Annotated in this window: 88 protein-coding genes and 3 tRNA genes (2 of these 91 only partly in view); 52 read left to right on the top strand and 39 right to left on the bottom strand. The window is 63.4% G+C overall.

The features are described from left to right. The 3 genes from IFT57_RS19190 to IFT57_RS19180 all read left to right on the top strand — a co-directional run. Nucleotides 1-304, top strand: the 3' portion of a protein-coding gene (locus IFT57_RS19190; protein WP_122476089.1) for an arylesterase. Its footprint begins 302 nt before the window's first position; only the last 304 of its 606 coding nucleotides appear in the window; its start codon lies off the left edge, out of view; its stop codon occupies nt 302-304. Nucleotides 305-360: 56 nt separating this feature from the next. After that, on the top strand, nt 361-654 hold the full coding sequence (locus tag IFT57_RS19185) for a hypothetical protein (RefSeq protein WP_122476088.1): 294 nt from the start codon (nt 361-363) through the stop codon (nt 652-654). A 92-nt stretch (nt 655-746) separates the two neighbouring features. Beyond that, nucleotides 747-1,715, top strand: a complete 969-nt coding sequence (locus tag IFT57_RS19180; RefSeq protein WP_122794897.1) for a L,D-transpeptidase family protein — start codon at nt 747-749, stop codon at nt 1,713-1,715. Nucleotides 1,716-1,785: 70 nt separating this feature from the next. On the opposite strand, the gene IFT57_RS19175 is transcribed toward IFT57_RS19180, so the two are convergent. Then, on the bottom strand, nt 1,786-2,037 hold the full coding sequence (locus tag IFT57_RS19175; RefSeq protein WP_122476084.1) for an Lpp/OprI family alanine-zipper lipoprotein: 252 nt from the start codon (nt 2,035-2,037) through the stop codon (nt 1,786-1,788). Nucleotides 2,038-2,331: 294 nt separating this feature from the next. Here IFT57_RS19175 and IFT57_RS19170 point away from each other — a divergent pair, with 294 nt between their 5' ends. Both IFT57_RS19170 and IFT57_RS19165 read left to right on the top strand, forming a co-directional pair. Then, the gene (locus IFT57_RS19170; RefSeq protein ID WP_192152321.1) at nt 2,332-2,472 is read left to right on the top strand and encodes a hypothetical protein; all 141 of its coding nucleotides are present in this window, start codon (nt 2,332-2,334) and stop codon (nt 2,470-2,472) included. Nucleotides 2,473-2,504: 32 nt separating this feature from the next. Next, on the top strand, nt 2,505-2,786 hold the full coding sequence (locus tag IFT57_RS19165) for a GNAT family N-acetyltransferase (protein WP_122794896.1): 282 nt from the start codon (nt 2,505-2,507) through the stop codon (nt 2,784-2,786). 66 nt (nt 2,787-2,852) lie between these two features. Here IFT57_RS19165 and IFT57_RS19160 read toward each other — a convergent pair whose 3' ends face one another. After that, nucleotides 2,853-3,926 (bottom strand): 3-deoxy-7-phosphoheptulonate synthase, encoded by a 1,074-nt coding sequence (locus IFT57_RS19160; protein ID WP_122795182.1) that lies wholly within the window; start codon nt 3,924-3,926, stop codon nt 2,853-2,855. Nucleotides 3,927-4,140: 214 nt separating this feature from the next. Here IFT57_RS19160 and IFT57_RS19155 point away from each other — a divergent pair, with 214 nt between their 5' ends. Both IFT57_RS19155 and cysB read left to right on the top strand, forming a co-directional pair. After that, a complete protein-coding gene (locus tag IFT57_RS19155) occupies nt 4,141-4,641 on the top strand; it encodes a universal stress protein (protein WP_122713791.1) in 501 nt (166 codons plus the stop codon). A 122-nt stretch (nt 4,642-4,763) separates the two neighbouring features. Further along, nucleotides 4,764-5,738, top strand: a complete 975-nt coding sequence (gene cysB, locus IFT57_RS19150) for an HTH-type transcriptional regulator CysB (protein WP_049858894.1) — start codon at nt 4,764-4,766, stop codon at nt 5,736-5,738. 48 nt (nt 5,739-5,786) lie between these two features. Here the strand turns inward: cysB and IFT57_RS19145 are convergent, their stop codons facing one another. The 6 genes from IFT57_RS19145 to ppsR form a co-directional block, all read right to left on the bottom strand. After that, nucleotides 5,787-6,521: a phosphoadenylyl-sulfate reductase gene (locus IFT57_RS19145; protein ID WP_122713790.1), complete on the bottom strand. Its 735-nt coding sequence runs from the start codon at nt 6,519-6,521 to the stop codon at nt 5,787-5,789. Nucleotides 6,522-6,603: 82 nt separating this feature from the next. Beyond that, the gene (gene pabB, locus IFT57_RS19140) at nt 6,604-7,947 is read right to left on the bottom strand and encodes an aminodeoxychorismate synthase component I (RefSeq protein WP_192152320.1); all 1,344 of its coding nucleotides are present in this window, start codon (nt 7,945-7,947) and stop codon (nt 6,604-6,606) included. A 79-nt stretch (nt 7,948-8,026) separates the two neighbouring features. Further along, nucleotides 8,027-9,013, bottom strand: coding sequence for an alpha-L-glutamate ligase-like protein (locus tag IFT57_RS19135; RefSeq protein WP_122794892.1), 987 nt, complete (start codon nt 9,011-9,013; stop codon nt 8,027-8,029). After that, complete coding sequence (rloB, locus tag IFT57_RS19130; protein ID WP_122794891.1) at nt 9,013-10,548, bottom strand: osmotic stress tolerance membrane protein RloB; 1,536 nt, start codon at nt 10,546-10,548, stop codon at nt 9,013-9,015. The genes IFT57_RS19135 and rloB overlap by 1 nt, the downstream gene beginning before the upstream one ends. 5 nt (nt 10,549-10,553) lie before the next feature. Further along, on the bottom strand, nt 10,554-11,105 hold the full coding sequence (gene rloA, locus IFT57_RS19125) for a retropepsin-like aspartic peptidase RloA (RefSeq protein WP_122794890.1): 552 nt from the start codon (nt 11,103-11,105) through the stop codon (nt 10,554-10,556). A 194-nt stretch (nt 11,106-11,299) separates the two neighbouring features. Further along, on the bottom strand, nt 11,300-12,118 hold the full coding sequence (gene ppsR / locus IFT57_RS19120) for a posphoenolpyruvate synthetase regulatory kinase/phosphorylase PpsR (protein ID WP_122713785.1): 819 nt from the start codon (nt 12,116-12,118) through the stop codon (nt 11,300-11,302). Between the two features lie 174 nt (nt 12,119-12,292). Here ppsR and ppsA point away from each other — a divergent pair, with 174 nt between their 5' ends. The 9 genes from ppsA (at nt 12,293) to IFT57_RS19075 (ending at nt 21,705) form a co-directional block, all read left to right on the top strand. Beyond that, nucleotides 12,293-14,668, top strand: a complete 2,376-nt coding sequence (ppsA, locus tag IFT57_RS19115) for a phosphoenolpyruvate synthase (RefSeq protein ID WP_192152419.1) — start codon at nt 12,293-12,295, stop codon at nt 14,666-14,668. A 294-nt stretch (nt 14,669-14,962) separates the two neighbouring features. After that, complete coding sequence (locus IFT57_RS19110; protein WP_192152319.1) at nt 14,963-15,949, top strand: alpha/beta fold hydrolase; 987 nt, start codon at nt 14,963-14,965, stop codon at nt 15,947-15,949. Nucleotides 15,950-16,033: 84 nt separating this feature from the next. Beyond that, on the top strand, nt 16,034-16,519 hold the full coding sequence (rraA, locus tag IFT57_RS19105; protein WP_122713782.1) for a ribonuclease E activity regulator RraA: 486 nt from the start codon (nt 16,034-16,036) through the stop codon (nt 16,517-16,519). Between the two features lie 27 nt (nt 16,520-16,546). Further along, the gene (locus IFT57_RS19100; protein ID WP_122713781.1) at nt 16,547-17,542 is read left to right on the top strand and encodes a zinc transporter ZntB; all 996 of its coding nucleotides are present in this window, start codon (nt 16,547-16,549) and stop codon (nt 17,540-17,542) included. Between the two features lie 84 nt (nt 17,543-17,626). Then, nucleotides 17,627-17,869: a CrfX protein gene (locus IFT57_RS19095; protein WP_122713780.1), complete on the top strand. Its 243-nt coding sequence runs from the start codon at nt 17,627-17,629 to the stop codon at nt 17,867-17,869. Nucleotides 17,870-17,872: 3 nt separating this feature from the next. Next, complete coding sequence (locus IFT57_RS19090) at nt 17,873-18,697, top strand: mechanosensitive ion channel family protein (RefSeq protein ID WP_122794887.1); 825 nt, start codon at nt 17,873-17,875, stop codon at nt 18,695-18,697. Between the two features lie 103 nt (nt 18,698-18,800). Then, on the top strand, nt 18,801-19,391 hold the full coding sequence (gene sigX, locus IFT57_RS19085) for an RNA polymerase sigma factor SigX (RefSeq protein WP_122476059.1): 591 nt from the start codon (nt 18,801-18,803) through the stop codon (nt 19,389-19,391). Nucleotides 19,392-19,494: 103 nt separating this feature from the next. Next, nucleotides 19,495-20,529, top strand: coding sequence for an OmpA family protein (locus tag IFT57_RS19080; RefSeq protein ID WP_122713777.1), 1,035 nt, complete (start codon nt 19,495-19,497; stop codon nt 20,527-20,529). A gap of 147 nt (nt 20,530-20,676) precedes the next feature. After that, on the top strand, nt 20,677-21,705 hold the full coding sequence (locus tag IFT57_RS19075; protein WP_192152318.1) for a quinone-dependent dihydroorotate dehydrogenase: 1,029 nt from the start codon (nt 20,677-20,679) through the stop codon (nt 21,703-21,705). Nucleotides 21,706-21,794: 89 nt separating this feature from the next. Here the strand turns inward: IFT57_RS19075 and rmf are convergent, their stop codons facing one another. Then, on the bottom strand, nt 21,795-22,010 hold the full coding sequence (gene rmf / locus IFT57_RS19070) for a ribosome modulation factor (protein ID WP_008368461.1): 216 nt from the start codon (nt 22,008-22,010) through the stop codon (nt 21,795-21,797). Between the two features lie 532 nt (nt 22,011-22,542). Here rmf and rlmKL point away from each other — a divergent pair. Then, on the top strand, nt 22,543-24,819 hold the full coding sequence (gene rlmKL / locus IFT57_RS19065; protein ID WP_192152317.1) for a bifunctional 23S rRNA (guanine(2069)-N(7))-methyltransferase RlmK/23S rRNA (guanine(2445)-N(2))-methyltransferase RlmL: 2,277 nt from the start codon (nt 22,543-22,545) through the stop codon (nt 24,817-24,819). A 56-nt stretch (nt 24,820-24,875) separates the two neighbouring features. Here rlmKL and dacB read toward each other — a convergent pair whose 3' ends face one another. Beyond that, entirely contained in the window at nt 24,876-26,336 is a 1,461-nt protein-coding gene (dacB, locus tag IFT57_RS19060; protein WP_122794884.1) for a D-alanyl-D-alanine carboxypeptidase/D-alanyl-D-alanine endopeptidase, read from the bottom strand. 300 nt (nt 26,337-26,636) lie between these two features. Between dacB and IFT57_RS19055 the strand changes: the two genes are divergently transcribed. The 3 genes from IFT57_RS19055 (at nt 26,637) to IFT57_RS19045 (ending at nt 29,998) form a co-directional block, all read left to right on the top strand. Continuing rightward, nucleotides 26,637-27,110 carry a MarR family winged helix-turn-helix transcriptional regulator gene (locus IFT57_RS19055; protein ID WP_122794883.1) on the top strand — a complete coding sequence of 158 codons (474 nt, stop codon included), beginning with the start codon at nt 26,637-26,639 and terminating at the stop codon, nt 27,108-27,110. Between the two features lie 71 nt (nt 27,111-27,181). Then, nucleotides 27,182-28,408, top strand: coding sequence for an HlyD family secretion protein (locus IFT57_RS19050; protein ID WP_192152316.1), 1,227 nt, complete (start codon nt 27,182-27,184; stop codon nt 28,406-28,408). Between the two features lie 57 nt (nt 28,409-28,465). Continuing rightward, entirely contained in the window at nt 28,466-29,998 is a 1,533-nt protein-coding gene (locus IFT57_RS19045; RefSeq protein ID WP_192152315.1) for a DHA2 family efflux MFS transporter permease subunit, read from the top strand. Between the two features lie 100 nt (nt 29,999-30,098). Here IFT57_RS19045 and lpxH read toward each other — a convergent pair whose 3' ends face one another. Together lpxH and IFT57_RS19035 are read right to left on the bottom strand one after the other, a co-directional pair. Beyond that, complete coding sequence (gene lpxH, locus IFT57_RS19040) at nt 30,099-30,833, bottom strand: UDP-2,3-diacylglucosamine diphosphatase (protein ID WP_192152314.1); 735 nt, start codon at nt 30,831-30,833, stop codon at nt 30,099-30,101. Continuing rightward, nucleotides 30,830-31,333 carry a peptidylprolyl isomerase gene (locus tag IFT57_RS19035; protein ID WP_122476043.1) on the bottom strand — a complete coding sequence of 168 codons (504 nt, stop codon included), beginning with the start codon at nt 31,331-31,333 and terminating at the stop codon, nt 30,830-30,832. The genes lpxH and IFT57_RS19035 overlap by 4 nt, the downstream gene beginning before the upstream one ends. A gap of 229 nt (nt 31,334-31,562) precedes the next feature. Between IFT57_RS19035 and IFT57_RS19030 the strand changes: the two genes are divergently transcribed. Together IFT57_RS19030 and cysS are read left to right on the top strand one after the other, a co-directional pair. Further along, on the top strand, nt 31,563-33,260 hold the full coding sequence (locus IFT57_RS19030) for a glutamine--tRNA ligase/YqeY domain fusion protein (protein ID WP_122713769.1): 1,698 nt from the start codon (nt 31,563-31,565) through the stop codon (nt 33,258-33,260). A 29-nt stretch (nt 33,261-33,289) separates the two neighbouring features. Beyond that, nucleotides 33,290-34,672, top strand: coding sequence for a cysteine--tRNA ligase (cysS, locus tag IFT57_RS19025; protein WP_192152313.1), 1,383 nt, complete (start codon nt 33,290-33,292; stop codon nt 34,670-34,672). A 157-nt stretch (nt 34,673-34,829) separates the two neighbouring features. Here cysS and IFT57_RS19020 read toward each other — a convergent pair whose 3' ends face one another. From IFT57_RS19020 to IFT57_RS18990, 7 genes are read right to left on the bottom strand one after another with little or no spacing between them, the layout of a single operon-like run. Continuing rightward, nucleotides 34,830-35,870: an ABC transporter substrate-binding protein gene (locus tag IFT57_RS19020; RefSeq protein ID WP_122713767.1), complete on the bottom strand. Its 1,041-nt coding sequence runs from the start codon at nt 35,868-35,870 to the stop codon at nt 34,830-34,832. After that, a complete protein-coding gene (locus IFT57_RS19015; RefSeq protein WP_192152418.1) occupies nt 35,867-37,000 on the bottom strand; it encodes an FAD-dependent oxidoreductase in 1,134 nt (377 codons plus the stop codon). Before IFT57_RS19015 ends, IFT57_RS19020 begins: the two co-directional genes overlap by 4 nt. A gap of 5 nt (nt 37,001-37,005) precedes the next feature. Beyond that, nucleotides 37,006-38,361: an FAD-dependent oxidoreductase gene (locus tag IFT57_RS19010; protein WP_192152312.1), complete on the bottom strand. Its 1,356-nt coding sequence runs from the start codon at nt 38,359-38,361 to the stop codon at nt 37,006-37,008. Next, nucleotides 38,358-38,648, bottom strand: coding sequence for a (2Fe-2S)-binding protein (locus IFT57_RS19005; RefSeq protein ID WP_192152311.1), 291 nt, complete (start codon nt 38,646-38,648; stop codon nt 38,358-38,360). Before IFT57_RS19005 ends, IFT57_RS19010 begins: the two co-directional genes overlap by 4 nt. Next, complete coding sequence (locus IFT57_RS19000; protein ID WP_122476031.1) at nt 38,648-39,442, bottom strand: ABC transporter permease; 795 nt, start codon at nt 39,440-39,442, stop codon at nt 38,648-38,650. Before IFT57_RS19000 ends, IFT57_RS19005 begins: the two co-directional genes overlap by 1 nt. 3 nt (nt 39,443-39,445) lie before the next feature. Beyond that, entirely contained in the window at nt 39,446-40,291 is an 846-nt protein-coding gene (locus IFT57_RS18995; protein ID WP_192152310.1) for an ABC transporter permease, read from the bottom strand. Beyond that, nucleotides 40,288-41,313, bottom strand: coding sequence for an ABC transporter ATP-binding protein (locus tag IFT57_RS18990; RefSeq protein ID WP_192152309.1), 1,026 nt, complete (start codon nt 41,311-41,313; stop codon nt 40,288-40,290). The genes IFT57_RS18995 and IFT57_RS18990 overlap by 4 nt, the downstream gene beginning before the upstream one ends. A gap of 232 nt (nt 41,314-41,545) precedes the next feature. Here IFT57_RS18990 and IFT57_RS18985 point away from each other — a divergent pair, with 232 nt between their 5' ends. Beyond that, nucleotides 41,546-42,376, top strand: coding sequence for an IclR family transcriptional regulator (locus IFT57_RS18985; RefSeq protein WP_192152308.1), 831 nt, complete (start codon nt 41,546-41,548; stop codon nt 42,374-42,376). Here IFT57_RS18985 and IFT57_RS18980 read toward each other — a convergent pair. Continuing rightward, nucleotides 42,266-44,182: a sigma-54-dependent Fis family transcriptional regulator gene (locus tag IFT57_RS18980; RefSeq protein ID WP_192152307.1), complete on the bottom strand. Its 1,917-nt coding sequence runs from the start codon at nt 44,180-44,182 to the stop codon at nt 42,266-42,268. The two genes, IFT57_RS18985 and IFT57_RS18980, sit on opposite strands and share 111 nt — an antisense overlap. On the opposite strand from IFT57_RS18980, the gene IFT57_RS18975 reads away from it, so the two are divergent. The 7 genes from IFT57_RS18975 to IFT57_RS18945 are packed head-to-tail and all read left to right on the top strand — an operon-like array spanning nt 44,153 to nt 50,377. Beyond that, on the top strand, nt 44,153-44,422 hold the full coding sequence (locus IFT57_RS18975) for a hypothetical protein (protein WP_192152306.1): 270 nt from the start codon (nt 44,153-44,155) through the stop codon (nt 44,420-44,422). The two genes, IFT57_RS18980 and IFT57_RS18975, sit on opposite strands and share 30 nt — an antisense overlap. Nucleotides 44,423-44,439: 17 nt before the next feature. Then, the gene (locus IFT57_RS18970) at nt 44,440-45,534 is read left to right on the top strand and encodes an ABC transporter ATP-binding protein (RefSeq protein ID WP_192152305.1); all 1,095 of its coding nucleotides are present in this window, start codon (nt 44,440-44,442) and stop codon (nt 45,532-45,534) included. Then, the gene (locus IFT57_RS18965; RefSeq protein ID WP_192152304.1) at nt 45,534-46,631 is read left to right on the top strand and encodes an ABC transporter ATP-binding protein; all 1,098 of its coding nucleotides are present in this window, start codon (nt 45,534-45,536) and stop codon (nt 46,629-46,631) included. The genes IFT57_RS18970 and IFT57_RS18965 overlap by 1 nt, the downstream gene beginning before the upstream one ends. After that, nucleotides 46,628-47,494: a carbohydrate ABC transporter permease gene (locus tag IFT57_RS18960; RefSeq protein WP_122476022.1), complete on the top strand. Its 867-nt coding sequence runs from the start codon at nt 46,628-46,630 to the stop codon at nt 47,492-47,494. Before IFT57_RS18965 ends, IFT57_RS18960 begins: the two co-directional genes overlap by 4 nt. A gap of 7 nt (nt 47,495-47,501) precedes the next feature. Then, nucleotides 47,502-48,302, top strand: coding sequence for a carbohydrate ABC transporter permease (locus tag IFT57_RS18955; RefSeq protein WP_122713757.1), 801 nt, complete (start codon nt 47,502-47,504; stop codon nt 48,300-48,302). Between the two features lie 10 nt (nt 48,303-48,312). Then, on the top strand, nt 48,313-48,585 hold the full coding sequence (locus IFT57_RS18950) for a DUF2160 domain-containing protein (protein WP_122713756.1): 273 nt from the start codon (nt 48,313-48,315) through the stop codon (nt 48,583-48,585). 46 nt (nt 48,586-48,631) lie between these two features. Then, complete coding sequence (locus IFT57_RS18945; RefSeq protein WP_122713755.1) at nt 48,632-50,377, top strand: ABC transporter substrate-binding protein; 1,746 nt, start codon at nt 48,632-48,634, stop codon at nt 50,375-50,377. A gap of 71 nt (nt 50,378-50,448) precedes the next feature. Here IFT57_RS18945 and folD read toward each other — a convergent pair whose 3' ends face one another. Beyond that, the gene (gene folD / locus IFT57_RS18940) at nt 50,449-51,303 is read right to left on the bottom strand and encodes a bifunctional methylenetetrahydrofolate dehydrogenase/methenyltetrahydrofolate cyclohydrolase FolD (RefSeq protein ID WP_192152303.1); all 855 of its coding nucleotides are present in this window, start codon (nt 51,301-51,303) and stop codon (nt 50,449-50,451) included. A 290-nt stretch (nt 51,304-51,593) separates the two neighbouring features. Between folD and IFT57_RS18935 the strand changes: the two genes are divergently transcribed. From IFT57_RS18935 to IFT57_RS18925, 3 genes are all read left to right on the top strand, one after another. Continuing rightward, a tRNA-Arg gene (locus tag IFT57_RS18935) sits at nt 51,594-51,670 on the top strand. A gap of 41 nt (nt 51,671-51,711) precedes the next feature. Then, nucleotides 51,712-51,787, top strand: a tRNA-His gene (locus tag IFT57_RS18930). 57 nt (nt 51,788-51,844) lie between these two features. After that, nucleotides 51,845-51,929: transfer RNA gene (locus IFT57_RS18925), tRNA-Leu, on the top strand. An 85-nt stretch (nt 51,930-52,014) separates the two neighbouring features. Here the strand turns inward: IFT57_RS18925 and IFT57_RS18920 are convergent. Then, on the bottom strand, nt 52,015-54,183 hold the full coding sequence (locus tag IFT57_RS18920) for a GAF domain-containing protein (RefSeq protein WP_192152302.1): 2,169 nt from the start codon (nt 54,181-54,183) through the stop codon (nt 52,015-52,017). A 312-nt stretch (nt 54,184-54,495) separates the two neighbouring features. On the opposite strand from IFT57_RS18920, the gene tig reads away from it, so the two are divergent. From tig to IFT57_RS18890, 6 genes are all read left to right on the top strand, one after another. Further along, the gene (tig, locus tag IFT57_RS18915) at nt 54,496-55,806 is read left to right on the top strand and encodes a trigger factor (RefSeq protein ID WP_122713753.1); all 1,311 of its coding nucleotides are present in this window, start codon (nt 54,496-54,498) and stop codon (nt 55,804-55,806) included. 91 nt (nt 55,807-55,897) lie between these two features. Beyond that, on the top strand, nt 55,898-56,539 hold the full coding sequence (clpP, locus tag IFT57_RS18910) for an ATP-dependent Clp endopeptidase proteolytic subunit ClpP (protein WP_122476013.1): 642 nt from the start codon (nt 55,898-55,900) through the stop codon (nt 56,537-56,539). A 104-nt stretch (nt 56,540-56,643) separates the two neighbouring features. After that, nucleotides 56,644-57,930 (top strand): ATP-dependent Clp protease ATP-binding subunit ClpX, encoded by a 1,287-nt coding sequence (gene clpX, locus IFT57_RS18905; RefSeq protein ID WP_122476011.1) that lies wholly within the window; start codon nt 56,644-56,646, stop codon nt 57,928-57,930. Nucleotides 57,931-58,081: 151 nt separating this feature from the next. Then, nucleotides 58,082-60,478 carry an endopeptidase La gene (gene lon, locus IFT57_RS18900; RefSeq protein WP_122794870.1) on the top strand — a complete coding sequence of 799 codons (2,397 nt, stop codon included), beginning with the start codon at nt 58,082-58,084 and terminating at the stop codon, nt 60,476-60,478. A gap of 143 nt (nt 60,479-60,621) precedes the next feature. After that, complete coding sequence (locus tag IFT57_RS18895) at nt 60,622-60,894, top strand: HU family DNA-binding protein (RefSeq protein ID WP_049858847.1); 273 nt, start codon at nt 60,622-60,624, stop codon at nt 60,892-60,894. Between the two features lie 171 nt (nt 60,895-61,065). Beyond that, the gene (locus IFT57_RS18890; protein WP_192152301.1) at nt 61,066-62,940 is read left to right on the top strand and encodes a SurA N-terminal domain-containing protein; all 1,875 of its coding nucleotides are present in this window, start codon (nt 61,066-61,068) and stop codon (nt 62,938-62,940) included. A 412-nt stretch (nt 62,941-63,352) separates the two neighbouring features. On the opposite strand, the gene fabI is transcribed toward IFT57_RS18890, so the two are convergent. The 8 genes from fabI to gloB form a co-directional block, all read right to left on the bottom strand. Continuing rightward, a complete protein-coding gene (gene fabI / locus IFT57_RS18885; protein ID WP_122476006.1) occupies nt 63,353-64,147 on the bottom strand; it encodes an enoyl-ACP reductase FabI in 795 nt (264 codons plus the stop codon). An 18-nt stretch (nt 64,148-64,165) separates the two neighbouring features. Next, complete coding sequence (locus IFT57_RS18880; RefSeq protein ID WP_192152300.1) at nt 64,166-65,776, bottom strand: ABC transporter ATP-binding protein; 1,611 nt, start codon at nt 65,774-65,776, stop codon at nt 64,166-64,168. A 1-nt stretch (nt 65,777) separates the two neighbouring features. Next, on the bottom strand, nt 65,778-66,797 hold the full coding sequence (locus tag IFT57_RS18875; RefSeq protein WP_122800216.1) for an ABC transporter permease: 1,020 nt from the start codon (nt 66,795-66,797) through the stop codon (nt 65,778-65,780). A 1-nt stretch (nt 66,798) separates the two neighbouring features. Further along, entirely contained in the window at nt 66,799-67,872 is a 1,074-nt protein-coding gene (locus IFT57_RS18870) for a microcin C ABC transporter permease YejB (protein ID WP_122713748.1), read from the bottom strand. Between the two features lies 1 nt (nt 67,873). Further along, nucleotides 67,874-69,706: an extracellular solute-binding protein gene (locus IFT57_RS18865; protein ID WP_192152299.1), complete on the bottom strand. Its 1,833-nt coding sequence runs from the start codon at nt 69,704-69,706 to the stop codon at nt 67,874-67,876. After that, complete coding sequence (locus IFT57_RS18860) at nt 69,703-71,544, bottom strand: extracellular solute-binding protein (protein WP_192152298.1); 1,842 nt, start codon at nt 71,542-71,544, stop codon at nt 69,703-69,705. The genes IFT57_RS18865 and IFT57_RS18860 overlap by 4 nt, the downstream gene beginning before the upstream one ends. A gap of 140 nt (nt 71,545-71,684) precedes the next feature. Beyond that, the gene (locus tag IFT57_RS18855) at nt 71,685-73,130 is read right to left on the bottom strand and encodes a lytic transglycosylase domain-containing protein (protein ID WP_192152297.1); all 1,446 of its coding nucleotides are present in this window, start codon (nt 73,128-73,130) and stop codon (nt 71,685-71,687) included. A 99-nt stretch (nt 73,131-73,229) separates the two neighbouring features. Next, entirely contained in the window at nt 73,230-74,009 is a 780-nt protein-coding gene (gene gloB / locus IFT57_RS18850) for a hydroxyacylglutathione hydrolase (RefSeq protein WP_192152296.1), read from the bottom strand. A gap of 81 nt (nt 74,010-74,090) precedes the next feature. Between gloB and IFT57_RS18845 the strand changes: the two genes are divergently transcribed. The 4 genes from IFT57_RS18845 (at nt 74,091) to IFT57_RS18830 (ending at nt 76,777) form a co-directional block, all read left to right on the top strand. Then, on the top strand, nt 74,091-74,861 hold the full coding sequence (locus tag IFT57_RS18845; protein ID WP_122713743.1) for a class I SAM-dependent methyltransferase: 771 nt from the start codon (nt 74,091-74,093) through the stop codon (nt 74,859-74,861). After that, on the top strand, nt 74,861-75,313 hold the full coding sequence (gene rnhA, locus IFT57_RS18840) for a ribonuclease HI (RefSeq protein ID WP_122713742.1): 453 nt from the start codon (nt 74,861-74,863) through the stop codon (nt 75,311-75,313). Before IFT57_RS18845 ends, rnhA begins: the two co-directional genes overlap by 1 nt. Before the next feature lie 141 nt (nt 75,314-75,454). Next, the gene (dnaQ, locus tag IFT57_RS18835; protein ID WP_122713741.1) at nt 75,455-76,186 is read left to right on the top strand and encodes a DNA polymerase III subunit epsilon; all 732 of its coding nucleotides are present in this window, start codon (nt 75,455-75,457) and stop codon (nt 76,184-76,186) included. A gap of 6 nt (nt 76,187-76,192) precedes the next feature. Beyond that, a complete protein-coding gene (locus IFT57_RS18830; RefSeq protein WP_342030368.1) occupies nt 76,193-76,777 on the top strand; it encodes a GNAT family N-acetyltransferase in 585 nt (194 codons plus the stop codon). Here IFT57_RS18830 and IFT57_RS18825 read toward each other — a convergent pair. Next, nucleotides 76,760-77,662 carry a LysR family transcriptional regulator gene (locus IFT57_RS18825; protein ID WP_192053299.1) on the bottom strand — a complete coding sequence of 301 codons (903 nt, stop codon included), beginning with the start codon at nt 77,660-77,662 and terminating at the stop codon, nt 76,760-76,762. The two genes, IFT57_RS18830 and IFT57_RS18825, sit on opposite strands and share 18 nt — an antisense overlap. A gap of 61 nt (nt 77,663-77,723) precedes the next feature. Then, nucleotides 77,724-77,933: a hypothetical protein gene (locus IFT57_RS18820; RefSeq protein WP_122713739.1), complete on the bottom strand. Its 210-nt coding sequence runs from the start codon at nt 77,931-77,933 to the stop codon at nt 77,724-77,726. Nucleotides 77,934-78,108: 175 nt separating this feature from the next. Between IFT57_RS18820 and IFT57_RS18815 the strand changes: the two genes are divergently transcribed. Both IFT57_RS18815 and IFT57_RS18810 read left to right on the top strand, forming a co-directional pair. Beyond that, nucleotides 78,109-78,660 carry an NADPH-dependent FMN reductase gene (locus tag IFT57_RS18815; protein WP_122794859.1) on the top strand — a complete coding sequence of 184 codons (552 nt, stop codon included), beginning with the start codon at nt 78,109-78,111 and terminating at the stop codon, nt 78,658-78,660. A gap of 113 nt (nt 78,661-78,773) precedes the next feature. Beyond that, nucleotides 78,774-79,478: a YebC/PmpR family DNA-binding transcriptional regulator gene (locus tag IFT57_RS18810; RefSeq protein ID WP_192152295.1), complete on the top strand. Its 705-nt coding sequence runs from the start codon at nt 78,774-78,776 to the stop codon at nt 79,476-79,478. Between the two features lie 301 nt (nt 79,479-79,779). On the opposite strand, the gene IFT57_RS18805 is transcribed toward IFT57_RS18810, so the two are convergent. After that, the gene (locus IFT57_RS18805; protein ID WP_192152294.1) at nt 79,780-81,066 is read right to left on the bottom strand and encodes a leucine-rich repeat-containing protein kinase family protein; all 1,287 of its coding nucleotides are present in this window, start codon (nt 81,064-81,066) and stop codon (nt 79,780-79,782) included. Nucleotides 81,067-81,223: 157 nt separating this feature from the next. Here IFT57_RS18805 and IFT57_RS18800 point away from each other — a divergent pair, with 157 nt between their 5' ends. Further along, nucleotides 81,224-83,101: a propionyl-CoA synthetase gene (locus IFT57_RS18800; protein WP_192152293.1), complete on the top strand. Its 1,878-nt coding sequence runs from the start codon at nt 81,224-81,226 to the stop codon at nt 83,099-83,101. Nucleotides 83,102-83,113: 12 nt separating this feature from the next. Here IFT57_RS18800 and zapE read toward each other — a convergent pair whose 3' ends face one another. Together zapE and IFT57_RS18790 are read right to left on the bottom strand one after the other, a co-directional pair. Next, nucleotides 83,114-84,229: a cell division protein ZapE gene (gene zapE / locus IFT57_RS18795; RefSeq protein ID WP_446731212.1), complete on the bottom strand. Its 1,116-nt coding sequence runs from the start codon at nt 84,227-84,229 to the stop codon at nt 83,114-83,116. Nucleotides 84,230-84,257: 28 nt separating this feature from the next. Then, entirely contained in the window at nt 84,258-85,400 is a 1,143-nt protein-coding gene (locus IFT57_RS18790; protein WP_192152291.1) for a M14-type cytosolic carboxypeptidase, read from the bottom strand. Nucleotides 85,401-86,003: 603 nt separating this feature from the next. Between IFT57_RS18790 and IFT57_RS18785 the strand changes: the two genes are divergently transcribed. From IFT57_RS18785 to IFT57_RS18770, 4 genes are all read left to right on the top strand, one after another. Beyond that, complete coding sequence (locus tag IFT57_RS18785) at nt 86,004-104,951, top strand: BapA/Bap/LapF family large adhesin (protein WP_192152290.1); 18,948 nt, start codon at nt 86,004-86,006, stop codon at nt 104,949-104,951. Between the two features lie 117 nt (nt 104,952-105,068). Further along, complete coding sequence (locus IFT57_RS18780; RefSeq protein ID WP_446731211.1) at nt 105,069-106,556, top strand: TolC family outer membrane protein; 1,488 nt, start codon at nt 105,069-105,071, stop codon at nt 106,554-106,556. Next, the gene (locus IFT57_RS18775) at nt 106,553-108,733 is read left to right on the top strand and encodes a type I secretion system permease/ATPase (RefSeq protein ID WP_192152288.1); all 2,181 of its coding nucleotides are present in this window, start codon (nt 106,553-106,555) and stop codon (nt 108,731-108,733) included. The genes IFT57_RS18780 and IFT57_RS18775 overlap by 4 nt, the downstream gene beginning before the upstream one ends. A gap of 14 nt (nt 108,734-108,747) precedes the next feature. Beyond that, complete coding sequence (locus IFT57_RS18770; protein WP_192152287.1) at nt 108,748-109,998, top strand: HlyD family type I secretion periplasmic adaptor subunit; 1,251 nt, start codon at nt 108,748-108,750, stop codon at nt 109,996-109,998. On the opposite strand, the gene IFT57_RS18765 is transcribed toward IFT57_RS18770, so the two are convergent. Next, nucleotides 109,995-110,435 carry a winged helix-turn-helix domain-containing protein gene (locus IFT57_RS18765; RefSeq protein ID WP_122794849.1) on the bottom strand — a complete coding sequence of 147 codons (441 nt, stop codon included), beginning with the start codon at nt 110,433-110,435 and terminating at the stop codon, nt 109,995-109,997. The two genes, IFT57_RS18770 and IFT57_RS18765, sit on opposite strands and share 4 nt — an antisense overlap. Before the next feature lie 108 nt (nt 110,436-110,543). Continuing rightward, on the bottom strand, nt 110,544-111,269 hold the full coding sequence (locus IFT57_RS18760; RefSeq protein WP_122794848.1) for a helix-turn-helix domain-containing protein: 726 nt from the start codon (nt 111,267-111,269) through the stop codon (nt 110,544-110,546). A gap of 309 nt (nt 111,270-111,578) precedes the next feature. On the opposite strand from IFT57_RS18760, the gene IFT57_RS18755 reads away from it, so the two are divergent. Together IFT57_RS18755 and IFT57_RS18750 are read left to right on the top strand one after the other, a co-directional pair. Continuing rightward, on the top strand, nt 111,579-112,820 hold the full coding sequence (locus tag IFT57_RS18755; protein WP_192152416.1) for a glutamine synthetase family protein: 1,242 nt from the start codon (nt 111,579-111,581) through the stop codon (nt 112,818-112,820). 116 nt (nt 112,821-112,936) lie between these two features. Continuing rightward, entirely contained in the window at nt 112,937-114,229 is a 1,293-nt protein-coding gene (locus tag IFT57_RS18750; RefSeq protein ID WP_122794846.1) for an MFS transporter, read from the top strand. Between the two features lie 36 nt (nt 114,230-114,265). Here the strand turns inward: IFT57_RS18750 and IFT57_RS18745 are convergent, their stop codons facing one another. Together IFT57_RS18745 and IFT57_RS18740 are read right to left on the bottom strand one after the other, a co-directional pair. Then, nucleotides 114,266-115,012, bottom strand: coding sequence for a flagellar brake protein (locus IFT57_RS18745; protein WP_192152286.1), 747 nt, complete (start codon nt 115,010-115,012; stop codon nt 114,266-114,268). 28 nt (nt 115,013-115,040) lie between these two features. Further along, a protein-coding gene (locus IFT57_RS18740; protein WP_122794844.1) for a flagella synthesis protein FlgN crosses the window boundary here: on the bottom strand, nt 115,041-115,343 show its 3' portion. It continues 165 nt past the right edge of the window; the window shows 303 of its 468 coding nt (coding positions 166-468); its start codon lies off the right edge, out of view; its stop codon occupies nt 115,041-115,043.

Genomic DNA, 115,343 nt, shown 5'->3' with positions numbered 1-115,343 from the left:
GATGCCGGTAACGCAATTGCAACAGAATCTTGCGTCGATGATCGAGGTCTCCCGCAAGGCCGGCGCCGAGGTCCTGTTGCTGGGCATGCAGTTGCCGCCCAACTACGGCGCGCGTTACACCCAGTCGTTCGCCCAGGTCTATCACACGCTGGCAGAAGAGAAAAAAGTGGCCTTGGTGCCATTTCTGCTCGAAGGGGTCGGCGGGGTGCCGACACTGATGCAGGCCGACGGTGTGCATCCCACGGCTGGCGCCCAGGGCAAACTGCTGGAAAACGTCTGGCCGACGCTCAAACCCCTGCTTTGACGCTTTTCTGGACGCGGGCTTTCGGCTAATGTGGCGCCCCCTGTTTGGAGCCCCCGATGCCGCGTCCCGCCTGGTCCCTGTTTGCCTATCAATTGATCGAACCCGACGATCAGCTGGACCTGTTCGCCTGCCAGGAAAGTCGTGTGCACCTAGCTGCACGTCAGCTGGAACTCGGTGGTTCGGTGGACCGCACCTTGTGTGGAACCTTGCTCCCGGCCCAGCCGCGCTGGCTGGAAGTGCACAAGCTGATCTTTCGTGACCAGCGGCTGTGCAAACTGTGCCGGGCCATCCTGTTCGCCCAGCGCAAGGGCACACGACCGGTCTGGCCCGAACTGCAGTCGATCCCCTGATCGGCGCCCCGACGGTACCCGTCTACACGCGCCCGGCAACTGCGCGTACAATCGCGGCATTGTCCCGTTCAGTTCGACCAAGGATTTCCTGGATGCCGCCGAGCCTTTCCGCCTTCACCCGCTGCCTGTCGCTGGCCGCCGCATTCGCAGCGGCGCCGGCCATGGCGCTGGAATTCCCGTTGCCACCTGCGGGTGAAGACATCATCGGCCAGGTGCAGACCATCACCGCCAAGTACGAGGACACCTTCGCCGACATCGCGACGGCCAACGACCTCGGCTATCTGGAAATGGTCGCCGCCAACCCTGGCGTCGACCCTTGGCTGCCGGGTGCCGGCACGCAGATTGTCCTGCCGACCCGTTTCATCCTGCCGCCGGGTCCGCGCGAAGGCATCGTCATCAACCTGGCCGAGTACCGCCTCTATTACTACCCCAAGGGTGAGGACGTCGTGCGTACCTATCCGCTGGGGATTGGCCGGGAAGGGTGGGGCTCGCCCATCGCGCACACCAAGATCATCGCCAAGACCCCCAATCCGACCTGGACGCCACCGGCCTCGATCAAGGCCGAGCATGCTGCAGACGGTGATCCGCTGCCCAATGTGGTGCCCGCCGGCCCCGACAACCCGCTGGGGCCTTTCAAGTTCACTCTCGGTCTGCCGGGCTACCTGATTCACGGCTCGAACAAGCAGTTCGGCATCGGCATGCGCACCAGTCATGGCTGCTTCCGCATGTACAACGACAATGTGCTGGAGCTGGCCAGCATGGTGCCGGTGGGCACTGGCGTGCGCATCATGAACGAGTCCTACAAGTTCGGCATGAGCGGCGGCAAGGTGTACCTGGAAGCCCATGCGCAACTGACCGACAAGGGTGATCCGGTGACCCTCGACAGGCACACCGCCGTCATCAATGCGTTGCTCAACCGTCGCGACTTCGCTCCGGACATCAAGATGAACTGGGACGTGGTTCGTGATGTGGTCGCCGCGGAAGACGGCTTGCCGGTTGAAATCGCCGGGGCTGGTGCTCCGATGATCAGCAGCGCACCGGGCAGTCTGCCTGCGCCCTAGTTGGCTGCGGCTGCGCCCATAAAAAAACCGACCCAGTGGGTCGGTTTTTTTACAGCCTCGCAAAAGGCTGTTACTTGCGGCTGGCCTTGTCGAGCATGCGCAGGGCGCGCTCGTTGGCTTCGTCGGCAGTCTGCTGGGCTTTCTGAGCGGCGGTCAGCGCTTCGTCAGCCTTGCGGTAGGCTTCGTCGGCACGGGCTTGCGAGCGTGCAGCGGCGTCTTCGGTAGCGGTCAGGCGAGCTTCGGTTTCTTTGGTTGCGCTGCTGCAACCGGTAGCCAGAACGGCGGCCAGGGCCAGTGCAGAGAATTTCAGAGCATTGTTCATTGTGTTCCCCTTCGAAGGACATTCTTTTAAGTAGCCATTTCTCATGAATGAGAAACTAGCCGCCGTACATACTACTCATTACTTGTAGTAAGTAAACGGACTCTGCGCAAGAGATGAAAAAAAATCCACCCACGCCGCAGAGGCGGAACATAAGCCGAAAATCACGGTCTAGCGCTGGTTGGGCGCGGGCCAGGGAGTGCGCAAGTGCATCGCGTAATTGCCTCATGCATGAACTAAGGACGAGTTTAAATGTCCTGCAGCAGGCCGCGAATGGAGATAACCAGGACGCCGACAATGAGTGCGCAGGAAGACAATCAACTCGCCTGCAAGGTGATGTTGTTTGCTCCCGTCGCAGCCATGACGATTGCGCTTTATGACAAAAACGGCATGGGCCTGCACAACTGTTTCTTCGTTGTACAAAGAGCGGTAAGGTAGAGGTCTAAATCCAAGACCCGCGAGGAAACGCGATGAGCGAGGCGCTTTCGATCCACCACGACCAGGCCGGTCACCAGTTCGAAGTCAATATCGACGGCCATCGTGCCTACCTCACCTACATGGACCTGGGTAAACAGACCCTGGACATCTATCGCACCTTCGTGCCCAACGCCCTGCGCGGGCGGGGCATCGCTGCGGCACTCACCGAGCAGGCTCTGGACTACGCCGAGAGCCATGGCTACACGGTGATTCCGTCGTGCTCCTATGTCGAGCGCTATATGGAACGCCATCAGCGCCGTGCGGCCGAGCTGTAAACAGGCAGGCTGCAACTGCATGCAAAGGCCGGGTAAGCGCAAACTCGACTGACCCGGCGCCTGGGCTCAGCGGCTACGCTTGGGCAACACATCCTTGAGTTTGGCGTGCATGCTGCGCAGGGTCTTCTCGGTGCTGGCCCAGTCGATGCACGCATCGGTGACCGATACGCCGTACTGCAGGTCGCCCAAGTCCTTGGGAATCGACTGACTGCCCCAATTCAAATGGCTTTCCACCATCAGACCGATGATCGACTGGTTGCCTTCCAGGATCTGATTGGCCACGTTCTCCATGACCAGCGGTTGCAGAGCCGGGTCCTTGTTGGAGTTGGCGTGGCTGCAGTCGACCATGATGTTGGCCTTGATGCCTGCTTTTTCCAGCGCCTGCTCGCACACCGCCACGCTGACCGAGTCGTAGTTGGGCTTGCCGTTGCCGCCGCGCAGTACCACGTGGCCGTAGGCATTGCCCTTGGTGGTGACGATGGACACGCCACCTTCCTGATTGATGCCCAGGAACCGATGCGCACTGGACACCGACTGCAACGCATTGATGGCAACGGTCAGGCCGCCGTCTGTACCGTTCTTGAAGCCCACGGCCGAGGACAGGCCCGAAGCCATTTCGCGGTGGGTTTGCGATTCGGTGGTGCGCGCGCCGATGGCCGACCAGCTGATCAGGTCCTGCAGGTACTGCGGCGAAATCGGGTCCAGCGCCTCGGTCGCAGTGGGCAGGCCCATCTCGGCCAGGTCCAGCAGCAGTTTGCGACCGATGTGCAGACCGTCCTGGATCTTGAAAGAGTCATCCAGGTACGGGTCGTTGATCAGGCCTTTCCAGCCGACCGTGGTGCGCGGTTTTTCGAAGTACACGCGCATGACCAGGTACAGGGTGTCCGATACTTCGGCGGCCAGTGCCTTGAGCCGGCGCGCATATTCGTGCGCCGCGTCGATGTCGTGAATCGAGCACGGGCCAATGACCACGAACAGGCGATGGTCACGACCGTCGAGAATATTGCGCACCACTTCCCGGCCAGCGGCCACGGTGGTATGCGCGGCGGCACTGAGCGGGATTTCCCGTTTCAGCTGCGCAGGGGTAATGAGGGTTTCGTTGGAAGCGACGTTAAGGTCGTCGATCGGTAGGTCAGCCATCGTGTTACTCGTCAGGTCACGGGTGCCGGCCGCCAGCGAACCCCGCACGGCGAGGCACAGCATGATTATGAGCGGCGGGGGAGTCGAACCTTAGCGCGTTAGAGCGCATGCAGACAATGGATTTGTGCCATTGCCATGCGCCGACGACCGGTGCGCGGCGGGCGGCACTGCTACGCTCAAGTATGCCTGTCGCATTGGCCACTTCGGAGGTCGCATGATCCGCTCCATGCTCTACGCCACTGACCTGGGGGTATATGCCCCGTTCGTCATGCAGCACGCCGTAGCCCTGGCGCGCAGTTTCAACGCGCAGCTGTATGTCATCCATGCCGTGGAGCCGATGGGTTTGATCGCCGAATCGGTGCTGCAAAGCTACCTCGACGAGTCCGCGCTCGACCGCCTGCACAGCCAGGGGCTCAATACCGTCATGGCCGGGATCGAGGAGAAGGTCCTGCAGAGCCTGCGCAGCGATCTGGGCGACGACGAGCCGGGCCTTGCCTTGATCCGCGCCGTGCGTGTGCGGCAAGGCGATCCAGCCGAAGTCATCCTCGACCAGGCCCAGCGGCTGGCCGTTGACTTGCTGGTATTCGGCAGCCACAGCCACGGTGCCACTGTTGACGTTCCCCTGGGACGCACTGCGGCCCGCGTGCTGCAGCTGTCTCCCGTGCCGGTCTATATGGTGCCCCTGACCGAGCATCGCAGCCGACCCAGAGGATGAGGCTAAGGTTGGTTATTTTTCCTACAAATTTAATAAAAAGTTCTAGATTTATTGTTACAACCTTTAATATAGTTATAACCCGTCGCCGACGACTGGCGGTTTTTCCTGTGTGAGGGATTCATATGAAGCTTCAGCAACTGCGCTACATCTGGGAGGTAGCGCATCATGACCTCAACGTCTCCGCCACGGCGCAAAGCCTGTATACCTCGCAGCCAGGTATCAGCAAGCAGATCCGCCTGCTGGAAGACGAATTGGGTGTTGAAGTCTTCGCACGCAGTGGCAAACACCTGACCCGCGTCACCCCGGCCGGTGAACGCATCATCACCACGGCAGGCGAGATCCTGCGCAAGGTAGAAAGCATCAAGCAGATCGCCCAGGAATTCTCCAACGAGAAAAAGGGCACGCTCTCCATCGCCACCACCCACACCCAGGCCCGTTATGCACTGCCGACGGTGATCAGCAGCTTCATCAAACAGTATCCGGACGTGGCCCTGCACATGCATCAGGGCTCACCGATGCAGATTGCCGAAATGGCCGCCGACGGCACCGTCGACTTCGCCATTGCCACCGAGGGGCTGGATTCGTTCGGCGATCTGATCATGATGCCGTGCTACCGCTGGAACCGCTGCATCGCGGTGCCCCAGGGGCATCCGCTGACCAAGGTACCGAAACTGACGCTCGAGGCACTGGCCGAGTACCCGATCGTCACCTACGTGTTCGGTTTCACCGGTCGCTCCAAGCTCGACGAAGCGTTCTCGCGGCGCGGCCTGGCGCCGAAGGTGGTGTTCACCGCGGCCGATGCCGACGTCATCAAGACCTATGTGCGTCTGGGGTTGGGAGTGGGAATCGTGGCCAAGATGGCGGTCGATCCCAAGCTCGACAACGACCTGGTGGTACTCGACGCCGATCACCTGTTCGAGTCCAGCGTGACCCGCATCGGCTTCCGCCGCGGCACCTTTCTGCGCGGCTTCATGTGCGACTTCATCGAGAAGTTCGCGCCGCACCTCACCCGCGAGGTCATGGCCAAGGCCATCCAGTGCCACAACAAGCAGGAACTGGAAGCCTTGTTCGAAGGCGTCGAGTTACCCGAGCATTGATCGCGCCGCTGCCTCCAGGCTTGCCATGGCCTGGAGGCGCTGCGCGGCTCAGGTCTTGGCGATCAGATTGCCCGCATGCAGCCCGCATTCCTTTTGCGTGGCTTCCTCCCACCACCAGCGCCCCTCGCGCTCGTGCTGGTTGGGCAGTACCGGCCGCGTGCAGGGCTCGCAGCCGATACTGATGAAGCCGCGCTCGTGCAGGCTGTTATAGGGCAGCTCGAGCATGCGGATGTAGCCCCACACCTCTTCGCTGCTCATCTGCGCCAAGGGGTTGAACTTGTACAGCGTACGCTCGGCCGTCGAGAACGCGCCGTCCACTTCCACCGCTGCTACCTGACTACGGGTGCCGGGGCTCTGGTCGCGGCGCTGGCCGGTGGCCCAGGCGCTGACGGTCGAGAGTTTGCGTCGCAGCGGCTCGATCTTGCGGATACCACAGCACTCGCCATGACCATCGCGATAGAAGCTGAACAGTCCCTTCTGCTTGACGAAAGGGTCCAGCAGCGCGTTGTCCGGCGAGACCAGTTCAATGGTGATCTGGTAGTGATCGCGTACCTGCTCGATGAACCGATAGGTTTCCGGGTGCAGGCGGCCGGTGTCCAGGCTGAACACCTTGACGTTCTTGTTCAGCTTCCAGGCCATGTCCACCAGCACCACGTCTTCGGCACCGCTGAAGGAAATCCAGAGGTCGTCGCCGAAGTGGGCGAAGGCGAGCTTGAGAATGTCCTGCGGGGACTTGTTCGCGTAGGTCGTCGCCATGTCGGCGACGTCGAAGGGTTGGCTCATCAGGCGGCTTCCTGGTCAAAGTGGCGCTTGGCGCTCTATGTGGCGCAATGGTAACAAAAAACACCGGGCGACATGATCCGGCTCAGAGCCCCGCGAGGGTGTCCAGCAGCACGCTGACCTTGAAGATCGACTCCTGGTATTCGGCCTGCCACTGCGAGTCGGCCACGATTGCGCCACCGCCCCAGCAGCAGACCTGGCCGTCCTTGACCAGCAGGGTACGGATGGCGATGGAGCTGTCCATCCCACCGCGCACATCCAGGTACAGCAACGAGCCACAGTAGATGGCGCGTTGGGTCGGTTCCACTTCCTCGATGATCTGCATGGCGCGGATCTTCGGCGCGCCGGTGATCGAACCACCGGGGAAGCTGCCGGCAAGCAGATCCAGACAGTCCTTGTCCGCGGCCAACTCGCCGGTCACGGCGCTGACCAGATGGTGAACGTTCGGATAGCTCTCCAGTGCGAACAGTTGCGGTACCCGAACCGAGCCGATCCGGCAGCTCCGGCCCAGGTCGTTGCGCAGCAGGTCGACGATCATCAGGTTCTCCGAGCGGTCCTTGGCACTGGCCAGCAGCTCGCGGCCCTGGCGCGCGTCTTCTTCGCGGTCGAGGCTGCGTGGGCGGGTGCCCTTGATCGGCCGGGTTTCGACATGACCGGCCGTGACCTTGATGAAGCGCTCCGGGGAAAAGCTCAACAAGGCTGCGCCGCCCGCCAGCTGCAGGTAGCCGGAAAACGGTGTGGAGCAGGCAGCGCGTACAGCTTGATAAGCGGTCCACGGGTCGCCCGAGCAGGCGGCACGAAAACGCTGGGTCAGATTGACCTGATAGCAGTCTCCGGCCTGGATATAGGCCTGCACTGTTTCGAACGCCTGTCGGTACTGCTCAGGGGTTCGATCCGGCGTCATCGAGGTGTGCAGCCGGAAGGGCAGTGCTTCGAGAGGAGCCGGTTGGTCGAACAGGTCGATCAGGCGTTGCCGTTCGCGCGGATCCAGCGCGGGGTGGAACATCAATTCGCTGGTCTGTCGGCGATGGTCGCTGATCAACGCCCAGGCGTAGAGGCCCAGGTTGGCGTGCGGCAGGTCGAGGTCATCCTGGTTGGGCGCTGGCAAGGTCTCCAGCCTGCGGCCGAAATCGTAGCTCAGGTAGCCGATCAGTCCTCCGGCGAAGGGCAACTCGCAGCCGTCGGGCAATTGCGCCTGGCCCAAGCCGGCTAGCGCGACACGGGCGCGTTGCAGGTACTGCTGGCCCGACTCACCGGCCTGGACGCCGAGGGTCTGCACCGGCCAGGCGCTGATCAGGTCGAAGCGGCCGCGCTGGGCGATCGGCTGCGCGCTGTCGAGCAGTACCGCGCCAGGCGCGTGGCGAACCGCAGCGAAATAGGGCGCCGGGTCGGCCAGGTAGGGCAGGGCGTGAAGCGAGCAGGTTGGCATGATAGGTCGGTGGCCAGTGACGGGGCTGGGATTGTAATGCACCCGGGCGGCGCGTGTGCGGGTGGTGTGGCGTCCGCGTTCAGGTCACTACGGCGGGCACATGACCGAACAGTGCCTGAACGAAGCGCGTGCGCTCTTCGACGGTTTCCACGATGCCTTCGGCCGCCAGCGCTTCCAGGTGTTTTTCCACGGCCTGCGTGCGCAGGGTCAGGCCGCAGTCGTTGGCAATCTGGATGTTCAGCCCGGGACGGGCGTTGAGCTCCAGGATCAGCGGGCCTTTTTCCTGGTCCAGAACCATGTCGACGCCGATGTAGCCCAGCCCGCACAGCTCGAAGCAACCGGCGGCCAGGCGCATGAAGCCGTCCCAGTTGGGCAGCTGCACGCCGTCCACGGCGTTGGTGGTGTCGGGATGCTTGCTGATGATGTTGTTCAGCCAGGTGCCGCGCAGGGTCACACCCGTGGCCAGGTCGACGCCGACGCCGATGGCGCCCTGATGCAGGTTGGCCTTGCCGCCCGACTGCCGGGTCGGCAAGCGCAGCATGGCCATTACCGGGTAGCCCATCAGCACGATGATGCGGATGTCCGGTACGCCTTCGTAGCTGATGCTCTTGAAGATCTGGTCGGGGATCACCCGGTATTCGATCAGCGCGCGGTCACGGTGCCCGCCCAGCGAATACAGGCCGGTGAGGATGCTGGAAATCTGGTGCTCGATGTCTTCGCGGCTGATGATCTTGCCCGACACGGTGCGAAAACGCTCCTCGAAGCGGTCGGCGACCACCAGGATGCCGTCGCCGCCAGCGCCTTGGGCCGGCTTGACCACGAAGTCGCTGCGCCCGCCGATGATCTCGTCGAGGCGGTCGATCTGCTTTTCCGTGGAAATCACCCCGAACATCTCGGGCACATGGATACCCGCCGCAATGGCGCGCTCCTTGGTGATGATCTTGTCATCGACGATGGGGTACAGGCTGCGCCGGTTGTACTTGAGCACATAGTCGGCATTGCGCCGGTTGATGCCCATGATGCCGCGGGCCTCCAGCGCTTTCCAGGTTTTCCACAGGCCGAACATCAGGAGTCGGCCTGCTTGAGGAAAGCCTTGAAACGCACCAGTTCGGTCAGCCGGTAGCCGCGGTAGCGGCCCATGGCGAGCATGAAACCTACCAGGATCAGCAGGATCGCCGGGAAGGTGAACACGAAGTACACCAGTTCCGGAACGCTCATCAGGATATGCGCCAGGGAGGCGGCGAACAGCGTACCCACCGCGACCTTCAGGGCATGCCCGCTGCCGCGCTCTTCCCAGGTGATCGACAAACGCTCGATGGTCATGGTCAGGATCACCATCGGGAACAGCGCCACCGACAACCCGCGCTCCAGGCCCAGCTTGTGGCTGAACAGGCTGATCGCGGCGATCAGCACCACGACGAAGGTCAGCACCACGGACAGCCTGGGCAGCATCTGCAGCTTCAGGTGTTCCAGGTAGGAGCGCAACGACAGCCCCAGCGCGGTGATCACCGTGAACAGGATGATGCCGAAGCCCAGCTGGGTTTCGCGGAACGCCAGGGCGATCAGCACCGGAGTGAAGGTGCCCAGGGTCTGGATGCCGATCAGGTTGCGCAGGATCAGAATCACCAGCACGCCGATCGGGATCATCACCATGATCATGAAGGTCTGCTGGGTCTGCAGCGGCAGGCCGTACAGGCTGTACTCGAGGAAATCGGCGTCGGTGTTCTCGTCGGTCAGCTTGGCCAGGCGAATGGCGTTCATCTCGCTGTTGTTCATGGTGAAGGTGACGGTTGCCTTGCGTCCGCCCTCGACGCTGACCAGGTTCTCGTCACCTGTCCACCACAGCAGGCGATCCTCGGGCAGGCCCTGCTCGCCGGTATCGGGGTTGAAGTACAGCCAGTCGTTGCCGTTGAAGCTGCGCAGCCACAGTTCCGGCGTCTGCGCCTGGTCGGCGAGCAGGCGCACGGTATGGACCTTTTCCATCGGGACATGGGCGATGGACAGCAGCAGGTCGATGATCCGCGCCTTGTGCAAGGTCGAGGTGTCGCCGGCCAGCAGCAGCTTGACGTTGTCGTCGGCCAGATTGTTGACCCGCTTGATGGTTTCGCCGACGAAGGTTTCGACATCGGCCGAATGCTGGCGAATGGGCGCCAGCAACGCTTCGGCGGCGATCTTTTCCGGGCCTTCCACGGCCAGGCTGTCGCGGAAGATCGGGCCCTTGACCTTGAGTTTTTCGCCGCTGTAACGCTTGGTCAGTACCAGGCGGTAATACAGCGTCTGGTTGCCCGAAGCGCGCCGGGCCGACCAGGTCACCTTGCGATTGCCATCCAGCCGATTGACGCTGACCCCGTAGTTGTTGGAGATGAAGCTCTCGTTGAGGCTCACATAGTCACGGCTCAGGGGCGGCACGAACATCTGCACCTTTACCGGGTCCTTGGCGCTGGCGACGAATTCGACCTTGGCGTCGATGTTCCACAGATCGTCGGTTTCGTCTTCGGTCACCGGAATGCCGAGTACGAGGATCTGATAGGCGGTGATGGCGATGCCCAGCCCCACCAGCGCGGTGATCAGGATCTTCAAGTGCAGGGTTAGAGCGCGCATTGAAATTACTCTGCGAGGGTGGCGACAGTGGCGCAGGCGGGTTTGCCGGCAGCGTGTTTGCGGCTGGGGTCGACCAGCGCATCGAAGCGGGTGAGCGCATCGGAGCCGATCAGCAGCGGGTAGTCGAATGCGGTGCGGTCGGTGAGGTTGACCTCGATGCGGCGCTGGGTATGGCCCATGCACACGTCGAGTTCGATCACCGGACGCTGAGTGTGGGTCTTGCGTTCGCTGGCACTGCATTCGCAGTCGTCGGCGCGTCGCTTGATGGAGCTCACGCGTACCAGCGGCCGTTCGATGGGGTGGGAATGGGCATTGTCGATCGCCAGGTAGAAGCGTACCCAGGGTTGGCCGTTGCGTTTGAAGCGCTTGATGTCACGCGCACTGAGCGAGGCAGTCAATGCACCCGTATCGAGTTTGGCCGCCACGCGCAGGTCGATGTCGGTCAGTTGTGCGTACTCGTTCAGGCCGTAGGTGGTCTTTTCGGCAGCCAGGCCCAGGCCCGGAATGAACGCAATGAATAAAAGGCTGAACAGGCGGGAGAGAGGCTTGAGAGTCATGAATTGAAATTATGAATACCGAATCGGGCACCGCAAAAACGTTTCGCGGGTAACAGGAAGAGAGCACCACATTCTAGCACGGTGCCTTCGTGCCGCCAGCGCAGGCACGGTCGGGCGAGGCCTTGGAGTGCGAATCGACCGTGAAGTTCGAGGCTCGCCCGCTCGGCAGGGGTGGGCGCCACGGGTGCAGGCGCCTATTTGAAGCGCCGTTCGACGCCTTTCTCGACGAGGATCTTGGCGGAGATTTCTTCCACCGAAAAATGCGTCGAGTCAATGTTTGGAATGTTCTCGCGGCGAAACAGGCCTTCCACTTCGCGCACCTCGAATTCGCACTGGGCGAAACTGGCGTAGCGGCTGTTGGGCTTGCGCTCGTGGCGGATCGCGGTGAGCCGATCGGGGTCGATGGTCAGGCCGAACAGCTTGTGCTGATGGGCCTTGAGCGCCGGTGGCAGCTGCAGGCGCTCCATGTCGTCTTCGGTCAGTGGGTAGTTGGCGGCGCGGATGCCGAATTGCATGGCCATGTACAGGCAGGTCGGCGTCTTGCCACAGCGCGACACGCCTACCAGGATGAGGTCGGCCTTGTCGTAGTAGTGGGTTCTGGCGCCGTCGTCGTTGTCCAGCGCGAAATTGACCGCTTCGATGCGTTCCATGTAGTTGGCGTTGTGGGCAATGGAGTGGGACTTGCCTACCGAGTACGAGGAATGTGCGCTGAGCTCCATTTCCAGCGGGGCGAGGAAGGTCGAGAAGATGTCGATCATGAAGCCGTTGGAGGTGGCGAGGATCTCGCGGATGTCCTGGTTGACGATGGTGTCGAAGATGATCGGTCGCACGCCGTCCTTTTCGGCGCAGTTATTGATTTGCTGTACCATGGCCCGAGCCTTGTCCACGCTGTCGATGTAGGGCCGCGTGAACTTGCTGAAGGTAATGTTTTCGAACTGCGCCAGTAGACTTTGCCCCAGCGTTTCGGCGGTAATGCCGGTACCGTCGGAGATGAAGAATGCAGATCGTTTCATTGTGCGCCCCGGCCCGTAGGCAACTGACGATTCTTGGATATGATAGGCCCGATTGATGGCCAGCATTGCCAGGCATTCTCGTTCATTTCCGGGGCTGCGGCCACAGCCCCCCGCGTGCGACGATTCGCGCCGGGCATCCCGAGCTTTTCCAACCCAGTCAGTGGAGAGATCACCTTGGTAGAGTACGTAGTTTCCCTCGATAAGCTTGGCAACAATGATGTGGAACACGTGGGGGGCAAGAATGCATCCCTGGGCGAGATGATCAGCAACCTGGCCGGTGCCGGCGTGTCGGTGCCCGGCGGTTTTGCCACCACCGCCCAGGCCTATCGCGATTTCCTCGACCTCAGCGGGCTCAACGAGCAGATTCACGCAGCCCTCGACGCGCTCGACGTGGACGACGTCAATGCCCTGGCCCGCACCGGTGCGCAGATCCGCCAGTGGGTCATGGAGGCCGAGTTCCCCGAGCGCCTCAACGAAGAGATCCGCGTCGCCTTCGCCGAGCTGTCCAAGGGCAACCCGGACATTGCCGTTGCCGTACGTTCCTCGGCCACTGCCGAAGACCTGCCCGATGCCTCGTTCGCCGGTCAGCAGGAAACCTTCCTCAACATTCGCGGCGTCGAGAACGTCATTCGCGCGGCCAAGGAAGTCTTCGCCTCGCTGTTCAACGACCGCGCCATCGCCTACCGCGTGCACCAGGGCTTCGACCACAAGCTGGTAGCCCTGTCGGCCGGCGTGCAGCGCATGGTGCGTTCGGAAACCGGTACTGCCGGGGTGATGTTCACTTTGGACACCGAGTCCGGGTTCCGTGACGTGGTGTTTATCACCGGCGCCTATGGCTTGGGCGAGACCGTTGTGCAAGGCGCGGTGAACCCCGACGAATTCTATGTGCACAAGCACACCCTGGAAGCCGGTCGTCCGGCGATCCTGCGGCGCAACCTGGGCAGCAAGGCGATCAAGATGGTCTACGGCGACGAAGCCCGCGCCGGACGCTCGGTCAAGGTGGTGGACGTCGACAAGGCCGAGCGCGCACGCTTCTGCCTGACCGATGCGCAGGTCAGCGAGCTGGCCAAGCAGGCAATGATCATCGAGAAGCACTACGGTCGCCCGATGGACATCGAGTGGGCCCAGGACGGCGACGACGGCCAGCTTTACATCGTTCAGGCGCGCCCCGAGACGGTGAAGAGCCGCTCCAGCGCCAACGTGATGGAACGCTACCTGCTCAAGGAAAAGGGCACCGTGCTGGTCGAGGGCCGCGCCATCGGCCAGCGCATCGGCGCCGGCAAGGTACGCATCATTCACGACGTCTCGGAGATGGACAAGGTCCAGGCCGGTGACGTGCTGGTTTCGGACATGACCGACCCGGACTGGGAACCGGTCATGAAGCGCGCCAGCGCCATCGTCACCAACCGCGGCGGACGCACCTGCCACGCGGCGATCATCGCCCGCGAGCTGGGCATTCCGGCAGTGGTGGGCTGCGGCAACGCCACGCAACTGCTCCAGGACGGCCAGGGCGTGACAGTGTCTTGCGCCGAGGGCGATACCGGCTACATCTTCGAGGGCGAACTGGGCTTCGACATCAAGCAGAACTCGGTCGACGCCATGCCCGAGCTGCCGTTCAAGATCATGATGAACGTCGGCAACCCGGATCGCGCCTTCGATTTTGCGCAATTGCCCAATGCCGGCGTCGGCCTGGCGCGCCTGGAATTCATCATCAACCGGATGATCGGCGTGCACCCCAAGGCGCTGCTCAACTACGACACCCTGACCCCGGAAATCAAGGACAGCGTCGACAAGCGTGTGGCCGGCTACAGCGACCCGGTGAATTTCTACGTCGACAAGCTGGTCGAGGGCATCAGCACCCTGGCTGCGGCCTTCTGGCCGAAGAAAGTCATCGTCCGGCTGTCCGACTTCAAGTCCAACGAATACGCCAACCTGATCGGCGGCAAGCTCTACGAACCGGAAGAAGAGAACCCGATGCTGGGCTTCCGCGGGGCGTCGCGCTACATCAGCGAGTCGTTCCGTGACTGCTTCGAGCTCGAATGCCGGGCGATGAAGCGGGTGCGCAACGAAATGGGCCTGACCAACGTCGAGATCATGGTGCCGTTCGTGCGCACCTTGGGCGAAGCGTCGCAGGTGATCGACCTGCTCGCCGAGAATGGCCTGGCCCGCGGCGACAACGGTCTGCGCATCATCATGATGTGCGAGCTGCCGTCCAACGCCATCCTGGCCGACGAGTTCCTGGAGTTCTTCGACGGCTTCTCGATCGGCTCCAACGACCTCACTCAGCTCACCCTCGGCCTGGACCGCGACTCGGGGATCATCGCCCACCTGTTCGACGAACGTAACCCGGCGGTCAAGAAGCTGCTGGCCAACGCCATCCAGGCCTGCAACAAGGCCGGCAAGTACATCGGCATCTGTGGCCAGGGCCCGTCCGATCACCCCGATCTGGCCAAATGGCTGATGGAGCAGGGCATCGAGAGCGTGTCGCTGAACCCGGACTCGGTCCTGGAAACCTGGTTCTTCCTGGCCGAAAAGGAAAGTGCCGTCTAAGCCGTACCACCCCAGACCGGTGTGTCCCTTCCAGCACCCCGGTCTCCTGTACCACCCCAGACCGGTGTGTTCTCTCGAACACCCCAGTCCCCTGTACCACCCCAGACCGGTGTGTTCTCTCGAACACCCCAGTCCCCTGTATCACCCCAGACCGGTGTGTCCTTTCAAACATTCCGGTCCCCTGTAGCAGCGGCGCAAGCCGCGTCGCCCTTGATCTTGCCCTTCACGCACTGATCAATGGGAACGCAGCTTGCGCCCCGGTTACAGTCTCATTCATTCAGACGCAAGTGCCTTATGCAAAGCAGCAGTACCCTTTTTCCCGTCGCGCTGCTCAGTGCCGAGCGTCGCGGCGACCTCAGCGAAGACATCTACCGCATCAAGGCCGCCAACAGCCTCGACCCCAGTGTCGAGCTGGCGTTGACGCGCCTGGGCCTGGCCGACCAGCCGGGTGCTCGCGGGGTGCCGGTGATCCTCCTGCATGGCAGCTTTTCCAACCGGCGCTTCTGGTACTCGCCCAAGGGCATAGGCCTGGGGCCTTGGCTGGCACGTCGCGGGTTCGACGTGTGGATAGCCGAAATGCGCGGCCACGGGCTGTCGCCGCGCAACCAGCACTACGCCAGCAATACCGTGGCCGACTACGCCCGCTACGATCTTCCGGTCATCGGTGCGTTCGTTGCCGAGGTCAGTGCTCAAACACCGCACTGGGTCGGGCATTCGCTCGGCGGCATCACCCTGGCCGCCGCCCTGGGTGGCGGCTATCTGCAAGGTGATCTGGCAGCGTCCGCGGCCTTGTTCGGCGCGCAGGTCAGTCGTCGTCACTGGCAGTTGCGGATTCCTCCGCTGAACTGGGCCGCGCGCCGCCTGCTCAAGCGCTATCCGCACATCTCCGGGGCCCGCCTCAAGCGCGGCCCGGAAGACGAACCGGTAGGCGTTGGCCTCGAATGGATGCGCTGGAAAGGCCTGTTCGGCCGCTTCGGCGATGCCGAGCGGGATTGGTGGCAGGGGCTGGGCGAGGTGAAGCTGCCCATCCTGGCCGTGGCGGCCGTCGGAGACCTGCAGGATCCGAGCTGGGACTGCCGGCAGCTGTTCGAGCAATTCGGCGGGGGCCACAATCAGTTCGTCAACCTGGGCCGTGCTCAAGGTTTCGGCGACGACTTCGACCACGTGCGCATGCTGGTCAGTGCCCAAGCCCAGGCTGAGGTCTGGCCGCTGGTAGGTGCCTGGCTGAGCGACCCCTACCGGCAGCTGCTGCCCGGGGCGACACCGTTGGCGGCGACCTGAGCATGGTCTAGGCTGTGATGGCCGCGCCGCGTCCGGCGCAGGCTTCTGGCTCTTGCAGCCGCCATCCGCCCCAGGAGCAATGCCATGCACTATCTGACCCCCGACCTGTGCGATGCCTACCCCGACGTCGAGGTGCTCGAACCGATGTTCAGCAATTTCGGTGGCCGCGATTCCTTTGGCGGCAAGATCGTCACCATCAAGACCTTCGAAGACAACTCGCGAGTGCGCGAGCAGGTGGCTCTGGATGGCACCGGCAAGGTGCTGGTGGTCGACGGTGGTGGCTCGCTGCGCAAGGCGCTGCTGGGCGACATGCTCGCCCAGAAAGCCGCTGAGAACGGTTGGGAAGGCCTGGTCATCTATGGATGCGTGCGTGACGTCGACATGCTGGCGCAAACCGATGTCGGTGTTCAGGCCCTGGCCAGCCATCCCATGCCGACCGTCAAGCGGGGTCTGGGTGATCTCGATGTGAAGGTCAGCTTCGCCGGTGTCACATTCGTTCCCGGCCACTATCTGTATGCCGACAACAACGGCATCATCGTCTCGCCAGAGGCACTGAGCATGCCTGAATGAAAACTTTCCATCAGTAACGGGGACACGATGTACGAGGAAGAAAATGCGCAATGGGGCCTGGTGCATGCCTTGTTGCTGGACGGTAAGGGGGGGGCGCGGTCGGTTGCCCGGACCGATATCGACGGGCTGCAGTTGCAACCCCACCAGAGCCTGTGGCTGCACTGGGACCGCAGCCATCCCCAGACCCGTGACTGGTTGCGCCGCAGCAGTGGCCTGAGCGAATTCAGCTGCGACCTGCTGCTGGAGGAAAACACCCGGCCGCGCCTGGTACCGTTGCCCGACGATGAATTGCTGCTGTTCCTGCGTGGGGTCAATCTGAATCCCGGCGCCGAGCCCGAGGACATGGTCTCGGTGCGGATCTTCGCCCAGGCCCAGCGCATCATTTCCCTGCGCCTGCGGCCATTGCGCGCGACCGACGACCTGCTCGAACAATTCGCCGCCTGCAAGGGGCCGAAAACTGCTTCGGAGTTGATTCTTTATCTGGCTCAGCACCTGACCGAAAAGGTCCAGGCGCTGGTCGAAGACCTCTCCGATATCGTCGATATGGAAGAAGACAAACTCGACGCCGACGAACGGTACACGCCTGAGCATGGCAGCATCCTGCAGCTGCGCCGACGGGCGGCCGGCTTGCGACGCTTCCTTGCGCCGCAGCGCGATATCTTTGGCCAGCTGGCACGCAACAAGGTGCCCTGGTTCGTCGACGACGACGCCGACTACTGGAATGAGCTCAACAACAGCCTGACCCGCTACCTGGAAGAGCTGGAACTGGCGCGCGAGCGCGTCGGGCTGGTGCTGGAGGCCGAAGACCGGCGTCAGAGCGAGCGCATGAACCGCACCATGTATCGCTTCGGCATCATCACCGGGATCTTCCTGCCGATGAGCTTTCTGACCGGTCTGCTGGGCATCAACGTCGGCGGCATTCCCGGTTCCGACAGCCCCTATGGCTTCACCATCGCCTGCGCATTGATGGTGGCCGTGGCGTTGGGCCAGTGGTTGTTGTTTCGACGCTTGCGCTGGGTCTGACGCGGAATTTACCCTGTGCTCGCCGAGACCTTTGTGACTCATCGCAGCAGGGTCTCGTCTTTGAATGAAATTCGCGAGGTATGCATGCCTGATCCGTTCGAAGAATCCCTGCGAGACATGCTCAATGCCCAAGCGCCGGGTCGCGACGACCGCGCCGCGCTGGGGCGAGTGCTCAAGACCGCCAACCGACAGGTCGGCGCGGGCGATCTCTTCAGCCTGATAGGGCGCTGGGGTCAGGCGTTCATGATCGCGGTGAACAGTGGTTCGGCGAATATCGCGCCGGTGTCTCGTCGTACGGATTCCGCCGCTGCGGATAAGGCTGATTGATCAATGGAACTGGACCCCTGGACTCAAAGCCTGGTGGCGGCGATGACCGCCCTGTGGACCAAGGTCGCCAATTTCATCCCCAACCTGTTCGGGGCGTTGGTGGTGGTTTTGCTGGGTTTCCTGGTCGCCAAGCTGCTCGACACCTTGTTGTCCAAGCTGCTGGCCAAGTTCGGGCTGGACCGCCTGATGGCGGGCACCGGCCTGACCAAGTTGCTGGGCCGCGGCGGGCTCAGGGTGCCGATCTCGACCCTCATCGGCAAAATCGTCTATTGGTTCGTGCTGTTGATTTTCCTGGTGTCGGCCGCCGAATCCCTCGGGCTGCAGCGGGTGTCGGCGACCCTGGACATGTTGGCGCTGTATCTGCCCAAAGTATTTGGTGCAGCCCTGGTGTTGCTGGTCGGTGTACTGCTGGCGCAACTGGTCAATGGCCTGGTGCGTGGCGCCGCCGAAGGGGTAGGGCTCGATTACGCCGGTGGCCTGGGACGTGTTGCGCAATGGCTGGTGATCATCATCAGCATTTCGGTGGCCATCAGCCAGCTGGAGGTCAAGACCGACCTGCTGAACCACGTGATCGTCATCGCCTTGATTACCGTTGGTCTGGCCGCAGCACTGGCAATGGGGCTGGGCAGCCGTGAAATCGCCAGTCAGATACTGGCAGGAATCTACGTGCGGGAAATGTTTCAGGTGGGCCAGCAGGTGCAGGTTGGAGGCGTCGAAGGCCAGATCGAGGAAATCGGCACCGTCAAGACGACGGTCATGACCGACGAAGGCGAGCTGGTCTCGATGTCCAACCGCGAGCTGCTGGAACAGAGGGTGAGTAGCCGATAGGTCAACGTTTTGCTAATGTATGCCGCCGCAAAAAGGCTGAGCGATCACGCCTTGGCGGCCAATGACCTGACCTTCGGGGACCTGACCTTCGGGCCGACCTGTTTTGAATAAAGTACATACGCTGCCCGTGCGCTACGATCCCCGCGAGCTCTCTGACGAGGAGTTGGTGGCGCGCTCGCACGAGGAGCTGTTCCATGTCACGCGGGCCTATGAAGAGCTGATGCGTCGCTACCAGCGAACCCTCTTCAACGTCTGTGCAAGATATTTAGGGAACGATCGTGACGCTGACGATGTCTGTCAGGAAGTGATGCTGAAGGTGCTGTACGGGCTAAAGAATTTCGAGGGTAAGTCGAAATTCAAGACGTGGCTTTACAGCATCACCTATAACGAATGCATCACGCAGTACCGGAAGGAAAGGCGCAAGCGCCGCTTGATGGATGCCCTCAGTCTCGATCCGCTCGAGGAGGCATCCGAAGAGAAGGCGCCCAAGTCGGAGGAGCGCGGTGGTCTCGACCGATGGCTGGTGTTCGTGAACCCGATAGACCGGGAGATTCTTGTGCTGCGATTCGTCGCGGAACTTGAATTCCAGGAAATCGCCGACATCATGCATATGGGCCTGAGCGCCACCAAAATGCGGTACAAGCGGGCCTTAGATAAGCTCCGCGATAAATTTGCAGACCTGTCCGAAACTTAGTTCGGCGCAAAGGTCTCTAACGTATCGGCAAGGTCTGCTAGACTTGCCGTCGAGCTGCCCCGGATGAGGGGCGCTTAACAATCACCAGATGGGGATTTAACGGATGAAACTGAAAAACACCTTGGGCCTTGCCATTGGTTCTCTTGTTGCCGTAACTTCGTTCGGCGTATTGGCACAAGGCCAAGGCGCAGTCGAGGTGGAAGGCTTCGCCAAGAAGTACATGACTGACAGCGCCCGTGACTACAAGAACGACGGCAACCTGTTCGGTGGCTCGATTGGCTACTTCCTGACCGACGACGTTGAACTGGCTCTGTCCTACGACGAAGTCCACAACATCCGTAGCGATGCTGGCAAGAACATCAAGGGCTCCGATGCCGCCCTGGACGCTTTCTACCACTTCGGTACTCCAGGCGCCGGTCTGCGTCCGTACGTCTCCGCTGGTTTCGCACACCAGAGCATTGGCCAGGACCGCGGTGGTCGTGACCACTCCACCCTCGCCAAGCTGGGCGGCGGCGCCAAGTACTACTTCACCGAGAACTTCTACGCCCGTGCCGGCGTTGAAGCTCTGTACAACATCGACAAGGGCGACACCGAGTGGGCTCCTGCCGTCGGCGTTGGTGTGAACTTCGGTGGCGGCTCCAAGCCTGCTCCAGCCGCTGCTCCAGCTCCAGTAGCTGAAGTCTGCGCTGACTCCGACAACGACGGCGTCTGCGACAACGTCGACAAGTGCCCTGACACCCCTGCCAACGTTACCGTTGACGCTGATGGCTGCCCAGCCGTTGCCGAAACCGTTCGCGTTGAGCTGGACGTCAAGTTCGACTTCGACAAGTCGGTCGTGAAGACCAACAGCTATGGCGACATCAAGAACCTGGCTGACTTCATGAAGCAGTACCCACAGACCACCACCACTGTTGAAGGTCACACTGACTCCGTCGGTCCTGATGCCTACAACCAGAAGCTGTCCGAGCGTCGCGCTGCTGCTGTCAAGCAAGTGCTGACCGGTCAGTACGGTGTTGAATCCAACCGCGTTCAGTCGGTTGGCTACGGCGAAACCCGCCCAGTGGCTGACAACGCCACTGACGCTGGCCGCGCTGTAAACCGTCGCGTAGAAGCTGAAGTAGAAGCCCAAGCTAAGTAATTAGCTGCCGCTTCAACGAAAAGCCCGGCTCAGGCCGGGCTTTTCTTTGCCCGCGATTTGACCTCTGCCGCGCGTCACCATACCTAACCGGCCCCGGATCTGGCACAATCGCACCCCTCTATCGCTTCCTCCGAGCCAAGCCCGCCTATGTACAATCTGGCCCGCCAGCTGCTGTTCAAATTGTCCGCTGAAACCTCCCATGACCTGTCGCTGGACCTGATCGGCGCCGGTGGACGCCTGGGCCTGAACGGCCTGCTCGCCAAGCCGCCGGCGCGACTGCCGGTCACGGTCATGGGCCTGCAGTTCGATAACCCGGTGGGGCTGGCAGCTGGCCTGGACAAGAACGGTGCGGCCATCGACGGCTTCTCCCAGCTGGGTTTCGGCTCGGTGGAAATCGGCACGGTGACGCCACGTCCGCAACCAGGCAATCCAAAGCCCCGTTTGTTTCGCCTGCCTGAAGCCTGCGCAATCATCAACCGCATGGGCTTCAACAATCTGGGTGTCGACAACCTGGTCGAGCGGGTCAAGGCGGCCAGGTATCGGGGCGTGCTGGGTATCAATATCGGCAAGAACCTCACCACCCCGGTCGAGCGCGCCGTAGACGACTACCTGATCTGTCTGGACAAGGTCTACGACCACGCCAGCTACATCACCGTCAACATCAGCTCGCCCAATACCGCCGGGCTGCGCAGTCTGCAGTTCGGTGACTCGCTCAAGCAATTGCTCGATACGCTGGCGGCACGGCGCGTGGTGCTGGCCGGGCAGAGCGGACGGCATGTGCCACTGGCGATCAAGATCGCTCCGGACATGAGCGATGAAGAAACCGTGCTGGTGGCACAGGCACTGGTCGACGCAGGTATGGATGCAGTGATCGCCACCAATACCACCCTCAGCCGGGTAGGTGTCGAGGGGCTGGTTCACGGAGACGAAGCCGGTGGGTTGTCGGGAGCGCCGGTGCGGGCGCAAAGCACTCACATCGTCGAGGTGCTGGCTCAGACCTTGAGTGGCAGATTGCCGATCATTGCAGCAGGCGGAATTACCGAGGGAGGGCATGCGGCCGAAAAGATTGCCGCGGGTGCCAGCCTGGTGCAGATCTATTCGGGCTTCATCTACAAGGGGCCTGCACTGATTCGCGAGTCGGTGGATGCGATCGCGGCGCTGCGCGCAAGGCAGTGACTGGAGGCGCGGAAGGGGCCTCGAAGAGGCCCCTGGGCGCTAGCCCGCCGCCCTGGTTGGGCGTGCATGGTAAAAATGTAAAAAGGTTTTCAGCCGACGGCGTGAAGTTCGTTGAGCCTATGGATTCCCGCAGTGCCGGTCATACCGTCCCAGTTGTCGCCGCGTCCTTCGCGCCAGCCGTTGATCCAGGCTTGGCGTACCGACGGTAGAGTAAAAGGGCAAAGCTCGCGGGATTTGCCATGGATGCCATACTGGTATCCGCGTAGAAATGCTCGTTCCAACGGATCACGCTTAAGTCTTCTCATAGGGTGTTGCCCTCTGTCTATTGACTGTAATGTCCCGTTGGCCTCGTCTGAGGCCAGGCAGATATCTGCCGGTATCGCGCTCGCTGCCGGCGTGGCGAGCAGTGATGTCTTCGCCATTGCGGCGACGACCTGAGGTGATTTCTAAACGTTGAGCCCAAGGATGTGAATGATCGTTTTGTCATAAGCACGTAACGATTTCGCGGTATGGGCGATAAGTAAGCAGGTGCTTCAAGCCTCGGTCGACTGCAAGCCCGTCCAACACAAGGCTTGCAGTGCGAAATGAGGTCAATATGCCATTGCGAATCATCACGATTTCAGTGGCACGAAAAATCGACGAAGGGTCGCGCAGGCGATCCTTTTTTCAGCAGAATCAGGTTCTGCTCCGGCTTCTCGCCCTTCGAGGCGGCAGGTGGGGTGGATTGACACCACGGTGGTGTCGCTCGGGCGCTCCATTGCGTAAGGCGCCTGGTTGAACCTCGAGACGGCAATGCGCTTGCCGTTTCATCAATGCCCAAATGGGCCAGGAAGTACCATGTCGGACCGTTTTGAACTGTTTCTCACATGCCCCAAGGGCCTCGAAGGCTTGCTTGCCGAAGAAGCCACTGCCCTGGGTCTGGAAGAAACCCGCGAGCACACCTCCGCAGTGCGCGGCATGGCCGACATGGAAACCGCCTACCGGCTGTGCCTGTGGTCGCGGCTGGGCAACCGCGTGCTGCTGGTGCTCAAGCGCTTTGCCATGAAAGATGCCGAAGACCTCTACCACGGCGTTCTGGATGTCGAGTGGCAGGACCACCTGCTGCCCGACGGGACCTTGGCCGTGGAGTTCAGCGGGCACGGTTCGGGCATCGACAACACTCACTTCGGTGCGCTGAAGGTCAAGGACGCCATCGTCGACAAGCTGCGCACCCCCAGCGGCGAGCGCCCCAGCGTCGACAAGCTCAATCCGGATCTGCGCGTGCATCTGCGTCTGGACCGCGGAGAGGCCATCCTCTCGCTCGATCTGTCCGGACACAGCCTGCACCAGCGAGGCTACCGGCTGCAGCAAGGTGCTGCGCCGCTGAAGGAAAACCTCGCGGCCGCCATTCTGATTCGTGCGGGCTGGCCGCGCATTGCCGCCGAGGGCGGCGCCTTGGCTGACCCGATGTGCGGTGTGGGGACCTTTCTGGTGGAAGCGGCGATGATCGCCGCCGACATCGCGCCCAACCTCAAGCGTACGCGTTGGGGCTTCAGTGCCTGGCTGGGTCACGTCCCGGCGATGTGGCGCAAGCTGCATGACGAAGCGCTGGCTCGCGCCGAGGCCGGGTTGGCCAAGACGCCGGCCTGGATTCGTGGCTACGAAGCCGATCCGCGGTTGATCCAGCCGGCTCGCAACAACGTCGAGCGGGCTGGGCTCAGCGATTGGATCAAGGTCTATCAGGGCGAGGTGGCGACCTTCGAGCCACGTCCGGATCAGAATCAGAAAGGTCTGGTCATCTGCAACCCGCCGTACGGCGAGCGCCTGGGTGACGAGGCAAGCCTGCTGTACCTGTATCAGAACCTGGGCGAGCGTCTGCGCCAGGCCTGCCTGAACTGGGAAGCGGCGGTGTTCACCGGCGCGCCTGACCTGGGCAAGCGCATGGGTATCCGTAGTCACAAGCAGTATTCGTTCTGGAACGGCGCGTTGCCTTGCAAGCTGCTGTTGATCAAGGTGGTACCAGACCAGTTCGTCACCGGCGAACGACGCACCCCCGAGCAGCGTCAGGCCGCGCGTGAGCAAGCCGAGCTGGTGGACACCGCGCCACCGCTGGCCGATCCGTATGCACGGGTGAACAAGAACGGCAATCCGCTCAAGCCGGCGCCGACGCCCGCGCCGGTGGTGGAGCAGGCGCGACTGAGCGAAGGCGGGCAGATGTTCGCTAACCGACTGCAGAAGAACCTCAAGGTTCTGGGCAAATGGGCGCGCCGCGAGGGCATCGACTGCTACCGGGTGTACGACGCGGACATGCCTGAATATGCCATGGCCATCGATCTGTACCACGACTGGGTGCACGTGCAGGAATACGCCGCGCCCAAGTCGATCGACCCGGAGAAGGCCTCGGCACGCCTGTACGATGCCCTGGCGGCCATCCCGCAGGCACTCAACATCGACAAGAGCCGGGTCATCATCAAGCGCCGCGAGCGCCAGAGCGGGACCCGTCAGTACGAGCGCCAGAGTGCCCAGGGTCAGTTCACTCAGGTGCAGGAAGGCGGCGTGCAGTTGTTGGTGAACCTGACCGACTACCTGGACACGGGTCTGTTTCTCGATCATCGGCCGATGCGCCTGCGCATTCAGAAGGAGGCGGCCGGCAAGCGCTTCCTCAACCTGTTCTGCTACACCGCCACGGCCAGCGTGCACGCGGCCAAGGGCGGAGCGCGCAGCACGACCAGTGTCGACTTGTCCAAGACCTACCTGGATTGGGCACGGCGCAACCTGTCGCTGAACGGTTTCTCGGACAAGAACCGCTTGGAGCAGGGCGATGTGATGGCTTGGCTACAGGCCAGTCGTGACGAGTACGACCTGATCTTCATCGACCCACCGACCTTTTCTAATTCCAAGCGCATGGAAGGGGTGTTCGATGTGCAGCGCGACCACGTCGAGCTGCTGGACCTGGCGGTCGCTCGCCTGGCGCCGGGAGGGGTGGTGTATTTCTCCAACAACTTCCGCAAGTTCCAGCTGGATGCGAATCTGGTAGAGCGCTATGCGGTCGAGGACATCACGGCGCAGACGGTGGATCAGGATTTCGCCCGCAACGGCAAGATCCACCGGGCCTGGAAGATTCAAGCGCGGTGATTCACTGAGGAGATGTGGCGCTGCCTTCGCGGGCAGGGCCACAGATGTTGTGGTGCTTACTGGATGTTGGGCGACGTAGACGCGGCTTTTGGCTGCGAATACAAGTCCAGCAGTGCCTGATCCAGTACCGACGAAGCGCCCCACGGGCGTGGGTCGTTGAGAATGGCGACCACCGCCCAGGTGTTGCCGTTGCTGTCACGGCTATAGCCGGCGATGGCGCGAACGGTGTTCAGGGTGCCGGTTTTAATGTGGCCTTCACCCTGCAGCGCGGTGCGTTTCAGGCGCTTGCGCATGGTGCCGTCCATGCCGACGATCGGCATCGACGCCATGAACTCGGCGGCGTACGGGCTTTTCCAGGCCGCCTGCAGCAAGGTCGCCATCTCCCGCGCGCTGACGCGCTCGTCGCGGGACAGCCCCGAACCGTTCTCCATCACCAGATGCGATGCGGTGATGCCCTTTTTCGCCAGCCACCCGCGAATCACCCGCTGCGCTGCCTTGGCGTCGTCGCCGTCGGCCTCGTTGCGGTAGCGTTCACCCAGGCTGAGGAACAGTTGCTGGGCCATGGTGTTGTTGCTGTACTTGTTGATGTCGCGAATGATTTCCACCAGGTCAGGCGAGAACGCCCGCGCCAGTACTCGCGCGGTCTTTGGCACAGTGCCTACGCGATCGCCCCCCTGAATGCTGCCGCCCAGTTCGTTCCAGATGGCCCGTACCGCACCGGCCGCATAGCTCTGGTGGTCGAGCAGCGACAGGTAGGTCTGCGAGCTGCAGCCCTCGGCCAACTGACCGCTGACCACGACGGTCATGCCATCGGCCTGGGTGATCGGGTTGTAGCGCACGTCGCCGGTGCATTTGCTGCCCGGCAGCGCCTTGACTTGATTGTCGATGCGGATGGTGGCGATCGGCGGTTCGACCGATACCAGTACCTTGCCGGTGTCGTTGCGGGTAACGAAGCGCAGCGCCTTGAGGTTGACCAGCAGCGAATCCGGGCGCACCAGGAACGGTGCGTTCTCGTCGCCGCCGTCGTCGTTGAACGCCGGCAGTTGCGGCTGCACGAAATGGCTGCGGTCCAGCACCAGGTCACCCGTGACCTGGCGCACGCCGTTGGCGCGCAGGTCACGCATGAGTAGCCAGAGCTTTTCCATGTTCAGCTTGGGGTCGCCGCCGCCCTTGAGGTAGAGGTTGCCGTTGAGCACGCCGTTGCTCAACGTGCCGTCGGTAAAGAATTCGGTCTTCCACTGGTAGGTCGGCCCCAGCAGCTCGAGTGCTGCGTAGGTGGTGACCAGCTTCATGGTCGAAGCCGGGTTGACCGACACGTCGGCGTTGAACACGGTCGGGCTGCCGGGGCCGTTGAGCGGCAGCATGACCAGCGACAGTGCATCGTTCTGCAGCTTGCTGGCCTTGATGGCCTGTTGAACCTTGGGCGGCAGGGTGGTGTTCAGGGGTGCGGCAGCGATGGGAAGTGCCAGGGGCAGCATCAGGCTGGCGAGCAGCATTGGACGAAAAGATTTGATCATGAGCGTGAAAACCCTGCGGGCGAGGGGTGACGAAAACGAGGGCCATATAAGGAAATGGAGACCCCCACTACGGGTGAAACGCGAGCATTATGCCCCAAGCGTCGCGTGCTTTGGCCAGCGGCCATCGGGATGGAGTGAATTTTTCCTGTGAAAGCGCCCAGTCGACGTAAAAGTTAGCATGCTAACCATTGCCTTGACATTGTCTGCCTAAGCAGTAACATCATGTTTCGAAGATTTACATATTGTGTTCAGACACGTGCCCAGGCGTGCATTCGATAACAGGTGGACAGCTTCCGGCCCATGAATCACTACACCCCCGAGAACTTTCACACCTGCAACCTTGGCCTGCTGCTTGGCCGTGGATCGGCGTTGAAGGATCGTTTGCTGGACGCGCACCTGGTGCCCTATGGCGTGACCGCAGCGCAATTCAAGGTGCTGATCATCAATGCGCGGTTCGGCATCGACACCCCGGCAGAAATGTCGCGCTACCTGTCGCTGGACAGCGGATCGATGACGCGCATGCTCGACCGTCTGGAACACAAGCAGTTGATCAAGCGCCAGCGCAGCGCTGCCGATCGACGCCAGGTGCAACTGATGCTGACCGAAGAGGGTCAGGCGTTGGCGGCGCGCCTGCCGGTCATCGGGGCCAACGCCATGAACGAGCTGGTGGGAATGCTCGAACATGAAGAGATCGTCGAGCTGGAACGGATTCTCAAGAAGCTGTTGCAGGCGGCCGGGGACCCCCTGTTGGCGCTGGGTGCCGCCGCTGGCTGAATACTCCGATCTGAGCGCACGAACTGACCTGCTCGATGCAACACCGACCGAATCCTTTCAGGTGAACTGCCATGGCTACTGCCACTGATTCCAACGCTACCCAGCAACCGCCCGCAACGCCGGCGGCCGACGCCAAGGCGCCGGGCAATCGTCGCAAGCGCAAGCTCTGGCTGTTCATTCTGCTCGCCCTGGTAGTGCTGGGCGGCCTGGGCGTCTGGGCCTGGTACACCCTGTACGGGCGCTGGAACGAGAGCACCGACGATGCCTATGTCAACGGCAACGTGGTGGAAATCACCCCGTTGACTACGGGTACGGTGATCAGCATCGGCGCCGATGACGGCGATCTGGTCCACGAAGGCCAGCCCTTGGTACGGTTCGACCCGAACGACGCGCAGATCGATCTACAGAACGCCCAGGCCAACCTGGCCAAGGCGGTGCGCCAGGTGCGTGGCCTCTACAGCAACGTCGATGGCATGAAGGCCCAGGTCGCCGCACGCAAGGCGGAAGTGCAACGTGCACAGGACAACTATGGCCGCCGCAAGAACCTGGCATCCGACGGCGCGATCTCGCAGGAAGAGCTTTCCCATGCCCACGACGATCTGATCTCGGCGCAGAGCGCTTTGAGCAACACTCAGCAGCAACTGGCGACATCGACCGCTCTGGTCGATGCCACGCAGGTGTCCAATCACCCCGACGTACGCGCCGCGGCAGCGCAGTTGCGCCAGGCCTACCTGGCCCACGCGCGCACCACCTTGATCGCTCCGGTGACCGGCTATGTGGCCAAGCGCACCGTGCAACTTGGGCAGCGCATCGAGCCGGGCACCGCGACCATGGCGGTGATTCCGCTCAACCAGCTGTGGATCGACGCCAACTTCAAGGAAACACAGCTGCGCCACATGCGCATCGGCCAGCCAGTGGACATCACCAGCGACCTGTACGGCGACGAGGTGAAGTACAGCGGCACCATCGACAGCCTGGGCGCCGGTACCGGCAGCGCGTTCGCCCTGCTGCCGGCGCAGAACGCCACCGGCAACTGGATCAAGATCGTCCAGCGGGTGCCGGTGCGGGTGCACATCAACCCCGAGCAGTTGCGCGAGCACCCGCTGCGCATCGGCCTGTCGACGGTGGTCGATGTGAATCTGCACGACCAGAGCGGGCCGGTGCTGGCCCAGCAACCGCCGCAGCAGGCGTCGTTCACCACCAACGTCTACGACAAGCAGCTGGGTGAGGCGGACGCCATGATCGCCCAGTTGATCCACGACAACAGCGCAGCGTCGGGCACCACAGCCACGCGTTGATTCGCCTGCGCCGGCCCGCGAAGGGCTGGCGCGACATCGCATTGCAAAGGGTGGGTCATGGATTCCAAAGCCTCGTTCACGCCGCCAAGCCTGCTGCTCTGCACCATCGGCCTGTCGCTGGCGACCTTCATGCAGGTGCTCGACACCACCATTGCCAACGTCGCCCTGCCGACCATTTCCGGCAATCTGGGGGTCAGTTCCGAGCAGGGCACCTGGGTCATCACTTCGTTCGCGGTGAGCAACGCCATCGCCTTGCCGCTGACCGGCTGGCTGAGTCGGCGCTTTGGCGAAGTAAAGCTGTTTCTATGGGCCACGATGCTGTTCGTGCTGGCCTCGTTTCTGTGCGGCATTTCCACCTCGATGCCTGAGCTGGTCGGCTTTCGCGTGGTGCAGGGGCTGGTTGCAGGACCGCTGTACCCGATGACGCAAACGCTGCTGATTGCCGTGTATCCACCGGCCAAGCGCGGCATGGCCCTGGCGCTGTTGGCGATGGTCACGGTAGTGGCGCCGATCGCCGGGCCGATTCTGGGTGGCTGGATCACCGACAGCTACAGTTGGCCGTGGATCTTCTTCATCAATATTCCCATCGGTTTGTTCGCCTGTGCGGTGGTGCGTCAGCAGATGGCCAAGCGACCGGTGCATCTGAGCAGGCAGCCCATGGACTATGTCGGGCTGATCACGTTGATCATCGGCGTCGGTGCCTTGCAGGTGGTGCTGGACAAAGGCAACGATCTGGACTGGTTCGAATCTTCGTTCATCATCATCGGTTCGGTGATATCGGCGGTGGCACTCACGGCGTTCGTCATCTGGGAGCTGACCGATGAGCATCCGGTGGTGAACCTGCGGCTGTTCGCCTTCCGCAACTTCCGCATCGGTACCTTGGTGTTGGTGTTTGGCTATGCCGGGTTTTTCGGCATCAACCTGATCCTGCCGCAGTGGCTGCAGACCCAGATGGGCTATACCGCCACCTGGGCGGGCCTGGCCGTGGCACCGATCGGCATCCTGCCGGTGCTGATGTCGCCCTTCGTCGGCAAGTACGCGCACAAGTTCGATTTGCGTCTGCTCGCCGGTCTTGCGTTCGTCGCCATCGGTACCAGTTGTTTCATGCGTGCCGGTTTCAACAGTCAGGTGGATTTCCAGCATGTGGCGCTGGTGCAACTGTTCATGGGCGCCGGCGTTGCGCTGTTCTTCATGCCCACCTTGAGTATTCTGCTGTCGGACCTGCCACCGCAACAGATCGCCGATGGGTCGGGCCTGGCGACGTTCCTGCGCACGCTGGGTGGCAGTTTCGCGGCTTCGTTGACGACCTGGATCTGGATTCGCCGCGCCGACCAGCATCATGCCTACCTGACCGAGAGCATCAGCACCTACGATCCGGTGACCCGCCATGCGCTGGAGCAGATGGGCGGCCAAACGCCTCAGGCGTATGCGCGGATGGAGCAGATGGTCAACAGCCAGGCATACATGTTGAGTACGGTGGACTATTTCACCCTGATGGGATGGATCTTCGCCGGGCTGGTGCTGCTGGTCTGGCTGGCCAAGCCACCGTTCACCGCCAAGGCCGGGCCGGCTGCCGGTGGTGGGCATTGAAAACAGTGGTGCCTGTTCGCGGCCACTGACCGCTCCTACAGGGGCACCGCGATCTACCTGTAGGAGCGGTCAGTGGCCGCGAACAGGGCAGCGCGGTGAATCAGACCGCCAGCGCCGGGAAATCGAACGGCGCCAGGTTGAAGCCCTGTTCATCCACTTGCAGCACCCACCCCTGACGATCCCAGTCCCCCAACACGATACGCCGTGCCGGTAGATCACCGATCTGCAGTTCATGCACCGCCGGGCGGTGGGTATGCCCGTGAATCAAGGTGGCTACGCCGTGTTGCCGCATCACCCGCGGCACCTCTTCAGGTGTTACATCGACGATGTCACTGGCTTTCATTTGGGTCTGCGTCCGGCTTTCGCTGCGCAGCTTGCGGGCAAGCTTGTGGCGCGTGCCCAGCGGCAGGTGACGCAGGATGAACAGGGTCAGCGGGTTGCGCAGCACGCGGCGCAGGCGCATGTAGCCCTCGTCGCGCGTGCACAGGCTGTCGCCGTGCATCAACAGCACCGGCTCGCCGTTCAAGCGCACCACGCTCGGGTCGGCCAGCAGAGTGCAGCCGGCTTTTTTGCAGAACGTCGAACCGATCAGGAAATCACGGTTGCCGTGCATCAGGAAAATCTTCGTGCCACCGTCGCTGAGCGCGCGCAGCGCTGCGCAGATGGACGATTGGAAAGGGGTCATGGCGTCGTCGCCGATCCAGGCTTCGAAGAAGTCGCCCAGAATGTACAGCGCCTCGGCTGAGCGCGCACGCCCGCCGAGGAAATCCAGAAACGCCCGGGTGATGTCCGGGCGTTCTTCCTGCAAATGCAGATCGGAGATCAGCAGTATCACTCAGCGATCTCGGCTTTCTCGATGATCACGTCTTCAGCGGGTACGTCCTGGTGACCGGCCTTGGAGGTGGTGGACACGCCTTTGATCTTGTCGACCACGTCCTGGCCTTCGACCACTTCACCGAACACCGCGTAGCCCCAGCCCTGAGTGGTTTTCGCGGTGTGGTTGAGGAAGCTGTTGTCGCCCACGTTGATGAAGAACTGCGCCGAAGCCGAATGCGGCTCCATGGTGCGCGCCATGGCTACCGAATACTTCTTGTTCGGCAGGCCGTTGTCGGCTTCGTTCTGGATGCTCGGGCGCTTGTCTTTCTTCTCTTTCATGCCAGGCTCGAAACCGCCGCCCTGGATCATGAAGTTGCCGATCACGCGGTGGAACACGGTGTTCTCGTAGTGGCCGGCCTGCACGTACTCGAGGAAGTTGGCCACGGTCAGCGGGGCCTTTTCGGCGTTCAGTTGCAGGACGATGACGCCGTGGTTGGTGGTCAGTTTGACTTTGGACATGGGTCTCTCTCTGTTCTGTGGAGAATGTTCTGTGGAAATTCGCTAGCGACGGCGCCCAGTTTACAGGCGACGATGCCTATTCAAAGGCTGTTTTTTGCCGCGCTGCAGGATTTACCCGATAGTTTGTCGGGGCTGGCCTGTCAGCCGGTTGACCGCTTCGGCTATGATAAGCGCTTTGATTTGGTCGGCCTACCCTGGCTGCCGACGCATCGTTCGTTCAAGGATTCCAATGAGCAAGCCCACCGCCGACAACGCTCCCAACTCCAAAGGCAATGGCCCTGCCGTGCCCGCCAACTTCCTGCGCCCGATCGTCCAGGCCGACCTGGACGCCGGCAAGCACAGCCAGATCGTCACCCGCTTCCCGCCGGAGCCCAACGGCTATCTGCACATTGGCCATGCCAAGTCGATCTGCGTGAACTTTGGCCTGGCGCAGGAATTCGGCGGTGTCTGCAACCTGCGTTTCGACGACACCAATCCGGCCAAGGAAGACCAGGAATACATCGACGCCATCAAGCGCGACATCAAGTGGCTGGGCTTCGAGTGGGCCGGTGAAGAGCGTTACGCCTCGCAATACTTCGACCAGCTGCACGATTGGGCCGTGGAGCTGATCAAGCAGGGTGACGCCTACGTCTGCGACCTGACCCCCGAGCAAGCACGCGAGTACCGCGGCAACCTCACCGAGCCCGGCCGCAACAGCCCGTTCCGCGAGCGCAGCGTCGAGGAAAACCTCGACCTGTTCGCGCGCATGAAGGCTGGCGAGTTCAAGGACGGCGAGCGCGTGCTGCGTGCGCGGATCGACATGGCCTCGCCGAACATGAACCTGCGCGACCCGATTCTCTATCGTATCCGCCACGCCCATCACCACCAGACGGGCGACGCTTGGTGCATCTACCCCAACTACGACTTCACCCACGGTCAGTCCGATGCCATCGAAGGCATCACGCACTCGATCTGCACGCTTGAATTCGAAGGGCATCGTCCGCTCTACGAGTGGTTCCTCGACCATCTGTCGGTGCCGGCGCACCCGCGCCAGTACGAGTTCAGCCGCCTGAACCTCAACTACACGCTGACTTCCAAGCGCAAGCTCAAGCAGCTGGTCGACGAGCAGCACGTGCAGGGCTGGGACGATCCGCGCATGTCGACGCTCTCGGGCTTCCGCCGTCGCGGCTACACCCCGGCGTCGATCCGCAACTTCTGCGACATGATCGGCACCAACCGTTCCGACGGCGTGGTCGACATGTCGATGCTCGAATTCAGCATCCGTGACGACCTCGACCGCAACGCACCGCGCGCCATGTGCGTGCTGCGCCCGCTCAAGGTAGTGATCACCAACTATCCGGAAGGCCAGGTCGAGCAGCTCGAGCTGCCGCGCCACCCCAAGGAAGACATGGGCGTGCGCGCCTTGCCGTTCGAGCGCGAGCTGTACATCGACCGCGACGACTTCATGGAAGAACCGCCCAAGGGCTACAAGCGCCTGGAACCCAACGGCGAAGTGCGCCTGCGTGGCAGCTACGTGATCCGTGCCGACGAAGCGATCAAGGACGCTGATGGCAACATCGTCGAACTGCGTTGCTCGTACGACCCGGACACCCTGGGCAAGAATCCGGAAGGGCGCAAGGTCAAGGGCGTGATCCACTGGGTACCGGCCGCCGCCAGCGTCGAGTGCGAAGTGCGCCTGTACGATCGCCTGTTCCGCTCGGCCAACCCGGAGAAGGCCGAAGACGGCGCAACGTTCCTCGACAACATCAACCCCGACTCCCTGCAGGTATTGCGCGGCTGCCGCGCCGAACCGTCGCTGGCCAACGCTGCGCCGGAAGACCGTTTCCAGTTCGAGCGCGAAGGCTATTTCTGCGCCGACCTGGTCGACACGCAACCGGGTCGTCCGGTGTTCAACCGTACCGTCACCCTGCGTGACTCGTGGGGCTGAGCCTCGCCAGGCCAAGTTGAGGAATCGTTGTGCTGAACATCTACAACACGCTGAGCAAGAGTAAAGAGGTCTTCACGCCGCTGGACGGCAACAAGGTGCGCATGTACGTGTGCGGCATGACCGTCTACGACTACTGCCACCTGGGCCACGGGCGCAGCATGGTCGCTTTCGATCTGGTCACGCGCTGGCTGCGCTACAGCGGCTACGAGCTGACCTACGTGCGCAACATCACCGACATCGACGACAAGATCATCAACCGTGCGCGGGACAACGGCGAAAGCTTCGATGCCCTGACCGCGCGCATGATCGATGCGATGCACGAGGACGAGGCGCGCCTGAACATCCTCAAGCCGGACCAGGAACCGCGTGCCACCGAGCACATTCCCGGCATGCTGGCGATGATCCAGACCTTGATCGACAAGGGCTATGCCTACGCGCCGGGCAACGGCGACGTGTACTACCGGGTCGGCAAGTTTCAGGGCTATGGCAAGCTGTCGCGCAAGAAGATCGAAGACCTGCGCATCGGTGCGCGCATCGAAGTGGAGGAAGCCAAGCAGGACCCGCTGGATTTCGTCCTGTGGAAGGGCGTCAAACCCGGCGAGCCAAGCTGGGAGTCGCCGTGGGGCCCTGGCCGTCCGGGCTGGCATATCGAGTGCTCGGTGATGTCGACCTGCTGCCTGGGTGACACCTTCGATATTCATGGCGGTGGTAACGATCTGGAATTCCCGCACCACGAGAACGAGATCGCCCAGAGCGAAGCGGCCACCGGCAAGCCGTACGCCAACGCCTGGCTGCATTGCGGGATGATCCGCATCAATGGCGAGAAGATGTCCAAGTCGCTGAACAACTTCTTCACCATTCGCGATGTGCTGGAGAAGTATCAGCCCGAGGTGGTGCGCTACCTGCTGGTTTCCAGCCATTACCGCAGCTCGATCAACTATTCCGAAGACAGCCTGAAGGAAGCCAAGGGCGCGCTGGAGCGTTTCTACCATGCGCTCAAGGGCTTGCCCAAGGTGCCGGCGGCGGGTGGCGAGATGTTCGTCGAGCGCTTTGCCAGTGCCATGAACGATGACTTCGGTACGCCGGAAGCCTGTGCGGTGTTGTTCGATCTGGTGCGCGAGATCAACCGTGTGCGTGACAGTGATGTCGACGCCGCCGCAGGTTTGGCCGGTCGTCTGCGCGAACTGGGCGATCTGCTCGGTGTGCTGCAGCTCGATTCCGAGCAATTCCTGCAAGCCGGCGCCGCCGGGCGCGTCGATGCGGCCCAAGTGGACACCCTCATCGCCGCCCGCCTGGCGGCACGTGCCAACAAGGACTGGGCTGAATCGGACCGCATCCGCGACGAGCTGACCGCCATGGGTGTGGTGCTCGAAGACAGCAAAGGTGTCACGACCTGGCGCCTGGCGGACTGATACAGCAACATTCCCTGTAGGAGCGGTCATCGGCCGCGAACCGGGCACTGGGGTGTACCAGTTGGACCGCGTCGCGCCTTTCGCGGCCACGGACCGCTCCTACGGATTTTGCGTAGGAGCGGTCAGCGGCCGCGAAACTGGCGACTCAGTGCGTGGCCTAGCGCTCGATGGAGCGGCTCCAGCGGGCGTTCCAGGCCGGGCGGAGCTGGTTGACCTGGTCCCAGTCGATGGCCACCGCCGTCTCCAGATACTTTTCCATCGCCTGCACCTGGCCACGGGTCTTGTCGGTGGTCGGGGTATTGGGGTTGGAAGGTATCTGGTCGCCTTCCTCCAGTGCCGGTGCCTGGGCCTCAGGGCTCAGCAGGTAGGCCGCAAGCTTCTGGGCGAGTTCGGGCTGGTCGTTCTTGGCAATCACACATTCCGCCACGTTGAGCACCACCGCGCCTTCCTTGGGTTGCGCATATTCTACTGGCACCCCGCGTAGTTTCAAGGCGGTCACCTGAGTCGGCGTGAGCGGAAACAGCGCCGCCTCGTCGGTTTGCACCATCTCGGAAATCTTCGCCGAACTGGCAATGTACTCCAGCACATTCGGCCCAACCGTCTTGGGCCACGCCTTGAACCCAGGTTCGACGTCGGTTTCGCTGCCGCCCTGCAAACGGTTGAACATCAAGAAGCCGTGCAGGCCGAATGTCGAGGAGGCGAGTGACTGAAACACCAGCTTTTCCTTGAAACGACTATCAGCCATGTCCATCCACGAGGTAGGAGCGGCCCAGCCATTCTTCTTGAACAGGCGCGTGTTGTAGGCCAGCCCGGTCACCCCCAGGCTGACGGCAGCTGCCTGATCCTTGATCCGCGCCTTGGCCGGGATGGCCGCCAGGCCATCGCTGTCCTGCAGGGTGTCGCACAGGCCCATGGAGATGGCGCGGTACATGATGCCGTCGTCCAGAAACATCACGTGGATCTGCGGATTGTCCTTGCTGGCCTGGACCTTGGCGAGAATGTCCGACGAAGTACCTGGCACGATGACCACCTTCACATCGTTGGCTTGCTCGAACGCCGGCAGCACCTTGTCGGCATACAAGCGTTCCATGGTGCCGCCGTTCATGCCCAGGTAGAGCGTAGGCCCGGCCTGTGCGCCGGTGGCAGCCAGCAGGGCGGCGAGGGAGAGTGCGTGAACCGTACGTTTGACTGGCTTCATGAAAGCGACCTTCCTGTATGCAGTTCAAGGGGAGAAAAGCGTTGGATGGAAAACGCGTCGATCGGCGCTCGACTGCTGCCCTCGACGATCAGTTGCGACAAGGCTTCACCGACTGCCGGGCCAATCTGGAAACCGGCCCCGGCAAAGCCGAATGCATGGATCAGGCCCGGCTGCGCCAGGCTATGGCCGATCACCGGCTCACGATCGGGCAGGTAGCCTTCGGTCCCGCTCCAGGTACGGATCGCTTGCGCGCCGTGCAGGAACGGGTACAACTCGACGGCGTTGCGCAGGATATCCAGAGTGGCCAGCTGACCGGGCCGTGCCCGCAACGTGTCCACGGCGAAACCCTGCCCGCCGCCGAGCACGCAATTACCCCGTACCACCTGGCGTGCGTAGATGCCACCGCCCTCGACCCCGGTGCTGACGTCCATGACCACAGGCAGCGGTTCGGTCACCAGCATTGCCGGGTGGCCGCTGGTCATCGGTACCTGCTCGCCGAACTGTTCGGCGATATGGTTTGCCCAGGCCCCGGCACAGTTGAGCAGCCAGGGTGCGCGCAGCCGTTCGCCGTTGCTGCAGGCCAGCACGAACGCCTGGCCGTCATGGTCGTAGGCCAGCGGCTGCACCTGCTCGATGATCCGTGCACCCGCTCGCCTGGCCGCTGCCGCGAAGGCGGGCGATACCAGACGCGGGTTGGCATGCCCGTCCGCATTGCACAGTGAAGCACCCACGGCCACGTCGCCCACCCAGGCAAAACGCTGGCGCAACTGACGACGGTCAAGCAGCTCCACACCCAGATCGAAATCCGCAGCGGCGTCGGCCCAGTCTTGCAGACGGGCCATGTCGGCGTCGCTGCGGGCCAGCTTCAAATGACCGGAACGCACGTACTCGCCGTCGATGCCGATCAGTCCGGGCAGGTCGCTCCACAGTTCATGGGCACGCTGCGACAGCGGCAACTGCACCAGTGAACGGCCCTGACGGCGCACGCCACCGTAGTTCACGCCGCTGGACCGCGAGCCGCAGAAATCGCGCTCGAGCAGCACCACTCGCTGACCACGCAACGCCAGCATCAAGGCTGCCGAAGCACCGACGATTCCGCCGCCGACGATGATCACATCGGTTTCGCACACTGGGCTCAAGGCTGCACCTCCACACCGAAGGGCAACGGCTTGATGGGCGCCTGGGCGCGCAGGCGACCCACTGCCTGCGGTGCACACGCGGCCGCTTGAGCGATGATTTCCACCGCTGCACTGCCGCACATGCGCCCCTGGCAACGGCCCATGCCGACTCGACAATGGGCTTTGACTCGGTTGATATCGGTATGCCCTTGGGCGACCACCTCGCGCACCGCGCCGACGCTGATTTCCTCGCACCGGCACAGCATCAATTGATCGGGCGCCTGGCGGGCCCAGTCCTCGGGGAACGGGAAGGCGTCTTCCAGGCCGGCGCGAAACCCCTGGACGCGCGCCAGTTGTCGTTCCAGGTGCGCACCACGCCTGGCGTCGACGGCCACGCCCAGGTCTTCGAGCAGGGCCAGGGCGGCGCGCTCGCCGGCCATTTCCGCCGCATCGGCGCCCATGATCCCAGCGCCATCACCAGCCAGATAGACCCCCGACACGCTGCTGCGCCCGGCCTGGTCGCGGCTCGGCAGCCAGGCCCGGTTGAGCGGGCTCCAGGCAAACGCGCAACCCAGCAGGTCGGCCAGTTGCGTTTCGCTGCGCAGCGCGTGAGCGAAGGCCAACCCGTCACAGGCCAGCGTGTGTCGTTTGCCGCCTTGCTGCCAGGTGACGGCTTCGACCCGGCGCTGGCCGTCGACCGTGACCAGGTTCGCGCCCTGATGCACGGCGATCCCGTGGGCGGTCAACCAGCTCCGGTAATACAAGCCCTTGGCCAGGGTCAAGGGCTGACGCAGCAGCCGGGGCAGGGCGGCGACCTGAGCAGCGAACGGCGAGCTGTCCAGTACCGCCAGCACCCGCGCGCCGGCCTTGGCGTATTGATAGGCCACCAGATACAGCAACGGCCCGCTGCCGGCGAACACTACCCGCTCGCCGATTGCGCAACCCTGGGCCTTGAGCGCGATCTGCGCGGCGCCGAGGCTGTAGACGCCGGGCAGCGTCCAACCCGGCACCGGCAGGATGCGGTCGGTGGCGCCGGTGGCGATCAACAGCCGATCGTATCCAACGGTGTCGACGCGCTGCTGGTTGAGCGTGTGCAGGTAACCGTCCTCGGCGTTCCATACCAGCGTGTCGGGACGGTAGTCGATCTGCCCGCGCAGTGCGTCCAGCGCCTGATGCACCGCACCTGCCTTGCGCGCTTCGAAGCCATAGAGCTGGCTGGCAGGACGTTGAAAGTTGCCCGGTGCACGTCGGTAGACCTGCCCGCCGCCCTGCAGGGCTTCGTCCACCAGGCACGGGCGCAGGCCATGGGCGGCCAGGGTCTGCGCGGCACGGATGCCGGCCGGTCCGGCGCCGACGATCACCACCGCGTTCACGAGTGCCGCCCCGGTTCGCGGTCGACCTGCATGCCGGCTGCCAGTGGCGTGGCACAGGCGCGCACGCGGCGGCCGTCGCCCAGGCGCACCCAGCAATCCTGGCAGGCGCCCATCAGGCAGAAACCGGCACGGGCCTGGGCACTGAAGTCGCTGCCGCGCAGGTGCTCGGCGCAGGTCAGTACCGCAGTGAGCAAGGTATCCCCGGCCAGACCGGTCACCGCTTGTCCATCGAGGGTGAAGGGTACCGACGCGCGATCGAGTTCGGCCAGCCGCTTGAACAAAGCCATCAGTTTTTCCCCACCAGTACGCGGTCCAGGCCATACACTCGGTCGAGCAGAATCATGGTCGCGGCGGTCAAGGCGATGACCAGCGCCGACACCGCCGCCATCATCGGGTCGATAGACTCGGTGGCATACACGTACATGCGCACCGGCAGGGTCTGGGTTGCGGGCGATGTAACGAAGATCGACAGGGTCACCTCGTCGAAGCTGTTGATGAACGCCAGCAGCCAGCCCCCGGCAACCCCCGGCAGGATCATCGGCAGGGTGATCTGGCGAAACAGGGTGAAACGGCTGGCGCCAAGCGATTCCGCCGCCTGCTCGGCGCTGCGGTCGATGCCGATGGCGGCGGCGATCACCAGACGCAGCACATAAGGGGTGATCACCACCACATGGGCCAGCATCAGCCAGACGAAGCTGCCATTGACCCCCATCAGCGCGAACAGGCGCAGCATCGCCACGCCCAGCACCAGGTGCGGAATGATGATCGGCGAGAGAAACAGCGCATTGAGGAAGTCGCGTCCCGGAAAGTGATAGCGGGTGATCGCCAGCGCTGCCGGCACGGCGATCAAGGTCGCCAGGGTTGCAGCGACCACCGCCAGGATCAGGCTGTTATAGAACGCGTCGATGAAATCGGCGCGCTCGAACACGGCGCGGAACCAGCGCAGGGAAAATCCGGAAGTGGGCAGGGTGAGGGTGTTCTCCGGGGTGAACGCCACCAGGCACACCACCACCAGCGGGGCGAGCATGAACACCACTACCAGGGCATGAAACGACAGGGCCAACGGACCGTTCTTGGACATCGATCATTCCCCCAGGGCTTTCTTGTAGCGACCTTCGACCAGGCGGTTCCAGGACAGCATGATCAGCAGGTTGGCCAGCAACAGCGCCACGGCAATGGTCGCGCCCATGGGCCAGTTGAGTTCCGACAGGTATTGGTCGTAGACCACCGTGGCGACCATCTTCAAACGGCGCCCGCCGAGCAGGCCGGGAATGGCGAACGAGCTGGCCGCCAGGCCGAACACGATCAGCGTGCCCGACAGCACGCCGGGCATGATCTGCGGCAGCACCACCATGCGCATCACCTTCGCCTGGCTTGCGCCCAGTGATTGCGCGGCTTGCTCGGCAGCCGGGTCGAGCTTCTGCAGCGAGGTCCAGACCGGGATGATCATGAACGGCAGCATCACATGCACCAGCGCCAGAATCACCGCGAACGGTGTATAGAGCATTTTCAGCGGCCGCCCGCCCAAGGCGGCGATAGCCTGGTTGATCAAGCCATCGGCACCCAGCAACAGGCTCCAGCCGAAGGCACGCACGACCACCGAAATCAGCAGCGGGGTCAGGATCAGGATCAGGAAGATCGAGCGCCAGGGCGTGCCCATGCGGCTGAGGATGTAGGCCTCCGGCACGCCGATCACCACGCACAGCAAGGTCACCAGGGCGCTGATCCAGAAGGTCCGCCAGAAAATCTCGTAGAAATAGCCGTCGCTGAGCAGGGCGGCGTAGTTGGCCAGCGTGTAGCTGTCGCTCTTGACCCCCAGTTCGTAGTCGAACAGGTTGAACGACAGCACCAGGGTCAGGCCCAGCGGGACGATCAGCAGACCGACGAACAGTGCCAGCGCCGGCGCCGACAACAGGTATCCGCGGCTCATGCGCAGGCCTCGCTATCGAGCACTCGAAGCAGCTCGCATGGCCAGTCCAGGCCGACAGTGACGCCGGTGGCCAGCGGTGCGCTGCCATCGTTGCGGCGCACTACGGTGATCTCGCCGAGCACCGTTTCCAAGCGGTACAGCCACTGGCTGCCGAGAAAATAGCGGGTCACGATACGGCCCTGGATGCGCCCTTCACCGGCGTTGCAGAAATCGATCTTCTCCGGGCGCAGGCTCAACATCAGTTCGCCTTCCCCGGCCTGTGCCAAGACCTGCGGCTGGCCCAGCGCGTCGTACTCGCCGGGCAGCAGGTTGGCCTTGCCGACGAAACCGGAAATGAACGGCGTGCGGGGGTGCTCGTAGAGCTTGTAGGGCTCGTCGATCTGGGTGACCTGACCGGCTTGCATCACCACCACCCGGTCGCTGATCGACAAGGCTTCGGCCTGGTCGTGGGTCACCATCAGGGTGGTGATGCCGACTTCACACTGGATGCGACGAATCTCGAACTGCATTTCCTCGCGCAGGCTCGCGTCGAGGTTGGACAGTGGCTCGTCGAGCAGCAGCACCGGCGGCTGGATCACCAGCGCCCGGGCCAGGGCCACACGCTGACGCTGGCCCCCGGACAGCTCGCGTGGGTAACGCTCGGCATGGACGGTCAGGCGCACCAGCGCCAGCACCTGGTCGACACGGGTACGAATGTCGCTGCTGCCAACCTTGCGCATCTTCAAACCGAAGGCCACGTTGTCGCGCACGCTCATGTGCGGGAACAGCGCGTAGCTCTGGAACACCACGCCAAGGCCGCGGCTGCTGGGTTTGGCATGGGTGATGTCGCGGCCGTCGAGGACGATCCGGCCGCTGGTCACATCGACGAAACCGGCAATCATCTGCAGCGTGGTGGTCTTGCCGCAACCCGAAGGGCCGAGCAGCGAGACGAACTCGCCCTGGCTGACGCTCAGGTCGGTCGCCACCACGGCCTGCACGGGTCCGTAGCGTTTGCACAGTGCTTGAAGTTCGAGAAAGGCCATGGCTGCGTTCTACCTGTCATTGTCGGCCGCATGTGCGGTGCGTTGATCGAGGGCAGAGGCGAAAGGGGTCCTGCAATGGGGTGGCGCTCGTTCTGAGTCGGCTGCCGGCTATTGTTGGTCTCGCCCCGTGGACGAAGAGTAGGACGAAGACTAGGATGGCGAAAGCGCTTATTTCACTGAGCGGGTGGTTATTTTTAAATTAATCCTTTCAATGAAATCGGATGAGCAAAATATGAACAACGATTCCACTGAGCGGAATTCTGAGCCAGGTGTGGGCGGTGTCTCCCGGCTGTTCGCCGTATTGCGTGGATTGTCGGCAGCGCCGACCGAGGGCGAACGTGTCATTCAGCTCGCGGAGCGCATCGGCTTGTCGCAACCCACTACGCACCGCCTGTTGCGCGGGCTGGTGGAGGAGGGCATGGTCGAGCAGGATGCGCGCAGCAAACGCTATCGGCTGAGCCTGGAGTTCTTCGCCCTGGCCGCCCGCGCCGGCAATGGCAGCAACCTGCGCGAGCTGGCGCGCCCCAGCCTGCTGCGGCTGTCGGCGTCGTTGGGTGACTCGCTGTTTCTGCTGGCGCGCAGCGGTTTCGATGCCATCTGCCTGGACCGCAGCGAAGGGCCGTACCCGATACGCACCTTCACCGGCGACATCGGAGGCCGCGTTGCGCTGGGGGTAGGGCAAGGCAGCCTGGCGATCCTCGCGTTCCTGCCTGAAGACGAGCGCGAAACCGTGATCCACTACAACCTGCCCCGGCTCAAGGACCTGCACCTGTACGACGAAGTGCTGCTGCGCTCGGAAGTCGACAGCGTGCGCCAGCTCGGCTATGCCGCGCGCAACACCGGTGTGCTGCCCGGCATGGCGGGCCTGGCAGTGCCGATACTCGACCGCAACGGCCACGCGGTGGCGGCTCTCAGCGTGGCCACCATCAGCGATCGACTTGGCCCCGACCGTCTACCCACGGTGGTCGAGTTGCTCAAGCGCGAAGCTGCTGCCATCGGCCCACGTCTGAACCCCTTCGACCCGACCCTGCGCCGGCCCTCGCAGACCTTCGGCAGGGTCTGAAGGGCCGCCGTGCCCGGCATGTCCCTGCTCGCGCAGGCGCTTGTACAGCGTATTGCGGCTGACCCCCAGGCGCCTGGCAAGTCGCGAGATGTTGCCGTCGCTGGCCTGCAGCAACTCGCCCAGATCACTGACCTTGGCCAGGGTCAGCAACGGGCGCGGCAAGGCCTGTTCCTGCGCCGGCAAAGGGCCCGCCTCGCGAAGAAAATCCTCCGGCAGATGGTCCAGGCCTATCAGCTCCTCATCGGCCAATACCAGCGCGACCTTGACCACCGCAGACAACTGACGCACGTTGCCAGGCCAGGGGTGGGCCATGAATGCGGCCCACACCTGGGCACTGAAACCGGCGCTCTGCTGGGGTTCGCGGTGCGACTCCCACACCTGTTCGATGAGCTCGCGCTTATCGCTGCGCGCGCGCAGGGTCGGCAGGTGCAGGGTCATGCCAGCCAGGCGGTAGTAGAGGTCTTCGCGGAACAGGCCGGCCTGCACCCGCTGGCGCAGATCCTCATGGGTCGCGGAAATCAGACGAATGTCGACCGGTATCGGGTCGCCACAGCCCAGCGGCTGGATGCAGCGTTCCTGCAATACGCGCAGCAGCCGTGCCTGGGTGGGCAACGGCATGTCGCCGATCTCGTCGAGAAACAGAATGCCCTTGTCGGCTTTGCGCACCAGCCCGGGGCTGCCTTTCTGGCTGGCCCCGGTGAAGGCACCCCGCTCGTAGCCAAACAGCTCCGACTCGACCAGCTCGGCGGGAATCGCCGCACAGTTGACCGCAATCAGCGGGCAAGACGCGCGGCTGCTGGCCAGGTGCAGGGCCTTGACCAAGACTTCCTTGCCGGTACCGGTGTCGCCACGTAGCAGCAACGGCACGTCCTTTTCCAACAGGCGCAGACCCTGCTGCATGGCTTTGTCCAGGCGCGGGTCGGTGCCACGCTGCGCTGCAGCCGGAGCTGCGCACACCAGCGGTTTCTTGAGCAAGCACTGCAACCGGTTGCGCCCTGGCGGCTGCAGGGCGAACGTGCGCTCCGGCGGATGGTCGAGCAGTGCCTGCGGCGTCAGTCGGAACACCTGCTGCACGGTCAGCCCCGGAAGCTCGACACCCAGCAGGCTGTCGGCGCGACGGTTGGCGGCCAGTACGCGACCGCTGTCGTCGAACACCAGCAGCCCGGCCCACTGGCTGTCGAGGTTGTTGACCCCGGTATTGAAGATCAATTGGTAATGCCGGTCGGCGAACGCCTCGAGGATCAGGCGGTTCTCGACTGTCTGGCTCATCATTTTCACCAACCCGAGGGTGTGCGAAGGCGGCAGGTGACTGTCGCTGGAAACGTCCAGTACCGCGACCATTCGCCGTTGCGCGTCGAAGATCGGTGACGCCGAGCCGTTCATCAGACGGTTGGCAAGCAGAAAGTGCTCGTCGGGCTCGACATGCACGGCCTGGCGGCAGGCCAGTGCAGTGCCGATCGGATTGGTTCCGGCCGACGTTTCCAGCCAGCAGGCGCCGGGAACGAAACCTGCGTGGTTGCGGATGGCGCCAGGCTGCTCTCCCCACGATCTGAGCACGCGCGCCTGCGCGTCCGCCAGCCGAATCAGGCACCGCGAGTTGCCCAGGATGTGTTCGTAGTAGGGCAGTACTTCGCGGTGGGTGGTGTGCAGCAGGGCTTGATGACAGTCGAGCATCTGTTGCAGTGCATCGGGCGCCAGCGGCTCGAAACGCGGCGCGTGATGATGCTCCAGCCCCGCTTCGCGACAGCGAAGCCAGGAGCGTTGAATGAGCTGATCATGGGCAAGCAGTGGATTGGCTACGGACATGGTTCGAGTATCCCGGCGCGCGGCCTTGTTGTTTTTGTTCATGCAGTGTTGTTCACGGCTGTTCATTGTCAATGCGCCAGGCGTTCATTTTTGTTCAGTGATGAACCCCGTCTGTCGTCGCCACGAATCCTCGAACCGTTTGGCTGGCGCTTGCAGCCGCGACTGGCGGCAATTGGCACGGTTATCGCTCTGGGTTTGCCAGCAGTCGTACCGATGCGAAGCCGCAACCGCTTCCAATAATAAAAAAAGGCGCCGCCATGTCCCTTGTGCTCGAGCAGGTCACTCGTCGTGTGGAAAATCAGCTGTACATCGACAATGCGTCGCTGGTGCTGGAACCCGGTTCGTTCAACGTCCTGCTGGGACGTACCCTGTCTGGAAAGACCAGCCTCATGCGGCTGATGGCCGGCCTGGACAAACCCGACCAGGGCCGCGTGTTGATGAACGGTGTGGACGTGACCGGCAAACCGGTGCGCCAGCGCAACGTCTCCATGGTCTACCAGCAGTTCATCAACTACCCGACCATGACCGTCTTCGACAACATTGCCTCGCCGCTGCGCCAGGCCGGCATGGCCCGCGAGCAGATCGAGGAGCGCGTGTTGCAGACCGCACGCATGTTGCGGATCGAGCCGTTCCTCAAGCGCCACCCGCTGGAATTGTCCGGTGGCCAGCAGCAACGCACGGCCATGGCCCGCGCGCTGGTCAAGGATGCCGAACTGATCCTGTTCGACGAACCGCTGGTGAACCTCGACTACAAGCTGCGCGAAGAACTGCGTTTCGAGATGCGCGAGTTGTTCCTGACCCGCCATACCATTGCCGTGTACGCCACCACCGAACCCAACGAAGCCCTGGCGCTGGGCGGCACCACCACCATTCTTCACGAAGGGCGGGTGATTCAGAGTGGCAGGACGCCGGATGTCTACCACCGGCCGGCCACGGTGCTGGCGGCCGAGCTGTTTTCCGAACCGCCGATCAACCTGATCGAAGGCCGCATCGGTGGTCAGGAAGTCAGCTTCGCCAACTTCGTGCACTTCGCCCGCAATCTCGACCTGTCCGGCGTCTCCGATGGCGATTACCGCTTCGGCGTGCGACCCAGCCACATCGGCCTGACCCCCAGCAATGACGACGATCTGGAACTGGCGGTAACCGTGGAGCTTGCTGAAATCAGCGGCTCGGAGACGTTCCTGCACGTGCGCAACGAGTACTTTTCGCTCGTGCTGCATCTGCCGGGCGTCCACGACTATGCGGTGGACGCGGCCATACCGGTGTACATCCCGACCCACAAGCTGTTCGTGTTCCAGCGCGACGGACAACTGGTCCAGGCCCCCGGCCTGCGTGTAGCGAGGGCTGCCTGATGGCCGAGATACGCCTGCAGCACCTGGCCCACAGTTACAGCGCCCACCCGGCGGGGCCCGAAGACTATGCCATCCGCGAGATGGATCACATCTGGGAGCAGGGCGGCGCCTATGCCTTGCTCGGCCCGTCCGGATGCGGCAAATCGACCTTGCTCAACATCATTTCCGGGTTGCTCAGCCCCTCCCATGGACAGGTGCTGTTCGACGGCAAGGTAGTCAACGAGCTGCCGCCCGAGCAGCGCAACATTGCCCAGGTGTTCCAGTTTCCGGTGGTGTACGACACCATGACGGTATTCGACAACCTGGCATTCCCCTTGCGCAACCAGGGCAAGTCCGAGGAACAGGTTCATGCTCGGGTGCAGGAAGTGGCCGAAGTGCTCGACCTGCAGCGACTGCTGCAGCGCAAGGCGCGCAACCTCAGCGCCGACGAAAAACAGAAAGTGTCGATGGGCCGCGGCCTGGTACGCGACGACGTCTCGGCGATCCTTTTCGACGAGCCGCTGACGGTCATCGACCCGCACCTGAAATGGAAACTGCGGCGCAAGCTCAAGCAGATCCACGAGCAATTCAACATCACCATGGTCTACGTCACCCACGATCAGCTCGAGGCATCCACCTTCGCCGACAAGATCGCGGTCATGTACGGCGGCCAGATCGTCCAGTTCGGCACCCCGCGCGAGCTGTTCGAACGACCGGCGCACACCTTCGTCGGCTACTTCATCGGCAGCCCCGGCATGAACCTCGTCGATGTCCAGCCCGAGCGTGGCGGGGTCGGCTTCGGCGGCATTCATGTGCCGTTGTCGGAGGCCTTGCAGGCGCGCATTGCCCAGGGCGGCTGGCAACGCCTGCAGATCGGCATCCGCCCCGAGTTCATCCGGGTCTGGGACGAAGGCTTCGAGGCAGCCCTGCACAGTGAACAGGTCCACCTGGAAGACCTGGGCACCTACAAGATTCTCACCCTGGTGCTCGGCGGCCAGACCTTCAAGGTGCGCTTGCCCGAGGACCGCACCGTGCCTGAAGGCACGGTGTTCATCAGTTTTCCCGCGCAGTGGCTGATGGTCTATGCCGATGACCGTCTGCTGGAGGTGAACCCATGAACAAGGTCCAGAACAACAAGGCCTGGTGGCTGGTGCTGCCGGTGTTCCTGCTGGTGGCGTTCAGCGCCGTGATTCCGATGATGACCGTGGTCAACTATTCGGTGCAGGACATCTTCGACCAGTCCAGCCGCTACTTCGTCGGCGCCGACTGGTACCGCCAGGTCCTCCAGGACCCACGCCTGCACGATTCGCTGCTGCGCCAGTTCATCTATTCGGGCTGCGTGCTGCTGATCGAGATACCGCTGGGCATCGCCATCGCCCTGACCATGCCGGCCAAGGGCCGCTGGTCGTCGCTGTGCCTGATCGTCATGGCCATTCCGCTGCTGATTCCGTGGAACGTGGTGGGCACCATCTGGCAGATCTTCGGCCGCGCCGACATCGGCTTGCTGGGCTACACGCTCAATGCCATGGGCATCAGCTACAACTACGCGTCCAACACTGTGGACGCCTGGGTCACGGTGCTGGTCATGGATGTGTGGCACTGGACTTCGCTGGTGGCGCTGCTGTGCTATTCAGGCCTGCGCGCCATTCCAGACGTGTACTACCAGGCTGCGCGTATCGACCGCGCCTCGAACTGGGCGGTGTTCCGGCACATCCAGTTGCCGAAGATGAAAAGCGTGCTGTTGATCGCGGTCATGCTGCGCTTCATGGACAGCTTCATGATCTACACCGAACCCTTCGTGCTGACCGGTGGCGGGCCGGGCAATGCCACCACGTTCCTCAGCCAGACCTTGACGCAGATGGCCGTGGGTCAGTTCGACCTGGGCCCGGCCGCGGCCTTCTCGCTGGTGTACTTCCTGATCATCCTGCTGGTGTCGTGGCTGTTCTATACCGCCATGACCCACAACGACAAGCAAGGTTGAGGCAGCCATGAGCAAGCGCAAACTGATCCCCCTGCTGCTGTACATCCTGTTTTTGCTGGTGCCCATCTACTGGTTGCTGAACATGTCGTTCAAGAGCAACGGCGAAATCCTCGGCGGGCTGACCTTGTTCCCCCATGATTTCACCCTGGCCAACTACCGGGTGATCTTCACCGACCCCAGTTGGTACACCGGCTACATCAATTCGCTGTACTACGTGAGCCTCAATACGCTGATCTCGCTCAGTGTCGCGCTGCCGGCCGCGTACGCCTTCTCGCGCTACCGCTTCTTGGGTGACAAGCACCTGTTCTTCTGGCTGCTGACCAACCGCATGGCGCCGCCCGCGGTGTTCCTGCTGCCATTCTTCCAGCTGTACTCATCCATCGGCCTGTTCGACACGCACATCGCCGTCGCGCTTGCGCACTGCCTGTTCAACGTACCGCTGGCGGTGTGGATTCTCGAAGGCTTCATGTCCGGCGTGCCGAAGGAGATCGACGAAACCGCCTACATCGATGGCTACAGCTTTCCGAAATTCTTCGTGAAGATCTTCATGCCGCTGATTGGCTCGGGGATCGGTGTCACGGCCTTCTTCTGCTTCATGTTCTCGTGGGTGGAATTGCTCCTGGCGCGCACCCTGACTTCGGTCAATGCCAAGCCGATCGCGGCGGTGATGACCCGTACCGTTTCAGCCTCGGGCATCGACTGGGGTGTGCTGGCTGCGGCCGGCGTGCTGACCATCGTGCCCGGCATGCTGGTGATCTGGTTCGTTCGCAACCATGTGGCCAAGGGCTTCGCCCTGGGCCGCGTATGAGGAGCCTGTGATGGAGTGGATGGCCTGGACTCTACCGACTGCCCTGTTCTTCGGCGCTATCGCGCTGTTGCTCGCTGGCATGACGTTCTACGAATTGCGCTCGCCCTGCACCGAGCGGCGCGGGTTCCTGCCGATCGCGACCACTCGCGGCGATCGGTTGTTCATCGGTCTTCTCGGTAGCGCCTACCTGCACCTGCTGGTGATCGGCGTTACCGACTGGAGCATCTGGGTTGCCTCGGCGCTGTCCCTGGTGTGGTTGCTGGCGGTAGTGCGTTGGGGCTGAGCCATGCGGATCTGCGCAACGCAAAAATTCCAAACAGGAGGTCACTATGTACAAGAACAACAACAAACTGCGACATAGCATTGCCCTGGCGACCGCGCTGGCGTGCGCCGGTCTGAGCGCTGCGGCATGGGCGGATGCCTACGAAGACGCGGCGAAGAAATGGGTGGGGGCCGAATTCAAGCCCTCCACCCTCACACCCGAGCAGCAGATGGCGGAGATGCAGTGGTTCATCGAGGCAGCCAAGCCGTTCCGCGGCATGAGCATCAATGTGGTGTCCGAAACGCTCACCACCCATGAATACGAAGCCAAGACCCTGGCCAAGGCGTTCAGCGAGATCACCGGGATAAAGCTGACCCATGATCTGTTGCAGGAAGGCGATGTGGTCGAGAAGCTGCAGACGCAGATGCAGTCGGACAAGAACATCTACGATGGCTGGGTCAACGACTCGGATCTGATCGGTACCCACTTTCGCTACGGCAAGAGCGAATCGATCACCGACATGATGGCCAGTCCCGAGGGCAAGAAGGCCACCTCGCCGACCCTCGACCTCAAGGATTTCATCGGTATCTCATTCACCACCGCGCCCGACGGCAAGGTCTATCAACTACCCGACCAGCAATTCGCCAACCTGTACTGGTTCCGTGCCGACTGGTTCGAACGCCCCGAGTTGAAGAAGAAATTCAAGGAAATCTACGGCTACGAGCTGGGTGTCCCGGTCAACTGGTCGGCCTACGAAGACATCGCCAAGTTCTTCTCCGAGGACGTCAAGGAGATCGACGGCAAACGCATCTACGGGCACATGGACTACGGCAAGAAAGACCCCTCGCTGGGTTGGCGTTTCACCGATGCCTGGTTCTCCATGGCTGGCGGTGGCGACAAGGGCCTGCCCAACGGCTTGCCGGTGGACGAGTGGGGGATTCGCGTGGAGGACTGCCATCCGGTGGGTTCCAGCGTGACCCGTGGCGGCGATACCAACGGCCCGGCGGCGGTCTATGCGACACAGAAATACGTCGACTGGATGCGTGCCTACGCACCGCCCGAAGCTCAGGGCATGACCTTCTCCGAATCCGGCCCGGTACCGGCCCAGGGCAACATCGCCCAGCAGATTTTCTGGTACACCGCGTTCACTGCCGACATGACCAAGCCTGGCCTGCCGGTGATGAATGGCGATGGCACGCCGAAATGGCGCATGGCGCCTTCGCCCAAGGGCCCGTACTGGGAGGAGGGCATGAAGCTGGGGTATCAGGACACCGGCGCCTGGACCTTCCTCAAGTCGACGCCCGAGAAGCAACGCCTGGCAGCCTGGCTGTACGCGCAGTTCGTGACGTCGAAGACGGTGTCGCTGAAAAAGACCATCGTCGGCCTGACGCCGATTCGCGAATCGGACATCAATTCCCAGGCCATGACCGATCTGGCGCCAAAGCTGGGTGGCCTGGTGGAATTCTACCGCAGCCCCGCTCGCGTGCAGTGGACCCCGACCGGCACCAACGTGCCTGACTATCCGCGTCTGGCGCAGTTGTGGTGGAGCCACATTTCCGAGGCGGCCAGCGGCGAGAAGACCCCACAGCAAGCGCTCGATGGACTGGCCAAGGACCAGGACGCGATCATGACGCGCCTGGAACGCAGCAAGGTGCAACCCGTGTGCGGGCCGAAGATGAACCCCGAGCGCGACGCCCAGTACTGGTTCGACCAACCCGGCGCACCCAAGCCCAAACTGGCCAACGAAAAGCCCCAGGGTCAGACCGTGGGCTACGCCGAGCTGGTCAAGTCGTGGGAGGACGCAAGAAAGTAGCCGTAGGAGCGGTCATCGGCCGCGAAAGCCGCGCTGCGGTGCATCAGATACAGCGCGTATGAGGGTTTACATCACCGGTGCAGCGTCTCTGCTGCATACAAGGTGTTTTCCAGCAGGCAGGCGCGGGTCATCGGACCTACGCCGCCTGGCACCGGGGTGATCCAGCCGGCCCGGGGCAGGGCGGTTTCATACACCACGTCGCCGACCAGCTTGCCATCGTCCTGACGGTTGATGCCCACGTCGATCACGATCGCACCTTCCTTGATCCATTCGCCCTTCACCAGCCCTGGCTTGCCCGCAGCAACCACAACCAGGTCGGCACGGCCCACGTGGCCCGCCAGGTCCTTGGTGAACCGATGGGTCACGGTCACGGTGCAGCCTGCCAGCAGCAACTCCATGGCCATCGGCCGGCCGACGATATTGGAAGCGCCGACCACTACCGCGTCCATGCCATACAGATCCTGGCCGGTACTTTCCAGCAGGGCCATGATGCCCTTGGGCGTACACGGACGCAGCAAGGGAATGCGCTGGGCCAGGCGGCCTACGTTATAAGGATGGAAACCATCGACGTCTTTGTCGGGGCGGATGCGCTCGAGCAGCAGCGAGGCGTCCAGGTGCTCGGGCAGCGGCAACTGCAACAGGATGCCGTCGATCTCGGTGTCGGCGTTAAGCGTGTCGATCAGCGTCTCGAGTTCGAGCTGGGAGGTGGTGCTCGGCAGGTCGAAGGCCCGGGAAACGAAACCGACTTCCTCGCAGTCCTTGCGCTTGTGCGAAACATAGACCTGGGAAGCGGGGTCGGTACCCACCAGAATCACCGCGAGGCCTGGCGTGCGCAGGCCTTGCCGACGACGCTCGGCAACCTGATGAGCGATCTGCCGGCGCAGGTTGGCGGCGATCGTCTTGCCGTCGATAAGTTGTGCAGTCATGACGCGTGATTAACCATCGAAAAGGAATGAAAATGTGCGCGCATTCTCGCATGTCGCACGCCCAGGGCAAAGGCGCTTGCTTCGCAAAACCTCCTAAGCCCTTTAATTAAATGAATTTTTTTCAAAAAAGAGTTGACGACCCCAAGGCTCGCCTATAACATTCGTCGCACTTGTCGGGCAGGGCCTAGCACTGGTGAAGAAGGTAGAGCAAAACAGGCAGTTTCAAGGCTTGTTTGTCATCACCGACTGAAGCTCTGGATTTGTAATCTGCAAGGACTACAGACTCAAAGGCGCCCGTAGCTCAGCTGGATAGAGCATCCGCCTTCTAAGCGGATGGTCGCAGGTTCGAGTCCTGCCGGGTGCGCCATTAGGCAGCTTTGGCACAAGTAACGCAGTAAACGCAATATGGTGGGCGTAGCTCAGTTGGTAGAGCACAGGATTGTGACTCCTGTTGTCGTGGGTTCGATCCCCATCGTCCACCCCATATTCCGAAAGGCGCCCGATTCTTACCGATCCGGCGCCTTTGCTTTAAAAGCTACACGCGGACGTGGTGGAATTGGTAGACACACTGGATTTAGGTTCCAGCGCCGCAAGGTGTAAGAGTTCGAGTCTCTTCGTCCGCACCAACAAGTACAGCCAGGCCTCGGCCTGCTGCGCAACGTGAAAGCCGCTTACGGGCGGCTTTTTCGTGTCTGCGTTTCAGTCGGCGATTCACGCCTCCACGGGCTGGACCATGCTGAAGGTGATGACATTGCCGTTCTGCTCGACGCTCAGGCTGCCACTGTGCGCAACCGCGATGGCCTGAGAAATGTACAGCCCGATCCCCAGGCCGTTCTTGTTGCGCAGGTTTTCACTGCTGTGCGGCTTGAACGGCTGGAACAAAGTCGACAGGCGCTCGGGGGGCACCGGGATGGTCTGGTTGAGGACCGACAACCGAGTGCTGTTTTGCTCCGTGCTCAAGCTGATCAGTACTGGCGTATCCGGCGTGCCATGGTAGCGGGCGTTGCCCAGCAGGTTGGTGATGACCTGCGCGTAGCGGTCCGGATCGACCATGGCGCGCACATCCGGCTGGATGCGCGCCTCGATGGTCAGGCCAGGGAAAGCCACCGCTGTCTCATCGACGATGCTTTCGACCAGCGCCGACAGATCGGTTTCAACCCGATTGACCATGATGCCGAGGCCGGACTGCAGGCGGCTCATCTCCAGGATCTGGCTGATCAGGCGTTCCATGCGGCCACTGGAGTGGCTGATGTGCTTGCGCAGCTCGGTGTCGCGTGTCTCGCTCGAGGACAGCATTGCCGCGGCCATGGAGATGGATTGCAGGGGATTGCGCAGGTCATGACCGAGCATGGCGATCAGGCGCTGACGCATGCCATCGATCTCGCTGGCGCGGCTCAGGCACAATTCGACCAGATCGCGTCGCAGCTTCTCGGCGATGGTGATGTCGGTATCGCTCCAGCTGGCCGAGCGTCCGCGCACCACTTCTTCCCAGGCCTCGAACGAGCCTCGGGGGGTCAGCCGTGCTCCGGACGGCCCGACCTTGACGATCTTCTCCGGCTTGCCGCCCCAGCGCACATTGTTGATTTCTTCCTTGCGCAGCCACATTACCCAGCCCGATTCCTGGCGATGGAAACGGACCGCCAGAATGCCGCAGTAGCCACTGGTATTGCGCTCGCTATCCGAACCCTGCCAATTTTCGGTGTGGAAGACCTCGAGGTTCGGGTCCTGCTCGATGTGTTCCAGCACCTGGCGGCACAGCGGGTCGAAGTGCCCGCCGATGCTCTGGGTGCGCCCCGACATGATCACCGCAGCGCCATCGCAGGGTATCAGGGCGGCAATGTTGTCCGGCTCGCCCGCCAATGCACTGACCAGGTCTTCGGAGTCGCGGGCCAGGGTCATGAGGGTCTGCTGCTGGTCGCTGGCCTGTTTCAGGGTCTGGGTGGCAAGGTTGTGCTCGAGCCGCTCGACCAGCGCGCTGCACACCTGCGAGATGACCTGGAAAGACATGCGCAACGGATGCGCCATCGTCTTGGGCGTCATGTGATGGCAGGAAAACAGCCCCCACAGCTTGCCGCCGACGACGATCGACACGCTCATCGATGCGCGTACACCCATATTGGTGAGGTATTCGCAGTGAATCGGCGAGACGCTGCGCAGGGTGCTGAAGCTGAGGTCGAACGGTTGGCCGGTCCGTGGATCGACCGACGGCGTCAACGGCGCTGGTGCGTAGGCCACGTCGGCGATCAGGCGAATCGGATTGAGTATATAGAGCAGGCGTGCCTGGGCAGGGATGTCCGATGCCGGGTAGCGCTGACCCAGGTAGCTCTCCAGATCTTCGCGGTGGGCCTCGGCGATGACTTCGCCAGACAGGTCGGGTCGAAAGCGGTAGGCCATGACCCGGTCGAAACCCGTCATGTTGCGGATCTCCGCAGTCACGCGGCTCAGTAACGCGTCGATATCGTGACGGTTCTGCATCTGGCTGATGATGCGCTGCGCGTACAAGGCGAACTGGCTGAACGAACCGCTGGCGGTGCGTCGCGGTTCGAACTCCAGGTACAGCACCTGCAGATGACGATGGGCAACCACGTCGAACAGTCGGCCAAGCAGCACGCTCTCCACGCTGTTCGCCCAGTGATCGCTGCTGGCGAGGCCCTCGGCGATCAACGCCAGGACATCGGCGCCCAGCAGTTCGTTGTTCGGGGTAGTGCCCGGCAGTACATCCAGTCCGGTGACGGCCATCAGGTTGGCGCTACGGGTCAGCACGCGACCTTCGCCGTCCAGGGCGATGAGCGCGCCGTGGGGCTGAATGGCGCCGGGCCGGTGAATGGGCTCGTCCTCGCAGTTGGCGAGGGAAACCGGCGTGTCAGGGCTTATGGCCATGAGGGTCCTGCAAGAATAGGGGTTGCTTCGGGAAGCGAGAGAATGGCCGAGATCTCCACATGGACGTGCAAGGTAATGGCTTTATCCTCTGCATAGGATACCAGTGAGCCGGAGATTATCTTGCAAAACTTGTCCGCAAGGGCATTTACAGGTCTCGGCCGGCCTTGTTTTGCTGCCGTTTGACGGTTTCTGCAGCGACTTTGTGCGCAACCCTGTGCATAGGGTGACTTCTTGAGTTCGAGCCTCTAGAATGCTTGCCCTTGATCTGGGGTCGGAAATGGCCGGCTAACGTCTGTGCAACGAGGAAAATCCATGCAAGTTTCTGTTGAAAACACTTCCGCTCTCGAGCGCCGTATGACCATCGGCGTTCCCGCCGAGCGCATCGAGGCCGAAGTCAACAAGCGTCTGCAACAGACCGCCCGTAACGCCAAGATCCCGGGCTTCCGTCCAGGCAAGGTGCCTATGAGCGTCATCCGTCAGCGCTACGAGGCTGACGCGCGCCAGGAAGCCCTGGGCAACGTCATCCAGGCTTCCTTCTATGAAGCCGTGGTCGAGCAGAAGCTCAACCCAGCCGGCGCACCCGCCGTCGAGCCAAAAGTGTTCGAAAAGGGCAAGGACCTGGAATACATCGCCACCTTCGAAGTGTTCCCCGAGTTCGAAGTCGGCGCGTTCGACAGCATCGAGGTCGAGCGCCTGAGCGCCGACGTTGCCGACAGCGACCTGGACAACATGCTCGAAGTGCTGCGCAAGCAGAACGTACGTTACGAGCAGACCGATCGCGCCGCGCAGACCGAAGACCAGCTGAACATCGACTTCGTCGGCAAGATCGAAGGCGAAGAGTTCTCCGGTGGCTCGGCCAGCGGTACCCAGCTGGTATTGGGTTCGGGCCGCATGATCCCCGGTTTCGAAGATGGCCTGGTTGGCGCCAAGGCCGGTGAAGAGAAGGTCTTGAACCTGAGCTTCCCCGAGGACTACCAGAACCTCGAGCTGGCCGGCAAGGCCGCCGAGTTCACCGTCACCGTCAACAGTGTTTCCGAAGCCAAGCTGCCAGAGCTGAACGAAGAGTTCTTCGGCCAGTTCGGCATCAAGGAAACCGGTCTCGACGGCTTCCGTACCGAAGTTCGCAAGAACATGGAGCGCGAGCTGCGTCAGGCAATCAAGGCCAAGATCAAGAATCAGGTCATGGACGGTCTGGTGTCGACCAACCCGATCGAAGTGCCCAAGGCGCTGCTCGACAACGAAGTCGACCGTCTGCGCGTTCAAGCCGTGCAGCAGTTCGGTGGCAACATCAAGCCTGACCAATTGCCGGCCGAGCTGTTCACCGAGCAGGCCAAGCGCCGCGTCGTACTGGGTCTGATCGTTGCCGAAGTGGTCAAGCAGAACGAGCTCAAGCCGGACGAAGCACGCGTGCGCGAGCTGATCCAGGAAATGGCCTCGGCCTACCAGGAGCCTGAGCAAGTTGTATCGTGGTACTACAAAAATGAAGAGCAGCTGAACGAAGTCCGTTCGGTTGTGCTGGAAGAACAAGTTGTGGATACTGTTCTGCAGAAAGCCAAGGTGACCGACAAGTCGGTCTCTTACGAAGAAGCGGTCAAGCCGGCGGAAGCAGCACAAGCCGAGTGATCGTTCTCTGAGGTTCGAAAACACCATAAGCCAGCCTTCGCGCTGGCTTATGCGTATTCAAGACATGACTATTTGGGAGTGAGTGCGAGACATGTCCCGCAATTCTTATATTCAGCAGAGCTCTGACATCCAGGCCGCAGGCGGCCTGGTCCCGATGGTTATCGAGCAATCGGCTCGTGGCGAACGTGCGTACGATATCTACTCGCGCCTGCTCAAGGAACGAGTGATCTTCCTGATCGGCCCTGTGGAAGACTACATGGCCAACCTGGTCGCCGCGCAGTTGCTGTTCCTTGAGGCGGAAAACCCGGACAAGGACATCCATCTCTACATCAACTCGCCAGGCGGTTCGGTGACGGCCGGCATGTCGATCTACGACACCATGCAGTTCATCAAGCCGGACGTGTCCACCACCTGCATTGGCCAGGCCTGCAGCATGGGCGCCTTCCTGCTGGCCGGTGGCGCCGCGGGCAAGCGTCACTGCCTGCCCAATTCGCGCATGATGATTCACCAGCCGTTGGGCGGTTTCCAGGGTCAGGCTTCGGACATCGAAATCCATGCCAAGGAAATCCTGTTCATTCGCGAGCGTCTCAATTCGCTGCTGGCGCACCACACCGGCCAGAGCATCGAGACCATCGAGAAGGACACCAACCGCGACAATTTCATGAGCGCCGAGCGTGCGGTCGATTACGGTCTGATCGACTCTGTGATGTCCAAGCGCAACTTGCCCGCCTAAGCAGCCAGATGGGGGTGGTGGCCATGTCAGCCACCTGCGGGCTTGAAAAAGCCCGCAATAGCCTTCATCTTGTGTTGCAAGCCTATCGGATTTGGATCGATCGAATGACTGACACCCGCAACGGCGAGGACAACGGCAACAAGCTGCTCTATTGCTCCTTCTGTGGCAAAAGCCAGCATGAAGTGCGCAAATTGATTGCCGGCCCCTCGGTCTTTATCTGCGACGAGTGCGTCGACCTGTGCAACGACATCATCCGCGAGGAGGTGCAGGAAGCCCAGGCCGAGAGCAGCGCGCATAAATTGCCCTCGCCCAAAGAAATAAGCGGCATCCTGGATCAGTACGTGATTGGCCAGGAGCGCGCGAAGAAGGTTCTTGCGGTAGCGGTGTACAACCACTACAAGCGCTTGAACCAACGTGACAAGAAGAACGACGACGTCGAGCTCGGCAAAAGCAACATCCTGCTGATCGGCCCGACCGGTTCGGGCAAGACCTTGCTGGCTGAAACACTGGCTCGCCTGCTCAACGTTCCGTTCACCATCGCCGACGCCACCACCCTGACCGAAGCCGGTTACGTGGGTGAGGACGTCGAGAACATCATTCAGAAACTGCTGCAGAAGTGCGACTACGACGTAGAGAAAGCCCAGATGGGCATCGTCTACATCGACGAAATCGACAAGATTTCGCGCAAGTCGGACAACCCGTCCATCACCCGTGACGTTTCGGGCGAAGGCGTGCAGCAGGCGCTGTTGAAGCTGATCGAGGGCACCGTTGCCTCGGTACCGCCGCAGGGTGGTCGCAAGCATCCTCAGCAGGAGTTTCTGCAGGTCGATACGCGCAATATCCTGTTCATTTGCGGCGGTGCATTCTCCGGCCTGGAAAAAGTCATCCAGAATCGCTCCACCCAGGGCGGTATCGGTTTCGGTGCCCAGGTGCGCAGCAAGCAGGAAGGCAAGAAAGTTGGCGAGTCGCTGCGTGAGGTCGAACCGGACGATCTGGTCAAGTTCGGTCTAATCCCTGAGTTTGTCGGTCGTCTGCCGGTTCTGGCAACGCTGGACGAATTGGACGAAGCGGCGCTGATCCAGATCCTTACCGAACCGAAGAACGCGCTGACCAAGCAGTACGGCAAGTTGTTCGAAATGGAAGGTGTGGATCTCGAGTTCCGCAGCGACGCCTTGAAGTCAGTTGCCCGTCGTGCGCTCGAGCGCAAGACCGGTGCGCGAGGCCTGCGCTCGATCCTCGAAGGCGTTCTGCTCGACACCATGTACGAGATTCCTTCGCAGACCGATGTAAGCAAAGTGGTCATCGATGAGAGCGTGATCGAAGGGACGTCCAAGCCGCTGTTGATCTACGAAAACAGCGAGCCGCCGGCGAAGGCTGCACCCGACGCCTGATCGACAATCTGAGCTGAAACAAGGAAGGGGCCTACGGGCCCCTTTCGTTTTTCAGACAGTGAACTTGTTTTTTGCGGGGCGAGCCCCCACATTGAAGGCATGCTCAATTCCATCTGTTTACGGCCTTCGGGGCCGCTGTAGAGGCGAAATCATGAAGACAACCATCGAATTGCCTCTCCTGCCATTGCGTGATGTCGTCGTCTATCCGCATATGGTTATCCCGCTGTTTGTGGGTCGTGAGAAGTCCATCGAGGCCCTCGAGGCGGCGATGTCTGGCGAAAAGCAGATCCTTTTGCTCGCGCAGAAGAATCCCGCCGATGATGATCCAGGTGAGGACGCCCTGTACCGTGTGGGTACCGTTGCCACCGTGCTGCAGCTGCTCAAGCTGCCCGATGGCACCGTCAAGGTGCTGGTCGAAGGCGAGCAACGCGGCAGCGTCGAACAGTTCCTGGAAATCAATGGCCACGTTCGCGCCGAAGTGCAGTTGATCGACGAGGTCGATGCGCCCGATCGCGAGTCCGAAGTGTTCGTGCGCACGCTGCTCGGTCAGTTCGAACAGTACGTGCAGCTGGGCAAGAAGGTCCCGGCCGAGGTGCTGTCCTCGCTCAACAGCATCGATGAGCCTGGCCGCCTGGTCGACACCATGGCCGCGCACATGGCGCTGAAAATCGAACAGAAGCAGGAGATCCTCGAGATCATCGAGTTGCCGGCGCGTGTCGAACACGTACTGGCACTGCTGGATGCCGAGATCGATTTGCTGCAGGTCGAGAAGCGCATTCGCGGGCGGGTCAAGAAGCAGATGGAGCGCAGTCAGCGCGAGTACTATCTGAATGAGCAGATGAAGGCCATTCAGAAAGAGCTGGGCGATGGCGAGGAAGGGCACAACGAAGTCGAGGAGCTGAAAAAGCGCATCGACGCTGCAGGCCTTCCCAAGGACGCCCTGGCCAAGGCCACGGCCGAGCTGAACAAACTCAAGCAGATGTCGCCGATGTCTGCAGAAGCGACCGTGGTGCGGACTTACATCGACTGGCTGGTGCAGGTGCCCTGGCAGGCGCAGAGCAAGGTGCGCCTGGACCTGGCACGCGCCGAAAGCATCCTCGATGCCGATCACTACGGTCTGGAAGAGGTCAAGGAACGTATCCTTGAATACCTCGCCGTGCAGAAGCGGGTGAAGAAGATCCGTGGGCCGGTGCTGTGCCTGGTGGGGCCGCCCGGTGTGGGCAAGACGTCGCTGGCCGAATCCATCGCCCATGCCACCAACCGCAAGTTCGTGCGCATGGCCCTGGGTGGAGTGCGTGACGAGGCCGAGATTCGTGGTCACCGTCGCACCTACATCGGCTCGATGCCCGGCCGTTTGATTCAGAAGATGACCAAGGTGGGCGTGCGCAATCCGCTGTTCCTGCTCGACGAGATCGACAAGATGGGCAGCGACATGCGCGGCGATCCGGCCTCGGCGTTGCTGGAGGTGCTGGACCCGGAGCAGAACCATAATTTCAACGATCACTACCTGGAAGTCGACTACGACCTTTCCGACGTGATGTTCCTCTGCACCTCGAACTCGATGAACATTCCGCCGGCGCTGCTCGACCGGATGGAAGTCATCCGTCTGCCGGGCTATACCGAAGACGAGAAGATCAACATCGCGATCAAGTACCTGTCGCCCAAGCAGATCGAAGCCAACGGCTTGAAAAAGACCGAAGTCGAGATCGACGTCGAGGCGATCCGCGACATCATTCGCTACTACACCCGAGAAGCGGGTGTGCGAGGTCTGGAGCGTCAGATCGCCAAGATCTGCCGCAAGGTGGTGAAGGAACATGCCCACCTGAAGAAATTCACGGTCAAGGTCACCGCCGAGTCGCTGGAGCACCTGCTGGGCGTGCGCAAGTTCCGCTATGGCCTGGCCGAGCAGCAGGACCAGGTGGGGCAGGTCACCGGCCTTGCCTGGACCCAGGTGGGCGGCGAGTTGCTGACCATCGAGGCTGCCGTGATCCCGGGCAAGGGCCAGTTGATCAAGACCGGTTCGCTGGGCGATGTGATGGTCGAGTCCATCACCGCGGCGCAGACGGTGGTACGCAGCCGCGCCAAGAGCCTGGGTATTGCGCCGGACTTCCACGAGAAGCACGACACGCACATCCACATGCCTGAAGGCGCTACGCCCAAGGATGGCCCGAGTGCCGGTGTTGGCATGTGCACTGCGCTGGTCTCGGCCCTGACCAAGATTCCGGTGCGCGCCGATGTCGCCATGACCGGCGAGATCACCTTGCGTGGTCAGGTATTGGCCATCGGTGGCCTCAAAGAGAAGTTGCTGGCGGCACATCGTGGTGGAATCAAGACTGTAATCATCCCTGAAGAAAACGTGCGCGATCTCAAGGAAATTCCCGACAATATCAAGCAGGATCTGCAGATTAAACCTGTTAAATGGATTGACGAAGTCCTGCAAATTGCGCTGCAATACGCGCCTGAGCCCTTGCCCGATGTGGCTCCCGAGATTGTCGCCAAGGATGAGAAACGCGATACGGATTCCAAGGAACGAATCAGCACGCATTGAGCCTTGATTTGACTGGGTGGCTTTCTTGACAGTTTTTTAGAGCCCTTGTTATAAAGCGGCACTTGCTGTCTTGACAGCCACCCGGCGCACGTTTCACCACATACTTAGAAACAACTCAAAATATCGATATAAGGGGACTTATAGTGAACAAGTCGGAACTGATTGACGCAATCGCCGCATCTGCTGATATCTCCAAGGCTACAGCTGGCAAGGCGCTGGACGCCGTGATCGAATCCGTGACGGGCGCCCTGAAATCCGGTGATTCGGTTGTGTTGGTAGGTTTCGGTACGTTCTCCGTGACTGATCGCCCGGCGCGCACCGGTCGCAACCCGCAAACCGGCAAGGCGCTGGAAATCGCGGCTGCCAAGAAGCCCAGCTTCAAAGCCGGTAAAGCCCTGAAAGAAGCTGTCAACTAAGCTTCGGCCACGCCTTTGCTACCTGCTGCCAGGCCATGCCGGCAACAGGAGTGGAGCTGAGCAAGCTCCGCGAGTTACGAGAAGGCGCATCCTCGGATGCGCCTTTCTTCTATCCGGATTCCTATTACTCTCCGCGGTCGCTCTATCTGTACGACCGTTTTCGGGGGATGCATGCTGCAGAACATCAGGGATAACTCCCAGGGCTGGATTGCCAAGACCATCATCGGTTTGATCATCGTATTGATGGCGCTTACCGGTTTCGACGCGATCTTCCAGGCCGCCAGCCATAGCCAGGACGCTGCAAAGGTCAACGGTGACGAGATCACCTTGAACGAACTCAGCCAGGCCACCGAGATGCAACGTCGCCAGCTGATGCAACAGCTGGGCAAGGATTTCGATCCGGCCCTGCTCGACGACAAGATGCTGCGCGAAGCGGCCCTCAAGGGTCTGATCGACCGCAAGTTGCTGCTGCAAGGCGCCCATGACGCCAAGTTCGCCTTCTCCGAGGGCGCGCTCGACCAGATCATGCTGCAGACACCTGAATTCCAGGTCGACGGCAAGTTCAGCGCCGAACGTTTCGACCAGGTCATCCGCCAGATGGGCTATGGTCGCTTGCAGTTCCGCCAGATGCTCTCCGAAGAGATGCTCATCAGCCAGCTGCGTGCCGGCCTGGCAGGCAGCAGCTTCGTGACCGACGAGCAGGTTGCCGCCTTCGCCCGTCTCGAGAAGCAGACCCGCGATTTCGCTTCGTTGACCTTCAAGGCTGACCCGTCGGCGACCAAGGTCACCAACGAGGAGATCAAGGCGCACTACGACGAACACGCCAAGGAGTTCATGAGCCCCGATCAGGTGGTCATCGACTATGTCGAACTGAAGAAGTCTTCGTTCTTCGACCAGATCAACGTGAAGGACGAGGATCTCCAGGACGCCTACCAGAAAGAGATCGCCAACCTGTCAGAACAGCGCCGTGCCGCGCACATTCTGATCGAAGTCAACGACAAGCTCGATGACGCGCAGGCCAAGGCCAAGATCGAGGAAGTCCAGGCGCGCCTGGAAAAGGGCGAGGACTTTGCCAAGCTGGCCAAGGAAGTCTCCCAGGACCCAGGCTCGGCTAACAATGGCGGCGATCTCGGCTTCGCCGGCAATGGCGTGTACGACCCGGCGTTCGAAACGGCGCTCAATGCCTTGAGCAAGGGCCAGGTGTCGGCGCCGGTGCGCACCGATTTCGGCTGGCACCTGATCAAGCTTGAAGACGTGCAGGCGCCGGACGTACCGACGTTTGCCAGCCTCAAGGCCAAGCTGACCAGCGACCTGAAGACTCAGGAAGTGGAGCAGCGTTTCGTGACCGCCACCAAGCAATTGGAAGACTCGGCATTCGAAGCCTCCGACCTCGGGCAGCCTGCTCAGGAGCTGGGACTCAAGGTGCAGACCTCCGAGCCATTCGGCAGGGACGGCGGCAGCCAGGGCGTCACTGCCAGTCGCGCCGTGGTCCAGGCTGCATTCAGCCCGGAAGTGCTGGAAGAAGGTTCCAACAGCGCCGCGCTCGAGCTGGATCCGGAAACCATGGTCGTGGTGCGTGTGAAGGAGCATCGCAAGCCTGCTCAGCTGCCGCTGGAAGCCGTATCCGGGCCGATCCGTACAGAGCTGGCCAAGCAGCACGCTGCAGCCCAGGTGAAGGCCAAGGGCGAAGCACTGCTGGCCGGTCTGCGTGACGGCAAGGTGCCGCTGGCTGCCCGTCAGGATGGGCAGTCGTGGAAAGTGCTGGAGGCGGTCACTCGCGGCCAGGACGGCATCGAGCCGGCCGAGCTGCAGGCGCTGTTCCGCATGCCCAAGCCGCAAGCCAAGGAGAAGCCAGAGTTTACGAGTGTGTCGCTCAAGGATGGCAGCTTCGTGATTCTGCGCCTGGACGGCGTGAACGAAGCTGCAGCACCGAGCGATGAAGAGAAGACCCAGTATCGCCGGTTCCTGGCGTCGCGTATGGGGCAGCAGGACTTCGCTGCGTACCGCAAGTTGCTGGAAACCAAGGCGGACATCACCAAGTATTGAGGTGATGGATGCATGAACGAAAGGCCGCGCAAGCGGCCTTTTGTTTGTCCAGGCATCGGCGGCGCTCTTTCGCGGCCGATGACCGCTCCCACAAAGCCTGGAACCTCACAGGTCTCCACGCGGACCTGTGGGAGCGGTCTGTGGCCGCGAAGGGGCGCCGCGGTGTGTCAGGGTGATCACGGTATCCCTTTCGCGGCCGATGACCGCTCCTACAAAGCCTGGAACCTCACAGGTCTTCACGCGGACCTGTGGGAGCGGTCTGTGGCCGCGAAGGGGCGCTGCGGTGTGTCAGGGTAACCACGGTATCTCTTTCGCGGCCGAAGACCGCTCCTACGGAGATTTCTGAATCTCAGGTAAAAAAACGCCGCTCGAGGTGAGCGGCGTCTTCTTCGATCGAGTGCAGCCTGACGACTTACTCTTCGATATCACCCATGGCGGTGGTGTTGAAACCGCCGTCCACGTACATGATTTCGCCACTGATGCCCGACGCCAGGTCGGAGCACAGGAACGCGCCGGCGTTGCCGACTTCGTCGATGGTGACGTTGCGGCGCAGAGGGGTCTGCGCCTGGTTGGCCGAGAGCATCTTGCGGAAGTTCTTGATGCCCGACGCTGCCAGGGTACGGATCGGACCCGCCGATACGGCGTTGACGCGAGTGCCTTCCGGGCCCAGGGAACCGGCCAGGTAGCGCACGCCGGCTTCCAGCGAAGCCTTGGCCATGCCCATGACGTTGTAGTTGGGCATGGTGCGCTCGGCGCCCAGGTACGACAGGGTCAGCAGGCTGCCATTGCGGCCTTTCATCATGTCGCGACCGGCCTTGGCCAGCGCCACGAAGCTGTAGGCGCTGATATCGTGGGCGATGCGGAAGCCTTCGCGGGTGGTGGCTTGGGTGAAGTCGCCATCGAGCTGGTCGCCAGGGGCGAAGCCGACGGAGTGAACGATCACGTCCAGGCCGTCCCATTTTTTGCTCAGGGCTTCGAAGACCGAAGCGATTTCAGCATCGCTGGCCACGTCGCAAGGGAAGCACAGATCGGCGCTGGAGCCCCAGCCGGCGGCGAATTCTTCGACGCGGCCCTTGAGCTTTTCGTTCTGGTAGGTGAAGGCAAGTTCAGCACCCTCGCGATGCATGGCGGCAGCGATGCCGGATGCGATGGACAGTTTGCTGGCGACACCGACGATCAGGACGCGCTTACCGGCGAGAAAACCCATGTGTTGTTCCTCTTCAGGTTAATCGACAGCCGTTGGGGCCAAGAAGGCTGCTTCCAACAGCTGCTGTGTATAAGGGTGCTGCGGCGCGGCAAAGATAGCCCGCGCCGCCCCTTGTTCGACGACCTGACCGTGCCGGATCACCATCAGTTGGTGGCTCAAGGCTTTGACTACCGCCAGGTCGTGGCTGATAAACAAATAGGTCAGGTTGTATTTCAGTTGCAGTGAACGCAACAGCTCCACTACCTGGCGTTGAACGGTGCGGTCGAGCGCCGATGTGGGCTCGTCCAGCAGGATCAACGCCGGTTTCAAAACCAAGGCCCGGGCAATGGCGATACGTTGCCGTTGCCCGCCGGAGAACTCGTGAGGGTAACGATGGCGGGTCTGCGGGTCCAGCCCAACCTCCTCGAGCGCGGCAATGATAGCCTGTTCCTGCTCGGCTTCGTTGCCGATCTTGTGTATTCGCAGGCCTTCGCCGACGATCTGGCTTACGCTCATGCGTGGGCTGAGGCTACCGAACGGGTCCTGGAAGACCACCTGCATCTGCTTGCGCAGCGGTCGTACCTGCTGCTGGGCCAAGCCGTCCAGTGCGGTGCCCTGGAACTGGATCGAGCCACGGCTGGCGATCAAACGCATGATCGCCAGGCCCAGCGTGGACTTGCCCGAGCCGCTTTCGCCGACGATACCCAGGGTCTGCCCACGGGGTAGGGTGAACTGGATGCCATCGACCGCCTTGACGTGATCCACGGTACGACCCAGCAAGCCCTTCTTGATGGGGAACCAGACGCGCAGGTCGTCGACCGACAGCATTGGTTCGCCAACGCGTGTCGCCGCCGGTTCGCCACTGGGTTCGGCGCCCAGCAGAACCTGGGTATACGGATGCTGGGGCGCTCGAAACAATTCTTCGCACGTAGCCTGTTCGACGATGCGACCGCGCTGCATGACACATACCCGGTGCGCAATTCGCTTCACCAGGTTCAGGTCATGGCTGATCAGCAGCAGGGCCATGCCCAGTCGCGCCTGCAGGTCCTTGAGCAGTTCGAGAATCTTCAGCTGCACGGTGACGTCGAGTGCGGTGGTGGGCTCGTCGGCAATCAGCAGTTCAGGCTCGTTGGCCAGCGCCATGGCGATCATCACGCGTTGACGCTGGCCGCCGGACAACTCGTGGGGCAAGGCCTTGAGGCGCTTGTGCGGCTCGCCGATGCCGACCAGTTCGAGCAACTCCAGGGTGCGCCGGGCAGCGGCGGCCCCGGTAAGCCCTTTGTGCAGGGCCAGCACTTCACCGATCTGCTTACCGATGTTGTGCAGCGGATTGAGCGAGCTCATCGGCTCCTGGAAGATCATCGCGATGCGGTTGCCACGGATGTGCCTGAGCTGCTTTTCCGGCAGCGTGAGCAAGTCGCGGCCGTTGTAGACGATGGTGCCGCTGGGGTGCTGGGCGAGTGGATAGGGCAGCAGGCGCAGGATGGAGTGCGCAGTCACCGACTTGCCCGAGCCGCTTTCGCCCACCAGCGCGAGGGTTTCGCCACGGCGGATATCGAAGCTGATGTGTTCGACCACGCGTTGCCGACTTTCGCCGGCGACGAACTCGACGGCCAGGTCGCGGACCTCGATCAGATTGTCCTGGCTCATGTCATTTCCTCGGGTCGAAGGCGTCACGGGCTGATTCGCCGATGAACACCAGCAGGCTGAGCATCAGCGCCAGCACGGTAAAGGCACTGATACCCAGCCAGGGGGCCTGCAGGTTGGACTTGCCCTGGGCGACCAGTTCGCCCAGCGATGGCGAACCGGCAGGCAGGCCGAAGCCGAGAAAATCCAGGGCGGTCAGGGTGCCGATCGCGCCCGTCAGGATGAACGGCATGAAGGTCATGGTCGACACCATGGCGTTGGGCAGGATGTGGCGGAACATGATCGCGCCGTTCTGCATGCCCAGCGCGCGGGCCGCACGCACGTATTCCAGGTTGCGGCCACGCAGGAATTCGGCGCGCACCACGTCCACCAGGCTCATCCAGGAAAACAGCAGCATGATGCCCAGCAGCCACCAGAAATTGGGCTGCACGAAGCTGGCCAGGATGATCAGCAGGTACAGCACCGGCAGACCGGACCAGATCTCCAGGAAGCGTTGACCAGCCAAGTCCACCCAGCCGCCATAGAAACCCTGCAGCGCACCGGCGATGACGCCGATGATCGAACTGGCGATGGTCAGCGTCAGGGCGAACAGGACCGAAATGCGGAAGCCGTAGATGACGCGCGCGAGCACGTCGCGCCCCTGATCGTCGGTGCCCAGCCAGTTCTGCGCGGAAGGCGGCGCCGGTGCTGGCACTTTGAGGTCGTAGTTGATGCTCTGATAGCTGAACGGGATTGGCGCCCACAAGGTCCAGCTGTCTTTGGCCGCCAGCAGTTCGCGCAGGTAGGGACTCTTGTAGTTGGCTTCCAGGGGAAACTCGCCGCCGAACGTCGTTTCCGGGTAGCGCTTGAAGGCGGGGAAGTACCACTCGCCGTCGTAGCGCACCGCGAGTGGTTTGTCGTTGGCGATCAGTTCGGCGCCCAAGCTCAGGCCGAACAGCAGCAGAAACAGCCACAGCGACCACCAGCCACGCTTGTTGGCCTTGAAGCGCTCGAAGCGGCGTCGATTGAGGGGAGACAGGTTCATCTCAATGCTCCCGATGGCCGAAGTCGATGCGTGGATCGACCAGGGTATAGGTAAGGTCGCCGATCAATTTCACCACCAGCCCCAACAAGGTAAAGATGAACAAGGTGCCGAACACCACCGGGTAATCGCGGTTGATCGCCGCCTCGAAGCTCATCAGTCCCAGTCCGTCGAGGGAGAAGATCACCTCGACCAGCAGCGAGCCGGTGAAGAAGATGCCGATGAAGGCCGAGGGAAAACCGGCGATCACCAGCAGCATGGCGTTGCGGAACACGTGGCCGTACAGCACGCGCCGATTGCTCAGGCCTTTGGCCTTGGCGGTGACCACGTATTGCTTGCCGATTTCATCGAGGAAACTGTTCTTGGTCAGCAGCGTCATGGTGGCGAAGTGGCCGATCACCAGTGCGCCGACGGGCAGCACCAGGTGCCAGAAGTAGTCCAGCACCTTGCCGCCCCAGCTCAGCTCCTCGAAGTTGTTGGAAGTCAGGCCGCGCAGCGGGAACCAGTCCAGGTAGCTACCGCCGGCGAACACCACGATCAGCAGGATGGCGAACAGGAAGGCCGGAATGGCGTAGCCGATGATGATCGCCGAGCTGGTCCAGACGTCGAAATGGCTGCCGTGGCGGGTGGCCTTGGCGATACCCAGGGGGATCGACACCAGGTACATGATCAAGGTGCTCCACAAGCCCAGCGAAATCGACACCGGCATCTTTTCCACGATCAGGTCGATGACCTTGGCATCGCGGAAGAAGCTGGTACCGAAATCCAGCTGGGCATAGTTCTTGATCATGATCCACAAGCGCTCGGGGGCTGGCTTGTCGAAGCCGTACATCTTCTCGATTTCCTTCACCAGCGCCGGGTCCAGGCCCTGTGCGCCGCGGTAGCTGGAACCGGCGACCGCCACTTCGGCGCCACCGCCGGCGATACGGCTGGTGGCGCCGTCGAAGCCTTCGAGCTTGGCGATCATCTGTTCCACCGGCCCCCCGGGCGCGGCCTGGATGATGGCGAAGTTGATGATCAGGATGCCCAGCAGGGTAGGGATGATGAGCAGCAGTCGGCGCAGGGTATAGGCCAGCATGTCAGGGCGTCTCGGAAGGCGTGGGCGTAACCGCCGGCGTGGCGTGGGGCTTGCTCCACCAGGTCTGCAGACCGACGTCGTAGCGTGGTGGGACGGCAGGGTGGCCGATGTGGTTCCAGTACGCCACGCGCCAGGTCTTGATGTGCCAGTTGGGGACCACGTAGTGGCCCCAGACCAGGACGCGGTCCAGCGCGCGGGCGTGATCGACCAGGTCCTGGCGCGAGGTGGCGTTGATCAAGCTCTCCACCAGGCTGTCGATGGCTGGATCCTTGAGCCCGATGTAGTTGCGGCTGCCAGGCTTGTCGGCACTGGACGAGGCCCAGAACTCGCGCTGCTCGTTACCGGGCGAAGTGGACTGGGGGAAACTGCCGACCATCATGTCGAAGTCGCGTGAGCGAATGCGGGTGATGTACTGGGAGACGTCGACGCGGCGGATCACCAGTTCGATCCCGAGGTCCGCCAGATTGCGCTTGTAGGGCAGCAGGACCCGGTCGAAATCGGCCTGGGTCAGCAGGAACTCGATCTTCACCGGCGTGCCCTGGGCATCGACCATCTTGTCGTCGACGATGCGCCAACCCGCTTCCTGCAGCAGTTTATAGGCGCGACGCTGCTGCTCGCGCAGCATGCCGCTGGCGTCGGTGACCGGATTGCTGAACGGCGTGTCGAAGATCCGCTCGGGAATCTGCCCGCGCAGTGGTTCGAGGATTTTCAGTTCGGCCGGGGTTGGTAGGCCCGAGGCGGCCATGTCGGAGTTTTCGAAATAGCTGTCGGTGCGCGTGTAGGCGCCGTTGAACAGCTGCTTGTTGGTCCATTCGAAATCGAACACCAGCGACAGGGCCTCGCGCACGCGCACGTCCTGGAACAGCGGCTTGCGCAGGTTGAACACGAAGCCCTGCATGCCGGTCGGGTTGCCGTTGGGTATCTCCTCGCGGATCAGGCGCTTTTCGCGGACGGCGGGAATGTCGTAGGCGGTGGCCCAGTTCTTCGCGCTGCTTTCGAGCCAGAAGTCGAATTGTCCGGCCTTGCCGGCCTCCAGGGCCACGGTGCTGTCGCGGTAATACTGGATGTCGAGCACGTCGAAGTTGAACATCCCGCGGTTAATCGGCAGGTCGCGTGCCCAATAGTCCTTGACCCGCTCGTAACGTATCGAGCGACCGGCCTTGACCTCGGCCACCCGGTAAGGCCCGCTGCCCAGCGGAATGTCCAGGCTGCCCTTGGTGAAATCGCGGCCTTCCCAGAAGTGCTTAGGCAGTACCGGTAGTTGACCGAGGATCAGCGGCAGCTCGCGATTGTTGCTGTGCTTGAACTTGAACAGCACCCGTTGCGGGTCTTCGGCGACCACTTCGGCGACGTCGGCGTAGTAGCTGCGATACAGCGGCGAGCCGTTCTGGATCAGGGTCTGGAAACTGAACACGACGTCTTCGGCGTGCATCGGCTGGCCATCGTGGAAACGCGCTTCGGGGCGCAGGTAGAAGCGCACCCAACTGTTGTCCGGGGCTTTCTCGATGCGTCCGGCAACCAGGCCATACTCGGTAAACGGCTCGTCCAGGCTTTGCCGCGCCAGGGTATCGTAGTTCAGGTCCATGTCGTCGGCAGGCACGCCCTTGCTGATGAAGGGGTTGAGGCTGTCGAAGCTGCCTACGCCTTTCTGGCGAAAGGTGCCGCCCTTGGGCGCGTCAGGGTTGACGTAGTCGTAGTGCTGGAAGTCGGCCGGGTATTTCGGTGCTTCGTCGTACAGGGTGAGGGCATGTTGGGGCGCGGCCTGCGCCAGGCTGGCCGCAAGGCTCAGCGCGAATGCGCCGAGGGCTCTGGCCAAGGCAGGTAATGGCATCATTGACTCTTCTCCGTAGGCTTGACCCACCAGGCGCTCAGGCCCAGGGTGTACGGCGGTGTGGTGACGAACGCCAACCGGCTGCGGTACGCCAGGCGGTGGTAGTCCAGGTACCAGTTGGCCACCATGTAGTGCTGCGACAGCAGCACGCGGTCCAGTGCCCTGGCGGCGGCTACCTGGTCGTCACGGCTCTGGGCGCCGAGCAGTTGCTCGAGCAGGCGATCGACCACTGGGTTGGCAATGCCTGCATAGTTCTTGCTGCCGCGCACAGCGGCCTGGCTGGAGTGAAAGTACTGCCATTGCTCCAGGCCCGGGCTCAGGGTCTGCGGCAGGGTCAGCGAGATCATGTCGAAATCGAACTGGTCCAGGCGCTGTTTGTATTGCGCGCGATCGACGCTGCGCAGGTTGGCCTGCACGCCGATACTGGCCAGGTTGGTGACATAGGGGCCCAGGATGCGCTCGAGATTGGAATTGACCAGCAGGATTTCCAGGCGAAACGGCTGGCCTGCGGCATTACGCAGGCGGTCGCCCTGCAGCGTCCAGCCTGCATCGCCGAGCAGTTGCAGGGCCTGGCGCAAGGTGGCGCGAGGAATGCCGTTGCCGTCGGTACCGGGCATGCTCGGCGCTTCCAGAAAGAGGGCCGGGCTCAGTGCGTTTTTGTACGCCGACAGCAGTAGGCGTTCCTTGCCGCTGGGCAGGCCGGTGGCGGCGAATTCGCTGTTGGGGTAATAGCTTTCGGTGCGTCGATACGCGCCGCTGAACAGCGCGCGGTTGGTCCACTCGAAATCCAGCAACAACCCCAGTGCTTCGCGCACGCGGGGGTCGCTGTAGGCCGGGCGGCGGGTATTGAAGAACAGGCCCTGGGTTTGCGTCGGGATTCGATGAGGAATCTGCGCCTTGACCACCTCGCCCCGGCGCACTGCAGGGAAGTCGTAGCCATTGGTCCAGTTCTTCGCCTGGTGCTCGATGTAGATGTCGAACTCGCCGGCCTTGAACGCTTCGAAGGCCACGTCGCTGTCCCGGTAGAACTCTACCTCCATGCGATCGAAGTTGTACTTGCCGCGATTGACCGGCAGGTCCTTGCCCCACCAGTTCCGATCTCGCTCCAGGACCAGCCTTCTGCCCGGTACTACCTGCTTGATGCGATAGGGGCCGCTGGTCACCGGCGCCTCGAAGGTGGTCGCCTGGAAGTCCCGACCCTGCCAGTAGTGCTTGGGCAGGATCGGCAACTCGCCCAAGCGCAGGATCAGCAGCGGATTGCCAGAGCGCTTGAACACGAAGCGGATGCGAGTCGGGCTCAGCACATCGACCCGCAGCACTTCCTGCAGGTTGGTGCGGTACATCGGATGGCCCTGGGTCAGCAACGTACGGTACGAGAACGCCACGTCGGCGCTGGTGATCGGGTGGCCGTCGTTGAACCGCGCCTGCGGCCTGAGATTGAACACCACCCAGCTGCGGCTTTCGTTGTATTCCACCGATTGGGCAATAAGCCCGTAACTGGAGGTGGGCTCGTCTCCCGAAGGCGCGTACTGGCCGGTGCCCACCATCAACGGCTCGTTCAGCTCGTTGATGCCGTACTGCAGGAAGTTCGCGGTCTGGACCGGGCTGGTGCCCTTGAAGGTATAGGGGTTGAGCGTGTCGAACGTACCGAAGGCCATCGTCCGCAACGTGCCACCTTTGGGCGCATCGGCGTTGACCCAATCGAAGTGGCTGAAGCGTGCCGGGTATTTGAGCGTTCCGAATTGCGCATAGCCGTGGCTTTGGGTAATCGTCGCGTTGGCACAGGTGCTCAACGCAAGGCCCAGCAGGCAGGCCAGCAGGCGGAAGGGAAGGGGACGCATCAATTCATGAATCCGAACCGGTCGGCAATGACTTTGTTGCGCTTACAGTAACAGTTTGTCTCAACAGGAAGAAGAGTGATGATGGCGTTCAGCTGGCCTTGGAACGCTCCTTACGGGGAGCGTCCCAAGTCCGCGCGCACTTAGCGGCGGTTCAGGTAGACCGTGAGGGTCTGGCCGGGCTTGAGCGCATGGCCGCTGCGCGGATTCCAGCGCTTGAGGTGCTGCATCTCGACGTTGAAGCGCTTGGCGACCAGGTACAGCGAGTCGCCCTTGCGCACCTTGTAGGTGGTGGTCTTCTGCGCATCGCTGGCGGCCGAGCCGGCCTTGGCCAGTACGCGGCCCTTGGCTGGGGTCTCGGCCTGCATGACCAGCGTCTGGCCAGCCTTGAGATTCTTGCCGGTCATGCGGTTCCAGCGCTGCAGATCGCGGGTGTCGACCTTGTTGGCCTTGGCGATGGACGCCAGGTTGTCGCCGCGGCGCACGGTGTACGACTTGGGCCGGCTGGGCTGCACCACCGCCACTTCGTCGAAGACGCGCTGGGCAGGTGCCAGGGTCAGCAGTTCTTCGGGCTTCATGTTCGACAGGCTGGCGGTCAGCAACTGCGCCTTGGCCGTGGGCACCAGCAGGTGCTGGGTCGGCTCCATGGTGACGCGCTTCTTGAATGCCGGATTGAGCTGGAACATCTCGTCTTCGTCGATGCCGGCCAGCGCCGCGACGCGGGACAGGTCGACGCGCTGGTTGACCTCCACCACGTCGAAGTACGGTTGGTTGGCGATCGGGTTCAGATTCACGCCGTAGGCCTGGGGCGACTGCACCAGTTCGGCCAGGGCGAGCAGCTTGGGCACGTAGTCACGAGTCTCCTGCGGCAATGGCAGGTTCCAGTAGTCAGTCGGCAGGCCGAGCTTTTCGTTGCGCTCCATGGCGCGGCTGACCGTGCCTTCGCCGGCGTTGTAGGCCGCCAGGGCCAGCAGCCAGTCGCCGTTGAACATCTCGTGCAGCTTGCTCAGGTAGTCCAGCGCCGCACCGGTGGAGGCGGTGACATCGCGACGGCCGTCGTAGAAGTTGGTCTGGCGCAGGTTGAAGTAGCGACCGGTGGACGGAATGAACTGCCACAGCCCGGAGGCATCCGAGCGCGAATAGGCCATCGGGTTGAAGGCGCTTTCGATGACCGGCAGCAGCGCCAGCTCCAGGGGCATGTCGCGTTCTTCCAGGCGCTCGACGATGTAGTGCATGTACAGGCTGCCGCGACCGCTGGCGCTTTCCAGGAACGATGGGTTGCTGACGAACCACAGGCGCTGCTGCTCGACGCGCGGGTTCATGGCAATGCTGTCCTGCAGCTGGAAACCGTCGCGAATACGCTCCCACACGTCCTGGGGAGCTTTCTTGGGCTGGCTCTGGTTGACGAAAATCGGCTTGGGCCGCACGTGTGCGGTCAGGGCATGGGAACGGGCGTCCGGGGCGGCGCCCGAGGACACGCTCGCGGTGCTCTGGCAGCCGGCCAGGCCGGCGCACAGCGTGACCGCGATCGCCTGGGCCAGTCGCGTCAATGCGTCGGACTTGATGGTTTTACGTATGGATGACGACATTGGCTGGAGGATAGTTCCGCGCGAAAATGTCGGGCGATTCTAGAAAGTGACCGAAGGTCGGTCAACCTTTGAGAAATTTCCGACACAAATCAGGGCTCTTCAGAACTTATCTTTCCAACTACGCAAGGTTGCGAACACCGCCTGCGCCGTGCTGTGGGAGGTTCCGGCCCGTTCGTCTGCTTTTTGTTTAACGGATGTTTCAGCGGCCCGCAGAAACGGGTTCGTGCGCTTTTCCAGGCCGATCGAGGTGGGCAGGGTGATCGCATCGCGCTGGCGCATCGCGGTGACTTCCTCCAGCCGCTTGGCAATGTCCGGATTGCCGGGTTCTACCGCGCTGGCGAATTTCAGGTTGCTCAGGGTGTATTCGTGAGCGCTGTAGACCAGGGTGTCATCGGGCAGTACGGCCAGGCGCGAAAGCGATGCGTGCATCTGCTGCGCGGTGCCTTCGAACAATCGCCCGCAGCCGGCGGCGAACAACGTGTCGCCGGGGAACAGCAGGGGCTGCGTGTCGCTCAGGTGGTAGAACGCGATGTGCCCCGCGGTGTGCCCCGGCACGTCGTGGACCTGCAGGTGCAGGCCCAGCACGTCCAGGCTGTCACCTTCGCGCAGGGCGCGGTCGCGCGCCGGGATCGATTCCCCGGCAGGCCCGCTGACCTGCGCGCCGGTGCGCCGCTTGAGCGCCTGAACGCCGCCGACGTGATCGTTGTGGTGATGGGTGACCAGGATATCGGTCAGGCGCATGTCGGGATGGGCGTCGAGCCACCGCTCGACCGGCCCGGCGTCGCCCGGATCCACGACTGCGCACTGGCGCGCCGCAGTGTCTTGTAACAACCAGATGTAGTTGTCGGAGAAAGCGTTCAGCGCGTGAATCTGTATCATGGCTCGGTTCGCTTGATTTCGATTAATGGTCCATCTTAGTGCCCCGTCGGCATTAGGTGAACCTCAGTGTGGGAGATCGTCATGACCGATACCGCCTTTGCCCAGGCCGACCCACAGTGGCTGGCCCTGATCGGCCAGGCCCGCGAATGGTTCGCCGGGCCGCACGGCCAGTTGCTGCTGCGCGAAGAACAGCGCTTGCTCGAAGAGGAGCTGGCGCGCTTCTTCGGCGGCTATCTGGTGCATTACGGCCCCAGCGCCGAGCCACCGCCGGTGGCTGGGCAAATCCACCGCAACGTGCGCATGGGCGCTCCCTTTCCAGGCGTCGAGATCGTGTGCGAAGAGCAGGCCTGGCCGCTGGGCGAACACGCCGCCGACGTCGTGGTGTTGCAGCACGGGCTGGATTTCAGCCTGTCGCCCCACGGCCTGCTGCGCGAGGCGGCCAGCGCGGTGCGACCGGGTGGGCACCTGTTGATCGTCGGCATCAATCCGTGGAGCGCCTGGGGCGCGCGCCGGGTGTTCGCCAAGGACGGGCTGCACCAGGCGCGCTGCTTCTCCGCCTCGCGAGTGGCCGACTGGCTGAACCTGCTGGGCTTCGGGCTGGAGAAACGCCGGTTCGGGTGTTATCGTCCGCCGCTTGCCTCGCCCCGCTGGCAGGCGCGCCTGGCCGGCCTCGAACGCGTCGCCGGCAAGTGGCAGAGCGGCGGTGCCGGCTTCTATATATTGGTTGCGCGCAAGATGGTGGTGGGCCTGCGGCCATTGGTGCAGCAACGCCGCGAGCCGATGGGCAAGCTGCTGCCGCTGCCGATGGCCAAGGTCAACCGAGACAATTCGAACATCGATGGAAAAGCCTGATGAGTGACACTGTGGAAATCTTCACCGACGGCGCCTGCAAGGGCAACCCTGGCCCCGGCGGCTGGGGTGCATTGCTGGTGTGCAAGGGTGTAGAGAAAGAGTTGTGGGGCGGCGAAAGCACCACCACCAACAACCGCATGGAGCTGACCGCAGCCATTCGCGGGCTGCAGGAACTCAAGCGCGGCTGCGACGTGCTGCTGGTGACCGACTCCGAGTATGTGATGAAGGGCATCAACGAGTGGATGGTCAACTGGAAAAAGCGCGGCTGGAAAACCGCTGCCAAGCAGCCGGTGAAGAATGCCGACCTCTGGCAGCAGCTCGATGAGCAGGTCAATCGCCATCAGGTCAAGTGGCAGTGGGTACGCGGGCACAACGGCCATGCGGGCAATGAGCGCGCCGACGACCTGGCCAACCGTGGGGTCGATGAAGTGCGCGGCATGCGTCAGGCGTAGGCGGCCCGGTCGTCAGGCAACCGGATAGGAGCCCCTGCTGCGCTGTGCTAGAGTTTCACCGGTTGCCGTTCATGCCCTTCGGGCCTGCAGCCCATCGCTCCACCTTGATCTTCGCTCACCCTGCTCGAGAGTTTTCTGCCCATGGCCGTTCGTTCCGTAGTATTCGACACCGAAACCACTGGTATGCCGGTCACCGATGGCCATAGGGTGATCGAGATCGGCTGCGTCGAACTGATGGGGCGGCGTTTGACCGGGCGCAATTTTCACGTCTATGTACAGCCGGACCGGCCCAGTGACGAGGGCGCCATTGGTGTCCACGGCATCACCGACGAGTTTCTGGTGGGCAAGCCGCGCTTCGCCGAGGTCGCCGACGAACTCTACGAGTTCATCCAGGGCGCGCAGATCATCGCGCACAACGCGACCTTCGACGTGGGCTTCCTGAACAACGAATTCAAGATCGCCGGCATGCCCGAGCGGGCAAACATTGCCGAGTACTGCACGGTGATCGACAGCCTGGCGATGGCCCGCGAGCGCCATCCGGGGCAACGCAACAGCCTCGATGCGCTGTGTAAGCGCTATGGCATCGACAACTCCGGGCGTGAGCTGCACGGCGCGTTGCTCGACTCCGAGATTCTTGCGGACGTCTACCTGGCCATGACCGGTGGCCAGACCAGCCTCTCGCTGGCAGGCAACGCCAGCGATGGCGATGGCGGCGGCAAGCAGGGCAGCGAGATCCGCCGACTGCCGGCGGATCGCCGGCCCACGGCGATCATCCGCGCCAGCCAGGCCGAGCTCGACGAGCACCTGGCACGTCTGCAGGTTATCGCCAAAGCTGCCGGGGCCGATGCGCTCTGGACGCAGTTGGGCGCGTAGCCCGCTGTGTCGCCTGCGAACGGCCCGGCCAGTGGCTTGACCGATAGCCAGCCGTGCATTCGCCTGGCTGATGAGCGTTTCGACGACTACGTGCTGGGCGCCGATTTCAGTGCCCAGGTCTGTGGCTATGTATCCCCCGTGTTCAACCAGCCAGTCGCCCAATGGCCGCTCAGGACGGTGCGTGTCTATCGCAAGGACTACGGCATAGACCCTGCCGAGTTCGCCCGCTATCGCCAACCCAATGCCGGCGGTGCCATCTTCATGGCCTGGCTTGGCGAGCGGGCAGTCGGTCACGTGGTGGTCAGCCGGCACTGGAACAACCTGGCCTATGTCGACGAGCTGGCGGTCGATGCGGTGGCGCGCGGGCAGGGCGTGGCCGGGGCGCTGCTCGACGTGGTGCGTTTCTGGGCAATCAAGCAGGGTTTGCCAGGCATCATGCTGGAAACCCAGAACAACAACCTGCCAGCGTGCCGGCTGTACGAACGGTGCGGTTTCAGGCTGGGTGGGATCGACTACTTGCGCTACCAGGCCATCGATGCGGCCAGCCACGAAACGGCGCTGTTCTGGTACACGTTATTCGCGGACGGGTGAGAGCAACGCCTGCGCGTTGTGCGCGATGATTTCGAGCAGGGTCTTTTCCGCCGCGCAAACCGATGCCTCACTGCGCGTAAGAGCATAGAGAGTGACCGGCACGGCGGGTGACAGCGGACACGTATCCAGCCCCTGGGCACGCGCACCCGCTGCGGTAAAAGGATCGACGATGGCCAGCCCTTCGCCGGCCTCGACCATGCTGCGCATCATCTGGTAGGTCTGCACGCGAGTCTGGATGCGTGGGGGCGGATTCAGCGCTTGAAGCTTGTGTTCCAGCACCAGGCTTAGCGGGTCTTCCCCCTCCAGACCGATCATTGCCTGTCCCGCCAGTTCATGCAGTGCGATGTAGCGATGCTTGGGGGAGAGCCAGCCTTGAGGGGCGAGCAACTGCAGTTTGCCTTCGGCCAGCACCTGGCTGGTAATGGACGCGTGCTTGGGACTGTGCAGGCTCAGGCCGACGTCGGTCTGCTGCAGCAACAGGCTGCGCACCATGGCATCGGTATTCTGCACACCCAGCGTGCACGGGGTTTCACGAAAGCGTCGGCGCAGGGCAGCGATGCTCTGCGGCAGCAACTGGTGGGCCAGGGACGCTGTGCACACCACGTGCAGTCCGGGATCCTGATGCTCGCGCAGGCTGTCGGCCAGGCGTTGCAGGCGGTCCGCCTGAGTTTGCACGTTGGCGATGGCAGCCTGCATGCGCAGGGTTTCCGGGGTCGGCTGGAACCTCCCACGGGCCCGCGCAAACAGCAGGAAGCCCAGCTTTCGCTCGGCGTCCTGCAAGTTCTGTTCGAGGGTCTGCACGGGAAGGTCGAGCATTTGCGCAGCGCTCTTGAGTTCGCCGGTCTGGCAGAGCGCCTGGATGATTTCGATATGGCGCAGTCTCATGCGCGTTCCCTGCCGGCTAACAACCTGGGGGGCGTGTCAGCGTGAATGGGTGCACGGACTGTCAAGGGATTCGGATGATTTCCACGCCGCTCTGTACCAGTTGGAAACGGTCGTCGCCCAAGTGGTTGACTCGATCGCCGATGGCCAGCTTGTAGGTACGGGTCGGCGCACTGCCTTCGACCGCCGGGGTCGACTCCTGAAACTCATGCACCGGATAGATACGACCTTCCGCATCGCGTGCATGAAATTGCCCAACCAGGACTACCGCCATTTTAGTTCCAACCTCTGAAGAATTTTGCGTGTATCTCGCTGGCACTGTAGACCCCTGTTTATTCAGGTAGTTTTGCCAGCGAGAAAAAATAGTGCGAGCGCCTGACCGATGGCGGACAAACCGGGCCAAGTCATCTATAACTAGCCCTCGGTTCATTCATCACAGGGGTACAGGCATGAGCAAGGTCTATTCGGTTGCGGTACTGGTCGGCAGCCTCAGAAAAGAGTCGATCAACCGCAAGGTGGCTCTGGCGCTGCAGGCCATGGCACCTGACAACCTGACGTTGAAAATCGTGGAGATCGGCGATTTGCCGCTCTACAACGAAGACATCGATGTCACCCCACCCGCTGCTTATACCACCTTTCGCCAGGCGTTGGGCGAAGCCGATGCGCTGCTGTTCGTCACGCCCGAGTACAACCGCTCGGTACCCGCACCGCTGAAAAACGCGATCGACGTTGGGTCGCGCCCTTACGGTCAAAGCCACTTCACCGGCAAGCCGGGCGCGGTTATCAGCGTCTCGCCCGGTGCGGTGGGCGGCTTTGGCGCCAACCAGCACCTGCGTCAGTGCATGGTGTTCCTCGACGTGGCAATGATGCAGCAGCCCGAAGCGTACCTGGGCCACGCCGGTGGGCTGTTCGACGAGAACGGTCAGGTGGTGGAGAAGAGCCGGCCGTTCCTGCAGGGTTTCATCGACGGTTTCGGCCAGTGGGTGGGCCGCGTGGGTTGATGTTGCCCCCGGAGAATTTTGGTCGATGCGCTCGCGATGGGCAGGTAAACTGCGCCGCAACGCGCGGGCAGCAGTCGCCTGCGCATGGGTCGAGCGAACAAGAGAGCGGGTAAATGGGCGCACAGTGGAAAGTTAAACATCGCGAAGCAGCAGCCAACGCCAAGGGGCGGATCTTTGGCAAGCTGTCCAAGGAAATTTCGATCGCGGCGCGTTCCGGTGCCGACCCGGACACCAACGCTCGCCTGCGGTTGGTGATCGAGCAGGCGAAGAAAGCCTCTATGACCCGTGAGACACTGGAGCGCGCCATCAAGAAGGGCTCCGGCGTGGGTGCCGATGCGGTCAACTACACATTGGTCAAGTATGAAGGCTTCGCCCCGCACCAGGTGCCGGTCATCGTCGAGTGCCTGACCGATAACGTCAACCGCACCGTTTCGCAGATTCGCGTGCTGTTTCGCAAGGGCACGCTGGGCGCGGAGGGTTCGGTCTCCTGGGATTTCCATCACTACGGCATGATCGAAGCAACGCCTGATTCGGCCGACGTCGATGCCGAAGAGGCGGCCATCGATGCCGGTGCCCAGGATGTAGAGGAGGGCGAAGAGGGCGCGTTCCTGTTCCTGACCGAAACCACCGACCTGGACGCGGTGTGCAAGGCACTGCCGGAGCGGGGTTTCACCGTTGTGTCGGCGAAGATCGGCTACGTGCCGAAAAACCCGGTGACGCTGGATGACGCCGCGCAGCTGGCCGAAGTGGAAGATTTCCTCGATTCCATCGACGGCAACGACGACGTACAGAACGTCTACGTCGGCCTCGCCGGCTGATCCGTAGCCGCGTCCGGGTACATCGCGCTGTGACAGCTGGATTGTAGAAACCGCCGACGCGGCTTGCGCCGCTGCTACAGGGTTTGTATGCACGCGATGTTCCGGGTTGTCGCCGCCCGTGTAGCAGCAGCGCAAGCCGCGTCAAGATTCGCCGCGGTGCGTCCGGCAGATTACGCAGGCCGCCGACGCGGCTTGCGCCGCTGCTACAGGGGTTGTGTGTGCGCCGTGTTCCGGGTTGGCGCCGCCCGTGTAGCAGCGGCGCGAGCCGCGTCCGGGCTCGCTGCGGTGCGTCGGGGATACCTCAGGTACCCAGGCGCTGGGTGATTTCTGCGAAGCTGGGGCGGGCCAGCACCTGGGGCTGGACGCACTCGCGTTGCAGCGCCCACAGGCCGTCGTCGGCTTCAGTGCAACGGGTCAGCAGCTCCTCGAACAGCAAGCCGAACGCGCGGACCTCGATCCGCTCCAGCGCTTGCGATACCTCGCCACCGTCGCCGGGGTAGAACGAGGCTCCGCCGAAATCGCCGAACAGGCACTCGCCACTGTCGCGCCACAGCACATTGTGGGCGTAGAAATCCCCGTGGTTGATACCGCGTGCGTGCAGATGCGCGCCGACCCCTGCCATGCCCCGCAGCAGGCGCATCAGGGCGCTGCGATCGAAGGTCAGCTCGGCAGGGTAGATGTCGCGCGTACAGGAAGCCAGGCTGGGCGGACCCGCGAGGTTGGCGAACGACTGATCGATCAGCGCCATGACCAGCCCCGCAGTGCCGTCGGGATGCCCGCTCAAGCGTCCCAGCACCTCGATCAACTGCGGATGCTCGCCTGCGGCCATGCACGCGTTCATCTCGTTGACCGGCGAGCCATCGCTGGTCATCGCGCCCTTGTACAGCTTCACCGCCACCGGCTGCCCGCCGTCCAGGTGTGCTCGATAGATAATGCCCGAAGCCCCTTCACCCAGTCGCTCGTCCAGGCGCAGGTCGCTCCAGGCGATGTGCCCGCGCGTGCCCTCGCTGTGGGGAGTAGTGAAGGCGTCGCTCATGGGGTTGCCGGCATACGCCAGCCAGGCCAGCCGTGGCAGGCGCAGCAGCCAGTCGGGCAGGGCCGACAGGCGGTTTGCCGACAGCCGCAGCAGCTCGAGGTTTTCCAGTTGTGCCAGGCGCTCGGGCAAGGTTTCCAGACGGTTGCCCGAGAGCATCAGTTTCTGCAGGTGCAGGCAGTCACCCAGCGCGTCTGGCAAACGCTCGATGCGGTTGTCGGTGAGAATCAGCCAGCGCAGCTGTGGCGGCAACGCCTGCGCAGGTACGTGTTCGATCCGGTTGGCCTTGAAGCCGACCATGCTCAACTGCGGGCAGCGACCGATGCAGGCAGGCAACTCGGTGAATGGATTGTCCGAGCAGAACAGCACCTTGAGCTTGTGCAGCCGGTGCAGGTCATCGGGCAGCCGGGTCAGGGCGTTGCCGCTGAGGTTGAGCACCTCCAGGCTGTCGGCCAGGGTGAAGATGGCCTGGGGAAATTCGGTCAGGCCGCAGGCCAGGTCCAGGCGGGTGGCGCCAGCCAAATGGCCGGCTTCGAGCAGCTCGAGGGTATTCATGGGACAACCGTCATCAGGGAAATCGCGGTGGCCATCATAGCGGTTCGTGCGCGCCACGCCACGTTCGACGTTCGACCTTGGTCGGCTGGCAGCTCGGCCAACCCCAGCCATACTCAACGCTCGCCCTTCAATAACAACAATCCAGGGTTGGCTACCGATGAACTATGAGCAAGCGTACGAACGCTCCATTTCCGACCCTGCCGGTTTCTGGGCAGAACAGGCCCGCGCGGTCGCCTGGTCGCACCCTCCGCAGCAGGTGCTCGACGTACGGCCCGACGGCACCCATCGCTGGTTTGCCGATGGCCGTCTCAATACCAGCTATCTGTGCCTGGACCGGCAAGTCGCGCTGGGTCGAGGTGCACAGACAGCGCTGATCTACGACTCGCCGGTGACCGGCGTACAGCAACGCTTCACCTATCAGCAGCTGCTCGACCAGGTGGCGCGGCTGGCAGGCGTGCTCACCCGCCTGGGGGTGGCCAAGGGCGATGGCGTGGTGATCTACATGCCGATGGTGCCCGAGGCTGCGATGGCGATGCTGGCCTGCGCGCGGATCGGCGCGGTGCACTCGGTGGTATTCGGTGGCTTTGCTGCCAATGAACTGGCGCTGCGCATCGACGACTGCCGGCCCAAACTGCTGCTCACCGCTTCGTGCGGGGTGGAATTCGACCGCGTGATTGCCTACAAGCCGCTGGTCGACAAGGCCATGGGCCTGGCTCGCCATGCTCCCGGACAGGTGCTGGTGCTGCAACGTCCGCAGGCTTTGGCCACACTGCTGGAGGGCCGCGACCTGGACTGGCAGGCACAGTTGGCCGACGCGGCGCCCGCAGCGGCCGTGGACATGGCCAGCACCGATCCGCTGTACGTGATGTACACCTCCGGCACCACCGGCAAACCCAAGGGCATCGTGCGCGAAACCGGTGGTAACGCGGTGGCCCTGACCTTCGCCATGGGCGCGATCTACGGCATGCGCGCAGGCGATGTGTGGTGGGGGATTTCCGATGTCGGCTGGGTGGTCGGTCACTCGCTGATCGTCTATGGGCCGCTGATGTGCGGCTGCACCAGCGTGCTCTACGAGGGCAAGCCCATTCGCACGCCGGATGCCGGCAGCTATTGGCGCGTGGTCGAGCAGTACGGTGTCAACGCGCTGTTCTGCGCGCCCACCGCAATGCGTGCCATTCGCAAGGAAGACCCTGAGGGGTTGCTGCTGCGCGGTTACGATCTGAGTTCGCTGCGGCAGCTGTTCCTGGCCGGCGAGAAGCTCGATTCCAGCACCCATCGCTGGCTCGAGGCACAGACCGGCAAGCCGGTTCACGATCACTGGTGGCAGACCGAGACGGGTTGGCCGGTGACCGCTCCCTGCATGGGCCTGGAAGGCTCGGCAGTGCGGGTTGGTTCGAGCAATCGGGCGGTGCCGGGCTATCACGTACAGGTACTGGACGAACATGGCGAGCTGCTGGCGCCGGGCGAGCAAGGCGCCATCGTCATCGCGCTGCCGTTGCCCCCCGGTTGCAGCCAGACGCTGTGGGGCGATCACCCGCGCTACCTGCAAAGCTACCTGGAACGCTACCCCGGCTATTACCACACCGGCGACGGTGGCTATCTGGATGCCGACGGCTATGTCCACATCATGGGGCGCACCGATGATGTCATAAACGTCTCGGGCCATCGGCTGTCGACCGGGGAAATGGAGGACCTGGTCGCCCGACATGCCGACGTGGCGGAATGCGCCGTCATCGGCGTCAGCGATGAGATCAAGGGCGAGGTACCACTGGCGCTGGTGGTGCTCAAGGACGGCAGTACGGTAAGTCCGGCCGTGCTGCAGGCACAGTTGGTGGCTCAGGTACGCGAATCCATCGGGGCGCTGGCATGCCTGCAACGGGTGCTGGTGGTCAAGCGCCTGCCCAAGACGCGTTCGGGGAAGATCCTGCGGGCGGTGCTGCGCAAGATCGCAGCGCAGGAGGTGTTCGTCGCACCTTCGACCATCGATGACCCGGCGATACTGGAGGAAATCGCTCAGGTGCTCGCCGCGCGTTAGGGCGAGCAAGATCTACCGGCTCGATGGCTCGCCCAGCATGATCAGCTGTCCCAATCGACTGCGTGTGCGCATCAGGTCGATGACCGACCCTGCCAGGCTCTCGGCCAGGGGCCGCTCGCTGACCAGTATCAGCGTCTTGTCCTGGTCGTACAGCACGTCGATGAGGTTGATGAAGCGCTGCTGAACCGCGGTCGAACAGTCGTCCAGCAGCGGCAGATGGTCGATGCTCCAGTAGTCGAAACGCCTGCACAGAGCCAGGTAATCGATGACGGCCGTCGGCTCCTCGCACAGGTCGGCGAAGTTGAAATGGATGCGCTCGCCTGAGATATGGCGGGCACGCAGCTGGCGGTGTCCCACGGTGAACGCCAGCGGTGCCAGGTCGGCGGGCGGCAGTTGCAGCAGCGCACGCTGTGCCGCCGTGCCCGGCCATACATAGTGACCGCGGGTGAAACACTGCTGTGCACCTGACTGGGCCAGGCTGCGGTAGTCGGTGGCGCCGCCGACTTCGAGCACTTGCATGCGCGCGTTGATCAATTGGATGACGGGCAGGAAGCGCTCGTGATAGAGCGGGTTGGGCAGCAGGCCTTCCGGCGGGTAGTTGGAGGTCACCACCAAGAGGATGCCGCGGTCGAACAGCGCCTTGAACAGCCGCGTGATCAGCATGGCGTCGCCGATGTCGTGCACGTGGAATTCGTCGAAACACAGCAGGCGGCAGTTATCGAGCAGTTCATCCAGGGTGCTGGCCAGCGGATCATCGGCCTGGCCGTGATGGAACATGCCCTGATGCAGCCTCGCGAAGAAATCATGGAAATGCAGGCGGCGTTTCTCATCCACGGGGGCCGCGCGGAACAGGCCGTCGAGCAGCCAGCTCTTGCCGCGCCCCACGGCCCCATACAGGTACAGACCACTCGCCGGCGTGCCCTGCAGCAGCGCGGGCATGCGCTCGGCCATGCTGTCGATGACCCGCGACTGATCGGCGCCCAGCGTATAGCCCGATTGCCGGGCGCGCTCCTCGAACCAGGCGCGCAGTGCGTCACCGGCGGGGTCAGTGGCGGCGCCGGGCTGGGCGTTGCGTTCAGGTTTGAACAGACGCCTGTACAAGGCGAGCAGCGACGGCGGTGCGGTCAATCGGGGCGCTCCTCGAGCAACGTGAGGGTCAACGCAGGTTGGGTGCCATCTGCGCCAGCACGCTGAGCACATCGCCGCCCAGTCGCGCCGAGCGCTGGCCGTTCCAGCCGGTGAGGGTATCCGGGGCCGCGTCGTGATCCTTGAACGGCATCTCCAGGGTCAGCGACAGGCAGTCGAAACGCTCGCCGACGCTGTTGCAGGCCAGGGTCATGTTGGCCTCGCCCGGCTTGTCGCGGGTGTAGCCGTGTACTGCCTGGAAATCAGGGGTACGGGCGCACAGCAGGTCGCGAAAGGTCTGTTCCAGCTGGGCGATACGGGGCGTATAGCCGGGATTGCCTTCGCAGGCCGCGGTGAACACGTACGGGATTTCCTCATCGCCATGGGCGTCGATGAACAGGTCGACGCCGTGTTTCTCCATCTGCTGCTGCACGAAGAACACCTCGGGGGTGTACTCGGCGCTGGAGTCCTGCCAAGCACGGTTCAGGTCGCGGCCGCGGGCATTGGTGCGCAGGTGGCCATGGAAGGCGCCGTCGGGATTCATGTTCGGCACCAGGTACAGATCGGCCACCGCCAGCAGGGCCTGAATCTGCGGATCATTCGCCTGCAGGCGGTCGATCACGCCTTCCATGAACCACTGCGCCATGTGTTCGCCCGGATGCTGCTGGGCGATCAGCCACAGCCGACGCTTGCCCGGCGCGCCGTCGCCCTTGCGCAGCAACGGTATTTCCCGCCCCTCGCAGCTTTGCCCGACAGCCAGCAGTTGCAGGCCCGCCTGGGTGATCGCGCGATTGATCAGGGCGTCGTGCCGCTGCCGGCTGTAGGGCTCGAAATAGGCGAACCACATCTCGCCGTTCTGGGCTTGCAGACCGAAACGCAGTGCCTGGCCGTCGAACGTACTGGGCACGCGGAACCAGGTCTGTTGATCGCAGGATGCCACCGCGTGGTAACCGTGCCAGGCATTGTTATAGGAAGACTGCGCAGCGTTCTGCAGCGTGAACTCGTAGCGTTGCCCGACCTGCAGCTCGGCAGCCTTGAAGTGAAACCACTGAAAGTGTGGGCTCTGCCGGTCGGGACGAATCGCCAGCTGGATGTCGAGAGGGTCGCGTAGGTCGATCGCTTCGATGTTGCCGCTATCGAAGTCGGCGCTGATCAGCGGGGCTGGGCGGGTCACGGTAGGGTCCTGGAGTGAGTTCTTGTACCGCCCACTGTACACCGAGCACCGGGCCACTTCGCAACTAGCGCACTCACTTCAGGGGGTGATCTTCATGTGCCAGGACGATGGGCGTGAGGGAGCGTTCGCCTGCGCACCTGCAACATGCAAATCGCGCAAGCGCTTCAATGAGTGATGAATCGATTATCTACCCTTACTTGTTGCGCAAACTAATATCGCGCCACTGAATTCGCCTCCACTCCTTCCAATGATAGCGATGTGATATTCAAGAATTGTTATAAATCGTCAGCTCTTGAGTAGCATCACGTACTAGCCTAACCAATAGATGGCGCAGCGCCATAAAGCAGTAATCAAGTTTAAGGTTTTGCATAAGTCGATCTAAAACAAGCAGTTAAAAGTTTAAGGTGGGCTCGTCATGGGAAATTGTCAATTGTTCATCGTACAGCCGGGCTGTTACGGATGAATCGCCCCAGTGTGCAGCATCCCGTTCGGGACAAGTACTAGAAGAGACCTTGAATCACTGGCGTCGGTCGGCGCCCAGTGTGAGTGAAGTTGTTTGTGCAGTGCCCCGTAGTGCACTGCAAGAATCTGCTAGGAGTAGGTATGGACAGTATCGTTGTTGCTGCGAAGTCGGCGGAAAGCACCTCGGAAATCGCCTGGGGCAATATAAAGCTGTTGGATACCAGTCTGGTCAAACTGCCAGTGGATCCCGGCGATGTCGCTTCGGCCACGCGTTCCGGCAACAACCTGACCATCTCGCTCAAATCCGGTGAACAGATCACGCTTGGAGACTTCTTCAAGGTGGATGCGGCAGGGCAACAAAGCGAGCTGGTCTTCGAAGGCCAGGATGGTTTTCTCTGGCAGGCCAACTACGGCGAACCCTTCACCGGCTTTACCTTCTCCGAAGCCTCGACCGTGGACGAATTGCTGTTGGCCGGTGCGGCCGCCAGCGGTGCCACGCCTGGCTGGTTGCTCGCCGCGTTCGGCCTGGTGGGCGTAGGCGCTACCACGGCTGCAGTGGGTGGCGGAGGCGGTGGTGGCGGTGGTGGCGGCGGTGCGCCCGTACCTCCCGTGGAACCGGTACCGCCCGTTGACACGACGGCACCGGGCGCCCCGACCGGGCTCAGTTTCGCCGCCGATGGCAGCAGCGTTTCGGGCAGCGCCGAAAGCAATGCAGCGGTGACCATTCGCGATGCGCAAGGCAATGTGGTCGGCAGCGGAACCGTGGATGCCGATGGCAATTTCCAGGTGGCGTTCCCCACGCCTCAGGCCAACGGTGAATCGCTGGAAGTGATCATCACCGACGGCTCGGGCAACAGTTCGGACCCGGTGGTCATCACCGCACCCGATGTCACTGCGCCCGCAGCGCCCGGTGCACTGGCGCTCAGTCCCGATGGCAGCACCTTGACCGGCACCGGCGAGCCCGGCGCTACCGTCACCGTGACCACGGCCACCGGCGTGGTCCTGGGCTCGGCCGTGGTAGCGGCCGACGGCACGTTCAACTTGACCCTGACCCCGCCGCAGATCAACGGCGAAGCCTTGAGCGCCACGCAAACCGATGCAGCGGGCAACCAATCGCCCGCCGCAGGCCTGATCGCGCCTGACCTGACGCCTGGCCCGACCCCTGATCCGACGCCCGACCCGACTCCCGACATCACTGCTCCGAACGCGCCGACCAACCTGGCCGTCAGCGCCAATGGCAGCGTGCTGACCGGTCGCGGTGAGGCCGGCACGGTGGTCAATGTCACCGATGCGGCCGGTAACCTGATCGCTACCGGGACCGTGGACGCCAACGGCAATTTCCGCGTCGACCTCAGCCCTGCACAGGCCAACGGGCAGGGGCTGGCGGTTACGCTGACCGACGCCTCAGGCAATGTTTCGTTGCCCGCCAACGTGCTGGCCCCGGACATCGAGGCCCCAGCTGCGCCGAGCAATTTGAGCATCGACGGCAGCGGTCTGGTGCTCAGCGGGCGCGCCGAAGCAGGCGCTACCGTGGCGGTGCGCGACGCCGCCGGCAACCTGCTCGGCACTGGTACGGCCAACGCCAGCGGCATCTTCCAGATCACCTTGAGCGCCGCCCAGATCGACGGCGAAACCCTCAGCGTGGTGGCCACCGATGCGGCGGGCAATGCGTCGCTGCCTGGCCAGTTGCAGGTGCCGGACCTCAGCGTGTCCGAACCGATCACCGATTTCGTCGTCAGCGCCGATGGTTTCTCCTGCGGCGGCCGTGGTCAGGCGGGCGACACCGTAACCATCACCAACGCCGCTGGCGACGCCATCGGCAGCGCGGTGGTGAATGCTTTCGGCCGCTTTTTCATCCGTTTTGCACTGCGCCTCACCCCCAATGAACCGATCACTGCCACGCAGACCGACGAGAACGGTAACGTCACCTCCACGTTCAGCATGCTGGTGCCCGATGACATCGGCCCCGGCACTCCAGACAACCTCAACCTGAGCCAGGACGGCCTGACCCTGACAGGTACCGGCAATGCTGGCGACACCGTACGTGTATTCACCAGCCAGGGCGTCTTGCTCGGCAGTGCCATCGTCAATGCCGATGGCACCTTTTCGATCACCCTCGGCCAGGCCCAGACCAATGGCGAGACGCTGACGCTCATCGCCACAGACTTCGATAACGAAGCCTCGGTACCGGTGCCGTTCGTGGCACCTGACAGCACGGCCCCAGCCACCGTCGGCAACCTCGGCTTCAGCGCCGATGGAGCAACCTTGACCGGCACCGGCGAGCCGGGTGCCACGGTGATCGTACGCAATGCCCAAGGCAATGTAGTGGGCACCGGCACGGTCGATCAGGCCGGCAACTTTGTCGTCACTCTCGCGCCGGCTCAGGCCGATGGGCAAGTGCTCAGCGTCACCCAGACCGATGCGGCAGGCAATCTTTCCGCCGCAGTGCCGACGACGGCACCTGATATCACTGCCGGCGTGGATTTGAGCCAGGTCACCATCAGTGCCGACGGCAGCCTGGTGAGCGGCCGTGGCCAACCGGGCGATACCATCACTGTCAGCGGCGCGGGCGGGGTGCTGCTGGCCACCGGCGTGGTGGCGGCCGATGGCACCTTCAATCTGTCCCTGGCTCCGCCACAGACCAACGGCCAGGAGCTGCTCATCGGTCAACAGGACGCCGCCGGCAATGCCTCGGCCAATGTCGCCCTGACCGCACCTGATCTGGAAGCGCCGGTGGCGCCGAGCAACCTGGCTCTGAATGCCGGCGGTACCGTGCTCTCGGGTGTGGCTGAGGCCGGTACCACGGTGTCGGTCAAGAATGCGGCCGGCACGGTGCTGGGCACCGCTCTGGTCGCGGCCGACGGCACTTTCCAAATCACCCTGTCGAGTGCCCAGGCCAACGGCCAGGCACTGACGTTGAGCGCCGTGGATGCGGCCGGCAACAGCTCGGCAGCGGTTCCCTTTACGGCGCCGGATACCACCGCGCCGAATGCGGTCACCAACCTGCTGATCAGCGCCGACGGCCTGACCCTGACCGGGCGCGGCGAGCCGGGTGCCACGGTGACCATCAGCAATGCTGCAGGCGTGGTGATCGGCATCGCCACCGTCGGCGCCAACGGCAATTTCAGCACGGCGCTGGCGCCGGCCGCCGTCGAAGGCGACCTGCTCAGCGCGGTGCAAGCCGACGCCGCCGCCAACGTCTCGACCCCGGTCTTCATCACCGCACCCGACGCGATTGGCCCGGGCACGCCTGGCAATCTGGCATTGAGCAGTGACGGCCTGCAGCTGACCGGCACCGGCAGCGCCGGCAACACCGTCAACGTCTTCGGCCCCCAGGGCAACCTGCTGGGCACGGCGACCGTGGCCGCCAACGGCACGTTCATCATTACCCTGACCCAGCCGCAAACCAACGGTGAAGTGCTGTCGGTGGTCGCCACAGACGCGCTGGGCGAAGCCTCGGTGCCGGTCGAAATCACCGCCCTCGACTCGACTGCGCCTGACCCGGTGAGCGGCATCGCCATCAGCGCCAACGGCGCTACCGTGACCGGTAGCGGTGAAGCGGGTGCCAGCGTTACTGTGCGTGGCGCCAACGGCGCGGTGATCGGCACCGGCACCGTCGCCACCGACGGTACCTTCAGCGTCGCCTTGAACCCACCGCAACTGGACGCCCAACAGCTTCAGGTCGTCCAGACCGATGCGTCGGGCAACAGCGCCACGGCCGTCGACCTGATCGCGCCCGACCTCACCGCACCCGCCGTGCTCTCGCAATTGGCGGTGAGCAACGACGGCCTGACCCTGACCGGACGTGGCGAAGTCGGCGCCACCGTTACGGTGCTCGCGCCCAACGGCGTCACCCTGGGCACGGCAACGGTGGGCAGCGACGGCTTGTTCAGCGTTACCCTGAACGCTGCCCAGACCAACGGCCAGAACCTCAGCGTCAGCCAGAGCGACGCTGCCGGTAACCGCTCGCCCGTCGCCCTCGCGCAAGCACCCGACACCGATGCGCCTGCCGCACCCGCTGCCTTGCAGCTCAACAACAGCGGAACCGTGTTGACCGGCGTGGGCGAGGCGGGTGCCACGGTGCGCGTGGTCGGTGCCAATGGCGTCGAGCTGGGCAATGCTGTGGTCGCGGCTAACGGTACGTTCCAGGTCAGCCTCGCTCCGGCCCAGGCCAACGGCCAGTTGCTGGAGGTCACCCAGACTGACGGCGCCGGCCAGACCTCGGTGCCGGTAGCGATCACCGCTGCCGATAGCACCGCTCCCGGTGCCCTGGCCAATGTTCTCCTGAGCCGTGATGGGCTGAGCGTGACCGGCACCGGTGAGAGCGGGGCCACGGTCACCGTTCGCGCGGCCAACGGCGCCGTCCTTGGCAGCACCGTGGTGGGCAGTGATGGCACCTTCAGCGTTGGCTTGGCCAGCGCTCAGGTCAACGGCGAGCGCCTGGGCGCCGCCCAGACCGACCCAAGCGGTAACGTCTCGCCGACCACCTTCGTGAGCGCTGCCGATGTGACTGCGCCTGGCGCCCCGTCCGCGCTGGCACTGGATGCCAGCGGGCTGGTGCTGACCGGTACCGCCGAAGCCGGCGCCACCGTGCGCATCACCAATGCACAAGGCGCGTTGCTGGGCACCGGTACAGTGGCAGCCAACGGTACCTTCAGCATCACCTTGAGCGCGGCCCAGACCAATGGCCAGAGCCTCAAGGCCGTGGCTACCGACGCGGCCAGCAACAACTCGGCAGCCAGCACTCTGGTCGCCGCCGACACCACTGCACCGATTGCGGTCGGCAACCTGGCGATCAGTCCTAATGGCCTGACGCTGTCGGGCACCGGGGAAGTGGGCGCCAGCGTCGCCGTACGGGCCGCCAACGGCGACCTGATCGGCACCGGCACCGTGGGTGCCAATGGTATTTTCGTCATTGCCCTGAACCGTGCGGCGCTGCAGAGCGACGTCCTCAACGTGATCGAGACCGATGCGGCCGGCAATGCATCGACACCCGTCACCGTCACCGGGCCGGACGGCAGCGAGCCGGTCGCCCCGGGCAACCTGGTGATCAGCCTCGATGGCGTGACGCTCACCGGTACTGCCTTGGCCGGCAACACCGTGACCGTCGTCGATGCGCAAGGCGCAGTACTTGGCTCGGCCGTGGTCAATGCCTCCGGCCAGTTCAGCCTGACCCTGTCGCCGGCGCAGAACAACGGCGAGCTGCTGAGCGTGCAGGCCAGCGACGGCGTACGCGTGTCGGTGCCGACCCTGCTCACGGCGCTGGACGCCACGCCACCCGATGCCCTCGACAATGTCCAGCTCAGCGCCAACGGCAGCACCTTGAGCGGTACGGGTGAGGTCGGTGCCACGGTCAACGTGCGCGGCGCCCAGGGCCAATTGCTCGGCACCGGTACGGTCGGCAGCGATGGCACCTTCAGCATCGCTTTCACTCCGGCACTGATCGACCGCCAGGTACTGACCGCCACCCAGACCGATGCGGGTGGCAATGTCTCGGCGGCGGTCAGCGTTACCGCCCCGGACTTCACCGCTCCACTGGCTGCGTCGGGCTTGAGCCTGGACGCCCAGGGCACCGTTCTAAGCGGTGTCGGCGAGGCGGGCACCACGGTCGCCGTGCGCGATGCGGCAGGCGTGATCATCGGCAACGGTAGCGTGGCCGCCAATGGCACGTTCCAGATCACCCTGACCACGGCGCAGTTGACCGGCACCACTTTGCAAGTGACGTTGACGGACGCGGCAGGCAACGTTTCGCCCTCGGCGGCGTTGCCCGTCGCCGACGTTACCGCACCGGGCGTGGTCACCGGTCTGCAGCTCAATGTGGCGGGCACGCTGCTGACCGGCAAGGGTGAAGTGGGCGCGACCGTCAGCGTGACCGCGGCCAATGGCACCGTACTTGGCAGTGCTGTGGTCGGTGCGACCGGCAGCTTCGTCGTCAACCTGGTGCCTGCGCAAGCCAATGGCGAGGTGCTCGATGTCCAGCAGGTGGACGCGGCGGGCAACCTGTCGCTGCCGGTGGCGCTGATCGCCGCGGACGTGACTGCACCCATCGCGCTGAACAACGTCTCCATCAGCACCAATGGCGTGGTCGTTACCGGTGTGGGTGAAGCGGGCGCGACCGTGCGGGTATTGACCAGTGCCGGCGGCGAACTCGGCACCGCAACGGTCGGCGCCGATGGCCGCTTCTCGGTCACGCTGGCCACGCCTCAAATCAATCTGCAATCGCTCACCGTGACCCAGGCCGATGCCGCCGGCAACCTGTCGGCCAACGTCAACCTGACCGCGCCTGACCTGCAGGCGCCGAGCGCGCCCACCAACGTCGTGCTCACGGCGCAAGGCTCGGCCGTCACTGGCCAGGCCGAGCCTGGCTCGGTGGTGTCGGTGGTGGTCAGCGACGCCCAGGGCAATGTGCTGGGCACCGCGACCGTCGCCGCCAACGGCACTTTCCAGGTCAACCTGAATACCCCGCAGACCAATGGCCAGACGCTGCTGGTGACCTCCACCGATGCCGCTGGCAACGTGTCCACCTCGATCACCGTCATTGCTGCCGACCTCACCGCGCCCAACCTGGCCACCGACCTTGCGGTCAATCCTGCAGGTACGCTGTTGGCCGGCAAAGGCGAAGTCGGTGCGACGGTCACCGTGTTCGATGCCCAAGGCACGCAGATCGGCACCGGCACCGTCGGCCCGACTGGCAGTTTCCTCGTCACCCTGACACCCGTCGCACAGAACGCCGTGCTGAGCGTGACGCTCACCGACCGTTTCGACAATGTTTCGCTGCCCGCCAGCGTGACGGTGCCCGACGCCAACGGCCCCGATCAACCCACCGCGCTGGTACTCAGCGCCGATGGTCTGCGCCTGAGCGGTATTGCCGACGTTGGCAACACCATCACCGTGCGCGGCCCCACTGGCGTGCTGGGCACCACCACGGTCAATGCCGATGGCACGTTCCAACTGACCTTGAGCGCGGCGCAGATCAATGGCGAACAACTGGATGTCGTCGCCAGCAGCGGTGGCTTCAATTCGCTGCCGGGCCAGCTCACGGCCATCGACAGCACGGCTCCCGCGCTGACCAATGTCGTCATCAGCAATGATGGCAGCCTGATCACCGGGCGCGGCGAAGCAGGCGCGACGGTCACCGTACTCAACCCGGCCGGCGTGGCCATCGCCACGGCCATCGTCGGTATCAGCGGCCAGTTCAGCGTGACGCTGACGCCGCCGCAGATAGATGCGCAACGCTTGCAGGTCAACCAGGTCGATGGGGCAGGCAACAGCTCGGTGCCGGCCACTGTGACCGCACCTGACCTGACCCTGCCCGACAGCGTGCTGCAGCCGCTGGTAAGCGCCGATGGCCTGGTGGTCAGCGGGCGTGGCGAAGCAGGTGCCACGGTCACCGTGTTCGCCAGCAATGGCGGGGTGCTGGGCACCGGCGTGGTCGATGCAAATGGCGTGTTCAGCGTCAACCTGAATCAAGCCCAGAACAATGGCCAGACCCTTACCCTGTCGCAACGCGACCCGGCCGGCAACGAGTCGGCGGTGGTCAGCGTGCAGGCAGGCGATACCCTGGCTCCGTTGGCGCCCGCTGCGCTGGTACTCGACAGCACCGGGTCGTTGCTCAGTGGTACTGGCGAGATCGGTGCAACCGTTCAGATCAGAAATGCCAACGGCGACCTCGTCGGCAGTGGCGTGGTAGGCGCCAATGGCCGCTTCCAGATCAGCCTGGACACGCCGCAGGCAGCCGGCCAATTGCTGGCCGTCACGCAAAGCGATGCGGCGGGCAACACCTCGCCAGCCACGCCGCTGACCGCCCCGGACATCACTGCGCCGACCGCACTGCTCAATGTCCTGCTCAGCGGCGACGGACGGCTGGTCAGCGGCAGTGGTGAGGCCGGTGCCACGGTCACTGTGCGCAGTGCCGCTGGCGTATCGCTGGGCAGCGCAGTGGTTGGCGCGGACGGTAGTTTCAGCGTTACCTTGAGCAGTCCGCAACTCAATGGGCAGACGCTGTCGCTGGTGCAGGTCGACGCCGCCAGCAATGTTTCGCCCACCTTCAGCCTGCAGGCAGCCGACATCACCGCTCCGGTAGTGCCGACCGGGCTGTCGCTGAGCCTGGCGGGTACGCTGCTTTCGGGTGTCACCGAGGCAGGTGCTACCGTCAGCATCACCGGAGCCCAGGGCCAGGTCATCGGCAGCGGCGTTGCCGGCAGCGATGGCACCTTCGCCATCACCCTGGCGTCTGCCCAGGCCAATGGCCAGGCCCTGCGCGTCACGGCCACCGATGCCGCAGGCAATACCTCGGCGTCGGCCACCCTGCTGGCAGCCGACATCACCCCACCGGTAGCGGTCAGCAATCTGGTGGTCAGCGCCGACGGCACCTTGCTCAGCGGCTCGGGCGAGGCCAACGCCACGGTGCGCATCACCGCCGCCAACGGCGATCTGCTCGGCACCGGCACGGTGAATGCGAACGGTACTTTCCTGATTACCTTGAACCGGCCTGCCACCCTCAGCGACGTGCTGACCGTGATCGAAACCGATGCCGCCGGCAACGCCTCGCTGCCGGCGCAGGTCAACGGCCCGGACGGCGGTGCGCCGATCGCTCCGGCCAATCTGCTGCTGACCCTGGAAGGCGCGATCCTGACCGGCACCGGTTCGGCGGGGGCGCTCATCCGCGTTACCAGTACCACGGGCGTGCTGCTGGGCAGTGGTACGGTCAATGGGTTGGGTACGTTCAGCATCCTGCTCGATGCGCCGCAACGCAACGGCGAAGTGCTGAGCGTGCAGGCCAGTGACGCGCTGGGTCGTGTCTCGATTCCGGTGCCGCTGACTGCCGGAGATACCACCGCGCCTGACCTGCTTGCCAACGTTCAGCTCAGCGCCAACGGTGCGCTGGTTACCGGCAGCGGCGAGGCCGGTGCTCAGGTCACCGTGCGCAATGCGCTGAACCAGTCGGTCGGCACCGCCACGGTGGCCACGGACGGCACTTTCACGGTCAACCTGGTGCCGGCCCAGACCAACCTGCAGGTACTCACCGTGACCCAGGCCGATACGGCCGGCAACCTGTCGCTGGGTGTGACCCTGATCGCGCCTGACCTGACCGCGCCCGAGGCGCCGGTGGCGCTGGTGCTCAACGATGTCGGCACAGTGTTGACCGGCGCCGGCGAGGCGGGTGCCAACGTGGTGGTGCGCAACGCCCTGGGCGTCCAGGTCGGCGCCGGCACCGTGAACGCCAACGGCACGTTCCAGATCACCCTGGACGCGCCGCAGATCGACGGCGGTACCCTGAGGGTCACCCTCGGCGACAGCGCGGGCAACCTGTCCCTGGTGGGCACTGTGGTTGGCCGCGACACCCTTGCACCGGTGGCGGTGGTGGCGCCTGTCATCAATGCCGACGGTAGCCTGATCACCGGGCGCGGCGAAGCCGGTGCGACCGTCACCGTCACCAGCCTTGCCGGCACCGTGCTCGGCTCGGCCGTGGTTGCCGCCAATGGCACGTTCAGCCTGGTGCTCGATCCGGCCCAGGCCAACGGCCAGCTTCTGGACGTGCTGCAGACCGATGCGGCCGGCAACGTCTCGGTGCCGGTTGCGCTGCAGGCGCCGGACATCACCCCGCCAACGGCACTAAGCGAAGTGATCATCAGCGCCGATGGTCTGGTGGTCAGCGGTCGCGGCGAGGCCGGTGCTTCGGTTCGCGTACTGCTCGGCAATACCGAGCTGGGCCGCGCCGACGTCAACGCCAGCGGCCAGTTCACCATCACGCTGAACAATCCTCAGGTGAACCTGCAGCAGCTCACTGTCACCCAGGTCGATGCCGCGGGCAACTTCTCCGCCAACGTCACGCTGATCGCACCGGACCTGCAGGCGCCGGCAGCGCCGACCGATGTAGTACTCACGCCGCAGGGCGGGGCGGTCATCGGCAAGGCAGAACCCGGCAGCGTGGTCTCGGTCGTCGTCAGTGATGCCCAGGGCAATGTGCTGGGCACGGCCACAGTCGCGGCCAACGGCACCTTCCAGGCCGACCTGGCGTTTCCGCAAACCAACGGCCAGACGCTGCTGGTCACGTCGACCGATGCCGCCGGCAACACCTCGACCAGCATCACCGTGATCGCAGCCGACCTCACCGCGCCGGATGCGCCCACTGCGCTGGGTGTCAGCCTTGATGGTCTGACCGTGGTCGGCCAGGGCGAAATCGGCAGCACTGCCACCGTGCGCGCCGTCAACGGTGACGTGCTAGGCACCGCAGCGGTCGGTCCGAACGGTATTTTCACTGTCGTGCTGCTGCGCGCCGCCACCGAAAACGAGGTGCTCAACGTCACCTTGACCGATGCGGCCCGCAACGTTTCGACGGCAACCGTCGTGGTCGCCCCGGATGTCAACGGTCCCGATCAACCCACTGCGCTGCTGCTGGGCGGCAATGGCCTGACCCTCAGCGGGCAGGGCGATGTCGGCAACACCATTACCGTCCGCAGCGTGACGGGCGTGGTACTGGGCACGGCAGTGGTGGACGCCACGGGCAATTTCCAGGTCGCACTGAACGCAGCCCAGACCAATGGCGAAACCCTCGAAGTCATCGCCACCAGCGGCGCGCTGGTATCGCTGCCTGCGCTGATCACGGTAGCCGACACCACGCCGCCCGGCCTGATCAGCAACCTGCTGGTCAGCCTCGACGGCACCCAGGTCACCGGGCGCGGCGAGGCAGGCTCGATCGTGACCATTCGCGGCCCCGACAACGCCGTGCTCGGCACCGCAACCGTTGGCGTCACCGGCGCCTTCACCGTGTCGCTGAACGTCGCGCAGACCAATGGTCAAGTGCTCAGTGCCGTGCAGGTGGACGGCGGGAACAACCCATCGCCAGCCGTGACCGTGATTGCTCGCGACAGCACGCTGCCCGACGCTCCAGCAGCAGTGCTCAATCCTGCCGGCACCCTGGTGACCGGCACCGCCGAACCCGGCACGCGGGTCACGGTCATCGTCAGCGATGCTCAAGGCAATGTGCTGGGCACTGCCACGGTGGCAGCCGATGGCAGCTACGAGGTCGACCTGGGCACTGCGCAGGCCAACGGCCAGACCTTGCTGGTAACCACCACCGATGCCGCCGGCAACGTGTCCGCCAGCACCACGCTGTTGGCGCTGGACACGACCCCGCCTGCGCCGGTCACCGCGCTGGTGATCAGCCCGAATGGCGATCTGCTGGCTGGCCGCGGCGAGCCGGCTGCCGAGGTGACCGTGCGCGACGCGGGCGGCACCGTGATCGGCACTGGCGTGGTCGGTGCCACGGGCAGCTTCCTCATCACCCTCACTGCCCCCGTCGCCCCGGGGGACGTGCTCACCGTTGTCCAAGAAGATGCCGTGGGTAACGCGTCGGACGACGTCGATGTTACTGCACCCGACGGCACCGGTCCGGACCAACCCAGCGCGCTGCTGCTCAGTGGCAACGGCCTGCAGCTGAGCGGTCTGGCCGATGCTGGCAATACCGTGACCGTACGCAGTGCCACCGGCGTGGTGCTGGGCACCGCAGTGGCCGATGGCAACGGTGCTTTCACGGTCGCGCTGTCGAGCCCGCAGCTTAACGGCGAACAGCTGGAAGTGGTTGCCAGCCTCGGTGCGCGGGTCTCGGTGCCTGCGCAAGTGCAGGCCCTCGACCTGACCGCGCCGGGCGCACTGACCGATCTGGTGGCCAGTGCCGATGGCACCCAACTGACCGGTCGCGGCGAAGTGGGCGCCACCGTTACCGTGCTCGCGCCCGACGGTACTGCGCTGGGCAGCGTCGTCATCGGCGTTACCGGCACCTTCACCGTACCGTTCTCGGTCGCGCAGTTGGGCGGCGGCAACCTTGCGGTGTCGCAGACCGATGTGGCCGGCAATCTTTCGCCAACGGCGCTGGTGCCGGCGGTGGACAGAACGCCGCCTGCGGCTCCTACCGCTGCCGTCGACCTCAACGGCGGGGCAGTGGTGGGTGTTGCGGAACCGGGCACCGTGGTCACGGTGATCGTCAGCGATGCCCAGGGCAATGTGCTGGGGAGCGCCACAGTCGCGCCCAACGGCAGCTACGAAGTCGTTCTGGGAGCGGCGCAGACCAATGGCCAGACCTTGCTGGTCACCTCGACCGATGCGGCGGGCAACGTGTCGTCGACCACCCTCGTGGTCGCGCCCGACACCACTGTGCCGAACCCGGTCACGGACCTTGTGGTCAGCGCCGACGGCGCGCTGTTGACCGGTAAGGGCGAAATCGGCGCGCAAGTCACCGTACTCGGCGTGGGCGGTATCTCGGTCGGCACGGCCACGGTCGATGGCAACGGCAATTTCACCGTGACGCTCGATCCGATCTCCGGCGACCGTACCTTGCTCAGCGTCACCCAGGCCGACCTGGCCGGCAACGTTTCGACCGTCGCCACCGTCACCACACCGGACACCAATGGCCCGGATGTACCGACCGCATTGGTGCTCAGCACCGACGGCCTGCAGTTGGTGGGCCAGGGTGATGTCGGCAACCTGATCACCGTGCGCAACCTGCAGGGGACCGTTCTGGGCACTGCGACCGTCGATGGCAGCGGCGCCTTCCAGGTGCAGCTTTCTGCTGCCCAGCTCAATGGCGAGATCCTCCAGGTCACGGCCGCCGACGGCGCGCTGACCTCGCTGCCGGCGCAATTGACGGCGCCGGACGTGACCGCCCCCACCAACCTAGGCGCACTGTCGGTCAGCCTCGACGGCACGGTCCTGACCGGGCGCGGCGAAGCCGGTGCAACCGTGGTGATCACAGGCCCCGGCAACGTAGTGTTGGGCACCGCCGTGGTCGCAGTGACAGGGGTGTTCGTCGCCAACCTGGCCACGCCACAACTCAACGGCCAGGCCTTGAGCGTGGTGCAGACCGACCTGGCCGGCAACGCTTCGCTGCCCCTCGTCACCCTCGCCGGCGACCGTACGCCACCCGCAGCGCCGGCCGATCTGGCGGTCATCAACCAGGGCCTGGTGCTGACCGGCACGGGCGAACCCGGTGCACTGGTTACGGTCACCAACGCTCAGAACGTCACTCTGGGCACCGCCACGGTCCTGCTCGATGGCAGCTTCCAGGTGGTGTTGAGCCAGGCGCAGGTCAACGGCCAGGCCCTGGGCGTGACCCTGACCGATGCCGCGGGCAACGTGTCGGTGCCAGGCGCCATTCTGGCGGGCGACATCACCGCACCGGTGCCTTTGACCAACATCGCCATCAGCAATGACGGCGCACTCACCAGCCTGTTGACCGGCAAGGGCGAGCCCGGTGCTGTGGTCAGCGTGACCCGGCTGGACGGTACCGTACTGGGCAGCGGCCCGGTGTCGGCGGCGGGCAATTTCAGCGTCACCCTGACACCAGCGGTGATCACCGGCGAGCTCCTGAACCTGGTGCAGACCGATGCCGCAGGCAATGTCTCGCCAATCGCGACGATCAATTCGCCGGACACCACTGCGCCTGATGTGCTGACCCAGGTCGCAATCAACCTCACCACCGGTGCCACTGTCACCGGCCGGGGAGAGCCTGGCGCCACGGTGACCGTGCGCGACGCCGCCGGGGTAGTCCTGGGCAGCACGCAAGTGGCAGCTGACAACAGCTTCGTCGTGACCCTGTCGCCGGCGCAGATCAACAACCAGCCGCTGACCGTGGCCCAGACGGATGTGTCCGGCAACGTGGGTGCGAGCACACCGATCTTCGCTCCGGACCTGACCCCACCGGCTGCGCCGACGCAACTGCTGCTCAATGCCGGCGGTACCGTGCTCAGTGGTGTGGGCGAAGCCAATGCCACCGTGCTGGTGAAGAACGCGGCAGGCGTGACGCTGGGCACGGCGACTACCGTAGCCGCCGATGGTACCTTCCAGGTGACGTTGCCGGCGCAGCTCAACGGTCAGTCGCTGGTGGTGACGCTGACCGACGCGGCTGGCAATGTCTCGGGCCCCGGCAGCCTGCTGGCCGGCGACACCACGCCTCCGGCGGCGCCGACCATTCTGGCGCTGAACGCGACCGGTACGCTGCTTACCGGTACCGGCGAGCCCGGCGCGCAGTTGATCATCCGCAACAACCTCAACGTGTCGGTGGGCACCGGTACGGTCAACGCCGATGGCACCTACAGCGTCACGCTCGGCGTGGCGCAGATCAACGGCGAAGTGCTCAGCGTCCGCCAGGTCGATGCCGCCGGCAACGCCTCCGCCGTGGTCACCATTACTGCCAGCGATCTTCAGGCTCCGACCGCACTGGTCAACCTGGCGGTGTCGACCAACGGCCTGCAACTGACCGGCAGCGGCGAAGCGCTCGCGAGCATCGTGGTCAAGAACGTGCTGGGCGTGCAGATCGGCGCGGCGACTGCCGATGTCGATGGTAATTTCACCGTCAACCTGGCTACCCCTCAGCTCAACGGCCAGTTGCTTGTCGTGACCCAGGCCGATGTGGCTGGCAACGTCTCGCTGCCGTTCAACTTTGCCGTACCGGATGTCACCGCGCCACTGGCATTGACCCTGACGGCGGTCAGCGCCGACGGTCGTATCGTCACCGGGCGCGGCGAAGCCGGCGCGACGGTGACCGTCACCGGTCCGCTGAACGCGACACTGGGCACCGCCGTGGTGGCCGCGGACGGCACCTTCAATGTGACCCTGAGCACCCCGCAGACCAACTTCGAAGCCCTGCTGCTGGTCCAGCGCGATGCTGCGGGGAACACCTCCGCCGGGGTTACCGTCAACGCCCCTGACCTGACCCCACCGGCGCTGCCGACAGGGTTGGGCCTGAGCGCCAACGGCCTGCTGTTCAACGGCACGGCCGAGGCGGGCGCAAGGGTGTTCGTGAGCAACGCTCAGGGCGCGGCGTTGGGCAACGTGCTGGTCGGTGCCAATGGCACTTTCAGCGTGCCGCTGAGCCTGGCACAACTCAATGGCGGGACACTGGAGGTGTACGCGCAGGATGCGGCTGGTAACAAATCCGCGCTGGCACGTTTGACCGTTCCCGATATCACCCCACCGAGCCTGGCCACGCAACTGGTGGTGAATGCCGCTGGCACCGTGCTCACCGGCAAAGGCGAGGCCGGGGCGACCGTGACTGTCGGGTTGCTGCTCGGGCAGACCCCTGTGGTGCTTGGCACGGCGGTGGTCGACGTCAATGGCAACTTCCAGGTGCCGCTGCTGCCGGCTGCCCTCGGTGGTCAGCTGTTGACCGTGATCCAGACCGATGCGGCGGGCAATCCTTCGGGTATCGCCTCGTTGAACATTCCTGTGGAGCTGCCACCGGCCGCGCCGCAGGTCAGCACCATCACCAGCAACGGCGTGACCCTGACCGGCACCACCGAGGCGGGCACTACCGTGGTGGTGCGCAACGCCGCCGGGACCGTGCTCGGCACCGGTGTCACCACCGGTACGACCTTTACCGTGACCCTCAATCCACCCCAAGCCAACGGCCAGGTGCTGGAACTGCACGCCACCAAAGGTGCGCTCACGTCGATCGCGACCTTCTACACCTCGGTCGACAGCACCGCGCCAGTGCCCATCACCGCACTGGACGTCAACGGTACCGGTACGCTCGTTACCGGCCGAGGCGAGGTAGGCGCCACCGTGCGGGTCACCAATGCCGCCGGCGTAGTGGTAGGCACTGGCGTGGTCGGTTTGAACGGCAGCTTTGCCGTGGTGCTGCCAGTGGCCCAGGCCAATGGTGGTACCCTGACGGCGGTGCAGGTGGATGCCGCGCAGAACGTGTCCACGGCGGTCAGCATCGCTGCACCCGATATCATCGCACCCGTGGCACCGGTGATCACTGGCCTGAGCAATGCCGGGCAGACCCTCAGCGGCACCGGTGAAGCCGGTGCCATCGCGACCGTCTACAACGCTGCAGGGGTTGCCATCGGCACGGCCACCGTCCTGCCCAATGGCACCTTTGCGGTGACCTTGAGCAGCCCGCAACTCAATGGCCAACTGCTCAGCGTCAAGCTGGCCGATGCCGCCGGCAATGTGTCGGTGGGCACGCCGTTCCTGGCACTCGACACCACCCCACCGACGGCGTTGGTCAACGTCGCGCTGGCCACCAATGGCAGCACCGTGACCGGGCAGGGCGAGGCGGGCGCGCGGGTGACCGTCAGCGTCGGCGGCGTGGCGTTGGGCAATGCCGTGGTCGATGCCAGCGGCAACTTCAGCGTCGGCCTCAGCGCCGCGCAGCTCAATGGTCAGCAATTGACCGTGGTGCAGACCGATGCCGCCGGGCTGACGTCGCCGATCACCACACTCACGGCCCGGGATGCCACCGCGCCGAACGCACCGACCGCGCTGTTGCTGGTCGGCGGCGTGAGCCTGAGCGGCGTGGGCGAAGCCAACAGCACCGTCAAGGTCTACGGGGCCAATAACGCTCTGCTGGCCGAAGGGCCGGTGAACGCGCTGGGTCTGTTCACCGTGACACTGGCTGCGCCGCAGCTCAACGGTGGCGCGCTGCGCGTGACCCTCACCGATGCGGCCGGCAACGTGTCCGCAGCGGGCCAACTGGGTGTGGCCGACACCACGCCACCGGCTGCGCCAACCGCCACTATCAGTGCCAGCGGTACAGTGGTTTCAGGCACCGGCGAGGCGGGGGCCACCGTCACTGTGCGCAGTGGCGCCAGCGTGCTGGGCACGGCGCTGGTCGCCGCCAACGGCACCTACAGCGTTACCCTCAATGCCGCGCAGATCAACAGCCAGGTGCTGACCGTCAGCCAGGCCGATGCCGCCGCCAACGTTTCGCCGACGGCCACCACCACCGCGCCGGACCTGACCCCACCGAGCCTGGCCACCGGGCTGGTAGTGGCGGGCGATGGCCTGACCCTGCGCGGTACCGGCGAGCCGGGCGCCACGGTCAGCGTCAAGGCGGCCAACGGCGTCGTGCTCAACGTGGCGCCGGTCACCGTGGGGGCTGATGGCACCTTCACCGTGGCCTTGACCGCCGCGCAGATCAACGGCGAGCGCCTGAGTGTCACGCTCACCGACGGGCGTGGCAACGTCAGCGCCGGCGCGGCTGTGGTGGCACCGGACATCGACGCCAACGAGCCGGTGATCGCCTCCAACAACCTGGCAACCGCTACGGTCAACATCACACCGGTCACGGTGGCCAGCGAGTACACCAACACCAGTGTCAGCCTGCTGCTGGGCCAGGTGAAGGCGTTCGGTTTCACGGTGGCTGCCGGTACCGTGACCGATCCGTTGATCACGGTGACCAACAACGCCGTGCTCGGTGTGCTGCCAGCTTCGGCTTTCGCTCTGGAGGTGCAGAACGCCGCCGGCAACTGGGTAACCCTGGCCAACAGCACGACCAATCCGCAGTTGCTCAATCTGATCGGGCTGGGTACCAACCAGGTGCAGGCCGACATCGGCTTGCTGCAGGCCGGCAACTATCGCCTGACGGTCGCCAGCAGTCTGGTTTCGCTGCTCGACAGCCTGACCACGCAGATCAAGTTCGTGACCACCAGCCTGACCCAGTTCACCGGAACCCCGGCGGCATTGGACGGCAACGTCATCACCGATCCGGGTGTGAACGGCCTGGCCGACCGCACTGGGCCGGACAACGGGGCGGTGTTGCAGGTACTCAAGAACGGCACCTACGTGACGGCCGGTGCGGGCACCATGGTGCAGGGCCTGTACGGCCAACTGACCATCGATTCCACCGGCAAGTACACCTACAACCCGAGCGGGGCAGTCGCCAGCGTGGGCAAGGTCGAGGACTTCCAGTACCAGTTGGTGCACCCCAATGGCTTGAGCTCAACGGCCCATCTGTACGTGCGCATCGACAGCGCCAACGTCAACGAGGTGTGGAACCCCAGCAACCTGGCCGCCAATGCCACCCTGGTGGACGCGATCAACGACACGGCGGCGAGCGCGTTGAGCCTGGTCGGCCAATTCACCGACACCACGGCCACGATCGGTCGCTATGACAGCAGCTTGCTCGGCGGTCGCGGCGAGTTCACATTCACTGTGGCGCCGAACACCTTGAGCGACCTGACCTTGTCGGTCACCGGCAGCGGCCTGTCGCTGCTGTCGCCGGTCAACTTCGTGCTGTCCAAGCTGCAGGCCAACGGCACCTATGTTCAGGTAGGGTCCTATTCGGGTGCCAACCTGATCGCGGTCGGCAGTGCTGGGCTGGGTGTGCGGGTCGAGGACCAGACTGCCGGCACCTACCGCCTCGTCGTCACCAACGGTGGCCTGGGAGTGGCATCGAGCTATACCGCAGCGGTACGTCAGGAGGCGACGTCCACCAGCACCTTCGTGGTCGGCAGCGCTACCACGGCGGTGGGCAACCTGCTGACCGGGGCGGGCGCCGATGTACTGGGTTCCTCGTACACCTCACTCAGCGTGCTGAGTGCCGGCGCCTTCGTTCTGCCCGGAGTCAATGGCGTGACCATTGCCGGTGCCCATGGCGCGCTGCTGGTCAATGCCGATGGCAGCTATGCCTATACACCCACCTTGAACCAGGGCAGCGCCGTGATTGGCCAGACCGACGTGTTCACCTATCAACTCAACCACCCGACCGGAGCCAGCGATACCGCCACCCTGACCATCAACCTCAACAACGCCGCCGCGCCGGCTACCTTCGCGCGCCTGGCGTCGTTCGCCAGTGACGACACCAGCGCCGATCACACTGCCGTTGCCGGCGGCGACCGGCACGACCCGCAAGGCACTTCGGGCGATGATCTGCTCGATGGCGCCCAGGGTGGGGCGCTCACTTTGCACGGTCACGACGGCAACGACACCATCGTCATCTACGACCAGACGTTCGCCTCGGTGGACGGCGGTGCCGGGACCGATACGCTGAAGTGGAGCGGCGGCGATGCCGATATCGACCTGAGCAACTTGGCGGCGCGCATCAACAACATCGAGGTCATCGACCTGAACCAGTCGAGCAAGGTCAACCTGACCTTGAGCCTGAGCGATCTGCTGTCGGTCACCGACGCCAGCACCGACAAGCTGCTGATTCTGGGCGACAGCCACGACACCGTACACATGACCGGCGCAACCTGGGCGCCGGGCGCCACGCAGACGGACAACGGCGTGCAGTACAACGTCTACACTCCCCAGGAGGACCCCTCGCACCATCTGTGGGTCCAGAGCGGTATCAGTGTCGTCTGATACCCGCCACCAGCGTCGGGCCTGCGGGCCCGGCGTCGCGGCAGGAAGTCGCACGCCGCCTGAATCGGGCGTGCCATCAAGAACAGGAAGTGGGGGATTGGCTTGAAGTGCACCTCTTTGGCAACGCATATTTCGGTGGCCGTTCTGGCACTGGGCATCACACCGCTCTACAGCCTGCCGGCACATGCCGCGGACACCCTCGAACCCGGGCTCAAGGTCATCAGCCCCAGCCGCTTGGAAACCCGTCCCGAGCAGACCGCTCGGCCGCATCCACGCACTGTCGCAAGGCCTGCGATTGCGTCTGGTGCAACGGCGGCGGGGGCCAGGCTCGACGATTCCGATCTGGCCGCGCCGGCCTCCGGCACCCAGTTGGGCCTGGTCCAGGCTGTCCGCCTGGCCGTGGAGTGGCACCCGAGCATCGGTGAAGCGATCGGCACTCTGTACCAGCAGGGCGAGGGCATCAATGTGGCGCGTGCCGGCTACTATCCACGGATCACCGGTGGCTTGCGTGGCGGTCTCGACAGTTCCTACAGCGGCAATGGCACCAGCCAGGCGGTGAACATCTCGCTCAAGCAGATGCTCTACGACTTCGGCAAGGTCGACAGTGCGGTCGACGTTGCCAAGGCCCGCGTCGCGCGCAGTCAGGCGCAGGTGTTGCTGAGCATCGATCAGGTGGCACGCGACACCTCCCAGGCCTACATCGAGGTGCAGCGCTATCAACGCCTGCTGCAGGTCGCTCGCGAGCAGATCAAGGGCATCGCCGGCATTGCCGAGCTGGCACGCCAGCGCAGCGACATGGGCGCCGCGACGCGTTCGGACGTGGTCCAGGCCAGGTCCCGTGAAGATGGCGCGCGTGCCACCCTGCTGCAGTATCAGGCGCTGTACAACCGCTGGCGAGCCAACCTGATCAACCTGGTCGGACGCGCTGCGCCGTTCGACGTCAACGACGACTTTCCGCCGTCGCTGCTGGCCTCCTGCAACGCTGCAGAGCCGGACATGAACGCCTTGCCAGGCATCCTGGTAGCCAACGCGCAACGGGTCGAGGCCCAGGCGGCCATTCGCCAGGCCCGCGCCGATGGGCTGCCGACGCTGTCGGTCGACCCTACGCTGAACCACTACCTGGACAGCAACTACAACAGCAACAATTCCAATATCGACCGTACCCAGGCAGGCATCTTCATCAACCTCGACGTGCCGTTCTACCAGGGTGGTGCCACCACCGCGCGCACCGCCGCAGCCACCTATGCCCTGACTGCCGCCGACTCGGCCGAAGATGCCGCTCGCCTGCAGGCCCGCCAAGGCTTGTTCGAAGCGCAGGCGCAAACTGCCAGCCTGGACCGTCGGCTCGGCTCGCTGCAGTCGCGCCAGGGCAGCATTTCCGAAGCCCGCGAGCTGTACGGCCAGCAATACCTGGAGCTGGGCACGCGGCCATTGCTGGACCTGCTCAACGCCGAACAGGAGATTCACCAGTCGCGCTTCGATTTGGCCAACACCGAGGCTGACCTGCGTCGCCTGCAGGTCGACTGCCTGTACAGCACCGGCGCCCTGCGCAGTGCCTACCGGATCGATCAGAGCACCATCCAAGGCGTGGAGATACTGCCATGAACGATGCCGTGAACCTGCCCCTGGACGCGGAATCGGTACAACCCGCGCAAACCTTCTCGCGCCAGGACTACCGGGTCTGGCTCGACGCGATTCTCGGTGTGGCGCGCCACTACCGCCTGGAATGCTCGGCCGAAAACGTGCGTATCGCATCGCTGCGTGCCGACGATTCCAGCGTCGAGGACGTCCTGCGGCAGATGGCCCGGCAGGCGGGCCTGACGATCAAGTTCGCCCGCTACGACCCGAGCACCCTGACCCAGTGGCGCACGCCGTTGGTGGTGCAGCTCAAGGACGGCCAGGTCGGCATCATCCAGGTGCTCGGCGACGACGAGCAGATCGGCATCGCCTATAGCGGCGACCAAGGGCTGCAGAGCAGCATCGACCGCCAGACCCTGCTCGACAACGCCCTGCGCACGGTGATCCTGCGTCCGGCCCGGCCGGTCAGCGACGTGCGCACCAACGACTACATCAAACCCTACGACGAGCACTGGTTCCGCAAGATCGTGCTGCGCGACCTAAGGCCCTACGGGCACGTCATGCTGGCCTCGCTGGTGGCCAACATCCTTGGTCTGGGCGGGGTGTTGTTCTCCATGCAGGTATACGACCGGGTGATCCCGGCCGAATCGCTGCCCACCCTGTACGTGCTGTTCGGCGGCGTGCTGCTGGCGATCACCTTCGACTTCATCATGCGCATCATGCGCATGAAGATCACCGACCTGTTGGGCAAGCGCGCCGACCTGCGCGTCAGCGACCTAGTCTTCGGCCACGCGATGCGCCTGCGCAACTCGGCGCGGCCCAAGTCCACCGGTTCTTTCATCTCGCAGCTGCGCGAACTCGAATCGCTGCGTGACCTGATCACCTCCAGCACTGCCACGGCACTGGCCGACCTGCCGTTCTTCCTGATCTTCCTGGTGGTGTTCTACCTGATCGGCGGGCCGCTGGTGCTGATTCCGCTGTGCGCGCTGGTGGCCATGGTGGTGCCGGGGCTGATGGCCCAGCGCAAGCTGGCGCGGCTGGCCAACGAATCCATGCGTGAATCAGCGCTGCGCAACGCCATGCTGGTCGAAACCGTGCAGGGCATGGACGACATCAAGAGCCTGCAGGCCGAGCAGCGCTTCCAGCAGCAATGGAACCACTACAACGCCGTGGCGGCAGACAGCAGCCTGCGCCTGCGCACCTTGACCAACGGCCTGGTGGCGTGGACGCAGAACGTGCAGAGCGCGGTGTTCGCCATTGTCATCGTGTTCGGCGCGCCCATGGTGATCGCCGGCGACCTCACCACCGGCAGCCTGGTGGCGGCCTCGATTCTGGCCTCGCGGATGATGGCGCCGGTCTCGCAGCTGACCCATGTGCTGACGCGCTGGCAGCAGGCCAAGGTTGCCCTGGAAGGGCTCAACCGCCTGATGCTGCTGCCGGTCGATCACCCCGAAGGTGCCCAGCGCGTGCACCTGCCGGTGATCGGCGGGCGCTACGAGCTCAAGCGCGCCAGCTTCAAGTACAGCGAGGAAGCACGTACCCCGGCACTGACCGTCAACGAGTTGAGCATCGCTCCGGGCGAGCGCATCGCCGTGCTTGGCCGCAACGGTGCCGGCAAGTCGACCTTGCTCCAGGCCCTGGCCGGCGGCCTGGACCTGAGCGGCGGCAGCATCAGCCTCGACGGCGTTGCCCTGGGCCATATCGACCCGGCCGACGTGCGCCGCGACATCGGTCTGCTTACGCAGAACTCGCGGCTGTTCCACGGCAGCCTGCGCGAGAACTTGATCATGGGTGCCGGGCAAGCGTCGGATCAGGAGATCATCGCTGCACTGGAAATCACCGGCGCGCTGGATTTCGTGCGCCAGTGCCCGACCGGCATGGATCACTTGATTCTCGAAGGCGGCCTCGGCCTGTCCGGTGGTCAGCGCCAATCGCTGTTGCTGTCACGTCTGCTGATCCGCCAGCCGCATATCCTGCTGCTCGACGAGCCCACTGCGTCGCTGGACGAAACCACCGAACGCCGGCTGATCCAGAACCTGGCGACCTGGGGCCAGGGCCGCACGATCATCGTTGCCACCCATCGCACCAGTGTGCTGGCCCTGGTCGACCGGATCATCGTGGTCGACAACGGTCAGGTGGTGATCGACGACACCAAGGAAAACGCCATCGCCAGACTGTCGCGTCCCAAGGGCGCGGCTCAATGAAGGAGGGCAGGGCAATGGATACAGGCAAGTCTTTCAAGGTGCTGGGCTCCGGTGAATTCAAGCGCATCCCGCTGCTCAGCGAAGACGGTGCGCCGGGCCAGTCGTATTACCAGGACGGTGTCGACGACTCCACCGTGGTGCGTGCGACCCGCGTGGTGTGGGTCGCGGTGGCGATGCTGCTGGCGTTCTTCGTCTGGGCATTCCTCTTCGAGGTCGTGGAAGTCTCCACCGGCACCGGCAAAGTCATTCCCAGCTCGCGGGAACAGCTGATCCAGTCGCTCGAAGGCGGCATCGTGGCCGAGATGAACGTGACCGAAGGGGCGATCGTCGAACGCGGTCAGGTGCTGGCGCAGCTGGACCCGACCAAGACCGAATCCAACTTCGGCGAGAGCGCGGCGAAATACCGCGCGACCTTGGCCAGTGTCGCCCGCCTGCAGGCCGAAGTGGGCCTCAAGCCCCTTAAATTCCCGGCCGAGCTCGACGCCTACCCGGCTCTGCTCAAGGCCGAAACCGAACTGTACAACGTTCGCCGGCGTGGCCTGGATGACTCGTTGGCCGGCATCAACGAATCCCTGCGGCTGGTGCGCAGCGAATTGCAGATCACCGAAAACCTGGCCAGAACCGGCGCGGCCAGCCGGGTGGAAGTACTGCGGCTGAATCGGCAGCGCTCTGAACTCGAGCTCAAGCTCACCGAAGCCCGTTCCGATTACATGGTGCGGGCTCGCGAGGAGCTGGCCAAGGCCAATGCCGATGTGGAAACCCTGACCGCCGTGCTCAAGGGCCGCTCCGATTCGGTGTCGCGCCTGACCCTGCGCTCGCCCGTGCGTGGCATCGTCAAGGACATCGAAGTCACCACCATCGGTGGCGTGGTGCCGCCCAATGGCCAATTGATGCAGATCGTGCCGCTGGACGAACGCCTGTTGATCGAAGCGAGAATTTCGCCCCGCGATATCGCCTTCATTCATCCCGATCAGCAAGCCAAGGTAAAGATCACCGCCTATGACTATTCGATCTACGGCGGGCTCGACGGTCGGGTGGTGACCATCTCGCCCGATACCATCCAGGATGAAGTGAAACCCGAGGTGTTCTATTACCGGGTGTTCATCCGCACCGATTCCGACTCGCTGGAGAACAAGGCTGGGAAGAAATTCGCCATCGTCCCCGGCATGATCGCCACGGTAGACATCACCACGGGCCACAAGACGGTGCTGGACTATTTGATAAAACCCCTGAACAGGGCCAAGGAAGCCCTGCGCGAACGCTAGGAAGAGCAGGGGGGCTCGGCAGCCTGGCTCCCCGGCGATTTCCAGCTCGGGCAATACGCCGAACGCACCACCTGAGCCAGGCAGTAGCCGCGGTTGCGTACCGAGCGGATCAGACGCTCACCACCGCTGCATTGGCCAAACTTGCTTTGCAGGCGGCTCAAGGACATTTCCAGCCCGTTGTACTGACTGGGGTTCTTGCCCAGCCCGGCGATCAGCGCTTCCTTGCTGACCACTCGCTCGCTGCTGAAGGCGAGCAGGCTCAGCAGCGAGCACTCGGTGCGCGTCAAGGCCACGCTGATACCGTTCTGGGTCAGGGTTCGGTCGATGTCGTTGAACCACCAGCGGCCGTGTGCGAGCTGCGCGTCATCCGCTGTTTGATGGGCCGTATAAAGCTGGGTATAGACGGAAGAATATTTGTTGCCAAGGTCCGTAGGCATGGGGTCGTTCCTTCAAAACGTGGTGCTGGATCCAAATTCCCTATCGATTCAAGGCTAGTACGCTTTGAAAAAATCGCCAACGGCCATCGGTCTGACGAAAAGCGATTTTCAGCGAAAGGCGATGGGCGGGGGCGAGATGCAGCCGCGACTCAGGCGGTAGCCGGTGCCGCGGACGCTCTGGATGACATTGGTGCCGAAGGCTTGGCGAATGCTGCTGCGCAGGCGACTGACGAATTTCTCCACCACCCGTACGTCGTAGGTGCGCACATTAAGCCCCAGCAGTTGTGCCAAGTCGTCGAAGCTCAGCTGGTGATGGGGGGCGTACAACAGCGCCAGAACCACCTGAACCTGCACAAAGGTCAGGTCCAGGCGGCGCGTCGGGTCTTCCAGGCACAGACGTACGGGATCCAGCACCGGTGGGGCCAGATTCCAGTAGTCGGGGTTCTGGAACAGCGCGAGATAGAAGGCTTCGCGCTCCTGCTCCGGGCCCGGCAATCGCAGCACGTGGTCGGCCCCAGCGTGTTGGTAGGCCTGGCGAATGGCCGGGTCGGCACCGGTCAGGGCGACCAGCACCGACGCCCAGCTGTTGCCGCGACGGATATCGTCGACCCAGCGGACGCCCTGTTGTCGTTCGCCACGGCCAGGCTCGACGAGAATGGCCTTGTGCCGGCTCGTTTCGTAGTCGAATGTCGGCTGCAAGTCCGGCTGCAGGCCCTCGACGGGCAGGGAAAGGTGGCGAAGATAGCGCTCGAGCGAGTCGGTCCGTGAGGTATCGCTGCAAAGCATGAGAAGACGCGGTTCAAGCGGGTGAAACAGTGCAGCCAAAACGTCCATGTGTATCATTCCTGCTGTTCGCCGAGCCGACGAACAAGGCGCAGCATCGAGCTGCCTGGATCCAAGTCACTACACTGTGTACTGGCGCTACGCTATCGGCAAGCGACTTGTTCGCAACGCTTCCTGCGGATGGCTTGTCACGCGCCGGCTGCGTTGCGTATTTTGTGCACATCGCCGCGTGCGGCATTCAGTGCCAAGGACAGAGAAATGAGTAGCGAAGGACTGCGTACGCTCGCCGAGCGTCTGAGCGGTGTCGATGAAATCGAATGCGTCACACCTGATCTCAATGGCGTACCGCGAGGCAAGGTCATGACGGCGGAGGGTTTCCTGGAGGGTCGTCGTCTGCAACTGGCCAGCGGCGTGCTGCTGCAATGCATCATGGGCGGTTACCCGCCCAGTTGCTACTACGGGGCTGACGATGGTGACGTTGCGATGGTGGCTGACCTCAGCCGCTTGCACCGTCTGCCCTGGAGCGAGCCGCCCCGTGCCTGGGTGGTGTGCGATGCCGAAGAACTGACGGGAGGGTACTCGCCGCTGTCGACGCGGGGTTTGCTCAAAACGGTCCTGGCACGCTACACCCGCTTGGGCCTGGCGCCGGTGGTGGCCACCGAGCTGGAGTTCTTCGTCTTCGCCGCCAATCCCGACCCGTCACTGCCGTTCCAGGCGCCGATCGGGCTGGATGGCCGACGCGAGGATGGCAGCAGTGCGTTCAGCGTGGGGTCCAACAACGGCTTGCGGCCTTTTTTCAACGAGGTCTATCGCAGCATGGCAGCGCTGGGGCTGCCGCGCGACACGGTGATGCACGAAATGGGCGTCAGCCAGTTCGAGATCAACCTGCTGCATGGTGATCCGCTGCTGCTCGCCGACCAAACCTTCCTGTTCAAGCACTTGCTCAAGGAAGTCGGGCTCAAGCATGGGCTGAGCGTGGTGTGCATGGCCAAGCCGCTGGCGCGGGTGGCTGGCAGCTCGATGCACATTCATCAGAGCGTGGTGGCGCTGGACAGCGGCCTGAACGTGTTCAACGATGCCCATGACCAGCCCACCGACACCTTCCGTCATTTCATCGGCGGACAACAGGCGGCCATGGCCGATTTCACGGCGCTGCTGGCACCCAACGTGAATTCCTACCAGCGCCTGTGTCAGCCCTATGCGTCGCCCAACAATGCCTGCTGGTCCCATGACAACCGCGCCGCCGGGCTGCGCATACCGGCCAGCGCTGCCTGCGCACGCAGGGTCGAGAACCGTCTGCCCGGCGCCGATGCCAATCCCTACCTGGCCATCGCCGCCAGCCTCGCCGCCGGCCTGCACGGCATCGAGCACCGGCTCGAGCCCTCGCAGCCCATGCAGGGCGACCTGGCCGTGCCGGAAGAATTGTCGTTGCCATGTACCTTGCATGCGGCCCTGGAGCGTCTCAAGCGCAGCCCGTTGGCCAGGGAACTGTTCGGCAATGTGTTCATCGAAGGCTACATTGCGACCAAGACCCTGGAGCTGGCGAGTTTCTTCGACGAAATCACGCCCTGGGAACGCCGGGTGCTGGCGGCCCAGGCTTGACCCTGCAACAGCTTGCATGCAGGTGACGATTTTTCCCCGCCGCGCTCAACCGGGGTGGTGGAAAAGGGCGTCGCCTGTGAACTGATCGTTCCGACACCCTTTACCGCGGACCTGCAATGCGCCAAATCTGGAAAAACTTTCGAGCCCTGTATTTCGCCTCACTGATGATGCTGATCGGCTCTGGCTTGTTGAGTACCTACCTCGCCCTGCGCCTGTCGGCCGAGCAGGTCGACAGCCTGTGGGTGGGTGCGCTGATGGCCGCCAACTATTTCGGCCTGGCTTTGGGCGGCAAGATCGGTCACAGGTTGATCGCCCGTGTTGGCCATATCCGTGCCTATGCCACCTGCGCCGGCATCGTCGGCGCTGCGGTGCTGGGCCATGGCTTGGTCAACTACCTGCCAGCCTGGCTGTTCCTGCGGGTCATCGTCGGTCTGGGCATGATGTGCCAGTACATGGTGATCGAAAGCTGGCTTAACGAGCAGGCCGACAGCAAGCAACGCGGTGCGGTGTTCAGCGGCTACATGATCGCTTCCTACCTGGGCCTGGTGCTGGGCCAGCTGATTTTGGTGGTGCATCCGCAACTGGGCCTGGAACTGCTCATGCTGGTCGCGCTGTGCTTCGCCCTGTGCCTGGTGCCGGTGGCCCTGACGCGTCGGATTCACCCGGCGCCCATGCACCCGGCGCCCATGGAGCCACGCTTCTTCATCAGTCGCGTGCCGCAGTCACTGAGCACCGTGCTGGGCTCAGGCCTGATCGTCGGTTCGTTCTACGGTCTGGCGCCGCTATACGCCTCGGCGCAAGGCCTGAGCACGGAGCAGGTCGGCCTGTTCATGGGGTCGTGCATTTTCGCCGGGTTACTGGTGCAGTGGCCGCTGGGCTGGCTGTCGGACCGTTACGACCGTGCGCTGCTGATCCGCTGCGTGGCTGTCGGTATCGCCGTCGCCGCATTGCCCCTGGCGCTGATTCCAGCTGTGCCGCTGGAGGTGCTGTTCGCAGCCGGCTTCCTGGTGTCGCTGCTGCAGTTCTCGCTGTACCCACTGGCCGTGGCGTTTTCCAACGACCACGTCGAGGCCGATCGACGGGTCTCGCTGACCGCCATGCTGTTGGTGACCTACGGTGTGGGCGCCTGTATCGGCCCATTGGTGGCAGGGGTGCTGATGAAGCAGTTCGGCAGCCAGATGCTGTATGCCTTCTTCAGCTTCTTCGCCGTGGTGCTGGTATGGCGGATCCGGCCGAAGGCAGTGACCAACCTGCACGTCGTGGACGACGCACCGTTGCATCACGTGGCCATGCCGGCCGCCAACTCGCCGTTGGCCGCAGCTTTGGACCCGCGGGTGGATGAGCACATGGTGCAGGAACAGATGCAGAACACCGAGCCGACCGACGAAGAACCCGCCAAGGCCGGCTAGCGTGCCGCCAGGCCGCGCTCGAGGCGCGGCCTGGGTTCAGAAGTCGTCCCGGTCGAAGCGCTGTGCGTCGCGTTGCAATTGATGCACGAAGCGCTCGAGCTGCCGCTGCATCAGCCCCGGAATATTGTGGAAGCGCACGCCGACGAAGGTGGTGTCGATGCGCTCTTCGAAATGCAGATGGCGCAGCTCGACCGCCGTATTCATGGCGCCGAAGGGTAGGCCGGCACTGAAGCGCTCGTAGATCTGCCCCAACTGCAACCGCTCGGCGATGTCGCCCTCGAAGCGCAGCTTGCAGCCATGGGCCGAGATATCCAGCAGCTTGCCCACCAGGGTGCTTTTTAGCCGGCTGCCGGCTATTTCCACATCAACCAGTTGGGAAAGCTTGAGCGCGGCACGAAAGGCATTGCGTCGCTGGTGATAGACCACCTGGCTGGGCAGCGCGCCGACATAGCAGCGGCTGCCCTGCTTCTGGGTGATGGTCCAGTTGCCATGGCTTTCCCAGGCAACGCGCACGCCGTCATGAAAGCCTTCGACCTTGAATCCTTCACCTGCTTCCAGGTATTTCTCGCCTTCGCGGGGAATCATTTCATCGAGGACGATGCGCAGGTTGTCCCGGTCCACTTCCACCAGAAAACTCTGGCAGCGCAGAGCGCGCTCGTGAAACGTGATGATCAGCGGGTCGTGGCTTTCCTGAAGCATGCGCAAGTTGGCGGCGACTTCCAGGGGCGTTGCAAGCACCTTGGGCGGTTGCGGGGCGTCTTCCACGTTCGATGCGTTTGACACGTTCTGGTCTACTCCGGGGAACACGCAGTCAGGCCTGGCTGAGGGCGCGGTAGGTGGCCATTCGCGCGGTCGAGCCACGGCTGTTGTAGAGCGACGGTGGCTCGGCGCCAGTGAGGATGCGGATCTGGTTGGCAGTCGCCACTTGCTGACGCACGATGCCCTGGCCCACCTGCGCATTGATGGCCTGGCACTGTGCAAGCAACTGACTCAACGCATCGCCCCGGGCCAGCAACGCATCGCCCAGGTGCGACTGGCGCGCCAGCGCCTGCAGGCCGTCGCGATCGGCGGACAGGCCGAGCTGCATGAGCAGGTGGCTGCGTCGGCGTCCGTT

The organism is Pseudomonas sp. CFBP 13719 (assembly GCF_014842095.1).
Classification (GTDB): Bacteria; Pseudomonadota; Gammaproteobacteria; order Pseudomonadales; family Pseudomonadaceae; genus Aquipseudomonas.
Note: the sequence above shows the minus strand (reverse complement) of the source record. Positions and strands in the feature narration are given on the sequence as shown.

Coding starts and splice junctions, on each gene's coding strand:
- IFT57_RS19185 (WP_122476088.1), top strand. CDS start 361: ATGCCGCGTCCCGCCTGGTCCCTGTTTGCCTATCAATTGATCGAACCC.
- IFT57_RS19180 (WP_122794897.1), top strand. CDS start 747: ATGCCGCCGAGCCTTTCCGCCTTCACCCGCTGCCTGTCGCTGGCCGCC.
- IFT57_RS19175 (WP_122476084.1), bottom strand. CDS start 2,037: ATGAACAATGCTCTGAAATTCTCTGCACTGGCCCTGGCCGCCGTTCTG.
- IFT57_RS19170 (WP_192152321.1), top strand. CDS start 2,332: ATGAGTGCGCAGGAAGACAATCAACTCGCCTGCAAGGTGATGTTGTTT.
- IFT57_RS19165 (WP_122794896.1), top strand. CDS start 2,505: ATGAGCGAGGCGCTTTCGATCCACCACGACCAGGCCGGTCACCAGTTC.
- IFT57_RS19160 (WP_122795182.1), bottom strand. CDS start 3,926: ATGGCTGACCTACCGATCGACGACCTTAACGTCGCTTCCAACGAAACC.
- IFT57_RS19155 (WP_122713791.1), top strand. CDS start 4,141: ATGATCCGCTCCATGCTCTACGCCACTGACCTGGGGGTATATGCCCCG.
- cysB (WP_049858894.1), top strand. CDS start 4,764: ATGAAGCTTCAGCAACTGCGCTACATCTGGGAGGTAGCGCATCATGAC.
- IFT57_RS19145 (WP_122713790.1), bottom strand. CDS start 6,521: ATGAGCCAACCCTTCGACGTCGCCGACATGGCGACGACCTACGCGAAC.
- pabB (WP_192152320.1), bottom strand. CDS start 7,947: ATGCCAACCTGCTCGCTTCACGCCCTGCCCTACCTGGCCGACCCGGCG.
- IFT57_RS19135 (WP_122794892.1), bottom strand. CDS start 9,013: ATGTTCGGCCTGTGGAAAACCTGGAAAGCGCTGGAGGCCCGCGGCATC.
- rloB (WP_122794891.1), bottom strand. CDS start 10,548: ATGCGCGCTCTAACCCTGCACTTGAAGATCCTGATCACCGCGCTGGTG.
- rloA (WP_122794890.1), bottom strand. CDS start 11,105: ATGACTCTCAAGCCTCTCTCCCGCCTGTTCAGCCTTTTATTCATTGCG.
- ppsR (WP_122713785.1), bottom strand. CDS start 12,118: ATGAAACGATCTGCATTCTTCATCTCCGACGGTACCGGCATTACCGCC.
- IFT57_RS19110 (WP_192152319.1), top strand. CDS start 14,963: ATGCAAAGCAGCAGTACCCTTTTTCCCGTCGCGCTGCTCAGTGCCGAG.
- rraA (WP_122713782.1), top strand. CDS start 16,034: ATGCACTATCTGACCCCCGACCTGTGCGATGCCTACCCCGACGTCGAG.
- IFT57_RS19100 (WP_122713781.1), top strand. CDS start 16,547: ATGTACGAGGAAGAAAATGCGCAATGGGGCCTGGTGCATGCCTTGTTG.
- IFT57_RS19095 (WP_122713780.1), top strand. CDS start 17,627: ATGCCTGATCCGTTCGAAGAATCCCTGCGAGACATGCTCAATGCCCAA.
- IFT57_RS19090 (WP_122794887.1), top strand. CDS start 17,873: ATGGAACTGGACCCCTGGACTCAAAGCCTGGTGGCGGCGATGACCGCC.
- IFT57_RS19080 (WP_122713777.1), top strand. CDS start 19,495: ATGAAACTGAAAAACACCTTGGGCCTTGCCATTGGTTCTCTTGTTGCC.
- IFT57_RS19075 (WP_192152318.1), top strand. CDS start 20,677: ATGTACAATCTGGCCCGCCAGCTGCTGTTCAAATTGTCCGCTGAAACC.
- rmf (WP_008368461.1), bottom strand. CDS start 22,010: ATGAGAAGACTTAAGCGTGATCCGTTGGAACGAGCATTTCTACGCGGA.
- rlmKL (WP_192152317.1), top strand. CDS start 22,543: ATGTCGGACCGTTTTGAACTGTTTCTCACATGCCCCAAGGGCCTCGAA.
- dacB (WP_122794884.1), bottom strand. CDS start 26,336: ATGATCAAATCTTTTCGTCCAATGCTGCTCGCCAGCCTGATGCTGCCC.
- IFT57_RS19055 (WP_122794883.1), top strand. CDS start 26,637: ATGAATCACTACACCCCCGAGAACTTTCACACCTGCAACCTTGGCCTG.
- IFT57_RS19050 (WP_192152316.1), top strand. CDS start 27,182: ATGGCTACTGCCACTGATTCCAACGCTACCCAGCAACCGCCCGCAACG.
- IFT57_RS19045 (WP_192152315.1), top strand. CDS start 28,466: ATGGATTCCAAAGCCTCGTTCACGCCGCCAAGCCTGCTGCTCTGCACC.
- IFT57_RS19035 (WP_122476043.1), bottom strand. CDS start 31,333: ATGTCCAAAGTCAAACTGACCACCAACCACGGCGTCATCGTCCTGCAA.
- IFT57_RS19030 (WP_122713769.1), top strand. CDS start 31,563: ATGAGCAAGCCCACCGCCGACAACGCTCCCAACTCCAAAGGCAATGGC.
- IFT57_RS19020 (WP_122713767.1), bottom strand. CDS start 35,870: ATGAAGCCAGTCAAACGTACGGTTCACGCACTCTCCCTCGCCGCCCTG.
- IFT57_RS19005 (WP_192152311.1), bottom strand. CDS start 38,648: ATGGCTTTGTTCAAGCGGCTGGCCGAACTCGATCGCGCGTCGGTACCC.
- IFT57_RS19000 (WP_122476031.1), bottom strand. CDS start 39,442: ATGTCCAAGAACGGTCCGTTGGCCCTGTCGTTTCATGCCCTGGTAGTG.
- IFT57_RS18995 (WP_192152310.1), bottom strand. CDS start 40,291: ATGAGCCGCGGATACCTGTTGTCGGCGCCGGCGCTGGCACTGTTCGTC.
- IFT57_RS18990 (WP_192152309.1), bottom strand. CDS start 41,313: ATGGCCTTTCTCGAACTTCAAGCACTGTGCAAACGCTACGGACCCGTG.
- IFT57_RS18985 (WP_192152308.1), top strand. CDS start 41,546: ATGAACAACGATTCCACTGAGCGGAATTCTGAGCCAGGTGTGGGCGGT.
- IFT57_RS18975 (WP_192152306.1), top strand. CDS start 44,153: ATGGGCAAGCAGTGGATTGGCTACGGACATGGTTCGAGTATCCCGGCG.
- IFT57_RS18980 (WP_192152307.1), bottom strand. CDS start 44,182: ATGTCCGTAGCCAATCCACTGCTTGCCCATGATCAGCTCATTCAACGC.
- IFT57_RS18970 (WP_192152305.1), top strand. CDS start 44,440: ATGTCCCTTGTGCTCGAGCAGGTCACTCGTCGTGTGGAAAATCAGCTG.
- IFT57_RS18965 (WP_192152304.1), top strand. CDS start 45,534: ATGGCCGAGATACGCCTGCAGCACCTGGCCCACAGTTACAGCGCCCAC.
- IFT57_RS18960 (WP_122476022.1), top strand. CDS start 46,628: ATGAACAAGGTCCAGAACAACAAGGCCTGGTGGCTGGTGCTGCCGGTG.
- IFT57_RS18955 (WP_122713757.1), top strand. CDS start 47,502: ATGAGCAAGCGCAAACTGATCCCCCTGCTGCTGTACATCCTGTTTTTG.
- IFT57_RS18950 (WP_122713756.1), top strand. CDS start 48,313: ATGGAGTGGATGGCCTGGACTCTACCGACTGCCCTGTTCTTCGGCGCT.
- IFT57_RS18945 (WP_122713755.1), top strand. CDS start 48,632: ATGTACAAGAACAACAACAAACTGCGACATAGCATTGCCCTGGCGACC.
- folD (WP_192152303.1), bottom strand. CDS start 51,303: ATGACTGCACAACTTATCGACGGCAAGACGATCGCCGCCAACCTGCGC.
- IFT57_RS18920 (WP_192152302.1), bottom strand. CDS start 54,183: ATGGCCATAAGCCCTGACACGCCGGTTTCCCTCGCCAACTGCGAGGAC.
- tig (WP_122713753.1), top strand. CDS start 54,496: ATGCAAGTTTCTGTTGAAAACACTTCCGCTCTCGAGCGCCGTATGACC.
- clpP (WP_122476013.1), top strand. CDS start 55,898: ATGTCCCGCAATTCTTATATTCAGCAGAGCTCTGACATCCAGGCCGCA.
- clpX (WP_122476011.1), top strand. CDS start 56,644: ATGACTGACACCCGCAACGGCGAGGACAACGGCAACAAGCTGCTCTAT.
- lon (WP_122794870.1), top strand. CDS start 58,082: ATGAAGACAACCATCGAATTGCCTCTCCTGCCATTGCGTGATGTCGTC.
- IFT57_RS18890 (WP_192152301.1), top strand. CDS start 61,066: ATGCTGCAGAACATCAGGGATAACTCCCAGGGCTGGATTGCCAAGACC.
- fabI (WP_122476006.1), bottom strand. CDS start 64,147: ATGGGTTTTCTCGCCGGTAAGCGCGTCCTGATCGTCGGTGTCGCCAGC.
- IFT57_RS18880 (WP_192152300.1), bottom strand. CDS start 65,776: ATGAGCCAGGACAATCTGATCGAGGTCCGCGACCTGGCCGTCGAGTTC.
- IFT57_RS18875 (WP_122800216.1), bottom strand. CDS start 66,797: ATGAACCTGTCTCCCCTCAATCGACGCCGCTTCGAGCGCTTCAAGGCC.
- IFT57_RS18870 (WP_122713748.1), bottom strand. CDS start 67,872: ATGCTGGCCTATACCCTGCGCCGACTGCTGCTCATCATCCCTACCCTG.
- IFT57_RS18865 (WP_192152299.1), bottom strand. CDS start 69,706: ATGATGCCATTACCTGCCTTGGCCAGAGCCCTCGGCGCATTCGCGCTG.
- IFT57_RS18860 (WP_192152298.1), bottom strand. CDS start 71,544: ATGCGTCCCCTTCCCTTCCGCCTGCTGGCCTGCCTGCTGGGCCTTGCG.
- IFT57_RS18855 (WP_192152297.1), bottom strand. CDS start 73,130: ATGTCGTCATCCATACGTAAAACCATCAAGTCCGACGCATTGACGCGA.
- gloB (WP_192152296.1), bottom strand. CDS start 74,009: ATGATACAGATTCACGCGCTGAACGCTTTCTCCGACAACTACATCTGG.
- IFT57_RS18845 (WP_122713743.1), top strand. CDS start 74,091: ATGACCGATACCGCCTTTGCCCAGGCCGACCCACAGTGGCTGGCCCTG.
- rnhA (WP_122713742.1), top strand. CDS start 74,861: ATGAGTGACACTGTGGAAATCTTCACCGACGGCGCCTGCAAGGGCAAC.
- dnaQ (WP_122713741.1), top strand. CDS start 75,455: ATGGCCGTTCGTTCCGTAGTATTCGACACCGAAACCACTGGTATGCCG.
- IFT57_RS18825 (WP_192053299.1), bottom strand. CDS start 77,662: ATGAGACTGCGCCATATCGAAATCATCCAGGCGCTCTGCCAGACCGGC.
- IFT57_RS18820 (WP_122713739.1), bottom strand. CDS start 77,933: ATGGCGGTAGTCCTGGTTGGGCAATTTCATGCACGCGATGCGGAAGGT.
- IFT57_RS18815 (WP_122794859.1), top strand. CDS start 78,109: ATGAGCAAGGTCTATTCGGTTGCGGTACTGGTCGGCAGCCTCAGAAAA.
- IFT57_RS18810 (WP_192152295.1), top strand. CDS start 78,774: ATGGGCGCACAGTGGAAAGTTAAACATCGCGAAGCAGCAGCCAACGCC.
- IFT57_RS18805 (WP_192152294.1), bottom strand. CDS start 81,066: ATGAATACCCTCGAGCTGCTCGAAGCCGGCCATTTGGCTGGCGCCACC.
- IFT57_RS18800 (WP_192152293.1), top strand. CDS start 81,224: ATGAACTATGAGCAAGCGTACGAACGCTCCATTTCCGACCCTGCCGGT.
- IFT57_RS18785 (WP_192152290.1), top strand. CDS start 86,004: ATGGACAGTATCGTTGTTGCTGCGAAGTCGGCGGAAAGCACCTCGGAA.
- IFT57_RS18775 (WP_192152288.1), top strand. CDS start 106,553: ATGAACGATGCCGTGAACCTGCCCCTGGACGCGGAATCGGTACAACCC.
- IFT57_RS18770 (WP_192152287.1), top strand. CDS start 108,748: ATGGATACAGGCAAGTCTTTCAAGGTGCTGGGCTCCGGTGAATTCAAG.
- IFT57_RS18765 (WP_122794849.1), bottom strand. CDS start 110,435: ATGCCTACGGACCTTGGCAACAAATATTCTTCCGTCTATACCCAGCTT.
- IFT57_RS18760 (WP_122794848.1), bottom strand. CDS start 111,269: ATGGACGTTTTGGCTGCACTGTTTCACCCGCTTGAACCGCGTCTTCTC.
- IFT57_RS18755 (WP_192152416.1), top strand. CDS start 111,579: ATGACGGCGGAGGGTTTCCTGGAGGGTCGTCGTCTGCAACTGGCCAGC.
- IFT57_RS18750 (WP_122794846.1), top strand. CDS start 112,937: ATGCGCCAAATCTGGAAAAACTTTCGAGCCCTGTATTTCGCCTCACTG.